We start from the raw sequence: 115343 nt of genomic DNA on the forward strand, positions 1-115343 counted from the left end.
GTGAGACCGGTTCGGTTGTGATGTGGTGTTCGGCGGCGAGCAAGGTTGCGAACCTTGACTGTGCTGCGTCCGAAGCAGTCTCCAAGGCCCGGTCAAGAAGTTGCTGCATCTCTGCTCTAGGGGTGAGAGCGGGTTTCTCGTGCCAGTTCGCGACTGCCCGCGGCGAGATCCCTAGACGGCTCGCGAACGATTCGTTGCTCTCGCGTAGTGCGGCTTGGAGCACGCAGGCTGTGCGGCCGGTCCATCCTCGCGCCATGTCCATGTTCACACCCCTGCGGGGGTGTGACGTGTAGCGGAAGTGCATCGGTGGTGCACTGGACCTGCATCGGAACTGCATGGTTGGTTCGGGCTGCTTGGCGTTGACTTCTTGGCATGAGAAGCAGCAGCCATCAGAACCCCTCAGCGGTTCGACCGGTTGAGATCCGATTCGACGTACGTGAGCATCTTGGTGACGTTTTCGTTGAGCTGGGCGACCCGATCGCTGATGGCGTCCAAGCCTTCGAGCTGCTGGCGGATCTCGCGGAGCTGGTGCTCAACCACGGCCAAGCGGCCGGGGAGGTCGTCGGCGCTCCGCGGGGCCGGTTCGCCTGGCCTGGGCGGCAGGTGGCCGGCGAGTACCGCGGACAGGTGGCCGGCGTGCCAGTCGAGTGCGGTCGACAGCGCCTCAAGCGTCCGCCGGCTTCTTCGGCGCTGTGCGCTGTTGTTCTGGAGTTCTCCGACGATGGCCTTGGATACACCGGATCGGTCGGTGAGTTCGCGCTGGCTGATGTCCAGTTCGGCCATGCGCTGGTTGATCGCCTGTGCGACCGCCGCCCAGTCTCCGGTCACGTGCTCCTCCGCGCTCCGCCTGAATGTCGAGCGTAGCGCGGCACATTTCCGCTGACCTGGGAACACGCAGCATCCAGCGGTTTTGGCCTTTCACGTGCCTTATCGGGATGAAATCAGACCATAAATCCGTCTGATATTAGGCTTCAGTCGCACGGTGAGGACCTGAACAGCCATGAACGACATGCCTGTGAACGCCAAACCGGCGTTCTACACAGTCAGGGAGGCCGCACGGACTCTCCGTGTCGCCCCTTCGACGCTCTACCGAGTGATCCGTGATGGAGAGTTCCCCGCGATCCGGTTGCGGACGCGCTACGTCGTGCCCGCCATCGCGCTCGAAAGGCTGCTTGAACGGGCGGCGGAGACCGGTGGGCTGGTCGACCCGGCCCGGATCGCTGCCGAGCGCCGTGCCACCCGCGAGTTCGACAAGGCGGCCGGCGGTGCTCCGTGGTGAACCAGCACGAACGCTTCGAGCTGATGGCCGCTGATCTGGATCGTTTGGCGCTGGTGCCGGACGACATCGTCCAGGAGATCGTCATCCGAGGTGCTGGGTGCTTGTGGCTCTACGGTCCGGTGCTCGATACGGACCACTCGCAAGGAGAGTCGGTGCCGCCGGGAAGTAGGTGCCAGGTGTGGCGGGCGTGCCTGGAGTTGGAACTGCGCACGCCTGGTCCGTACAGCGGCGGGGTGTGCAGCGGGTTGTCCGATGAGGAGTTCCGTGAACTGCACCGGGTGTGGTTCACCCGTCGCGGGCGGATGGGTGGCGAGAGGGGGCCGTTGACATGACGGTCGAGCTGACCGCCACCCAGGTGTTGGCGGGCGCGGGTGCGCTGGTGGTCTTGGTGATCGCCTGGCGTGGCGGTTCGCGTCGTGCCAGGGCCGCGGCGGACGCGGCACGCTCAGGCGCTCGCCTGTTCTCGATGACCGGGCGAGTGCTGGCAATGGCAGGGGCCATCGCGGGTGTGCAGTGGATCGTGATCACTCACGACCGCGAGTCCACCTTGCTGTGGGTGGTGCTGGGGCTGCCAGCGCTGTTCACGGCCTACGCCCTCACGCGGGCACTGACCGTGACGGCAGTGAACGGCACAGGTCACAGGGGTGGTCGACGGTGAACGCCCCGAAGGGTGTGGGAAGGGTGGTCGCCTTCGGGCGGCCACCCGCCACCCACGCAGGCGAAGTGGAACGGCTGACGCGGGAGGCTGCGGCGGTGACGCGGACCCACCAGGCACGTCCAGCGATCACCGAGGCGGGCCTTGAGGGGTGGTGGACGCGTGCCGCGAGCCGGTGGACCCAGTCACCACGCGTGCCGGCGGCACTGAAGTCGCGGCGGGCTGCCGGCCGGGCGACCAAGAATCTGATGGTGGGTGCGGTGCGATCGCCGTTCCGATTCCTGAGGGCCGTTGTTCGCGGGTTCGCGGTCGCCGTCCGGTGGTGGCGGTCGTGGGTGCGGGTGGCTGACTACCGGCAGGCCGCGGAAGCATCCGAGAAGTTGGCGGACAAGTTCCGCGACATCCGCGAGCTGACCCTGTTCCGGTGGAAGGTCACCGGAGCTACCGGCGCCGGTACCGGTGTGGCGCTGTCCGTGCTCGATCTCGTGTGTGGGCATCAAGTGCTGTGGCTCGCGGGCGGCGTTGCGGCTGCCGGGCTGGCGGTGTTGGGTCGGCGCAACGACGGTTCGCCCGGTCGAAAGGCGGTGTTGGCCGGTCCGCGTGCGTTGACGTGGACCATGGACCCCCAGGTGCTTGTGGACGCGTTCCGGGACGCGAAGCTGATCGGAAAGGACGAAGCGCTACGACTGGTGGAGCGGACGACCAGGCAGGGTGACGGCTGGGCGGTGGTGGTCGACCTGCCGGCCACGCGGAAGGCGACCGATGTCGTGAAGAACCGTGAGGCGTTGGCGTCCGCGTTGGCAGTCGATGAAGTCCAGCTCATCGTGGAACGGGTGCGGGGCCGCGGTGGCCACGCGGGTCGAGTGGCGCTCTGGGTGGCTGACGACGACCCGTATGGCGCTGCTCCGCAGCGGACGCCACTGCTGTCCGCGCAACGGTGGGATGCTTGGCGTCCGGTGCCGTTCGGGAGGGATGCACGTCAGCGCCAAGTGGAGCTGCCGTTGGTGTGGACATCGCTGCTCGTGGGTGCGATCCCCAGGCAGGGGAAGACCTTCGCTGCTCGCCTGGCAGTCGCAGGGCTGGTCCTGGACCCGCACACCCGGCTGTACGTGGCGGACTTCAAGGCCGGCAAGGACTGGTACGCCTCGGGGCAGGTTGCGCACCGGTTCATGTCCGGTGACGAACCCGAACACGTCCTGGCACTTGTCGACTGGTTGGTGGAGTTGGTCGGTGAGGTCCAAGGTCGGTACCGGCGGATGCAAGCACTGGACGATGAAGTCTGTCCGGAGTCGAAGATCACCCCAGACATGTCCCGTGATCCGAGACTGGACATGCCGGTGACAGCCATCGTCATCGACGAGGTACAGGTCCCCTTGGAAGATCGGACAGCGTTGGAGATCCAAGGCAAGCGGATCGCTGCGGGCGAGTACGTGGGCGAGCTGCTCACGTGGCTTGCCCGCAAGGGACCGGCTGCCGGCATCGTGCTCGTGCTCGCCACCCAGCGTCCGGACAGCAGGACCATCCCCAGTGGCCTGCGAGCCGTGCTGGGCTCGCGATTCGCCCTGCGTGTCATGGACTGGAGGGACAGCAACATCGTTCTGGGCGAACAGATGAACACACGTGGCTACGACAGCAGCCGACTCCTCGCCTCGCACAAGGGGGTCGGCATCCTTCGCCCTGATGGGGATGGCACGTCAGATCCCGATGTGCTCGCGACGACCGTGCGCACCTACTACATGCCGAACGAGGATTGGCGCGTGATCTGTCGCCGAGGCCGGGCGCTTCGCCAGGCAGAAGGAACCCTCACCGGGAACGCGGCAGGACACGCAACGCTGCCCGTGTTCGACCGTGCGACGGCAGCGCGGGTGGTCGGTACGATGGCCGAACGGACCGCGGAACCGGAACTGCCCGAACCACTTGCATCGGTGGTGGCCTACCTCGGGAAGGATCTTCAGCCCGGCGGACGTGACTTCGTCCCCACTGCGGAACTCGTCGCCGAGCTGGATGCGGAGGCGACTGCCTTCGGCTTGCAGATGGGCGAGTTGGGGTGCAAGCCGAGGCGCGACCGGGTCACCACCGAGATGGGCGTCCGACAGGTACGCGGCTACCTCGTGGCCGAGATCCGGGAGGCGGTCACGAGGTACCGGACGCACCCCGCCGTGGATGCAGAGGGTGATCGCTGACCCGTCACCGCACCCGTCCCATCGACCGCAACCCGTCACGTCGAGTGTGACAACCGTGGGGTCGTGTTCTACCAGCGCAAACGCCTTCTTGTGACGGGTGGGACGGGTGACAGGTGACCTGTCCCACGGTGTCTGTAATACGTGTGGGCCGCACCTCTGAGCGAGGTGCGGCCCACACGAAGCCGTCACTGCACACCGGCCGGTGTGTTCACATCATCAGGAGCGCCAACTGCTCACCGGCCATCAACGCTTCACACTCAGCCATCGGCGACAACCACGTCACCTCGCGGCCTTCGATCATCGCGGGCGGCAGCGGCACCGTGGAACCGACCGGAAGCACCTCCTCGCCGCTCAACCCGCGCGACGAGGACAGCAGGAACACGGCCGGGTGCTCGAAGGCCGGAACCACCACGACCGGAGTCGGGTCGGCTTGGAACGCTTCGCGCTCGACGATGTGTTGCGCGCGGTTCAACTCCAACGCCACACCGACCAGGTTCGCCGTGGTCACCACCAGGGTCGAACGCATCAACCGACTCGGCAGGACCGGCCACCACCGCCGCACCCACTCTTCGTCGCTGACCGCCATGTCCGCCGGACACAAGTCCAACGACTCGTGCTCGCGGCCGAACACCGGGTCCATGTAGTTGTCCCTGTGCCACAGGGCACCCGGGATCACGGGCCACCCGCGGTCGACACAGGCCAGCGCGCACTCCAGTCCGCTGGTCATCGAGTCACCCCGCTCCACGTGTCATCCAAGCCATCGGCCCACACCACGCGGGGCGTGATGTTCGGGGCCTTGAAGAAGCGCAAGGCGCTGTCCGCCGACTGCGTCCCCACGCGGAGGGTGCCTTCGGTGGTGATCACCTCCGCGTGGTCCGAGAACGCCAGACCCCACGCGCCCACGTGGGCATCCTCGCGTTCCCCGTACTCCTCCACGATCGCGAACAACCGAGGCGGGTCTTCCTTCAGTATTCCCTGGATCAGCGCTTCGAACTCAGCTTCGGCGAACGATGTGGAGCCTCCGGGCTCCGGCACCTCATCGGCGAGTGTTGCCGTCATGACTGCTTTCCTTCCTGTATGGACGGTCTGTGGATTGACCCGCGCACGGCTACGCATCTACCTCGACCTCGCCGATCACGATCACTTCGGAGCCGGTGTGGCGGATTGCCCGCTGTACAACGGCCCGAGCGGGCTCCCGACTCGGGAAGTGGCTGAGATCAGGCACCACTACGCCATATGAGTCGGCAAGAGCGAGAACGTCCAGGAGACCACCAAGTCCCGGACGCTTCGCCTGGTCCGCCCGTACGCCTCGATCGGTGAACATCCCACCGAGCCGGTAGCCGTTGTCGGCGCAGAACTGTTTCAACTGCTCACGCTGGTCGGACAACACGTCTTCATCCGGTGCCGAGGCGCTGAGGTAGCCGTACACCACCACCATCGGTGAATCGGGTGAGGTTGTCGGTTGATCTATAGAGCCTGCCGTCGTGGTCACTTCAGCTCCCTGCGTCTGGGAGGTCGTCGGCGGTGCGCGATCACGAAGGGGTGCGCACCACCGGCAGTGCGGATGGCCACCGGCTTGGCGGCCTGTGTCAGAATGAAATCAAGTCTGATATTGACCCGGTCCATGAGCCGGTTCACATTGGCCTTGGTCTTCGGGTTTCGTTGTTCGTCAACCTGGTTGATGAATCGGATGCGAGCCTTTTCGGCAGTCTTCCGAGCGCTCTTGCCGGGCGGCACGGTTTCGGTCAGGTAGAGCCTGCGGCCGGTCAGCGGGTCGATGCCCGCGTACACCTTGACCCGCAGGGAGCCGCTGGGAAGCTCCTCGATCTCGCCCCGCTCGCGGGGCTTCTTGCCTGCCTTCGCGGTGCTCAAGGGGCCTAGCTACGCCGGACTCGCACCACGTGTAGCCCCACGGACACGATAAGTGATCGACCTCAGCGCCTACTGAAAGCAAGAGCCTCTGACCTGTTTGACGAGGTCAGAGGCTCTGCATCACCCGGCGAAAGGTGAGTGCCCCCGGCAGGATTCGAACCTGCGACACACGGTTTAGGAAACCGATGCTCTATCCCCTGAGCTACGAGGGCGCACGGGGCAGCGTACCGGGTCGCCCCGGCTGCCTGCCCGGGTGGGGCCGGCTGTGCGGTGGGTCACCCTGGTGGTCGGTGGTGGTTGCTGCGGGTGGTGGGTTGGGGTGGGCGCTTGTCCGCTGTTCAGGCGAAGTGGGGTGGCCCGCCTTCAATCTCCCGGTCGGTTCCGGTAGAGACTGAGGCGGCTTGGCCCACTTCGGCGGAAGCGGAAGACCCTCCATGAGCGGCAGACCTTGGCCTGACTTTCGGCCCGGACCCCTCGGCGCCCTCGGCGCCTGGTGGCGACGGCGGCGCGTGCGGGGTGCTGAGGAGTTCACCTTCGAGCCGCCCTCCTCGTCGCACCAGCACGTCTTCGAGACGCCGCTGCCCAGCGCCGTCTACGGCCTGGACTTCCGCGCCCGGATGACCGTGCACTGGCGGCTCGACCTGACCACCGGCGCACGGCACAACGTGCCGCGCAGCGCGGCGATCAACGACATCGTCCGGCGCGCCCGCGACGTCACCGAGCGGGCCATGCTGGTCCACCACGCGCCGCTCCAGCACCAGCTCGGCGACGAGCTGTCCGCCGAGCGGCAGGTCGAGGGCACGCACGTCTGGGCGCGGGCCGAAGGGGTGGAGCTGTCCGTCGACGAGGCGGACCTCGACATGGCCCGCAAGCACATCGAGCTGCTCCAGACCACCACGGTCCGCCAGGCGGAACGGGACGCCGAGCGGGCCGAGATCAAGTACCTGCGGGACGAGGTGCTGACCGACCTGTCGACCGCCACGATCTGGTGGCTGTACCGCAACGGCTACCAGGTGGAGCAGGCCGTCGCCCTGTCCCAGCACCTCGGTGAGCTGGTGCGGATCGCGTCCCAGCGCGGTGACGGCCACTGGGCCGACACGTTGGTCTCCAGCTTTGAAAGCGCTCTCCCGCGGCTGTCCGACGGGCACCGGCAGGACCTCCGCCTGCACCTGGCCAAGGCGCTGGGCATCTACGGCGGCGCGTCGGTGGCGACCGAATTCGCCGAACAGGTCGGGCTTCCCCACCAGAACGGCACCAAGCCGCTGCCCTGATTTCTCTACTGTGGGTGCGTGAACCAGAACCTGACCGAGGTGCGCGGCGCGGCCGTGGCCGGCGCGCTGCGCGTGTTGGCCCGCGTCACGCCGTTCGTCGAACCCGAGTTGAACGGCCTGGGCGAAGTGGTCCGCCCCGGCGACGTGTGCCTCGACATCGGCGCCGCGCTCGGCCTCTACACCGTCTCGCTGTCCCGCCTCGTCGGTCCACAGGGGACGGTGCACAGCGTCGAGCCGCTGGTGTTCGCCCACCCCGCCCTGTCCTACCTGCTGCGACCGCGCGAGGGCCGGAACATCGTGCGGCACTCCGTCGCCCTGGGCACGCGCGAGGGCCGGGACGTCATGAGCGTCCCGGTGCGGCACGGGCTGCCGGTCACCGGGCGGTCGTTCCTCACGGCCGGCGCGGACGGGCTCGGGTCCAACGCCGAGTTCGCCGAGCACCTGGAGGTCGTGGTGCGCACCGACACCCTCGACCGGTTCTGCGCGGCCAACGGGATCGACCGGCTCGACTTCGTGAAGGCCGACGTCGAGGGCGCGGAGCTGCGGGTGCTGGAGGGCGGCGTGGAGACCATCGAGCGGTTCCGGCCCAAGCTCCTCCTGGAGATCGAGGAGCGCCACGTGCTGCGGTTCGGCTACCGCGCCCCGGACGTCGTGGAGTGGCTCGCCGAGCGCGGCTACCGGATGCACGCGTGGCGGCGCACCGGCTGGCAGCAGGTCGACCGGATCCGCCCCGACGTGCGCAACTACCTGTTCCTGGGTTAGCCGGGCAAGCGGAAGACCCCGGTCCCTGGGGGTGGACCGGGGTCTTCCTGCGGACCGGCCTACGTGGCGTAGACCTCAAGCTCGTAAAGCGAGTATCCGTATCCCGTGGCCCGTTGGATACCGGTCATTCGTACGAATCGTGCCGTGGTGGGCGGGAACGCCACGACGTCCCGCCCGCCGTCGCCCGCGGTCGTCGCGTGCGCCTCCCGCCAGCGCGTGCCGTCGGACGACACCTCGACCCGGTACGACCGGGCGTGCGCGGCCTCCCAGTGCAGCACGACCCGGCCGACCCGGCGGTCCGCGCCGAGGTCGACCGCGAGCCACTGGTGGTCGCTCCAGTCGCTCGCCCACCGCGTGTCCGCCCGGCCGTCCACGGCGTGGGCGGGCGGTGCGTGGTGCCAACCGCGCTCGTGGCTGCTCGCGGACGCCGTCGCGCCGGACGCCAGGTTCGCGAGGTCCGCCCCGCGCCGCGCCGGGAACTGCACCACCTGCTGGTAGGTGGGCCGGTTCTGCCAGTGGACGCGGTCGTGGGTGATGCCGCCCATCGCCCGGTGGACGATGGTGTCGGCGCACCACTGGTCGCCCGCCGCGCAGCCCTCGTCGCCGGGGTAGACCGCGGTGGCGGGCACGGCCGCGGCCCGTGCGAGGCTGTCCAGCACGACTCGGCGGCACGCGGCCAGGTCACCGCCGCCGCAGTACTCCGCGCCCAGCGGGCCCTCGACGCGGTCGCCGAGCACGGCGCGCAGGTCCTTGTCGACGTAGCTCCACCAGCCGTGCTGGAACGCGGAACCCTTGTGCGGCGCGGTCCCGCTGGTGTCCGACGGCGGCTCGTCGACCTGGAGGGCCTCGGTCAGCCGCGTGTACAGGGCGTCGCCGAGACCCGGCTGGAACTGGGCGCGCACCAGGAGGGGCCACCACGCGTCCAGCACCCGGATGGCGTCGGCGTGCGCGTACGCCTTGCTGCCGCGCGACGTCTCCTTGCGCAGCGACCCGAAGCGCTGCCACTCGCGCAGCTTCCCGACGGTCGCGGCGAGCGCCGGGTCGGTGACCGGGGCGGTGTCGATGACCCGCAACAGGTCGGGCAGCACCTGCTCGGCCCGCAGGTCCGCCACGCCGGCCTCCGTCATCGCCTGGGTCAACGACGCACGGGTCACCTTGTGGTCGCCGGAGACCAATGCCCGCACGCGGTCGTCGAGCAGGTCGCCGCGGTGCACCGAGCCGTTGCCGTAACCGGCGGCCGTGTAGCCCAGTGCCTGCTTGTTGTTCCAGGAGATGTAGTAGTCCTGGTTCACGGAGTTCGGGTGCTGCGCGAACGGCGTGTAGGACGCCGTGTTGGGGTCCGGGTCCCAGCCCTCCCACTCGTTGGCCGGCTCCGCCTTGATCGGCAGGTTCGGGTCGACGTGCGGTTTTCGCACCGGGTTGGCGCCGGAGTTGAAGTACGCCGTGTCGTCCGCGTCGACGTAGAACCAGTTGAACGCGTACCCGATGTGCTCGGCGGCGCGCTGGAAGTCCTGCGCGGACCTGATCGCGTCCGGGTCGTTGAACTCCTGGAACCCGATGATCGAGTCGACCTCGTGCAGGTAGGTGGAGCGCAGCGAGGTGTAGGCGACGTGCTTGCCGCCGACCTGCGCGCGGCTCTGCACGAGGCCGTACTTGGTGCGGTGCACGACCAGCGCGTACGACCCGGCGGGCGTCGGGTCGGCGATCGTCGGCCGCCACGCGTTCCTGCGCTCGATGCGCTCGAACGGCAGGCACTGCCCGTGGTACAGGTAGTGCCGGGACGCGGCGCTCGCAGGCTTCCCGTCCGGTTCGCACAGCTCCACGGCGTACGTGTCGGTGATGTCCTGCCCCGCCGACGTGGCGCTCCACGAGTAGTCGAGGCCCCGGCCCAGTTGGACGTACATGCTCACGCCGGCGAACGACACGCCGCGCGCCCGGATGCCGGGACCGTGGAGTTCCTGCAACATCAGCAGTTGCGGCGCGAAGTAGCCGGTCTGCGGTCCCCACACGGCGATCGGGTTGCCGGTGTCGGTGTGCGCCCCGGACACGGCCAGCGCGTTGGACATGCCGTGCTTCTTGGTCAACAGGTCCGCGGGGAGCACGCCGTCGGCGAAGATGCCGCGCAGTGCGGCCAGGTCCGACGGTGTGTCCACAGTGGACGGCGGACCGGCGGAGGTCTCGTCGTGGACCACCGGCTCCGGGGTGACCGCGCCGTCGGGCAGCGCCACGCCGCGCGCGTCGGCGGGCGTCGCGGCGTACGGGAAGCGCTGTCCGTCGTGCAGGGTCAGCACCGACTCCGGGTCGTCCTCCTGGCGGAACGACCGCCACACCCGGTCGCCCACCGTCGCGCCGTAGCGGTTCTGCGCGGCCAGCTTGACGAGCGCGTTCCGCACCTCGCCGCCGCCGCCCGCGCCGAACAGGCCGCCGACGACCGCAGCGATGGCGACCAGGTCGGTGGTCTTGAACGGCTGGATGTCGTTCCGGTTGGTGATCGCGTCGGCGTGTCCGGTCAGGACGTACTCGCCGGGGAAGTACCGTCCGTTCACCGCCGCCGCGAGGTAGGCGTTGACGCCGGCCACGTAGTCCGTGACGTCCTGGAGGGCCTGCCGCCCGCGCGGTCCTCGGGACGCCAGCCGGTCGATCTGCCGCTGGAGGTCGGCTTCGGTGTACGGGATCTGCCGGAAGAAGCTCTGCTCCAGGGCCCGGTTGGCCTCCGCGCCGCCCGCGAACCCGGTCAGCTGACCGCGTCCCAGGTGGCGGAACAGGTCCATCAGCCACAGCCGGTCCTGCGCGGCGGCGTAGCCCGCGCCGAACTCCGTGCCGGCGCGGGTGGTGCCGTGGATGTGCGGCATGCCAAGGGTTTTGTCGCGGATGATGGTGACGTCCGCGCGCGGCTTGACGGTGCTCTCCACCTGGTCGGCCGGCACGCCGAAGGAGGCGTCGTTGAAGAACGCGCCGAGCTGCTCGTTGGTCAGCCCCGAGTAGCCGGGCACCAGGGCGTCGTACCTGCCGAGCTGGTCGGCGGAGTGCGCGGGCCGGGTGCCGAACGCCTTGTGCGACAGGATGTCGGCGAGGGTGGCGTGGCCGTTCTGGCCCGGCGGCAGCAGGTCGTGGCACTGGCCGAGGCAGTGGTCGTCCGGGGCGAAGGCGGTCGTCCGCGGCGACGCCTCGCCGGTGGTGCGCGGCGACGCCTCGCCGGTGGGAACGGTGACGGCGGCCGTCGCGAGGAGTGCGACCACCGCCAGGGATCGGGCGGCTCTCCGCATGACGCGAAGCTCCTTCCAGGAGGGTTCCTGTGACGCACGTTACTCACAGGTATTGATTCGCGAAAGTCATTCGCATTCTGGGTGGTGAACCTGGATCGATCCGGGGCGGTGCAAGGGAATCCGGCCCGTGCGACCCGCGCCGCGGACGACGAGCCCTGCCCGGTGGACCCCTCCGCGGCGGGATGTCGCGTGATCACCCGAATGGCGTCCGCGACCTCCTGGCAACTGTGAAAAGGCTGTGCCGCAGCGGTTCCGTGGTGAGATAACGGTGAATTAACGTCAGCTTGCGTGTTCGTGCGCGATGCTGGACGGGTACGAACACGAAACGCCAACTCGGGGAGGCGTCGTGATCAAGGTGATGCTGGCCGACGACGAGGACCTCGTCCGGTCCGGCCTTCGCATGATCCTCAGCAGCGCCGACGACATCGAGGTCGTGGCCGAATGCGACGACGGGCACCTGGTGGCCGACCTGGCCCGCCAGCACCGCCCGCACGTCGTGCTGCTGGACATCCGGATGCGGTCCTCGGACGGGCTCATGGCGCTGCGCCGGCTGCGCGCGATCCCCGATCCGCCGCGGATCGCCATGCTGACCACGTTCGACGTGGACGAGTACGTGTCGGAGGCGCTGCGCCTCGGCGCGTCCGGCTTCCTGCTCAAGGACACCGAGCCCGACCAGCTCGTGCGGGCGGTGCGCGACCTGGCCGTCGGCGGCGCGGTGCTCGACCCCGGTGTGGCGGCGCGCGTGCTGGCCGCCGTGGCGGACGGCGAACGCGCCGCGGAACCCGCGCGGCGGCTGCTCGCGTCGCTGTCCGAACGGGAGCGCGAGGTGCTGGTCCTGATCGGACAGGGCATGTCGAACGCCGAGATCGGCGGGACGCTGCACCTGTCGGAGGCCACCGTGAAGGGCTACGTGTCGTCGGTGCTGGGCAAGATCGGCGCGGTCAACCGCGTGCAGGCGGCGCTGGTGGCGTTCCGGGGCGGCCTGATCGCCTGAACCGGGGCGCCGGGCGATACCCGCCCGCCGGGGTTCGTCCGCTTGCCGGGTACCACCCGCCCGCCGGGGACCGCCCGTTCGCCGGAGTCGCCCGCCCGCCGGGAGGACGACCCGCCCGCCGGGCAACCGGCCGACCGCCGGGGATCACCCGCCGCTGAAGATCTCCGGGACGTGCGCCGACCGCTCCACCTCGACGCGGTTGCGGCCGTGCCGCTTGGCCCGGTACAGGGCCATGTCGGCGGCGGCGAACAGCTGGTCGAGCTTGGCCGGCCCCGCCGCCACCCCGATGCTCACGGTCGGTCGGCGGGTGGTGCCCAGCACCATCGTCCAGTCGTGGCCGTCCACCGCCGCCCGGATGCGCTCGGCGACGGTCGGGCCCACGTCGTGCGAGTTGCCGTCGGCGTCGCCGAGCAGGACCACGAACTCGTCGCCCGCCCACCGGGCCACGAGGTCGCCCGCCCGGCACTCGCGGCGCAGCAGCTGGGCGATCTCGCGCAGCGCCGCGTCGCCCGCCGCGTGCCCGGCGTCGTCGTTGACGCCCTTGAACCAGTCGACGTCGACCAGCACCAGCCACGGCACCCGGCCGCGCGCGGCGGTGCTCTCCAGCAGGCCGGCCGCCGCGCGCTCCAGGCCGAGGCGGTTCGCCAGGCCGGTCAGCGGGTCGCGGGCGGCGGCCTCCTGCGCCGCCACGGCCAGGCGCTGGGCCTGCACGGCGACCCGGCGCTGCTCCAGCGCCTGCGCCAGGCCCTCCTGGAGCGTCTCGGTGGCGGTCCGGCCCGCCGCGACCGAGCAGCGCAGCGCGGTCGCCTCGCCGACCGGGTCGTTCATCCGGGCGCAGATGTCGGCCAGGTCCAGGGAGAGCCGCAGCAGCAGCGACGTGTCGTTGATCGCCTCGGCCGAGGCCACCGCGCGGCTCGCCAGGGTGCGCGCCTCGGTCAGCTCGTCCTGCTCGCGGCGCACCACCGCGAGCACCCAGTTCGCGACCGCCTGGGCCCACTTGTCGTCGGCCTTGGCCGCCTGGCGCAGCGTCTCGGTGGCGGCCTCCTCGGCGGCGGCCAGGTCGCCGACGCCCGCCAGCGAGCGGCTGTACGCGCCCAGCAGCGCGCGCCGCATCTGCTCGTCGTGCGCCAGCGCCAAGCCCTCCCGCAGGTGGTCCCTGGCCTCGGCGAAGATGCCGGGCGCGAGTTCCGGCGGTGACGCGATGGCGCGGAGGTTCAGCGTGCCGCCCAGGCCCTGGAGGCAGTGGCCGAGCACCTCGGGGACGTTCGAGCGGCGGGCCACCTGCACGGACAGCCGCAGCATGTCGATCGCGGCGCGGCGGTTGCCGATGCCCTCCAGCAGGTAGGCCAGGGCGTGGATGGCCTGCGCGGCGGCGGGGCTGTCGGCGTGCTCGGCGTCGAGGTCGGTCCAGCCCTCGGCGGCCAGCTCCAGCGCGAGCGGGATGCGGCCCAGCCGCCACGCCAGCTTGGCCCGGTTCACCAGCACCGCCGACCGCACCCACCGGTCCGCGCCGGGTGGCACGCGGCTCACGACCTCGTCGAACAGGGTGTTCGCCTCCGGCAGGCGGCCAGCGTTCAGCAACGCCTTGACCTCAAGGTCCGGTTGGGGCACCGCTGTCAGCGGGTCTGGCTGCTCCACTCGTGCTCGACACTCCATTCCGACTCGGCGGACGGGTACGCGGGCCCGTCCGCCTGCGGCACGGTTTCCACAGGCTACCGGGAGGGACGCCGGGTGTACCGCTCCTCGTGCAGGACTGCCTCCAGGGGAAGCCGGTTGCGCCAGCCGTGGCGCTCCAGGTCGGGCGCGTCGGGCAGGGCGTCGACCGGTCCCACGCACAGCCACGCCACCGGTCGCACGGTCGGCGGGATGTCCAGCAGGCGGCGCAGCGCGTCCTCGCGGTAGAAGCTGACCCAGCCGACGCCCAGGCCCTCGGCGGTGGCCGCGAGCCACAGGTTCTGGATGGCCAGGCACACCGAGTACAGGCCCGCGTCGGCGATGGCGTGCCTGCCCAGCACGGCGGGCGCGCCGCGGTCCGGGTCGTAGGTGACGACCACGCCCAGGGTGGACTCCAGGATGCCCTCGACCTTGATCCGGGCGAACGTCTCGGCGCGCTCGCCGTCGAGGCCGGAGGCGAACACGCTCCGCTCGGCCTGGACGTGGTCGCGGAACGCGCGCCGGGTGTGCTCGTCGCGGACGAGGATGAAGTCCCACGGCTGGGAGAGGCCGACGCTCGGCGCCGCGTGCGCCGCGCCGAGCACCCGGTGCAGCACGTCCTGCGGGATCGGGGCGCCGGTGAACTCACCCCTGGTGTCCCGGCGGCGGTGCAAGACGTCGTAGAAGCTCATTCGGACGATCGTGCCTCACGCGATCCGGTGAACTCCGCGCTTGTGCGGTGGCGTGCGTCTCAACCCGGCGTTGAATGATCCGCCATGTCGAGGGTGGGCGGTGTGCACGGGTCCGCGTTGGGCTTCGCCGGCGGCGTGGGGGTGACGGTGGTCGCGGGCCACTGGCCGCCGTTCGCGCTGGTGCTGTTCACCGCGGTGGTGCTGGCCGTGTCGCTGGTGACGACGCCGCTCGGCGCGGCGCTGACCGCCGTGCAGTGCTGGGGCCTCCACGGCAGCTTCGTGATCGGTTCCGGCGGCCTGCTCGTGCCGGACTGGACCGCGCTGGCGGTGCTGGCGGCGGCGGCCACCGCCTCGCTCACCGGCCTTGCGAGGGGTAGGGCAGCAGCGCCATCTCCCGCGCGTTCTTGATCGCGGTCGCGACCTGCCGCTGCTGCTGGGGCGTCAGGCCGGTCACCCGGCGCGAGCGGATCTTGCCCCGGTCGGAGATGAACTTGCGCAGCAGGTTGACGTCCTTCCAGTCCACAGTGGTCACGCCCTCCTTGCGCAGCAGGTTGACGCGCTTCTTGGGCGTGCGCTCGATCTTCGGCACGGTGTCCTCCTGCCGGCTCGACGTGTGGTCACCGGGTAGCTCACCCTCGCGCGCCCGACCCCGCAACCCGAGGGGTCCTCGCGGCGGCCCCGCCCACCGTTGTGCCACCCGGCCCCGCTGCGCCAGAGTGGTGCGTGGCGATCAAGCGGCGCGCGTCCCGGAAGATCGAGGTGTCCTCCCGCATCCGGCACGTGTGGGAGACCGTCACCACGGCCCTGGCCCTGCTCACCGGGGTCTACCTCATCCTCACCACCATCGAGCCGACTCGGGCGGTGCTGGAGCGCTACGTCGGCAAGCTCGACCAGCAGGGCCTGGTGGCACTGGTCGCGGTGATGCTGGAGGTCGCCACGATCGCGGTCTACCAGCTCGGCCGGGAGGTGCGCTCGCTGCGCGCCGCGGTCGCCACCAGGGCGGGCGAGGAGGTCACGCACACCATCACCGAGGTGCTGTCCGCCGCGCGGTGGGACGGCGTCGGCCGCCGCCGTCGCCGGGTCGAGGTGCTGGGCCTGACGCTGAACACCACGTGGCCGGTGCTGGTCACCTGGCTCACCACCCGCGACCGGCTCGCCGGCTGGCACCTCGTGCTGTACTGCCTGGACCCCGCGTTCGTCGAGCGGTCCGGCGAGCTGCCCGCCGAGTGGGCCGAGGAGGCGCGGCGCAGCCAGGGGCGCGTCCGGGCGTTCCTCGCCGAGGAGGGGGAGGAGCTGCGGCGGCGCGGCGTCACCGTCGAGCTGAAGTCCTACGCGTGCGTGCCGATCGCGCACGGGTTCCGGTTCGGCGACGGCACGGTGTTCCTGTCCTACCTCCAGTGGTCGGACAACGGCCGCATCCGGCCGTTCGAGTTCTACGACCGGATCGCGCCGGACGACACGTCACCGCGCGCCGGGCACTACCGGGACCTCTACGACAGCTGGCTCGCCCGCGCCGAGGCCAAGGTCGTGCAGCCCGCGCGCGGTTGACGCCGGTGGCGCACGCGCGGTGGCCGGGCGCCCGAGCGGCGTGAGGCGGACGGCGTGGTCGGGTACCCGGCGGTGGGCCGACTCGTCGACGTCGCCGAGGCCCCGGCCGTCGCGCAGCAGGATGATCCGCCCCCACCCATCGTGCCGATGTTACAGTCCGGCGGCTGTACCGGACGGAAGGTGTCACATGATCAAGTACATCGCGCTGTACCGGAAACCCGACAACGCCGACGAGTTCGACGACGCCTACTTCTCCTCCCACCTGCCGCTGGTCGCCCGGACGCCCGGCCTGGTCCGCGCGGAGGTGGCCAGGGTGAACCGCGTGTTCGTGCCCGGCTTCCTCGGCGAGCACGAGCCGCACCTGGTGGCCGAGCTGTACTTCGAGACCGCCGCCGCCATGAAGGCCGCCTTCGCCTCACCGCAGTGGCAGGCCGCCGGCGCGAACCTCACCGAGATCGGCGGCCTGGAACTCGTCGCCATCTTCGCGGCGGAGGTCGTGGAGGTCGTGGACGCATGATCGCGGTCGTGATCGGCGGCGGCACGATGGGCGCGGGCATCGCGCACGTGCTGCTCGCCGGCGGGCACGAGGTGGTGCTCGCGGAGTCCGGCGCGGAACGGGTCGCCGCCGCGCGCGCGGCCGTCGCGAGGTCGCTGGCCACCGCCGCCGAGCGGGGCAAGCTGGACCGCGCCGCCGACGAGCTGCTGGCGAACCTGACCGTGGTGGAGCGGCTGGCCGACGTGCCCGCCGAGCTGGTCGTCGAGGCCGTGCCGGAGGACGCGGCCCTCAAGCGCCGGGTGCTCGCCACCGCCGCCCGCGCGTGCCCGGACGCCGTGCTGGCGTCCAACACGTCGTCGCTGTCCATCGCGGACCTCGCCCGCGACCTGCCCGGCGAACGCGTCCTGGGCATGCACTTCTTCAACCCCGTGCCGGTGCAGCGGCTCGTCGAGCTGGTCCACCACGACGGCCTGTCGCCCGCCGTGCTCGCCAAGGCGCGGGAGTGGGCCGAGCAGCTCGGCAAGACCGTGATCGAGGTGCGGGACTCGCCCGGCTTCGCCACCTCGCGGCTGGGCGTCGCGGTCGGCCTGGAGGCGATCCGGGTGCTGGAGGAGGGCGTCGCCACCGCCGACGACGTCGACACCGGGATGCGGCTCGGCTACGGCTGGCCGATGGGCCCGCTGCGGCTGACCGACCTGGTCGGCCTCGACGTGCGGCTGGCCATCGCCGAGCACCTGGCCGCCGAGCTGGGCCCGCGGTTCGAGCCGCCGCGGCTGCTGCGGGACAAGGTGGCGCGCGGCGAGCTGGGCCGCAAGAGCGGGCAGGGCTTCTTCACCTGGTAAGCAGGAAGCGTGTTGATCAGGGAACTGACGAGCGCCGACGCCGACCACGTCCGCAGGCTGCGCAAGGTGGCCTTCGGCTCCACCTCCGAGGACGACCCGGTGCGACCGGGCAAGCGTGGCCTCGTCGCGGAGCTGGACGGGCGGCCCGCGGCGGTGCTGACGATCCACGAGTTCCACCAGTTCTTCGGCGGCGCGCCGGTGCCGATGGGCGGCATCGGCGGCGTCGTGGTCGACCCGTACGCGCGGGGGCGCGGCCTGGCCGGCGCGCTGCTCGACCGCGCGCTGGGCGACCTGCGCGACCACGGGCAGCCGCTGTCGGTGCTGTACGCGACGGTGCCCTCGCTGTACCGCTCGCGCGGCTGGGAGTTCGCCGGGGTGCTGGAGTGGCTGGACCTCCTGATCGACCGGCTGCCCGGCGGCGGTGAGCGGGCGCTCGCCCGACCGGCCGGCGAGGGCGACCTGGCCGCGCTGCACGCGTGCTACGTCGACCTGGCCTCCACCGTCGACGGGATGCTGGACCGCGCCGCGCCCGCGATCGACCCGGCCGACGTGCTGAAGTGGGACGTCGTCTCCGTGGTGCCCGGCCACGACGGCGAGGTGCGCGGCTACCTCTCCGCCGAGCGCCACGCCGAGGGGCTGCGGGTGCACGACCTGGTCGGGCGGGACGCGGCGACCCAGCTGGGGCTGCTGCGCGAGCTGACGAGCTGGTCGGGCCACCTGGAGCGGGTGTCGGTGCGGGTGACCGACCCGGCGGTGACCGGGCTGCTCACCAACCAGGGGATCCGGCACACCGTGCAGACGTCGGCGTGGCAGCTTCGGGTGGTCGACCTGCCGGCGGCGGTCGCGGCGCGCGGGTGGCCCGCGGCGGGGGCGCTCAAGCCGGCGGCGGTGGACCTGGACGTGGTGGACGAGCACGCGCCGTGGCACGCGGGCAGGCGGCGGCTGGTCGTGGAGGACGGCCGGGTGCGGGTCGAGCCCGGCGGCAGCGGCGCGGTGCGGTTGCACGCGCGGGCGCTCGGGCCGTGGTTCAGCGGGTGGCAGAACAGCCACGCGCTGCGCCGCGCCGGGCTGCTGGACGGCGACGCGGCGCTGCTGGACCGGCTGGTCGGCGCGCCCGGCGTGCCCCGGTTGGCGAACTTCTTCTAACCTCCCCCGGTGCTCATCGCGCTGGAGCTGATCGGGATCGCCGCGTTCGCCGCTTCGGGCGCGGTGGCGGCGGTGCGCGCCCGGCTGGACGTGTTCGGCGTGATCGTGCTGGCCCTGACCACGGCGCTGGGCGGCGGGCTCATCCGGGACATCCTGCTCGGCGTGCGCCCGCCGACGGCCCTGGTGACGTGGCCGTACCTCGCGGTGGCCGGCGGCACCGGCCTGGTCGTGTTCTGGTTCCACCCGACGGTGGAGAAGCTGCGCCGCTCCGTGCTGCTGCTCGACGCCGTCGGGCTGGGCCTGTTCGTCACGGCGGGCACGTCCACGGCGCTGGGCCTGGGCGCGCCGCCGTACGCCGCGTGCCTGGTCGGCATGACCACGGGCATCGGCGGTGGCGCGCTGCGGGACGTGCTGCTGCGGGAGATCCCGCTGGTGCTGCGCCGCGAGATCTACGCCGTGGCGGCGCTCGGCGGCGCGGTGCTCGTCGCGGTGGGCCACTGGCTGCGGCTGCCCGCCGCGCCGGTGACGATCACCGCGTCCGTGCTGATCGTGGCGGTGCGCGTGCTGGCGCTGTGGCGCAAGTGGAACGCGCCCGTCGCGCGGCGGCTCGACGGCGCGTGACGGGCGCGCGGCTTGACGGGAAGCTCACACCACCTTCTCAGGCGGCTCTCAGGACCAGGGGCGAGACTGACCACCATGCGCATCCTCGTTGTCGACGACGACCGGGCCGTGCGTGAGTCGCTACGCCGCTCACTGCAGTTCAACGGCTACCAGGTGGACCTGGCCGGTGACGGCCGCCAGGCCCTCGAATCGGTCGTGTCCCAGCGCCCGGATGCGATGGTCCTGGACGTCATGATGCCCCGCCTGGACGGGTTGGAGGTGTGCCGCCGGCTGCGCAGCACCGGCGACGACCTGCCGATCCTCGTGCTCACCGCGCGCGACGCGGTGTCCGACCGGGTCTCCGGGCTCGACGCGGGCGCCGACGACTACCTGCCCAAGCCGTTCGCGCTGGAGGAGCTGCTGGCCAGGCTGCGCGCGCTGCTGCGCCGGGCCGCCTCGGACGCCGGTGAGCCCGCCGGCGCGGTGCTGCGGTTCGCCGACCTGGAGCTCGACCCCGGCACGCGGGACGTGCGGCGCGGCGACCGGCCGATCAGCCTCACCCGGACCGAGTTCGCGCTGCTGGAGCTGTTCCTCGCGCACCCCAAGCAGGTGCTCACCCGCGGTCGCATCCTGGAGGACGTCTGGGGCTACGACTTCCCGACCTCCGGCAACGCGCTGGAGGTGTACGTGGGCTACCTGCGCCGCAAGACGGAGGCCGAGGGCGAGCCGCGCCTGCTGCACACGGTGCGCGGCGTCGGGTACGTGCTGCGGGAGACGCCTCCGTGATCCCCACCGCCAACGGGCGGTTCCAGCGGGTCTCGCTGCGGGCGCGGGTCACCCTCCTGGCGGCGTTCTGCGTGGCCGGCGTGGTGGGCGTCGTGTCGCTGGGCGCGTACATGACCGTCAGCGACAACCTGGACGAGCAGCTCGACGTCAGCCTGAAGCAGCGCGCCAGCGCCGCGGTCAACGGGCCGCGGGTCAACACCGACGTCACGGAGATCCCCGGCGCGTTCCTGGCCGCGGGCGACGTGCGGATCGGCCTGCTCAGCGTGGACCGCCAGATGCTCTACCCGAAGGGCACGGTCGCGCCGCCGTGGGGCGCGGGCGACCTGGAGGTGGCGCAGGGCGTCAAGCTGGAGAACCTGTGGGACGACCGCCGCAGCGGGTTCCGCGTGATCTCCGTGCCCTACGAGGACGGCCGGGCGATGGTGATCGCCCAGTCGATGGGCCCGCTCAACACGACCCTGGGCAAGCTGTCGGTGGTGCTGTTCGTGATCAGCGGCCTCGGCGTGCTGGTGGCCGCGGCGGCGGGCACGGCGGTGGCGCGGACCGGCCTGCGCCCCGTGCAGCGGCTGACCGAGGCGACCGAGCGCGTGACCATGACGGGCGACCTGCGGCCGATACCCGTGACCGGCGACGACGAGCTGGCCCGGTTGACCCAGCGGTTCAACGCGATGCTGGCCGCGGTCGCCGACTCGCAGGAGCGGCAGCGGCGGCTGGTGGCCGACGCGGGCCACGAGCTGCGCACGCCGCTGACGTCCATGCGCACGAACCTGGAGCTGCTGCTGGCCTCGGAGCGGCCGGACGCGCCGACGCTGTCCGACGAGGACAAGGCCGAGATCAACGCCGACGTGCGGGCGCAGCTGGACGAGCTGACCACCTTGATCGGTGACCTGGTCGAGCTGGCCCGCGAGGACGCGCCGCAGGTCGTGCACGAGCCGGTCGACCTGGTCGAGGTGGTCGAGCGGGCGCTGGACCGGGCGCGGCGGCGGGCGCCGGGCGACGTGCGGTTCGACGTGCGGTTGCAGCCGTGGTCGCTGCTGGGCGATTCCAGCGCGCTGGAGCGCGCCGTGCTGAACCTGCTGGACAACGCGGTGAAGTTCAGCCCGCCGGACGGGGTGGTGCGGCTGGAGCTGCGCCAGGTCGGCGACGGGAGCGTGGCGCTGGAGGTGGCGGACGCGGGGCCGGGCATCGCGGACGACGACCTGCCCCACGTGTTCGAGCGCTTCTACCGCTCGTCGGAGGCCCGCACGCTGCCCGGTTCCGGGCTCGGGCTGGCGATCGTGAAGCAGGCCGCGGAGCGGCACGGCGGCGCGGCCTACGCGGGACGCGCGCCGGAGGGCGGCGCGCTGTTCACCCTCCGGCTGCCCGGACGGCCCTGGCTCGCGGGTGACGGGGCGGGCCATCGCCCGGCCGAGTGACACCCGATCGAACAGGAAAGTCAACAAACTTCGCACATGTGGTGTGTGGCACATCGAGTCGTGTGGCCGAGCGGTCTGGCACCGTGGCCGGCGTAGTACCTTTCACCTGCTACTGCGCTGAGTGGTGAGGCGCTGTCGGGAAACGACCCGAACGATCGGTTTTGTTTGCTTGTGTTGACGTTGGCCGATCGGTCGGCCACGCTGGCGGACGTCCACGACGGGAGGGGTGCGGCGGGTGCTGGCGCGGCAGCGGCAAGCGGTGATCCTGGAAGAGGTCCGGCGCACGGGTGCGGTGCGGGTCAGCGACCTGGTGGTGCGGCTGGGCGTCTCGGACATGACCGTGCGCCGCGACCTGGACGTGCTGGCGGCGCGCGGGCTGGTGGAGAAGGTCTACGGCGGCGCGACGTCCGTGGTCGGCCGCAGCACCGACGAACCGGGGTTCGAGGCCAAGTCCGTCCGGCAGCTCCCGGAGAAGGAGGCCATCGCGGCGAGCGCCGCCGGGCTCGTCCGGCCGGGCACCGCGATCGGGCTGTCCGCGGGCACCACCACGTGGACGCTGGCCCGGTTCCTCGACGACGTGCCGGACCTGACCGTCGTCACCAACTCCACCCGGGTCGCCGACGTGCTCCAGCAGGGCGGTCGCACGGACCGGACCGTCGTGCTGACCGGCGGGGTCCGCACGCCGTCGGACGCGCTGGTCGGCCCGGTGGCGGTGCAGGCGCTCCGGACGCTGCACCTCGACGTGGTGTTCCTGGGCGTGCACGGCATGGCCGAGCGCTCCGGGTTCACCACGCCCAACCTGGACGAGAGCCAGACCGACCGGGCCCTGGTCGACGCGGCCGGCCGGGTCGTCGTGGTCGCCGACCACACCAAGTGGGGCACCGTCGGCATCTCGACCATCGCGGGCCTCGACGAGGCGGACGTGCTGGTGACCGACGAGGGCCTGCCCGAACCGGCGCGCGCCGCGCTCGCCGAGCAGGTCGGGGAACTGGTCCTGGCGCGGGTGCCGGGACGGGGAGAGGAAGAGACGGCGTGAGGCGCACGGCGGGCCGGCTGGCCGACGGCCGCGAGATCATCTACTTCGACGACACGCCGGGCGCGCCGCCGCGGACCGCGGTGGACACCAGGGACCTGCCGCGGTCGCGGCCCCTGTCCGAGGTGCGGCGCGACCCGCTGACCGGTGAGTGGGTGGCGATGGCCGCCCACCGGCAGACCCGGACCTACAAGCCGCCGGCGGACCTGTGCCCGCTGTGCCCGTCCGCGCCGGGCAGGCCGACCGAGGTGCCCGAGCCGGACTACGACGTGGTGGTGTTCGAGAACCGGTTCCCGTCGTTCGCGCCGGACGTGCCCGCGCTGCCGTCCACCGTGGACGGGATGCCGATGGTGGCGCGGGCGGCCGGGCTCGGTCGGTGCGAGGTCGTGTGCTTCACCGCCGACCACACCACGTCGTTCGGGTCGCTGCCGCCGTCCCGCGTGCGGACCGTCGTGGACGTGTGGGCGGACCGCACCGCGGCGCTGGGCGAGGTGCCGGGCGTGGTGCAGGTGTTCCCGTTCGAGAACCGGGGCGAGGAGATCGGCGTCACCCTGCACCACCCGCACGGGCAGGTCTACGGCTACCCGTTCGTGACGCCGAGGACCGAGCGGGTGCTGGCGGTGGCGGCCGAGTACCGGGCCGAGCACGGCCGCCCCCTGATGGGTGACGTGCTGGCCGCCGAACGGGCCGCCGGCACGCGCGTCGTCGGCACGTCGGAGCACTGGACGGCGTTCGTGCCCGCCGCCGCGCGCTGGCCGGTCGAGGTGCACGTCGTGCCGCACCGCCAGGTCCCGGACCTGCCCGCGCTGACCGACGCCGAACGGGACGACTTCGCGCACCTGTACCTGGAGGTGCTGCACCGGCTGGACGCGCTCTACCGGCGTCCCCTGCCCTACATCGCGGCGTGGCACCAGGCGCCCGTGCGCACCGGGCGGGACCTGGCGTGGCTGCACCTGGAGGTGTTCTCCGTGCTGCGCAGCGCCGACAAGCTCAAGTACCTCGCGGGTTCCGAGTCCGGCATGGGCGTGTGGATCAACGACTCCACGCCCGAGCAGGTCGCGGAGCGGTTGCGCGCCGCGTCGTGAACTCACAACTGATGCCCAGGTCCGTTTAAGGCTTCTCTCAGGCGCGCACCCCAGAGTGGTGGACATGACCGAGAACGAGCCGCAACCGCAGCCGCAGCAGCCGCCGTCGAGCCCGTGGGCACGAGGTGGCGCCGGTCATGGGAACGCCGGCTACCAGCAGCAGGGTGCTGGACAGCCGGAGTCCGGCGCGCACGGGGCTGTGCAGGGCAGCCCCGCACCGCCGGAGGGTGCGCAGGGCGTTTCGCGGGGAGACGCCGTGGCACCGAACACGGGCGCCGTGGACGCTCCGCAGGGGAGCGCCCCGGCGTCGGCCGCCGGTGTGGCGAGCGCTCGGCAGGGGAGCGCCGCGTCATCGGACCTCGACGCCCCGGGTGCTGCGCAGGGCAGCCCCGCGGCGTCGGAAACCGGCTCGGCGGGCGCCTGGCGACCAGGCGCCGCGACGTCGGAACCCGGCTGGCCCGGTGGCCGGCCGGACCTCCCCGGCGGGTCCGGCGCTCAGGGGCCGGACCAGCCGGGGCCCTACTACTTCGCACCGCCCGGACCGGCCGGCGGCGCACCGCGCAACCGGGGCCGCGGGAAGGTCGTCGCCGGGGTCACCGCGCTCGTGCTCGCCGTCGGCGGTGTCGCGGGCGGTGTCGGCGGCTACCTCGGTTACCAGGCGGCCGAGCAGGCCAAACCGGTCACCAACGCGTTGAACGCGCCGCCGCCCGCCCAGCAGACCGGCAACGCGCCGGCGGAGGGCTCCACCGAGCAGGTGGCCCAGAAGGTGCTGCCCACGGTGGTCCAGGTGCAGGTCAACGGCGGTGCCGGCTCCGGGTTCGTGCTCAGCTCGGACGGGCTCGTGCTGACGAACAACCACGTGGTGGAGTCCGCCGCGAACGGTGGTCCGATCAAGGTCCAGTTCCAGGACGGCAAGTCGGCGAGCGCGAGGATCGTCGGTCGCGACCCGTCGTCCGACCTGGCCGTGGTCAAGGCGGACGGCGTGTCCGGCCTGCCCACCGCCGAGCTGGGCAACTCCGGCGACCTGCGGATCGGCCAGCAGGTGGTGGCCGTGGGTTCGCCGTTCGACCTGAACGGCACCGTGACGTCGGGCATCGTCAGCTCGCTCAACCGCCCCGTGCGGGCTGGGGACGACGGCACCCAGGCGACCGTGCTCAACGCCATCCAGACCGACGCGGCGATCAACCCCGGCAACTCCGGCGGGCCGCTGGTGAACATGCGCGGCCAGGTCGTCGGCATCAACTCGGCCATCTACAGCCCCAACCGGACGCAGTCGTCGCAGGGCGGTTCGGTGGGCATCGGGTTCGCCATCCCCGTCGACCAGGCGCGGCGCACGGCCAAGGAGCTGAGCGAGACCGGCAAGGCGACGCAGACCGTGCTCGGCGTCCAGGTGACGGACGGGACGGACGGCGGCGCGCGGGTCCGCGAGGTGACGCCAGGTGGCGCGGCCGAGCAGGCCGGGCTCAGGGCGGGCGACCTGATCACGAAGTTCGGCGACCGGGTGATCGACAGCTCGGACGCGCTCGTGGCGGCGGTCCGGTCGCGTGCGCCGGGCGAGACGGTGCAGCTCACCGTGGGTGGGCGTGCGGTCGACGTGAAGCTGGGCAGCCAGCCCGTCGAGTTGAGGTGACCCCTCCGTGAGACTCCGGCTCGGCGCCCCGAGCCGGCGATGAGGCCGCATCCCGGCAGGCCGCCCCTCACCTGCCGGTGTGCGGCCCCACCACGTTCCGACATCGCCCGGTGCCGCTCACGACGGCTGCGCCCGTGCCGATCGGCTCGGTCGATCGGCGTGCGCGGCGGCGGGTATGCGCGTTGGTCGGCTCGGTCGGTCGACGTGCCTCGCGTCGGCCGGTTCGGCTGGCCTCGTGGGCGACGCGGTGATCGTCGTCGGCTCGATGGTCGCGGCCGTCCGCGGTCCGTCGCGGTTGCCGCGCCGTTCGTGCGGTTGTGGTGAGCCGACCAGGCGGTCGGTGACGGCGAGCACCCCGCCGCGGGCGGTGGCGTGGGATGGTGGGGTGCGCGGGCGAACCCGCGCGCCGCTGACGGGAAAAGCGGAGGTGGGACGTGGTCGGTGGGGGCAGCGTGACGTCACAGGACCGTCAGGTTCGCCGATTGGCTACGGTGATCCGCATGGAACGCAGCGCTCAGCGCCTCGGACGCGCCCTCGTCGTGATCGTGGACGACCGGGTGGCGCACGGTGAGCACGACGACAGCACGGGACCGCTGGTCACCGAACTGCTGGAGGAAGCCGGATTCATCGTCGACGGCACCGTCGCGGTGGAGGGTGAGGTCGTGGGCATCCGCGCCGCGCTCAACACCGCCGTCATCGGTGGCGTGGACCTCGTGGTCACCGTCGGTGGCACGGGCGTGTCGCCTCGCGACGTCACGCCGGACGCCACGCAGGGCGTGCTGGACCGCCCCATCGCGGGCATCGCCGAGGCACTGCGAGCCTCGGGCCTGGCCGCGGGCGCGGTCGACGCGGGCATCTCGCGCGGTCTCGTCGGCGTGTCGGGCAGCACCCTCGTGGTGAACCTGGCCGGCTCGCGGTCGGCGGTGCGGGACGGCATGGCCACGCTGTCGGCACTGGTGCCGTACGTCATCGAACAGCTGTCCGGGCTCGACGAAGCATGAACGAGCCCGTTGACGACGCCGCTGCCGCCGCCGCACAGGAGGCGGCGCGGCGTCGTCGGCTGGCCGAGGTGTTCGGCGAGGTCCTGCCGGAGGCCGACGACGAACCGACGGCCGCCCACCGCGACGACCAGTGGTACCTGGAGAACCGCCCACCGCACCACGAGTGAGTCGGCCGGCCGGGGCGGGTTCGACCGGGCGCTGTCGTGACCGGACCGGCCGAGGTGGATTCGACCAGGCGCTGCCGTGAGCAGGCCGCAGCGGGCGGTGCAGCCATCAGCAGGCGCGATCGGCAGCGCGGGCCGAGGTCTGTTCGGCCGGCGGTCACGGCCCGGCCTCGGCCCCGTCGTGAGGTCGTGGTGGCGGGTTGATCGGGCCCGCTCCCGAGCGGGGCGGCCGGAACCGCGTGCACCCGACTCGGTGAAACCGGCGTGGCGGACCGGGTGGGCGTGGACCGGTCAGGGGCGGCTGTCGGATCGGCGTTGCCGGTCGGCGAGCAGGTCGCGGATCTCCTTGAGCAGCTCGACATCCGTCGGCTCGGACGGGCCGGGCTCCTGGCCCTTCTCGCGCCGTTCCTTGATCTTGTTCATGGGCAGCACGAAGATGAAGTAGACGACGGCCGCCACGATCACGAAGTTGATGACCGCCGTGATGATCGCGCCGAAGTCCACGATGGTCTTGTCGGTGTCACCGAGCTTGACCGCGAGGCCGTTGACGTTGCTGCCACCGAACAACGCGACGATCGGGTTGATCAGGTGGTTCGTGAACGCGGTCACGATCGCGCTGAACGCCGCACCGATGACGACCGCCACCGCGAGGTCGATGACGTTGCCGCGCATCAGGAAGTCCTTGAAGCCCTTGATCACAGCCGGTTCCTCCGTTCGGGGGGACATTGAGGGATCAACGGAGGGTAACGGGTGAGGTGGCGTCTTGTGACGTCGTGACTGGTGGTCTCCCCTTTCCGGGTTAAGTGGCCAGCTCAGGATGAGTCGGCATGCCGACTTTGCCTGCGGCGCGGGATCTTCCATGATCACGGCGTGCGCGAGGAGGCCCTGACCGACGAGCTGTGGACTCGGCTGGAATCGGCCGCCCACCGCCCTGTTCGGCGCCTCGGCGCGACGTGTTGGCGGCGGTTGACCCCACCTGCGCGCACTCAAGGGGGGATCACACCGGGCCGTGCCTGGTCGACCGACGCAAACCCGGCCCCGGCACTCCTGATCACCGACGCCACCGGGATTCCGCTCGCCGTCACGTTGACCGGCGGCCACCGCAACGACGTCACCCCGCTGATCGACGCGGTCCCGCCGATCCGAGGCGTGGCCGGGCAAGCCGCGTCGGCTCTGCGGCCACAGCGGCTACGACCACGACAAGTACCGCCGCCTGGTCCGCGCGCGGTCGGGGCGGTGCAGACCGTTTGAGGGCCTTGGCGATGGCGTCCCAGTGCCGGCGGCCGGCGTAGCGGAAGCTGGTGCGCAGCAGGTGCACGATGCAGGTCTGCACGATCGCGCGCGGCCGGACCATGGTGACCCCGTCGGGCAGCCCGGCCGATCCGTCGCAGACGAGCATGAGCACGTCGGCGACGCCGCGGTTGCGCAGCTCGGTCAGGACGTGCAGCCGGTACCTGGCGCCCTCGCCGCCGTCACCGGCCCGAGGATGTCGCGATGGCCCTCGGTAGTCGCGGCCATCGCCATGTGGATCGGCCGGTTGGCCACCTGCCCGTCGCGGTTCCCGACATGGATGGCGTCGATGAAGACCACCGGGTCGAGAGGTCGGTTCCGCCATTCGATCATGCCCTCGACCACCTTGTCAGTGATCGTGGAGATCGTCTGACGGGACACCTCCGCGCCGTGGACCTCGGCCGGGTGCGCGGAGATCCCACCTTCCAGGGCGGACTCCAGCAGCCGCCTGGTCAGCTGCTGGAGCACCCCGCCCTCACCGGTCAACTTCAGCCCGCCGGCGCGGGCCCGGCCGACCAGCTGGTCGACCAGCTGCTCATCCAGGCCGTTCAGGGCGGTCCCGGACCGGGTGTCCTCGGCGTTCTCCACGCCGGACACCATCTCGGTCATCAGGTGCGCATCCTTGATCAGGAGTTGCACAACTCGTTTTACAGTCGTACGGGCTGGACAGCCGCTGTCGACTGGGCCGCTGTCGACTGGCCGCTGTCGAACGGGCCGCTGTCGACTGGTGGGGATGCGCGGGTTGGGCGACTCCTCATCTCGGGGGTCTCGGTGGTGCGGTGGGGACCGGGGGCGATGTGGGAGAGGTGCGGGGCGGCTCGCGCGCGTCCTCTCCGCGCTCAGCCCTCTACCGCCAAGCGACAGGTCGCCGCACCTAGCGCAGCGTCAGGGCCACGGGATGGGTAAGGGACTCCGCCGCGACCCTGGTCGCCGCCTCGTGGCTCGTCGACAGCAGCACCACCTCGGCGTCGCGGACCGCCACCACCGAGGCGTCGTCGGCCAGCACCTGCCGATCGGGGCCCACCACGTCGACCTGGCTGCCCGTGCGCAGCAGCGCGCCCACCGCAGGGTCGGCCAGGCGCACCGCCACCGAGGCCGTGTCCGCCTCCGCCGGGAGCAGGCGGGTGTCGGTCAGGGGTTCGCCCGACCTCGCCGCCGCTCTCAGCGCCCGACCCTCCGCCGCCTCACGGCTGATGGCCCCGGCTGGGGATAACCCTGGTGGGGCCTCGATGGTCTTGAGGTCTTCCGGTGCCAGCGGGACGCCGGCCGGCAGGTCGCGCGCCGCCACCGCCAGCTCCACGCCCGCCGGGGCCGGCCAGGCCGCCACCAGGGCGGCCAGCAGGGCCAACACCGCTGCCAGGATCTTTCGCGTCAGGTTCATGGCGCTGACGGTAGGGATCTTGGGTGGGGGTGGCCAGGGAGGGTTTCCGGGCTGTGGACAGGTTGGCGGGCTGTGGATAAGTCAGGACGCGGCCGCGGCCGGAGCCGACGAGGTGTCGCTCTTCTTCGCCGTCGACGACGTCTCGCTCTTGGTCGACGTGGACGAGGACTTCGACTCGGAGGACTTCGACTCCGAGGACGACGACGAGCGGTTGTCGGTGCGGTAGAAGCCGCTGCCCTTGAACACCACGCCGACGGCCCCGTAGAGCTTGCGCAGCTTGCCCTTGCACTCCGGGCACTCGGTCAACGCCGAATCGGAGAAGGACTGCACCGCTTCGAACCGGTGGTCGCACTCGGTGCAGGCGTACTGGTAGGTCGGCACGGTTCGCCCTTCCGCGGGTCCTGGTTGGCACTCCGGCATCGCGAGTGCCAACAACGATGATGCGCCGGCCGGCATACGTCACGCAAACAACACAGGTCAACGTCACAGAGGAAGGTGGACGACGCCCGCCCTCGGCGTCAGGACGGCGTTCACCCGCACGTCGTGCGCCTCGGCCGGCAACGACGGCACGAACTCGTCGTCGCGCACCACGGCCACCAGCGGGCACGTGGCCAGCGGCAGCGAGCGGTCGTAGTGGCCGCCGCCCTGGCCCAGCCGCACGCCCCGGTGGTCCACCGCCAACGCCGGCACCAGCACCAACGCCGCCGACGCGACGGCCGCCGACCCCAGCGGCGCACCCGCCGGCTCGCGGAGGCCGTGCGGTCCCGCCCGCAGCGAGCCGTCGTAGACCGCCCAATCGAGTGGCGCGTCGGCGACCGTGATCGGCAACAGCACCCGGTACCCCGCCGAGCGCAGCGCGTCCACCATCGCCCGCGACCCCGGCTCACCACCGATCGGCAGGTAAGCGCACACCGTCTCACCAGGCACGACGTCGAACGCGGCCACGGCCGCCAACACCTCGGACGACAACGGCGCGGGTGCCGCCCCGCGCCGCGCGGCACGCAACCGTGCGCGCAGCGTCGTCTTCCGGTTACGTTGATCGGACGTCATGGCAGGTAACCCTATGCGCGCCGTTACGCTCGCTTCCCATGAGCGCCTTCCAGACAGCAATCGTGCCCGCGGCCGGACTGGGCACGCGCTTCCTCCCCACCACCAAAGCGGTGCCCAAGGAGCTGCTGCCGGTGGTCGACACGCCGGGCATCGAACTGGTCGCGGCGGAAGCCGCCCAGGCAGGCGCGACCCGTCTGGTGATCGTCACCTCGCCCGGCAAGGACGCGGTCGCCGAGTACTTCCGACCGCAGCCCGAGCTGGAGCGGACGCTGGAGGAGCGCGGCAAGGCCGGGCTGGTCGAGAAGGTCCGACGGGCACCCGGCCTGCTGAAGGTGGAGACCGCGCTCCAGGACAAGGCCCTCGGCCTCGGCCACGCGGTCGGGTGCGCGGAGGGCAACCTCGACGGTGACGACGAGGCCGTGGCCGTGCTGCTGCCCGACGACCTCGTGCTGCCCACGGGCGTGCTGGAGCGGATGGCGGCCGTGCGCGAGCGGTTCGGCGGCAGCGTGCTGTGCGCGTTCGACATCCCCAAGGAGCAGATCTCGGCGTACGGCGTGTTCGACGTCCGCGAGACCGATGACGACGACGTCAAGAAGGTCGTCGGCATGGTCGAGAAGCCCAAGCCGGAGGACGCGCCGTCCACGTTCGCGGCGGCCGGCCGCTACCTGCTCGACCGGGCGATCTTCGACGCCCTCAAGCGCATCACGCCCGGCGCGGGGGGCGAGCTCCAGCTCACCGACGCCATCGCGCTGCTCATCAACGAGGGGCACCCGGTGCACGTCGTCGTCCACCGGGGTGGGCGACACGACTTGGGCAATCCGGGTGGATTCCTCAAAGCTGCGGTTGACTTCGCACTCGAGCACCCGGACTACGGGCCCGAGCTGGGGGAGTGGTTGCGGGAACGCCTCGGCAACTCCTGAACGAGGGTCGGCACATGAGGTCAGTGGATGAGCAGCTCGCCAGGGTGATCGCCGCCGCCGTGCGGCCCGCCCCGGTGCGCGTGGCGATCTCCGAGTCGCAGGGCCTGCTCTGCGCCGAGGAGGTCGTCGCGGAACGCGCGTTGCCCGGTTTCGACCAGGCGGCGGTGGACGGCTACGCGGTGCGCAGCGTGGACGTCCAGGCCGCCGGCGAGGAACCGGTGCAGCTCCCGGTGGTCGGCGAGATCCCGGCGGGGTCGCGCCAGCCCAGACGGTTGCAGCCCGGCCAGGCGGTCCGGGTCGCGACCGGCGCGCCGCTGCCCACCCTGGCCGACGCCGTGGTCCCGGTCGGGTACACCGACGGGCACGCGGCGAAGGTGACCGTGCAGCGCCCCGTGCCGTCCGCCGCCTTCGTGCGGCGGACGGGCGAGGACGTGCAGACCGGCGACGTGGCGGTGCGCCGCGGCGCGACCATCGGCCCGGCCCAGGTGGGCCTGCTCGCCGCCGTCGGGCGGAACAAGGTGCTCGTCCACCCCCGGCCCAGGGTGTCGGTGATCTCGATCGGCGAGGAGCTGGTCGACGTCGACCGCACACCGGGCCAGGGCCAGGTGTACGACGTGAACTCGTACGCCCTGGCCGCCGCCGCGCGGGACGCGGGCGCGGAGGTCAGCCGGGTCGGCATCCAGCCCGCCGACCCGCGCCGGATGCGCGAGGTCGTCGAGGGCCGGCTGCTGCTGTCCGAGATCGTGGTCATCGCGGGCGGTGTCGGCGGGGTGGTCGGCGAGGAGGTGCGCGCCGCGCTGGCCGACCTCGGTGACGTGGACCCCACGCGGGTCGCCATGCACCCCGGTTCCGTGCAGGGCTTCGGCCGCCTCGGCCCGGACGCCGTGCCGACGTTCCTGCTGCCCGCCAACCCGATGAGCGCGCTGGTCGTGTTCGAGGTGCTGGTGCGCCCGCTGATCCGGGCCGCGCTGGGCAAGCGCAACCCGTACCGGCGGGTGGTCGGCGCGCGGCTGCTGTCGCCGGTGACCTCGACCAAGGGGCGGCGCGGCTACTTGCGCGGCCAGCTGCTGCGCGACGCGGACAACGGGGAGTACCTGGTGCAACCGCTGGGTACCTCCGGTGCGCACCTGCTGGCCTCCCTGGCCGAGGCGAACTGCCTGATCGTGGTGGACGAGGACGTGACGGACGTCGCCGTCGGCGCGGAAGTGATGGTCAGCTTCCTCGCCCAGAAGAGCTGACCGGCGCGGGCGCGGCCCGCGCGGGTGACCGGACGACAACGGCAGAGGGGACGGATGACCTCGGGTCTGGCGTGGGAGGGCGGTAGACATCCCGGCTGGCCCGTGCGGCTCGGTCCGCTGCGGGTGGACGCGGGCGTGGTCGCGCTGCGCCCGCCGAAGCTGTTCGACGCGTCCACCTGGTCCCGCATCCGGCTCCGCGACCAGGCCCACCTGGAGGACTGGGAGCCCACCGCGACCGACGGCTGGCACGAGCGCAACTCCGCGATGTCGTGGCCCGCGCAGTGGTCGTCGCTGAAGTCGCTCGCGCGGCGCGGGCAGGCGCTGCCGTTCGTGATCACCGTGGACGGCGACCTGGCCGGGCAGATCACCGTGGGCAACATCGTCCGCGGGTCCCTGCGGTCCGCCTGGGTCGGCTACTGGGTCGCCGCGGACCGGGCCGGGGGCGGTGTCGCCACCGCGGCGCTCGCGCTGGTCGTGGACCACTGCTTCGGGGAGGCCGGGCTGCACCGGCTGGAGGCCACCGTGCGACCGGAGAACGCGGCCAGCCTGCGCGTCCTCGCCAAGGCCGGCTTCCGCGAGGAGGGGCTGTTCCTGCGCTACCTCGACGTGGCGGGCGACTGGCGCGACCACCTGTGCTTCGCGATGACCGCCGAGGAGGCGTCACCCGAGGGGCTGGTACGCCGATTGGTCGCCCGCGGTTACGCCCGAACTGCCTGATCGCAGGGCTGACCGGCTTATTCGGATCACCCGAAAGTGGGTGATAGACCACACTTCGGTACGTACGCCGGTCGGCGTGCCTCCGACACAGGTGTGACTGTTGTGACTAGCGTGGCGTACGCAGTTCGCGTACCACGGGGCAGGGGGAGGTGACGGGGATGCCGAGTTCGCTGATCGTCGTGGGGCTGGTGGTGGCCTGGTTGGTCGTCCTCGTCCCGATGGTCGCGCGCAAGCGGGCCGACGCGCGGAGCAGCATGGAGGAGGAGTACGACGCCATGCCTGATGCCGAGTTCGACGAGTACGAGGACTTCGCGGACCAGGTCGACGACTTCGAGGACGAGCTCGCCCACCGGCCGTACCGGCCGGGGCGCGGCGGCTACGACCCGGAGACGGCCGCGATCGTCGCGCAGGCGAAGTACGCGTTCCGCCGTCGCGTCGTCGGTTCCCTGCTGCTGCTGGCGCTGGTCACCGGTGTGGTGGCCGGTGTGCTGTACCCGCTGGTGTGGTGGGGCCACGCGGCGGTCGACCTGGCCCTGGTGGGCTACCTCGGCTACCTGCGCCGCCAGGTGCGCATCGAGGAGGAGATCCGCGCGCGCAGGCTGGCGCGGCTCGCGCAGTCCCGCCGCCGGCCGGCGCGGGCCGCGGCGGACCGGCGCGAGGTCGAGGACGAGGTGCGCGACGAGGAGGCCGGCCTGGCGCCGCAGCCGCGCTTCCGGCACCACGTCCGGCCCGGCACGGTGGTGGTCGACCCGGACGACGAGGACCCGGTGTTCGTCGAGCTCGACGGGCCGGAGGCGCTGCCGTACCGGCGGGCCGTGGGCGAGTAGAGGGGGGTGGCAAAACCACCCCTCGACTACTGATATGCTTCCCACGCACGACGAGAGAACGACAACTGAACACGGGGCTGTAGCGCAGTTGGTAGCGCGACTCGTTCGCATCGAGTAGGTCAGGGGTTCGATTCCCCTCAGCTCCACCGAATGACTACTAGCACGAACACCCTTGGGGGCGGAGTCCGGTGAGCCGGGTTCCGCCCCTTCGGCTTGTGCGGTACCGGCGCGTTGGGTACGCGGAACCGGGGTCATGCGGCCGGGGCCAGTGATCTTGATCTTGACGACGAAGGTTTCCACGAGTGCCTTGCGTTGGTTGGGGTTGCCTGCGTGGAGCACTTCGGGTGGTCACGGTCTCGTGGCTGGACTCGTAGACCTGCTGGGCGGCGGTCACGGCGTCGTGCATGAGGTCGTGGTGGCTGCCGTAGAAGGTGGCCATCGCGCCGAGCGGCGCGGTGTCCACTTCGTCGGCGTTGAGGCGGTCCATGTCGCACTTGTCGGTGCCGTACTTGAGCGGGTTGTTGCACGTGTAGTAGCGGTAGGTCTTGGTCTTGCCGGTGGCGCGGGTGCCGATCATCGCCGCGCCGCACTTCGGGCAGGGCAGGTGGCCATGTAGTCCGAGCCGTTGGCCGCGTGGGTGGTGGTGCTTTTCGGTGATGATCGCGGGGTGCGCGTCCTTGGCGATGATGTCCCGGAAGTGCATCTCGCCGATGGAGACTCGGTTCTCCAGGATGGTCAGGACGCGTTTGAACACCCAGAGCGCGCCTGGGGCTGCGCCTGCTGGGCGTGGGAAGCCTGGCCAGCCTGCTCTACGCCCTGCTGCGGTTCCCCCGATCGGTGCCCGATGGGAAGCACGCCGAGCACACGCACGCCTGGCACCACTGTGGGAAGCGGTCACCGCGGTGGCCCCCGAACCCGTCTACGGCAACGGCAACCGCGGAACCGATGACCGACTCCGCGTCCGGATCACCGAGATCCGCGACGTCCTCATCGGCCCACTGCACTCCTACCTCGATCCCGCCCTCGTGCAACGCGTCACCCGACGAGCAGCCGAACTCGGCGAACCCGAACACCAGGCACAGGCCATCGGCGAAGCCGTCGCCGCCGCCGTCGAAGCCAAGCGCCGCGGCCTCCCACCCCTGGACCCTCGCCCGTCGTCATCGGCGGAGCACCCGACGACGAAGAAGTCGCCCAACTCGTGCGCATCTCCGCCGCCCTGGCCGGCTCTCCCGTCGTGACCACCGCCGTGAAGGAGTTCCAGCACCAGCATGACCACACCCCGTGACACCACCGCAGTCCCTGTCCGTCACCGCCTCGCCTGGCTCGCCACCGAGGTCTTCGCCCCGTGGGTGTGGGTGCTCGGGCTTCCCCTCGCCATCGCATGGCACGCGACCCGGCAACCACTCCCAGCACTGCTGTGGGGCCTGGTCGTGGGCATCACCGGATCGATCATCCCCATGCTCGTCATCGTGCGAGGCGCCCGTCGTGGCCGGTGGGACGGCCACCACGTCACCAACCGCGAAGGCCGGGTCGTCCCGTTCATCGCGTGCACCAGCTCGCTCGCGATCGGCGTTGCCGTCCTCGTGGTCGGGAACGCCCCTCACCAGATGCTGGCACTCGCCCTGGCGATGTTCGCCGCCCTGGTCACGTGCGTGGTCATCACCTTCGCCCTCCCCGTAGGAGGCACGCGCGGGTGGAAGATCTCACTGCACGCCGCAGTGGCCGCTGGCGCGTCCGTGATCCTGGTCGTTGCCTATGGACCCTGGCTTGCACTCTCGGCGCTCGCCGTCCTCCTCGTGGACTGGTCGAGGGTGGAACTCGGCGACCACACACGTGCACAGGTCATCTGGGGTTCCGTCGTGGGCGCTGTCGCAGGCGGCGCGGTCTATCTCTTGCTGCTGGACGCTCTGAACTGATGAAGTAGCGTAATGCAGAGGGATGATGGGCAACCGGAGCCGCTGGTGCGCGAAATCGGCGTGACCGCCCCGTCCCCTCTCGTGCAACTGCACGACGAGAGGTTGGACGGCCTCGGGATCAGCCTGCACCTCAAGCGGGACGATCTCATCCACCGCGATCTGCGCGGGAACAAGTGGCGCAAGCTGCGGCCAAACCTGGAAGCCGCCCGTCGACAAGGACATACCCGCCTGCTGACATTCGGTGGTGCGTTCTCCAACCACCTCGCCGCGACCGCTGCCGCAGGGCGCCTGTACGGGTTCGACACAGTAGGTGTCGTGCGCGGTGAAGAACACCGGCCGTTGAACGATGTTCTCACGGGCGTCGTGCGGCACGGTATGACGTTGACGTACCTTGATCGCGCCAGTTACCGACGCAAGGCCGATCCAAACGTCATCTCCGGACTCCGGAAGCGTTTCGGCGACTTCTACCTCATCCCCGAAGGTGGGAGCAATGCTTTGGCGGTCCAAGGCTGTACGGAGATCTCCCGCGAAATCGGTAGTGGGTTCGACATCATCTGTTGCCCTTGCGGGACCGGTGGTACGCTCGCAGGTATCGCAGCGGGACTGACACCTCATCAGCGCGCAATCGGGTTCTCGGTCCTGAAAGGTGGAGATTTTCTGGCAGGCGAGGTTCGACGCCTGCAATCCGAGGCTTTCGGGTTCATGCGAGGGAACTGGTCGGTAGAATCGGAGTTTCATTTTGGCGGGTTCGCCAAAAGGGCGGCTGCTCTCGACGACTTCATCGCGGACTTCCGACAGCGCCACTCGCTCGACCTGGACTGGGTCTACGTCGCCAAGATGATGTACGGGATCTTTTCGCTCGCGTGTCGAGGAAGTTTTCCGGACGGGAGTCGCCTGGTGGCAGTGGTGACGGGCTGATCAAAACTTCCCGGAGTAGGTGTTCTGGGCGGATCGTGATATATCGGAGCCGCACCACGTCAACTCCCAATCACCGTTGTTGATGGCGAAGTCTCGGCCGAAGCCAACCCACTTGCCGCACATCCTCCTGCCGCTGGGGTCCACGATCATCTGAAGTGTGCCGTGGTAAACCGCGCCACCGTAGTATCCTGTCGGTGAGGTTCGCTCTCTCCACGACCCGGAAACCACGGAGGCGGCGACGCTCAGGTCAAGTCGCAGCTCTGAACCTGTCGAATGCGGCAGGCTGTGCCCGGTAAGGCTCCGATCCTCCTGTTGGAGGACTACGTAGTGCTGCCCGACGAAGTTCTGGCCCCGACCACTGCTGGGGTACACGTAGCGGCTGTGCCAAATGCCGGTGTAGACTGCTTGGTTCCCGTGCAGGTCCCTCTTGAAGGAGCCCGAGGCTTCGTCGGTGGGCGCACCCAGGCCCGCCGTGGCCAATGTCAGGGCGGAACTGACCTTGAGGAGCAGCGCCCTTCGGGTCACCGGGCTGTTGCTGCTCTGAGCCCAGCCCCTTGCCATCTTGGCCATTTCTTCTACGTCAGTTTCCTCAAGTCGATCGATCAAAGTATCGATCGACTCCGACGACTGCATCTCCCTGGAGATGCGCGCCAGTTCCTTGCTTCTGCGGTAGGCGGCATCGGAATATCGGAAGTCTCCGCAGTCCCTCGTCAAATCGGCCACGCTGCACTCGTACAGCCGAGCCAACCGCGCCAGTACGTCGAGTGAAGGTGCGTAGCCGGTCGCCGAGGGCCACAACTCCCAATACGAAATGTTCTTCGCGGTCTTCGGGTCGTCCGGCCACTGAGCGTTCCACCGCTCAGCGGTGTCGCGCTGACTCCAGTCGTGAGCAACGCGCAACGCGACCCGCATGTTGAAGCCGTACTGGTCGGCAAAGATTTGAGCAATCTCGGCCCAAGTCTTCCCGTTGTTCCGCAGTTCGACGGACTGAAGGCGCTGCTCCTGGCGCACACTGCGGACTGCTCGCGGCATGACCCCTCCCGCACTCTGGCTGCTTGCGACGGTAACGCCCGGTCGGGCAGGTGCAGAACCTCCCCGTGCGACTGGGACGAAGTGTCCCACAAGATCATAGTTGTAAAGGGTTCTTCTTCACGTCAACATGCCCTTTTCTTGTTCCTGGGCATCCGATACCGGGCCGGCCGACTGCGCACCGCTTCGACTCAACAGTCAGGGGTCTCGATGTCGGATGCCTCCAAGGTACTTGCGTTGTGGCGCAACGGGAAGGTGGCGAGCCGCATGGAATTCTCGTGGGTTGTCATCAAAGCGTCGTCATCCTCAGTCAGCGCAGGAACGATCTCCAGGATCGCGAAGGCGCTGCGGGCAATGCCGATGGTGAAGTTCCCTACCGCCTATCGCCGGATGTGCGGGCCGAGTTGGCGAATGTGCGACCGACCGTGCGGATGTGCGGGTGGTAGCACGATGCGAATCGTCCCGCACGGCAGAACACGGTGGTCGCGGTGAGTCACTTGCGATGGACCGCGACACCGTTCCGTTGGTATCCACACGATGGAGTACGACATGCCATCCCCGCTGGACTGAAGGCAGGGGATTCGGGCATGACGTTGTGCGGTGAGGACGTCACGCTGCCGGCAGTGTGGCCGATTCTGCGCTGCGAGCCGGAGTGCTCGTTATGCGACAACGCTTGGCGTAGGGCCATCGGCGTGCAGACGCGTAACGAATTGCTGGCCCGCCGACCAGGCGAGCCGTCATCCCATCTCGGAGGCTGCGAGAACGACCTTCCTGTCTCCGGGCCGGAACCGCGGTCGAGCCGCTGCGAGCGCTCGGCATGTTGATGTCGCGCGGGGGCAAACAGGACCGTGATCGGAGAAAGACCGTGAAGGGCGAGAGATGAGCGCCAACCAGTTGGTGTCGGAACGTGATGACGCGGTGTTCGGTGATTTCTTGAAGTTGGTGGTCAGTGAGGCTTCGCCGAAGTTGGCCGCTGTGATCCAAGTGGACGATGGCGATCGAGCTGCGCGTATTGCCGGGATGGCTGCTGGATTTCGGCCACCGTACCGACGTGTTTACCGTGGACGACGGCGCGCATGTGCGCGGGTTGCGCGTCGAAGAGGTCTTTTCGATGTTCGCGCCAGGTCACGGCGAGGTCCGTCTGGTCTGGGTGGAGCCGCGCACCTCCGACTCGGCGCAGTCCAAGCCTGATGGCCGGGAGGTTCCGCTATTCGCCGAGGGCGACCATCTCGATCCCACCCGGCCACTTGGGCCGCAGATCCTGCACCGACGGCGTGACGACCCTGTCCGTCTACAGGGCATGGCGTCCTTGAAGAAGGAGGCGGACGCTGGTGCCGGCATCGGCGAGCTGGCCAGGCGACACAGGCTGCATTCGAGCGTCGTCTCGCGCATGTTGAAGGCGGCGGAAGCGGAACTCGACCCGACCCGGCCCATCGGCCCTCAGATCATCCACCTGCCGTTGCAGCATCCGGTTCGTGTCGAAGGAGAAGCGATCGTCGCCAAGGAGTACCTCGCCGGTGTGAATCCGTCGGCGGTCGCGTCCCGCTTCGCCATGTCACCGTACATGGTCCGCAGAGCTGTCGAACGTTTCCTCGGGAACAACCTCCTGCCCGAGCTTCCGATAGGCCCCCAAATCCGTACCCGTCGCTTGGACGACCCGGTGAGATTGCGCGGCGAGGCCACTGTCGCGCACCAGTTCGTCAATGGCATCGACCGTCGGGAGCTGTGCCGTCGTCACAAGATTTCACAGCCGACACTACATCGCTACCTGGTGCGGGCAGGTGTGCTCAACCCTGGGAAACAGGGCAGTGGTTGAGCTTTGGGGTACGCAGGTGCCAAGTCGACGCTGCCGTCTGTCAGTGCCGAGGGGTGACGATGTCGTACACGGTCAGGCTGCGGGTGGAGGCGTTCGGGAAGGCCGTGTTGCTGGCGGGTTTCGCCTCCGACTACGCGCTTGCTGCCGCGATGGGTTTGAACCGTTCCACGGTGAAGAGGGTTCGGGACGGGGAGTTGCGTCCGGGGCCGGCGTTCATCGGTGGCGCGCTCAAGGCCCTCGCGCCGTTGGAGTTCGGCGACCTGTTCGAGATCGTCGCCGATCCGGCATCCCGGCGTCCAGGGCGCATCGCGTGAATCGGGCCGCACCATGTGACCCCGTTCCGCGTGGCGGTTTACGCGGAAGGAATCTCCGCCAGGGTCACCGGACCCTGTGCGGTTGTTCGTAGACGAGTTCGAGAGGTGAGGTAATGCCAGGCACGGAGACGGACTGTCTGCCGGTCGATGAGAACCTGCGCGCCGCGCTGGACTATGCGGCGATGGGCTGGCCGGTGATCCCCGGAGCCGCCTGGGACGGGGGACGGTTCGTGGACCCGGCCACCGGCCGGCCGGTCGATCAGGTCCGGCTGCACCCGGTGGCCGAGGCCACCACGGATGTGGACGTGGTGCGCCGGTGGTGGGGCGCGCCGGGTGGGCACGTCCCCGCGGTGCTGGTGGTGACCGGCCCGTCGGTCGGCGTGGTGTCCATCCGCGAGGACCAGGCCCGGACGATCGTCGGGCACGCCTGGTTCCGGAGCCGGCCGACACCGGTCGCGGTCGCGTCCGGCCTCCCGGTCGCCTTCTTCCTCGTCCGACCGCCCAACCCCCCGGACCTGACGCGTGACGACGTTCGGGTCTTCACCGAAGGTTCTGTGCTGCCGCTGCCACCGACCACCGTTGCCACGATCTCCACCAGCTGGCTGGTCTCGCCCGAAGAGTGCGGACGGGTGCTGCTGCCCGCCGCCGAGCTGGCGGAGCTGTTGACCAGCCTGGAGGGAACGACCTCATGACCCACTCCACCGAATCCGAGCCGTTGTGGGACGAGGCCGGCTTCACCGCGTTCCTGCACGGGCTGGCCACCGACGACGCTCCGCGCCTGTTCGCGGTGGCCGTGGAGTACGGCCACCGCCACGACGGCCACATCGCCGCTTACGGCATGGCTTTCCACGACCACGCCGAGGTCATCTCCACCACCGGCGACTTCCGGGCGAGTTTGCAAACACCCGAGATCGCCCTGACCTACTTCGAGGACGACGGCACCACCCCGAGGCTCGTGTGGTTGCCGGATGCTCCGGTGCAGGCTGCCACCGTGGTGGGCACGACCAGTAGTAGGTAGCGAGGTGAACGCGTGGGAGCGCCGGCCGGGGCGGGCGCTCCCACGCATGGCGGGGACATTCAACACCTGTGGGCAGCGAAGACGGAGGCCGTCAGGGCACCCTCTCTTGCTGCCTCAGCCTGCTCCACGGGGTCCAACGGTCCTGATCAGCAGTTCCGGCCCCTGAGCAGCCACAACAGAGTTCTCATGGGGTGTAGTCAGGTCCACTCGTCTCGGGGTGAGGTGTGTCGGCGGAAAGCGTCGACCATCTCGCCTCGTCGTGTTTTGTGGGGGTGCGACCCCCACGCCCCGCCCGGAGGGCTTCGCCCCCGGACCCCTGTGCCGTGGTCGCGTTGAGCGGTGGGTGCTTGAAGACGGGGCGGTGATCCTGCCCGGTCTCGTGGAGGTAGCGCTCGTTCTCCAGGATGGTCAGGATCGGATTGAACGTCCGCAGCGCGCCCCTGCGGGCGCGGGGCTCCCGGCCGGGCGGTGGTCGGCGATCCGCGAGGTGGAGCGACTGGCGTGGGCTAGTCGAGCCGCAGGATGGTTTCCTCGATTTCGGCGTTCCGGGCGGGTGCGTAGGAGATCTCGGTGCCGACGGTCGTGAAGCCCGCCTTCCGCAACACCCTGAGCGATCCGAGGTTGTCGCAGGCGGCACGGGCGTACAAGGGCCGCCGGACCTCGACCGTGTCGAGGAACAGGGCGAGTGCTCGGCCGGCGATTCCTTGCCCCCAGGCCGAACGGTCGATCCAGTAGGTGATCTCGGTGTCGCCCTCCACGACGAAGCTGCCGATGCTGCCGACGAGGCGTCCGTCACGGGTCACCGCACGCAGGTTGGTGTCATCGGAGGCCCTGACCTTCGCCATGCGGGTGTCGAACGCTGCTCGGTCGTCGGGGTCCTTGGTGGTGAAGGCGGCCATCTGGACCGATGCGGGGTCGCGCATCTGGTCGAACAGGGCGTCGAGGTCGGCATCCTCGACCGGCCGCAGTGCTACCTCCACCACTGATGTTCTCCTCACTCCGCCTGACCTCGCGGCGCAACGTATCAGTGGCATCCGACAATTCCGGCTTGGGTTGGTGACGAAGCTCACCTCGATAGCCGTGCGCCGTTTGTGGTCGGCGGGGAGTACCAGTACCAGCATGACCTCGCTTGATGACACGTCTGTTTCCCCGCGTCACCGCGTCGCCAGGCTGGCGACCGAGGTGTTGGCCCCGTGGGTGTGGGTCCTCGGCCTGCCGCTCGCGATCGGGTGGCACGCGACCGGGCAGCCGGTTCCCGCCTTGCTGTGGGGGTTGGTGGTCGGGGTCACCGGCTCGGTGATCCCCATGGTGGTGATCGTGCGAGGCGCGCGGCGGGGTCGGTGGGAGGGGCACCACGTCACCAATCGCGAAGGGCGGGTTGTGCCGTTCATCGCGTGCATCGGTTCGCTCGCGGTCGGTGTGGTGATCCTCGTGGTGGGGGACGCGCCTCGGCAGATGTTGGCGCTTGCCTTGGCGATGTTCGCCACGCTCGTCACGTGCGTCGCCATCACCTTCGCCCTGCCTGTCGGCGGTGCGCGGGGGTGGAAGATCTCGATGCACGCCGCCGTGGCGGCCGGTGCTTCGGTGATGCTGGTCATCGCCTATGGGCCGTGGTTGGCCTTGTCGGCGATCGCGGTGGTCCTGGTCGACTGGTCGAGGGTCGAGCTTGGCGACCACACGCGTGCGCAGGTCGTCTGGGGGTCCGTCGTGGGGGCGGCAGTGGGCGGCGGGTCGTACCTGTGGTTGGTCGACGTGCTGGGTTGAGGTCCTGAGGTCGCGTGCGCCGCGGGTCCCGGTCCTGCCACGACAGGACCGGGACCCGAGTCGGCTACCTGCGGGCGGTGGCGGCCTGGTAGTCGGCTGCCGTGCCGGGGTTGAGGTAGGACGTCAGGATGTCGCCCTGAGGGCCGCGCCAGGTGAAGATCGGGTTGCCGTCGGACAGCGTCAGACCGATCGGGTCGGTCGCGGTCTCCGCGTCGAACTTGACGTCCCACCCGCCGAACCCGCCGACCGGGACGAGCTGGCTCGCCTGGTACACCTTGTTGTCCGTGCCGCGTGCGGCCAACTCGACCATCCCGCCGCCGCGGAGCACGGCGGCCGGGGAGCCGGTCGTCGCCAGGGTGCCGACAGCGGTCCACGTGTTCGGGAACGCACCGGCCGATTCGCGCTGCGTGTGCACGACCCCGTTGGGCAGGCGCACGAACACCTGCAGGTCGTTGTTGTAGTGCGCCACGACCGCCGGCCTGCCGGTGGCTCCCGCGCCGACCGCCCGCCAAGCGCCGACCGAGTCGTCGGCCAACCGCGCTGCCCGCACCGAGTTGTCGGTGAACCGCGCGACGATGTCGATCGCGGCCCCGTTGCGCAGCACCGTGAAGTCGGACGTCAGGCCGCTCGTCGGCAGTTTGCGCCACGGGCCGAACTCGCCGTTCGCCGTGAGCTGCGCGCGCCGCCACAGCGCGCCCGCGCTGTCCACCGCATACAGGTTCAGCAGCTTGTTAGCGTCGGGCACCACGGCTACGTCGCCGGGCATCCACCCGTCGTGCGCGATCTCACCCGGCTGCCAGATGCCGTTGCGCACCGCCTGCGCCCGCCCGCGGAACGCCGCGTCGTCGTAGCTGTTCGCGACGGTGTGCAGCTTGCCGTCCTCGGACGCGCCCACACCGGGCGTGCCGGTGTACTTCTGGTGACCGACGAACGGTTGGTACGTGAGGGAGCTGTAGTCGTTGGGGTAGCGCTGCTTGGCGGCGGTGAGACCGCCGGCGGCGTTGACGTAGAAGAAGGTCACCAGCCCGTCGGAGCCCTGGATGGCCGAGTTCGGCGCGTCCAGGCGCGCCGCGACGGCCGGGCGCTGCGGCAGGGTGGCGCCGACGATGCGGCAGGCGTCGGACTTGCCCTCGATCTGCCAGTCGCCGTACCAGCCGTCGCCGATGTCCTTGCCCGCGTCGTGCGCCCACGTGCCGTTCCCGGTGTAGCGGTACCACTTCAGCAGGCGGGTACCGCCGTCGATGGCGTAGAAGACGCCGCCGCCCACCGAGGCGACGTCGGTGAACTTGTTCCAGCCGCCCCACCCGATCTGGCGGTCGTTCTCCAGCCACCGCTGGCTGGCCGCGTGGTAGACGTGCACGAACAGGTTGCCGTCGTGGCTGCGGGCGAAGATGGTGCCGTTGCCGGACGTCCAGATCATGTTGTAGCGGGCCGCCCAGCCGGTGGCCAGCGTCCGGTCCTGGTAGGACCAGGTGGAGCCGTTCTTGGTGTAGCGCCGCCAGTGCAGCGCGCCGTCCGGCGCGATGCCGTAGAAGTCGCCGAGCGAGTCCACCACGAGGGTGTCGCGGCTCCAGCCCGTCCAACCGGTGATGACGGTGTCGGAGACGCCGCCGTTCTCCCAGCCGCCGTTCCAGCGGAACCGGTTGAGCTGGCCCTCCGGGGTCAGCTCGTACACGACGCCGTCCGGGCCGCCGAGCGTGATGCCGTCCCAGGTGTGGCCGATGCCGACCTGCGTCTGCCAGTCGTGGGTGCCCACTTCCGGCTCGTTGTGCTGGTACAGCGTGAGGCTGGTGTCGGGCTTGCGGAGGTAGATCGCCGCGCTGGTGTCGCACTGGAGCGTTTCGGCCGCGGTCGCGGTCGAGGTGGTCGCGACCGAGAGCGTGGTCGCGGTGACGGCGGTGACCGCCGCCGTCCACAGGAGTCTTCTCATCTTTCCGCCGCCGTTCCGGTGAAGATCTGCCACATGGAGGTGTAGCCGGGGCAGGGGGTGTGGATCAGGCCCTGCGGCGAGGCGCCCCGATCGCCGTCCGCAGGTCTTCGGTCGCGCCGTCCGCGGGTCGCTGGTGACGCCGACCCCGCGCGGGAATGCGCCACTCGGCCGGTCTGCGTTCCACCGCCGTCGACACCGGGCCGTTCACGCCCCAGCCGTGATTGCGCGTCCCCGACTAGTGTGGGTGTCCGAATGCGCTGACGGGCGACTCGACGGTGAATAGCCGCTCGGCCGCGTCACCCGTGGCAGCCGTTTCCGACTACCCGATCCGACCATTCGGATGTCGGTTGTCGATGCGTTGCCGGAACTTATTCCGAGCAGGCTTGCGCCGACCTCTGACATGTGCTTCCCCCGTTGCTCGACCATTCGGGTCGGTCCAGGTGACCGTAGCCGAGGAAGTCGGCCTGGGCCAGTACTCGCAGGCGAAGGTTACGGTCGGTTGTGTGTGACCCTCATGTTCGGCTGTTCGGGTTACGTCGTTCCCGGTGCTCCGGATGGCTCTTGCCCGTGCTCGGCGGAATGTGGTTGCTTCAACGCGGTGCTTAGCGTCGGGGGGTGTGCCCAGCGTGCTCGGCACGCGGTGGCAGCCTGACACGGGGGGATAAGAATAATGGCCGGCGGCCGTATTTGGCGTGCCCGCGTTCGTTTGCCGCGCTCTCGGCGCGGTCGCATCGCGGTGGTTCTGGGAATGGTCCTCGCGGTCTTCTTCGGTGCGATCGCGCCGACCGCGATCCAGCTGTGGCCGCAGCTCGGCGGCGGCTCCGCCGGCGTCGATCCGGGCGAACTCGCGCCCGACCAGGCGTGGGGCTCGGCGGAGGGCCAGCCCCACGAGGTGCCCGGCGAGACGGCCAACCGCGCGCTGCCGAAGTCGGAACTCGCGAAGCACCCGCAGCCGACGTTCCACTCGGACAGCCCGCGACCCAACGAGGTCCGCGAGGTGTCCGCGCCGTCCGGCCTGAAGGGCTTCGACGCGGCGACCAGCCGGGAGGACGCCGGGCAGCGGCAGGCGAACTCCCGGACGTTCCGCAACGCCGACGGCACGCGGACCACGGAGATCAGCCAGTCACCGATGAACTTCCGGGCCGCCGACGGCTCCTGGCAGCCCGTCGACACCCGCCTGGTGGCCGACGGCGACGGGTGGCGCAACGCCGCCGACCAGGTGGAGAGCCGGTTCGGGGCGACGGCCTCCGAGTCGCCGTTCATCCGCGTCCGCCTGTCCGGCGAGCACGAACTGGCCTTCGGCCTGGCCGGCACCCGACCCGCCGCCGCCCGCGTCGACGGCAGCGCCATCACCTACCCCGGCGTCGCCGAGGGCGTCGACCTGCGCATCGACGCGCAGCCCGGCGGCGTGAAGGAAACCCTGGTCCTCGCCTCGCCGGACACCGCGCACCGCTGGGTGTTCCCGCTGCGGCTCAAGGGCCTCACCGCCAAGACCGACGACGGCGACGTCGTGCTCACCGACGACGCCGGGCAGGAGAAGGGCCGCATCCCGGCCGGGTTCATGACCGACTCGAACCCGGAGAACCCCGCGACGTCGCGCGGCGTGCGCTACGAGGTCACCGGTGACTCGCTGGTCATGGCGCTGGACGAGGCGTGGCTGCGCGACCCCGCCCGCACCTACCCGGTGCTGGTCGACCCCTCGGTGCACGGCGTGCAGGCGAACGTCGCCGTCACCACGTCCGGGGGCAAGCGGCAGAGCCTCCCGGAGCTGGCGGTCGGCAACGGCAGCGCCATGTACCTCAAGTTCGACGAGGTCTCCCGGACGCTGGCCAACCACCGCGTCTTCGGCGCGCAGCTCTACCTGACCAACTTCGACGCGCCGTCCTGCCGCCCCGAGCCGGTGACCGTGCACCCGATCACCGGGGCGTGGGACGCGAACGGGTCCGGCCACCCCCCGACCGGCCCCGAGCTGGCCTCGGCGTCCTTCGCGCACGGCTACGTCGCGCTGGGCCAGTCGTACTCCGCCTGCCCGACCGCGCCCGACGCCATCGACCTCGGCGACGCGGGCCGCGACCTCGTGCAGTCCTGGGTGACCGGGGGAGCGAACAACGGCCTGGCCGTGAAGGCGGTGCGCAGCTGGAAGCTGTTCACCGGCGCGGGCACGGCCAACCCGCCGCGCCTGTTCGTCACGCACACCCCGTACAACGCCTCCTACCGCATCGAGCGCGGGGTGCCGGAGCCCCCGGTGCACCGGCAGCAGGACGGCAAGGTGCGCATCGCGGTGACCAACCGCGGATCGCAGACGTGGACGCCGGGCGCGTACAAGCTCGCCTACCGGGCGTTCACCGCGGAAGGCCGCCCGGTCGACTCGCGCGAGGCCGCGGCGCTGGACCGCGAGGTGCCGCCGGGCGACACGATCACGCTGGACGCGACGGTCCACCGGTTCACCAACCCGGGCGACTACCTGCTCGACTTCAGCATGGTGCACAACGACACCTACTTCACCGACGAGCAGATCCCGCCCGCCCGGCTGTCGATGACGATGTTCGAGCTGCCGCCCGTGGTGAAGGCGCAGTACCCGCCCGCCGGGCACTCGGCCCCGACGCTCACGCCGCAGCTGTGGGCCGACGCGGTGGACGTGGACGCGCCGCCCAGCACGTCGGTCCTCTACGAGTTCGAGGTCTGCAACAGCAGGGCCGACGGCACGCCGGACCCCGGCTCGTGCACGCTCGGCCCACGCGCGCCGACCAAGACCTGGACCGTCCCGAGTGGACGGATGCAGTGGAGCGAGACCTACCACTGGCGGGCCTGGGCGGTCGACCCGAGCGGCACCCGCAGCGAGGCGCTGCCGTTCAGCGCGCTGCTGACGGCGGTGCCGCAGCCAGACATCACCTCGCACCTGGGCGGCGCGCCCTACAGCGCGGGTGACCTGGACTTCGACCCGCAGACCGGCAACTACACCACGGCCGCGGTGGACATCGCGCTGGGCGTGTCCGGGCCCGAGCTGTCCGTCGCCCGCACCTACAACAGCCTGGACCCGCGCAAGGACCTGCTGTTCGGCGCGGGCTGGTCCACCCGGTACGACATGCGGGTGGTGCCCGACCAGGACGGTTCGGGCAACGTCGTGGTGACCTACCCGGACGGGCAGCAGGTGCGGTTCGGGCGCAACGCCGCCAACGGCAGCTTCGACCCGCCCGCGGGCCGGTTCGCCACCTTCTACCAGGACGTGGCGCAGCCGGACCACAACTACGTGCTGGTGGACAAGTCCAACACCACCTACACGTTCCGCGAGTTCGACGGCCGCTTGGTCACCATCCACGACAACGCGGACCGCATGGTCGACTTCGACTACGGCCCCACCGGCCAACTCCGGCGCGTCATCGCCCGGACGAGCGGCAACCGCACGCTGTACTTCACGTGGACCGGCAACCACGTCACGGAGGTCCGCGCCGACTCGCCGGTCGCCGGCGGCGCACCGGTCAAGTGGACCTACAAGTACGTCGGCGACCGGCTGACCGAGGTCTGCGACCCGAAGTCCGCGTGCACGAAGTACGAGTACGAGAACGGCTCGCACTACCGCAGCGCCGTCGTGGACTCCAAGCCGGACTCGTACTGGCGGCTCGGAGAGGGCAGCGGTGAGACGGCCGGCAGCCAGGTCGCGACCAACCTGGGCAAGGACAAGGGCGCGTACCGCAACACCCGGCTCGGCGCGCCGGGTGCGCTGGACGGCACCGGCGACACCTCGGCGTCGTTCAACGGCACGGACTCGTACGTGACGCTGCCCGACGGGGCGATCAAGAAGTCGCGGGACCTGTCGGTGGAGCTGTGGTTCAAGACGACGTCCGGCGGTCCGCTGATCGGCTTCCAGCGCGCGCCGTTCGACCGGGACCCGGTCGGCTCGGTGCCCGTGCTCTACGTGGACCGCGACGGCAGGCTGCGCGGGCAGTTCTGGCACGGCCGGATCGCGCCGATCACCAGCTCCGGCGCGGTGAACGACGGCAACTGGCACCACGTGGTGCTGTCCGGGTCGCTGGCGGTGCAGACGCTGTTCCTCGACGGCGCGAAGGTCGGCACGACCGAGGGCGAGATCGACGACAGCCTGTTCAACCACGGCCAGATCGGCGCCGCGCACGCGGTCGGCCCGGCCGACTGGGCGCCGCACGGCTGGTGGCCAGGCGAGGGGAAGAAGCACTTCACCGGGCAGATCGACGAGGTCGCGATCTACCAGCACCCGCTGGGCGAGGAAGCGGCCCGGACCCACTTCAAGGCGCGCGGGCACGCCGACCAGCTGACCAAGGTGTCGCTGCCCAGCGGCCGGACCGCCGCGCAGCTGGCCTACGACACCACCAACGACCGCGTCCGCGACTACGTCGACGCCAACGGCGGCAAGTGGAAGCTCGGCCTGCCGAACGTCAGCGGCACCGAGGAGCAGGACGCGCAGGGCCGCACGGTCCGGAACCTGGTGCGCTCCATCGAGGTCACCGACCCAGGCAACCGGCCGCACTTCTTCGACTACGACCCGGTTCGCGGCCGGATCATCCGGTTCGTCGCGCCGTTGGGCCTGGGCGTGCGCCTGGAGGACCGGCCCGACCCGTCGGTGGTGCCGACGACGCCGTCCACCGCGCCACCGTGCACCCGCACGACCACCCCCGACGGCACACCGGACTACTGCGGCGGCCGGGGCACGGACAACCCGGACTGGCAGGGCGGCCCGGTGCAGGGCGTGGGCGTCCGCACGTACGACTACGACGCGTCGGGCTTCCAGCAGACCATCACCGACGAGAACGGCCACCAGGTCGAGCTGCGCAACGACGCGCGCGGCAACGTGCTGTCCCGCAAGACCTGCCGCGCGCCGGGGGTCTGCGACACCGAGTACTACACCTACCACGAACCCGCGCCGGGCAAGGTCAACGACACCGACCCGCGCATCGACAAGCAGAAGACCGCCCGTGACGGCAGGTCGGCCCACGCGGACGACCCCACCTACCTCACCTCGTCGGAGTACGACACCCGCGGGGAACTGCTCAAGCAGACGATGCCCGACGGCACCACCGTCGTGCACACCTACACGGACGGCACCACCGCGGCCGAGGGCGGCGGCAACGAACCCGCGGGGCTGCTGAAGACCACGACCGACGCACGCGGCAAGAAGACCACCTACCGGTACTACGCCAACGGCGACCTCGCCTCCACGACCGAGCCCGGCCGCACGGACGCCGAGGCCGAGGGCCGCGTCACGAAGTACCGCTACGACCGGTGGGGCCGCAAGACCAGCGAGACCGAGTACTCCGACAGCCACCCGGCGGGCCTGGAGACGAAGTTCGTCTACGACGAGCGCAACAAACCCGTCGAGGTGACCGACGCGCCGGTCACCGACGCGATCACCGGCGTCAAGCACACCAAGTTCACCAAGACGACCTACGACGTGGACGGCCGGCCCGAGAAGGTGGAGGTCTCCGACCTCACCGGCGGCGACGAGGCGCGCACCACCGCCTACACCTACGACGACCGGGGCCGCCAGGACTCGGTGACCGACGCCCAGGGCGCGAAGACCACGTACGGCTACGACGTATTCGGCAACCGCACCTGGGTGGTCGACGCCAACGGCACGAAGATCGAGTACGCGTACACCGCGCGCAACAAGGTCGCGGAAGTGCGCCTGCGCGGCTGGCACGGCAAGCCGGTCTCCGGCGGCGTCGGGCAGCCGGAGACGCCGTCCGACGGCACGCTCCTGGTGCTGGAGGCCAACACCTACGACCTGGGCGGGCGGCTGGTCCGCAAGGTCGACGCGATGGGCCGCCGGACGATCTACGAGTACACCCCCAACGGCCTCGTGTTCCGGGTGCTCGCGGAGGTGCCCGAGCCGGGTGGCACGTCGCGGCGGATCGTGCTGGAGCAGAACGAGTACGACGGCGCGGGCAACGTCGTCAAGCGCACCGGGCCGAACGGCAAGGTGACCGAGTTCACCGTCAACGCGGTGGGTCGGCTCACCGAGGCGATCGCGGACCCCGGCGGCCTCTCCCGCCGCACCGCCTACCGCTACGACGCCAACGGCAACGTGACCCAGGTCGCCCGCAGCGGCAACGGCTCGAACGCGCCGGGCAGGGTGCTGACGGCGAGCAGCGTCGTGGACTACACCTACGACAACGTCGGCAACCAGACCAGCGAGACCATCGGGTCCGGTTCGACGCCGTTGACCACGACCCGCGCGTACGACAAGCGGGGGCTGCTGGTCGCCGAGACCGACCCGCGCGGCAACGTCGCGGGTGCCGACCCTGCGGCGTACACCACCGAGTACCGCTACGACGAGAACGAGCGCCAGGTCGCGGTGAAGCTGCCCCCCGTGGCGGTGGAGACCGACGGCGGCACGCCGACCACTGCTCGGCCGGAGACGCTGGTCGGGTTCGACACCTTCGGCGACCAGGTCGCCGTGAAGGACGAGAACGGCCGGATCACGCGGCAGTTCCACGACAAGGTGGGCCGGGTCGTCCGCACCGAGACACCCGACTACACCGCGCCCGGCGCGTCCGCCGCGGTCAAGGGCGTCGTCACCACCAAGTACGACGAGGTGGGCAACGTCGTCGAGGTGGTGGGCGGGCGCGGCGCCGTCAGCCGGTTCCGGTACGACCAGCTCGGGCGGCTGGTCGAGCGCCAGGACCCGAAGTCGGACAACGCGACCGAGGTCGGCGGCGTGTGGAAGTACACCTACACGCACAGCGGCGAGCAGCTGTCGGTGACCGACCCGACCGGCGCGCGCAGCGAGGCCACCTACGACGCGTTGGGCCGCAGGGTCACCCAGACCACGCTGGAGCGCAAGCCGGTACCCGCCGCGTACACCTCGACGTTGGAGTACAACGACGCCGGCGAGCTGAAGAAGGTCACGTCGCCGTCGGGCGATGTGACGACGTCCGACTACGACGCGCTCGGCCAGCGCATCCGGACCACCGATCCGGCGGGTGTCGTCGTGCAGTACGGCTACGACGGCCTGGGCCGGTCGGCGTGGCAGCGGGACGCCCTGGGGCGCACCAGCTACCTGTACTACGACTCGGCGGGCCGGCTGCGCAACCAGTACAGCTTGGACGGGCAGGCTCGGACGCTGCGCAGCAGCGCCTACACGCACGACGAAGCGGGCAACGTGCTGTCCGCGACCGACGCGATGAACCGCACCGCCCGGTACTCCTACGACGCGGCCAACCGGCTCGTCCAGCAGGTCGAACCGGTGTCGGACACCGAGAGCATCACCACCTCGTTCGGCTACGACGCCAGGGGCAACCGGACCCGGTTCACCGACGGGCGCGGCAACGGGTTCGTCACCACCTACAACCCGTGGTCGCTGCCGGAATCGGTGATCGAGCCCGCCACGGCGGCCCACCCGAACCCCGCCGACCGCACGTGGACGTCGGTGTACGACGTCGCGGGCAACGCGGTGAAGCTGACCGCGCCCGGCGGCGTGACCCGCGAACGGCAGTACGACTTCCTCGACCGGCTGACCAAGGAGACCGGCGCGGGCGCGGAGGCCCCGACCGCCGAGCGCGTGCGCGTGTACGACGAGGCCGGGCGCGTCAAGGAGATCGACGCGCCGGGTGGCCGCAACACCTACGACTACAACGACCGCGGCGCGCTGCTGTCCGCCGCGGGCCCGTCCGGCACGGCCTCGTTCGGCTACGACGGCGATGGCCGGATCACCTCCCGCACCGACGCGGCGGGCACCACCGGCTTCGCCTACGACAAGGGCAGGCTGAAGACGGTCTCCGACGGCCTGTCCGGGGTGGGCCTGACGTTCGGCTACAACGAAGCCGGGCAGCTGAAGACCCTCCAGTACGGTGCGAGCCGCACCCGTACGTTCGACTACGACGCGCTGGGCAGGCAGAAGTCCGACGTCGTCAAGGACCCCGCCGGCGCGGTGGTGTCATCCCTGGCCTACGAGTACGACGACAACGACCGCCTGACCCGCAAGGTGGCGTCCGGGCTCGCGGGCTCCGGTGACCACACCTACACCTACGACTACGCGAACCGGCTGAAGTCGTGGACGGTCGGTGGGCAGACCACCGAGTACGGCTGGGACGCGTCCGGCAACCGCACGCGCCACGGCGCCAAGACGGCGACGTACGACGAGCGCAACCGGCTGTTGGCGGACGGCGACTACACCTACGCCTACACGGCGCGCGGCTCGATGGCTTCACGCACCAGTTCCGGCTTGGCGGAGAAGTTCTCCTTCGACGCGTTCGACCGGCTCATCGAGGTCGGTGCGACCAAGTACGCCTACGACGGCGCGGACCGGGTCGTGACGCGGGGCGCGAAGTCGTTCGCCTACGCGGGTTTCGACATCGACCCGGTGTCGGACGGTGACACGTCGTACGGGCGCGGCCCGTCGGGTGAGCTGCTGTCGCTCGACCAGGGCGGGCAGAAGCGCCTGGCGCTGGCGGACAAGCACGGCGACGTGGTCGGCGGCATGGCCCCGGCGGGTACCGGCATCGCCGACTCGACGGCGTACGACCCGTTCGGCGTGGTGACCGGCTCCACCGGCGAGCGGCGGCAGGTCGGCTTCCAGGGCGACTGGACCGACCCGTCGACCGGCCTGGTCAACATGGGCGCGCGGTGGTACGCGCCGGGCACCGGTGGATTCGCCTCGCGCGACTCGGTGTCGGCGGAGCATGGCCCGGCCGTGCTGTTCAACCGGTACACCTACGGCGCGGGCCGGCCGCTGGACCTGGTCGACCCGGACGGCCACTGGCCGGACTGGGGCGGGATCTGGAACGGCGTGAAGAAGGCCGCCTCGGTCGCGGTCGACGTGGTCAAGGAGGTGTCGGGCTACAACGACATCGCCAACTTCATCCGCGAGCCGAGCTGGGGCAACTTCTTCTGGGCGGCGTCGAACTTCGTGCCGTTCGGCAAGTTGGCCAAGGGCGCCAAGTACCTCTTCAAGTACGGCGACGACCTGTTGGGCGCGGGGCGGCGCGGCGGGCGGTACGCCGACGACGCGGCCGGTGCCGGGCGGTACGCCGACGACGTCGCGGGCGGGGCCCGGAAGTACGGCGACAACCTGGCGGGTGCGGCACGGCGGAACGCGGCGGACTTCGGCAAGGCGGCGGCCAGGGAAGCCGCCCAGTCCGCGGCGCGCAGGGCCGCCGCGGCGGCAGCGGCGGCAGCCGCCCGCCGGGCCGCGATGGAGGCGGTGACCAAGCGGGCGAAGGCGGCCATCGCGCACGCGGCGAAGAACAACCCGCTGCCGGTGCTGCAGGCGGTACTCAAGCCGCGCATCGCGCTCAAGGACCTCGTGTCCTCGGCCCCGAACCTGCCCGCGCGCCAAGTGTCGGCGCTGGCGGAGAACGTGCAGGACGTCAACAAGGTCTGGGAGACCGTCAAGGCGACGATCATCAAGCCCGGCACCAACGTCGTGCAGTCCGTCGGCGAGCAGGTGGTGTCCGACTTCGCCAACAGCCAGGTGCCGGGGGTGGGCGACCTGCTCGGCCTGCTGGGTCCGTCCCGCAAGCGCGGCAACGGCGCGGCACGCGACTCGGGCGACCGGGCGCGGGGCGAGGTGAACGGCACCTGCCCGGTCAGCCTCGACCGCAACAGCTTCAGCGGTGACACACCGGTCCTGATGGCGGACGGGTCGCTCAAGCCGATCAAGGACGTGCGGGTCGGTGACGAGGTCGTGGCCACCGACCCGACCACGGGTGAGCGTGGCGTGCGCACCGTCACCGATACCAGGTCGCACGAGTCGGAGCGCCTGAACTACCGCATCACGATCCGGACGGACGCGGGCACGGACACCGTCGTGGCGACGGACGAACACCCGTTCTGGGTCGAATCGCTCCAGAGGTGGGTCGACGCCGAGGACCTGAGGCCCGGGTACGCGTTCGAGACGGCCGACCACCGGCCGGCCACGGTCATCGGCAGCACGTCCTTCGGCGACGCCCTCCGGGTCCACAACCTGACGGTCGACGGCCTGCACACGTACCACGTGGGCGTCGCGAACGTCCTGGTGCACAACGAGGACCCGGCCGTCTGCGTTCCCTCGAAGCGAGGGGAGGGGCCCTCGCGGCAGCCGGTGATCGACGTCGAGGAAGCGCCGGCGGGGTGGTCACAGGCGGAACGCCTTCAGTTGGCCATCAACAGGCTGCCCGCGTACGCATTGTTCAACCGGTCGAGTAAGGCGAGTGGACGGAGTTACATTGGTGCCATCAACCTGGAGACCGGTGCCATCGCGCTTGCCTCGTCCGGGTGCCACTACTGCGCTGAGGGCAACGCTCTGCTCGCGCTCGGTGGTGACCCTTCGAAGGTCTTGTTCACGCAGGCGCTTCAAGTCCACGCGGAAGGCGAAATCTTTACGACCCAGGTGAAAGATGTGTGCAAGCCCTGCCAGATCGACTACCCGGACCCGGGTAACTTCGTACCGGGCACCCGAGGTGTTCCGGGTGGGGTATGGGACCGGCGGAGTGGGCGGTGATCAAGGTGGAGTTGTTCGAGTTGGAGTTGGGACGGTACGACTGGGCTGCCATGCGCTGTGGTTGCGATAGGAGCGAGCTAGCGGGCCACCTACCCGAGATATTGCGCAGGGCTGCGGCGGCCGCAACTCCGAAGGAAGCGAGAGAGCTGTGGAACGCGATAGATTACCACCTGCTTCCCGCCGGACACGTACTGGCAGAACCTTCACTCCCGACTTTGCACGTGCTGCTAGCCGCACTCGCGGATGGCGTCCCGGAGCGCTCCCGTGCCGAAATCCTGCATTTGATCCTTGCTCTGATCGGCGACAACGGCCAGGTGGCCAGTCCGGTTTTCGCCGGTCGGTCGCTCGTCGACGAATGCCGGGCGGCAGCCCGAGCGGGATTGTGGATCTTCTACGCCGAGGTGTTGTCCGGTGACTCTGTGGGCTCGGCAACGACCGCCTTCGAGATCGCGCAGATTTTGGACGACGACGAGGAGCGGCTCAACCGGGTGCAGGCCGCAGCGGGGGAACGCCTGCCCTGGCACCTTCAACCAGGTACGCAGATCGACTGGGACAGTGACGGCAGCTGAGGATGGACTCGCATGAGGGGAGCGGCTGTGAAACGCATCGCGAGACTGCTGGTGGCCGTTGGGCTGACGGCCGGGTTGATCGGCGCGCCCGGCGCGGGGGCGGAGGTGCGGGCTGCTGCCACCACGGTGAGTTTCGTGGCGCACCAGGATGACGACCTGTTGTTCATGAACCCGGACATCCTCACCGACATCCGCAACGGTGACAACGTGTGGGTCGTGTACCTGACCGCGGGGGAGTTGCCCTGTGGTGAGGGGTATCCGGTTTGTGGGATGGAGTACGCCCAGAAGCGGATCGAGGGTGTGCGTGCCGCGTACGCCAAGGCCGCCAACAAGCCGAACGTGCCGGGTAGTTGGGTTTACGAGGCCATGACGTTCAACGGTCGGGAGGTCGCGACCAACCGGCTCGACGGTACGAACGTGCGGCTCGTGTTCACCTACATGCACGCGGCCGGTGGGAGTGATCAGTGTGGTGACCTCGCCCGGATGGTGAGGGACGCCGCCTACGTCGCCCGCCCGATCGACGGCCGCGCCTCGTACACGAGGGCGTCGTTCGTGGGGATGCTCCGGTCCATCATCAACACCGCGCGGCCCAGCCTGGTCCGCACGCAGAACAGCCTCGGTCACCGCGACGGGGATCGCGACCACGTGGACCACATCGCCGGCGCGATCCTGACCGCCGACGCGGATGCCGACGCGACCAGTCGCACCGCGGTGCGGAGGCAGGAGTACCTGGGTTACGTGATCCGGGGCTACGGGGAGAACGTGTTCGGCGCCGACCGCACCGCCAAGACCGAGGTGTGGGACGAGTACTGGCCGCACGACTTCGCGCTGGGGCCGGACCACTGGCGCAACGAGATGGGCAAGCAGTACCGCCCCGATGGCCGGTACTTCCCGACGGGGCACCTCTGGATTCCGCCGGGCGACTTCGGCTGCTGACGCGGGACCGGACCGGCCACGACGCGTTCACATGCGTCGTGGCCGGTCCGCGTCCAGGGGCACCCCGGAATCTGCGGTCACTTCGAGTGGGTGGTGGCGTGGCCGCCGACCGGACGCGTGGACCCGGCGGGTTGGTGGCCGCTGGTTTCCCCGGACCGGGCTACGGGTGATTTCGCGTCGACCACTGGAACCCGCGCCGGGCACGCGGCATTCTGTCATCCCTGACGTCGAATGCCTCTCGTGGGGATGGGATGAACGCCGCCGAATTGATCGATCTGGTCCCGGACTCGTGCGCGGGAGTGTCGGGCCGCCCGGTGCGCCACCGGATTCCTGGCGCGGTCGCGTGGAATTCGGCCCGGTTGCCGGGTCGTGCGGAATGGGCTGGGGTATGAGCACTTTCGAAGCGCGGGTGTGTTCCGCGGATTTCGAGGACCTGCTCAGCCGGGGCCGGCCGTTCCGGTACGGCGCGGGTGACTACCTGATGCGGCAGGGCGAGGCCAGCGACTGCGTGATGGTGCTCCGGCACGGTCACGTGAAGATCCTCAGCCAGGACGCCGCCGGCCACGAGCGGCTGCTCGCCATCCGCCGCCGAGGTGAGCTGCTGGGCGAGTTCGCCTTCTTCCGCGAGGGCGCGCGGACGGCGTCGGTCATGGCGCACGACGACGTGACCGTCGTGAAGATCCCCGGCACGCGCTTCCTGGACTACCTCGCGGCGAACCCGGCCATCCAGCAGGACCTCCTGCGGCTGGCGATCGCCAAGCTGTGCGCGCTGGAGGCCCGGCGCGCCGAGGTGGGGCCGGGTACGGCGGTGCCGCGCCTGTTGCGGGTGCTGGTGGACGCGGTCGACGCGTTCGCCGACGACCCGGCTTCGGGTAGGCTCCTGGTGCCGTTGACGCAGCAGCAGTTGGGCGAAATGGCCGGGATGTCGGAGCTGTCGGCCCACCGCGCCGTCAAGGTGTTGCGCGAGCGCCGCCTCCTGGGCGCCGGTCCGGGCAAGCGCAAGGTGGCGATCCCCTGCCTGACCTGCCTCCGGCGGGCCGCGTTGTCAACGCAAATCTACGGAAAGCACGACGGAGATATCAACGGATGTGGTGGGGCGCGGCCGTGCCCTGAAGGGTGATCGCACCTCTTCCGAAACCGATCCCACACCCAGCGAGGCACCGTGAGCCTTCCCCTTGCCACCGACTGCACCGTCGTGCGCCTGGACGTGGTGAACTCCAGTTCCGGCGGGCGGCGTCGGCAGGCCCACCTCGACCAGGCGTTGACCGACGCGCTGGAGATGGCCCTGGACATCCTCGGCCACCACGCGCTCTACGCGCCCGTGCGGCGGTTCCAGCGGGACGACGGCGACAGCGTCACCCTGGCCTTCGGGGCCGGCATACCCAAGGCGTGGGTCACGTCGGACATCGTGCTGCGCGAGTTCGACCTGGCGCTGGCCGAGGTCAACCGGCCGTTCAACGACCGCTACCGGCTGCGGCTGCGGGTCGCGATGGACGACGGCGCGACCGTGATCGACCCTCCGCACATCAGCGGCGAGCCGGTGACCACCACGGCGCGGCTGATCGACGCCGAGCCGTTCCGCCTGGCCGTCGCCGACCCGGCCGCCGGCGACTTCGGCGTGATCGTCTCCGACCGCTTCCACACCGAGGTGGTGCTCAGCGGCGAGCGCGGCCTCGACCGCGTCCCCTTCCGCCCGGTCGAGGTGCACGTGAAGGACTTCCGGCAGCCGGCGTGGGTCCACGTGCCCCGGCGCGACGACCCCCGCGGCTGACCCGGTGGCGAGCGGGCACCACCGCCCGCCCGCCACCGGGCCGGTTCTCCCGTCCCCGCCGCGCCACCACGGTGTCCGGCGACCTCCCCGGTATTCCGGTTCCGGCCGGGCCTCCCCGCCGCTCCGCTACAGTCGGCGCGGTGCGCTTCGTGGCCGACCTCCACATCCACTCGAAGTACTCCCGAGCGTGCAGCCGGGACTGCGACCTGGAGCACCTGACCTGGTGGGCGCGGCGCAAGGGGATCTCGCTGGTCGGCACCGGCGACTTCACCCACCCCGCCTGGTACGACCACCTGCGCGAGAACCTGGTGCCCGCCGAGCCCGGCCTGTTCCGGCTGCGCGCCGACCTCGACCGGGAGATCGACCGCACGCTGCCGCCGTCGCTGGCCGCCGTGCCGGTGCGGTTCATGCTGTCGGTGGAGATCTCCACGATCTACAAGCGCGACGACCGCACCCGCAAGGTGCACCACCTGGTGTACCTGCCGGACCTGGACTCGGCCGCCGAGTTCAACCGCAGGCTCGCCCGCATCGGCAACATCGGCTCGGACGGTCGGCCGATCCTCGGCCTGGACTCCCGCGACCTGCTGGAGATCACGTTGGAGTGCGGCGGCTACCTGGTGCCCGCGCACGTCTGGACGCCGTGGTTCGCCGTGCTGGGCTCGAAGTCCGGGTTCGACGCGGTCGCGGACTGCTACGCCGACCTCGCCGACCACGTGTTCGCCGTGGAGACGGGCCTGTCCAGCGATCCCGCGATGAACTGGCGGGTGTCCGGGCTCGACCGGTACCGGCTGGTCAGCAACTCCGACGCGCACTCGCCGCCGATGCTGGGCCGCGAGGCGACGGTGTTCGACACCGGGTTGGACTACCACTCGGTGCGGCGGGCGCTGGAGACCGGGCAGGGGCTGGCGGGCACGATCGAGTTCTTCCCCGAGGAGGGCAAGTACCACGTCGACGGGCACCGCAAGTGCGGCGTCCGGATGGAGCCGCGCGAGACCGCCGCGCACCGGGGCGTCTGCCCGGAGTGCCGCAAGCCGTTGACGGTGGGTGTGCTGAGCCGGGTGGAGGAGCTGGCCGACCGGCCCGAGGGGTTCCGCCCCGACGGCGCGGCCGGTTTCCGCAACCTGGTCCCGCTGCCCGAGGTCGTGAGCGAGATCGTCGGCACCGGGCCGAAGAGCAAGAAGGTGTCGATCGAGGTCGACAAGCTGACCGCGGCGTTCGGGCCCGAGCTGGTGATCCTCCAGGACGTCCCGGTGGACGACCTCGCGGCGCACTCGGCACCGCTGGGCGAGGCCGTGGCGCGGCTGCGGCGCGGCGAGGTGCTGCGCGACGCCGGGTACGACGGCGAGTACGGCGTGATCCGCCTGTTCCAGCCGGGCGAGCTGAGCGGGCGCGGCGCGGCCCTGTCGCTGTTCGAGTGCGCACCGGTGGAGCCGGCCGCCGCGCCGGTCCGGGCTCCGGTCGAGCGCGCCGCGCCGCCGCCCGCTCCGTCCACTGCGGACGATAAGCGGGCGGTCGCGGCCGTGACCTCCCTGCTGGACGGGCTCGACCCGGACCAGCGCGCGGCGGCCTCCGCCGACGGCGGTCCGCTGCTCATCGTCGCCGGTCCGGGCACGGGCAAGACGCGGACGCTGACGCACCGCGTCGCGCACCTCGTCACCGAGCGCGGCGTCCCGCCGGAGGAGTGCCTGGCCATCACGTTCACCCGGCGCGCCGCCGGCGAGCTGGCGGAGCGGCTGGCCGCGCTGGTGCCGGAGCACGCCGGGCGGCTCACCGTGGCGACGTTCCACTCGCTGGGCGTGAACGTCCTGCGCGAGCACCACGCGCGGGTGGGGCTGTCGGCCTCGTTCGGGATCGCCGACCCCGAGCAGCAGCTGGCGGTCGCCGTGTCCGTCGCGGGGGAGGCCAAGGCCGCCAAGCGGCTGGTCGCCGAGGGCGACGAGCGGTACAAGAAGGCGTTGCGCGCGCAGGACCTGGTCGACTTCGACGACCTGGTCGCGCTGCCGCTCGCGCTGCTCGCGGAGGACCCGGAGCTGGTCGCGGCGTACCGCGCCCGCTACCGGTGGATCTCGGTGGACGAGTACCAGGACGTCGACGAGCGGCAGTACCGGCTGCTGCGGCTGCTCGCGCCCGCGGACGGCAACCTGACCGCGATCGGCGACCCGGACCAGGCGATCTACCGGTTCCGGGGCGCGGACGTCGGGTTCTTCCTGCGGTTCCGGGAGGACTTCCCCGGCGCGCGGCTCGTGCACCTGACCCGCAACTACCGGTCCAGCGCGCCGGTGGTGGCGGGCGCGCTGAGCGTCATCGCGCCGTCGACGCTCGTGCCGGGGCGCGAGCTGCGCGCGGTGGGCGACCACGGCGACGCGCTGATCGGCGTGCACCACGCGGCGTCCGAGCAGGCCGAGGCCGCGTTCGTGGCGCGGACCGTCGAGCAGGTGCTGGGCGGCGCGTCGTTCCACGCGCTCGACAGCGGCCGGGTGTCCGGGTCGGAGGGCGCGCAGGGACTGGGTTTCTCGGACTTCGCGGTGCTGTACCGCACGGACCGGCAGTCGCGGGCCCTGGTGGACGCGCTCACGCGGTCCGGCCTGCCGTTCCAGAAGCGCTCGCACGACCGGCTGGCCGACCGGCCGGGCGTGGCGCGGATCGCGCGGGAGCTGGGCTCCGCGCCGGGCGACTCCGTCCTCGCGCGGGTGCGCGCGGTGGCCGGCGACGACCACTCGGCCTACGAGCTGCTCAAGCCCCTCGCGCGCGAGTGCGGCTCGGACGTCGGGCGGTTCCGCGCCGAGCTGGCCCTCGGCGTCGAGGTGGACGCGTGGGACCCGCGCGCGGACCGGATCTCGCTGCTCACCCTGCACGCGTCCAAGGGGTTGGAGTTCCCGGTCGTGTTCGTCGTCGGCTGCGAGGACGGCCTGCTGCCGCTGCGGTGGCCGGGCGGGGACGACGACGTGGACGAGGAGCGCAGGCTGCTGTTCGTCGGCATGACCCGCGCCCAGCGGCACCTGTTCCTCAGCCACGCGACCGGCCGGCCGCGCTCGCCGTTCCTGGACGCGCTGCGGGAGTTCACCCGGATCGGGGACGCCCGGCCCCGGCGGCGGAACCGCGGCACGCAGCTCAGCCTGCTCTGACCCGCTCCCGCCCGCGCGCCACAAGATCACAAGTGGACTGGACCATAACCCGAAGTTATGACTCGACTGGCATATCCGCCACCTCGCTCAGCCGGCTAGCGTCGTCCGCACGGCCCCGCATCCCGTGTCACCACCCCTGCAAGGAGACAACGGATGACTCGACGCATCGCCGCCGCCGTCGCCGTGGCGGTCATGAGCGCTGCCGGTGTGGCAGCCGCTCTGACCACCGCCGCGAACGCCGGTCCACCGACAACGCACCAGGAGGAGAGCGGCCTCATCGCCGCGATGGCGCGCGACTTCAAGATCACGCCCGACCAGGCGCGCGCCCGGCTCGTCCGGGAGGCCAAGGCCGCGACCACCGAGCAGAGCCTGAAGTCGCGGCTCGGCGGCCACTACGCGGGCGCCTGGCTGAACGAGGGCGCCACCGAACTCGTCGTCGCCGTCACCGACGCGGCGCAGGCCAAGGTGGTCGAGGACGCCGGCGCGACGCCGAAGGTCGTGCAGCGCAGCCAGATCCAGCTCGACGAGCTGAAGGCCAAGCTGGACGCGAACAAGAACGCGCCGAAGGACGTGCCCGCGTGGTACGTCGACGTGAAGACCAACTCCGTGGTCGTGCTGGCCCGCAACACCGCGAGCGCCAAGGCGTTCGCCCGCGCCAGCGGTCTGAGCGAGGCGGACGTCCGGATCGAGCAGTCCACCGAGGACCCGCGCCCGCTGATCGACGTCATCGGCGGCAACGCGTACTACATGGGCAGCGGCGGTCGCTGCTCGGTCGGCTTCTCGGTCAACGGCGGCTTCGTGACGGCGGGCCACTGCGGCCGGGTCGGCACCACGACCACCCAGCCCAGCGGCACGTTCGCCGGTTCCACCTTCCCCGGCCGGGACTACGCCTGGGTCCGCGTGAGCTCGGGCAACACCATGCGCGGCCTGGTCAACCGCTACCCCGGCACCGTGCCGGTGAAGGGCTCCAACGAGTCGTCCGTCGGCGCGTCGGTCTGCCGTTCCGGCTCGACGACGGGTTGGCACTGCGGCACCATCCAGCAGAAGAACACCTCCGTGACGTACCCCGAGGGCACCATCTCCGGTGTGACCCGGACCAACGCCTGCGCCGAGCCCGGCGACTCGGGCGGTTCGTGGCTCACCGGCGACCAGGCCCAGGGCGTCACCTCCGGTGGTTCCGGGAACTGCTCATCCGGCGGCACGACGTACTTCCAGCCGGTGAACCCGATCCTCCAGGCGTACGGCCTCCAGCTGGTCATCGAGGGCGGCCCGACCGGCACCACCGGACCGACCACGACGTCCAGCAACCCGGGCGGCACGACCTGGCAGCCAGGCGTCGCGTACACGGCCGGTACCACCGTCACGTACGAGGGCGTCGGGTACGAGTGCTTGCAGGGGCACACGTCCCAAATCGGCTGGGAGCCGTCCGCGGTGCCCGCTCTGTGGGAGCGCGTGGGCTAGCGGCAAGCTTCGCGCGCGGGGGCGGGGCCCGACTCGCGTCGGGCCCCCCTTCCCCACGCGCCTACCGGGGATGACGGGGCGTTTGCGGAGGCGCCCCGCCCCCACTTGCTCCGGTGCCCGATCCCGGCCCTGTGTTCGCGAACCGGTCCCTGCCCGGGTTCGCCCGGCCGGGATCGGGCACCTTCCGCACGTCCGGGGCCACGTGCCGGCGCCGGCCCGGACCGTCGCTCCGGGACCGCCCGGCCGCCTGCCCTCGGCACGCCGACCGCGCCACGCGCCGATCACCGCCCGGCCGGTTCCCCCGACCGCGCCGCGACCGCGTCACGCCGATCACCGCCCGGCATTCTGTGTCGATCGTTACACAATGCTCGCGCGGCGGTGCGCGGGCTTCGTCCCGCCGGGGAGCGCTCGGCCGGGGTGACCCACGCGGGCCGCGTCGCGACCCCGACGGCACTCGCCGGCGTCGACCCGCCCGCCCCGCGGCGCGCCCACCCCCGCGCCGTCGAACCGGGTCCGCCACCACCTCGCGAGCCGCGCGCGGCGGGCGCAACCCGACCACGTTGCCCCGTGCGGCCGTGTCGGCGTGGCCCGCACCCGTACCCTGAGAGGCGACGAGAAGGGGTGGTGGAGGGCGTGGCGCTGGCCGAGTCCCTGTTGTCGTGGCTGCACGGCTGGACCGCCGTCCCCCTCTGCCCCGGTGACTGGGCGTGGACCACGACGGCGATGGGCGCGCTCATCGGCGCGCTGCCGACGGTCGCCGCGCTGCTCGCGATCACCGTCCGCCGGGTCGTCGGCAACTCCTACGGGCCCGTCACCGGGGCGATCTTCGCCGTGCTCGGCGTGACCGGGACGCTCGTACTGCCGTGGGTGCTGTTCTCCGGCGCGGACCACGCGCTGCGCTCCCGCTCCATCGCCGGCGCCTCGTCGCTGACCGACACGCCGTGCTTCGCGTTCACGCAGGACAGCTACCTGCTCCGCGCGCCGTCCATCCTCCGGGCGTTCAATGGCGGGCCCGGCTCGGTGTACTTCTACGCCGGCCTGGCCACCGCCGCGTTCGCGCTGCTCAGCCTGCTGTTCGTGATGCTCCAGGCGGGCTCGGCGTTCCGGCTCGGCCCGAACTGGCCGCGCCGCGTGTTCTGGCCGCCGTTCGTGGTCCTGCTGGTGGCCACCTCGGCGCTGCCGGTGACGCTGGTCGGCCACCTGCTGCTCGGGTTCTTCCCGGTCGCGCTGATCGGCTCCCTGGTCGTGCGGGTTTTCGGGTTGACTACCGCCATGCTGAACCGTCCCGGCCGGGACCGCGGCACACCGGCCTCACCGCAGCCACAGCCGGCCGCCTCGTCGCGCGCCAACCCGCCGCCGTACCAGGGGCCGCCGAAGCCGCCGCCGTACCAGCCCGCGCAGGTGCCGCCGTACCGGCCGGTGCCGCCCTACCGCCCGACCCCGCCGGCCCAGACGCCGCCGGCCCAGGTCCCGCCGCCGACGCCCGTCCCGCCCAAGCAGTACCCGCCGACGCGGATCGCGGAGGCGCCGCCGTCCGAGCAGCAGCCACCGTCGTCCCCGCCCCGACCGACGCGCGTCGAGCAGCAGCCCGCGCAGCTCGCCGACACGCCCGGACCGCTGCCGTTCGGGCCGGGCGCGGGCGCGGCCACGCCCGCGCCCGCCGCGCCCGCCGAGGACGGCAAGGTGTGGAACCCGGCGTCCGGGCGGTTCCGGCGCGTCCGGCAGCTCGGGCGCGGCGGGTTCGGCACCGTGTGGCTCGCCGTGGACACCCAGCTCGACCGCACGGTCGCGGTGAAGCTCGCGCACGCGCCGGACAACGAGACCGAGCAGCGGATGCTGCGCGAGGCGCGGGCGCTCGCGGCGGTGCGGCACCCGAACTGCGTCCGGGTGTTCGACATCGTGCAGGACCCGGACGGGCTGGCGATCGTCATGGAGTACATCGACGGCCGGCCGCTGTCCGACGTGGTGCTGGAGAACGGCCTGCTCCAGGACACCCTGGCCGCCCGGCTGTGGGTGAACATGGCGGACGCCCTGGCCGCCGCGCACGAGCAGGGCGTGCTGCACCGGGACGTCAAGCCGTCCAACGTGATCGTCGACGGCGGCGGCACGGCCCACCTGATCGACTTCGGCATCGCCCGGTCGAAGGGCGACAGCACGCTCACCGCCACCGGGATGATGGTCGGCACGCCCGACTTCCTCGCACCGGAGACCGCGCGCGGCGAGGCGGCCAGCCCCGCGTCGGACGCCTGGCAGCTGGCCGCGACGGTCAGCTACGCGCTGACCGGCCACCCGCCGCGCGGCACGCGGGAGAACCCGATCTCGTCGCTGATGGCCGCCGCGCAGGGCGAGCCGTGCGTGAAGCTGCCCCAGCACAGCGCCCACCACCGGCTGCTGACCAGCGCGCTGGACGCCGACCCGGCCCGTCGCCCGTCGTTGACCGCGATCCGGTCCGAACTCGCGTCCTGGCTGTCGCGGGCGGGCCTGAGCAAGGAGGGCCCCGTCACCCGGCTGATCGACCGGCCGGGGCCGCCGACCCGGCCGGCGCGCTGACCACCGCGACGGGTGTCGGCGGGACGTGGCCGGCGCGTCGTCGCGGTGGGTGTCAGGACATCAGCGGCAGCTTGTGGGTCAGCCGGTTGACCTCGGTGCGCGGCCCGTGCAGGGCGACGGCGACGAACTCCGGGCGCTCCGTGGCGGCCGGCGTCGCGAGGTGGGCGTCGTAGGCGCGGGCCTGCCGCGCCACCCGGGTGAACCCCATGGCGGTGACGCCCTCCGCGCGGTGGAGGGCGTCGACCTGGGCGCCCTGAACCGCACCGTCGAGGCGTCCGCGGCGTGCCGGGTCCGACCGATGAGCCGGACCGTGATCGGCAGCTTCAAGGCCGCGATCAGCGGCCTGCCGGAGGTGCCGGCGGTCTACGCGTGCGCGGGCGACGACGACTTCCTCGTCCACGTGGCGCTCCAGGACCTCGCCCACCTGCACGCGGTCCTGATCGACCGGCTCAGCGCCAGGACGGCAGCCAGCGCTGCGCCTCCCACATCTCCGGCGTGATCGGCACGGCGTTCAGGATCGGCCACAGCCAGACGAAGTTCGCCACCACCAGGCCCACGTACAGCGCCACGGCCAGCAGCCCGGTGCCACGGCGCTCCCGACCCGCCGACGCCGCGCCCAGGACCTCGCCCAGCACCAGCACGATCCCGAGCACCAGGAAGGGCGCCAGCGGCATCGCGTAGAAGTAGTACATCTGCCGGTCGACGTTGACGAACCACGGCAGGATGCCCGCGCCGTACCCGACCAGCACCGCGGTGTACCGCCAGTCCAGCTTGGCGATCGACTTCCACAGCGCCCACGCCAGCACCGGGAACGCGAGCCACCACAGCGCGGGCGTCCCGACCAGCATCACCGCGCCGATGCACGTCGCCGCGCCGCAGCCGGTCAGCGCGCCCTCGTAGTGGTAGAGCATCGGGCGCAGGCCCATCGGCCACGTCCACGGCTTCGACTCCCACGGGTGCCGGTTCGTGTCGGAGGTGACCAGGTTGGTGTGGAAGTCCAGCACGTTGCCGCTGTAGTACCACAGCGCCCGCAGCGGCGCGGGGATCCACGAGTCCTCCGGGATCTTCACGCCGGCCACGTGCCGGTCGATCGCCGTCTCGCTCGCGAACCACGACCACCACGTCGCCAGGTAGACCAGCAGCGGGATGACCAGCAGCGCGCCCAGCGAGGGCAGCAGGTCCCTGGCGAACGCGCCCAGCCACGGCCGCTCCACGCCCGCCGAGCGCCGCGCCGTCGCGCCCCACAGCACCGACAGCACGCCGAAGAACGCGATGTACCAGGCGCCCGACCACTTCACGCCGCACGCCAGGCCGAGGGCGACCCCCGCGCCGAACCGCCACCACCGGAAGCCGAGGGCCGGGCCGAACACCGAGTTGTTCACCCAGCCCTCGCGCACCGCCACGGCCAGCCGCGCCCGCATCTGGTCCCGGTCCGCCACCAGGCACGCGAACGCCGCGACCACGAAGAACGTCAGGAAGACGTCCAGCATCCCCATCCGGGACTGCACGTGGCTCATGCCGTCCGCGATGATCAGCACGCCGGCGATCGCGGCGAGCAGGTCCGAGCGGGTGAGCCGCCGCGCGATCCGCACCACCAGCAGGACGGTGACGACGCCCGCCAGCGCCGACGAGAACCGCCAGCCCACCCCGTCGTAGCCGAACAGCCACTGGCCGATGGCCATCAGCTGCTTGCCCAGCGGCGGGTGGACGATCAGCTCGTAGCCGGGGTTGTCCTCGTACCCGCCGTTGCGCAGCACCTGCGCGGCGTGCGGCACGTAGTGCTTCTCGTCGAAGTTGGGCGTGCCCTTGTCGGTCGGGTACCCCAGGTCCCAGAACCGCACCACGCCGCCGACCAGGGCCACGGCCAGCGTGACCAGCCACCCGCGCAGGGCGTCGGACAGCGGTCCGGGTTCGAGCTGCTTGGCCCGCTGCTCGCGGTCGTTGCCCGGAGGCGGGCTGGTCGGGGGCAGCTCCCCGACGTCGACCACGTCGTCTGCGGACTGCGGTGCGATCAGGCTCACGGGGCCGATCGTAGGGTGAACGGTGTGAGACCTGTATCGGGATCAGGCCGTCTGGTGCTGGCCGCTACTCCGCTCGGCGACGTCCGGGACGCGTCACCACGCCTGGTGGACGCGCTCGGGACCGCCGACGTGGTGGCGGCCGAGGACACGCGCCGCCTGCGCTCCCTGGCCGCCGCCCTGGACGTGACGCCCACCGGTCGGGTGATCAGCTTCTACGACCAGGTGGAGACCGGACGCCTGCCCGGCCTGCTGGAGGCCCTGCACGCGGGGCGGACGGTGCTGCTGGTGACCGACGCCGGGATGCCCAGCGTGTCCGACCCCGGCTACCGGCTGGTCGCGGCGTGCGTCGACGAGGGCATCACCGTCACCTGCCTGCCCGGCCCGTCGGCCGTGACGACGGCGCTGGCCGTGTCGGGCCTGCCGTCGGACCGGTTCTGCTTCGAGGGCTTCCCGCCCCGCAAGCAGGGCGAGCGGCGGCGCTGGTTCGCGGCGCTGGCTTCGGAACCGCGCACGTGCGTGTTCTTCGAGTCGCCGCACCGGCTGGCGGCGGCGCTGGCCGACGCCGCGGCCGTGCTGGGCGCGGACCGGCGCGCGGCGGTGTGCCGCGAGCTGACCAAGACCTACGAGGAGGTGCGGCGCGGCGGCCTCGGCGAACTCGCCGAGTGGGCGGCCGAGGGGGTGAAGGGCGAGATCACGGTGGTGGTCGCGCCCGCCGCGCCCGGCTCGGGTCCGTCGATGGAGAGCCTGGTCGCCGAGGTGCGGCAGCGGGTGGCCGACGGCGAGCGCCTCAAGTCGGCGGCGGCGGAGGTCGCGGAGGCGGCGGGCGTGAGCAAGAAGGCCCTGTACGACGCCGTGGTGAGCGGGTCGTAGGCCCTGGTCCGGGGCTCGTCCGGAGCAACGGCCCGGTGCCGCGCGCGGGTGGTGCTCGGTCCGGCGCGTGGCGGGTCGGCGGCGACGCGCGCGGTCCGGCGCGTGGCGGGTCGTGCGGGCGGCGTGCGGCGGGTCGTGCGTGCGGCGGGTGGTGCGGCTCGGCGTCCGGTGGTCCGGCGTGGCTCGTCCGCCCACCGCCGAGGGCAACCCGACCGGGGCACGTGGCCCCGCCAACCGCGAGCCGCCGGAAACCGGGTGGCGGCCCCTCCGTAGGCTTGGCACATGAGTGCCTCCGTGTTGACCGCGGTGGCGTGGCCGTATGCGAACGGGCCCCGCCACATCGGTCACGTATCAGGGTTCGGTGTCCCCTCCGACGTGTTCTCGCGGTTCATGCGGATGTCGGGGAACCGGGTGCTGATGGTGTCCGGCACGGACGAGCACGGCACCCCCATCTCGGTGCAGGCCGAGAAGGAGGGGCTCACCGAGCGCGAACTCGCGGACAAGTACAACCGGGTCATCGCCGAGGACCTGCACGGGCTCGGGCTGTCCTACGACCTGTTCACCCGGACCACCACCGGCAACCACTACAAGGTCGTCCAGGAGCTGTTCCTGGCGCTGTGGCGCAACGGCTACGTGGTGCCCCGGACCGAGATGGGCGCGATCAGCCCCTCGACCGGCCGCACGCTGCCCGACCGCTACATCGAGGGCACCTGCCCGATCTGCGGCTACGACGGCGCACGCGGCGACCAGTGCGACAACTGCGGCAACCAGCTCGACCCGATCGACCTGCGCAACCCCCGGTCCCGGATCAACGGCGAGGTGCCGGAGTTCGTCGAGACCGAGCACCTGTTCCTCGACCTGCCGCAGTTCATCGACGCGCTGGGCGGGTGGCTCCAGACCCGCACCGAGTGGCGGCCCAACGTGCTGAAGTTCAGCCAGAACCTGCTCAAGGACCTCCGGCCGCGCGCCATCACGCGGGACCTGGACTGGGGCGTGCCGATCCCGCTGGACGGGTGGCGCGACCAGCCGCTCAAGCGGTTCTACGTGTGGTTCGACGCCGTCATCGGTTACCTGAGCGCGTCGGTGGAGTGGGCGCGCCGCAGCGGCGACGACGACGCCTGGCAGGAGTTCTGGACCGGCGACGCGCTGGGCTACTACTTCATGGGCAAGGACAACATCGTCTTCCACTCGCTGATCTGGCCGTCGCTGCTGCTCGGGCAGAACGGGCAGGGCGCGAAGGGCGGCGAGCCGGGCGCGTTCGGCGCGCTGAACCTGCCCACGGAGGTCGTGTCCAGCGAGTTCCTGACCATGAGCGGGTCGAAGTTCTCCACCTCGCGCGGCACCGTCATCTACGTGACGGACTTCCTGCGCCAGTTCGGACCGGACGCGCTGCGCTACTTCATCTCGGTGGCCGGCCCGGAGAACCAGGACACCGACTTCACGTGGGACGAGTTCGTCCGCCGCACGAACTTCGAACTCGCCAACGAGTGGGGCAACCTGGTCAACCGGTCGATCTCGATGGCGCACAAGAACGTGGGCGCCGTCCCGACGCCGACCGCGCCGACGCGGGCCGACCACGAGCTGCTGGAGCTGTCCCGCAAGGCGTTCGACGTGGTGGGCGGGCACCTGCGCCGCTCGCGGTTCAAGCAGGCGTCGAGCGAGGCGATGAAGGTGGTCGGCGCGGCCAACCGCTACCTGTCCGACCAGGAGCCGTGGAAGCTCAAGGACGACCCGGCGCGCCGGGACACCGTCCTGCACACCGCGCTCCAGGTCGTCCAGGACGCGAACACGCTGCTCACGCCGTTCCTGCCGCACTCGGCGCAGCGGGTGCACGAAGCGCTGGGCGGCACCGGCGTGTGGTCTGCGCAGCCCGAGCTGACCGAGGTGGCCGACCTGGACGTGCCCGAGCGCTCGTACCCGGTGCTGACCGGTGACTACGCGGCCGAGCAGGCGCGGTGGGGCTCGACGCCGATCGAGGTCGGCCGCCCGCTGGCCAAGCCGAACCCGCTGTTCGCCAAGCTCGACCCGGAGCTGGCCGAGGTCGGCCCGGAGTGGGCCCCGATCGTGACGTGAGCAAGCGCCGCGGTGAACGGCCACCGGTCCCGGACGCGCTGCCGGTACCGGTGGTCGACGCGCACACCCACCTCGACGCGTGCGGGGCGGTGACACCCGACCAGGTCGGGGAACTGCTCGACCGGGCGAACGCGGCGGGCGTCGACCGCGTGATCACGGTCGCGGACGACCTCGCCTCCGCGCGCTGGGCGGCCGAGGCGGCCACGTGGGACGACCGGGTGTTCGCGGCGGTCGCGCTGCACCCGACCCGGACGTCCACGTTCACCGACGAGGACCGGGCCGAGCTGACGCGGCTCGCCGGGCAGCCGCGGGTGGTGGCGGTCGGCGAGACCGGTCTCGACTACTACTGGGACTACGCGCCGCCGGCCGCGCAGCACGAGGCTTTCCGTTGGCACATCGAGCTTTCCAAGCGCGTGGGCAAGCCGCTGATGATCCACGACCGGGACGCGCACGACGACGTGCTGAAGATCCTGGACGAGGAGGGCCCACCGTCCACAGTGGTCTTCCACTGCTTCTCCGGCGACCTGGCGTTCGCGCGGGCGTGCGTGGAGCGCGGGTTCGTGCTGTCGTTCGCGGGCACCGCGACCTTCCGCAACGCGCACGCCCTGCGGGAGGCGGCGGCGTGGGCGCCGGCGGACCACGTGCTCGTGGAGACCGACGCGCCCTTCCTCACCCCGCACCCCTTCAGGGGACGCCCCAACGAGCCGTACTGCGCCAACTACACGCTCCGCGATCTTGCGACGCTGCGTCACGTGGAATTGGCCGAACTCGCGGCGACCGTCACCCGGAACGCCGAACGCGTCTTCGGTCTTCGTGACGGGGTGGAGTCCTAGTGCTCCTTGCGACGAATGGCGGGCCGACTTGCTCCGCCGTCGGCGTGATCGAACTCACAAGGTGGACGGGGGTGTTTGCACAACCCCCGCGTACCCGTTACGGTCCCGTGACCGTGCCCCTTGTTGGCTCCGGGGGCGCAACCCGCGGTCGGGGCGGGTTTACACACCAGAAGCGAGAAGTCGAGCACGCACGGGAGTGGCCGGGGATCACGAGCTGACCGCCGACACCGAACGTGTGCGCGTCCTTCGCGCCTTCAGGAGGTATGGAACCCCGTGAACTCGTTCAACGAGGACACCGACTGGTTTACTCCCGTGAAGTCCACCTCGGTGGACGTCCTGGAGAGACCGGAGGCCGGTTGGTCCGACTGGGACACCTCGGTTTTCAGCATCACGCCGGACGACGTCCTGGAGGTCCTCGGACCCGACGCGGACGAGGTGCTGGCCAACGCCGACGTGGACGTCGACGAGCTGATCCGGCTGATCAACGCCGAGACCACGCTCCTGCCGCCGATCACCATCCCGGACGAGGTCTCCCAGGACCGGGTCGCGAGCGGCTTGGCCGCGGAGCAGCCGAGCGCCCCGCCCGCCGCCCTGGTCGAGGCCGCCGGGAAGTGGAAGCGCCGCTTCCTCAAGGCCGCGGTCGCCACCGTGCTGGTGACCATCTCCGGCGGCGGCGCCACCGCGATCGCGATGGACAAGTCCGTCACGGTCGACGTCGACGGCGAGGCCAAGACCGTCCGCACCTACGAGTCCACGGTGGGCGAGATCCTCGCCGACGAGGGCATCGCGGTCGGCGAGCACGACGCGCTCAGCCCGTCGCCCCAGGCGAAGGTCGGCGACGGCGGGAAGATCTCGCTCGACCGCGGTCGCCTGGTGAAGGCGACGGTCGACGGCGAGCAGCGCGAGGGCTGGGTCCGCTCGGTCAGCGTGGACGAGGCGCTGGACCAGCTCAAGATCGACGACGAGGGCGCGTGGGTCTCCCACGACCGGAACATGGCCGTCCCGCTCGACGGGTTGTCGCTGGAGGTCAAGAGCCTCAAGACGGTCACCCTGTTCGACGGCGGCAACCCGCCGCAGCAGATCCGCACGAACGCCGTGACGGTCGACGAGCTGCTGAAGGCGCAGAACCTGACGCTGGGCGCCGAGGACAAGCTCGAAACCGCCGCCGACCTGCGCATCACCAACGGCGCCGAGGTCCACATCAGCCGGACCGGCGTGTCCGTGATCAACGCGACGGAGACCGTCGAGCAGTCCGTCGAGGAGATCCCGGACGGCTCGCTGATGAAGGGCTCCAAGGAGGTCATCGACCCCGGCGAGCCCGGCGAGCAGATCGTCACCTACCGCGTGACGCTCAAGAACGGCCAGGAGACCAACCGCGAGAAGCTCGGCGCGAAGGTCACCAAGGAGCCGAAGGCCAAGAAGGTCAAGGTCGGCACCAAGCTCCCGCCGGACGGCGAGGTGTGGGACCGGCTCGCGCAGTGCGAGGCGACCGGGAACTGGGCCATCAACACCGGCAACGGCTACTACGGCGGCCTCCAGTTCAACAAGAGCACCTGGGACGCGTACGGCGGCGGCCAGTACGCCGCGTACCCGCACCAGGCGACCCGCGAGCAGCAGATCGCCGTGGCGACCAAGCTGCGCGACGCGCGCGGTGGGTACTCGGCGTGGCCGCACTGCCAGAGCAGGCTCGGGCTGTCGTGACATCGGCCGCGACTCCGTCGCGGCGGGCGGGGCTGTGTTGGATTGCCGCTCCTCCGTCGCGGCGGGCGGGGCCGCCTGGAGTCGGCGCCTTCCCTCGTGAATCCGCCAACGCTCCGCCAAGGGGCTCCGCGTTGGCGGATTGACTCGGTCCAGGCGCCGACGCGGCCCCGCCGGGGTTGAAGGAGGGCGTGCGACAGGCTGCGCGGCCCCTGTCCCGGCGGGTGGGGCTGTGTTGGATTGCCGCTCTCCCGTCGCGGCGGGCGGGGCCGCCTGGAGTCGGCGCCTTCCCTCGTGAATCCGCCAACGCTCCGCCAAGGGGCTCCGCGTTGGCGGATTGACTCGGTCCAGGCGCCGACGCGGCCCCGCCGGGGTTGAAGGAGGGCGTGCGACAGGCTGCGCGGCCCCTGTCCCGGCGGGTGGGGCTGTGTTGGATTGCCGCTCTCCCGTCGCGGCGGGCGGGGCCGCCTGGAGTCGGCGCCTTCCCTCGTGAATCCGCCAACGCTCCGCCAAGGGGCTCCGCGTTGGCGGATTGACTCGGTCCAGGCGTCGACGCGGCCCCGCCGGGGTTGAAGGAGGGCGTGCGACAGGCTGCGCGGCCCCTGTCCCGGCGGGTGGGGGAGAATGTGTTGGTGACTGATGGGACTTCGTCCGCGGTGCCGGGGAGTTCGTTGCTCGGCCCCGCGGACGTCCGGCGGCTGGCTGCCGAGGTCGGGGTTCGGCCCACCAAGAAGTTGGGGCAGAACTTCGTCCACGACCCGAACACGGTGCGGAAGATCGTCGCCGCCGCCGACCTGTCGGCCGACGACGTGGTGCTGGAGGTCGGGCCGGGGCTCGGGTCGCTGACGCTCGCCCTGCTGCCCGCCTGTCGCGCCTTGGCGGCCGTCGAGATCGACCCGGTCCTGGCGGCCAGGTTGCCGCGGACCGTCGCCGAGCGCGCGCCGGGGCTCGCGGACCGGCTGACCGTGGTCGAGGCCGACGCGATGCGCGTCACGGCCGACCGGTTCCCGGAGCCGCCCACCGCGCTGGTCGCCAACCTCCCGTACAACGTGGCCGTGCCGGTCGTGCTGCACCTGCTGGCCGAGCTGCCCTCCCTGCGCACCGGCCTGGTGATGGTGCAGTCCGAGGTGGCCGACCGGATGGCCGCGGGTCCCGGCAGCAAGGTCTACGGGGTCCCGAGCGTCAAGCTCGCCTGGTACGCCGACGCCCGCCGCGCCGGACCGGTGTCGCGGTCGGTGTTCTGGCCGGTGCCGAACGTGGACTCCGCGCTGGTCGCGTTCACCCGCCACGACCCTCTGTCCACTGTGGACCAGAAGGTGCTGTTCTCCTTGGTGGACGCGGCTTTCGCGCAGCGCCGGAAGACCTTGCGGGGCGCGCTGTCCGGGTGGGCGGGCTCGGCCGCCGAGGCCGGGCGCCTGTTGTCGCTGGCAGGCGTCGATCCGGGCGCTCGGGGCGAACAACTGGGCGTCCGGGAATTCGTCCGGATAGCCGAGGTTTCCTCGTCGCGATAGCCGATGATCTTTCGGCCATAAGTGTGATTTGGCGAACGATCCGCATACAGGCTTGCGTTCATGCCTCTGCGTCAGGTGTACTCGTGCTGCCATCCCGAGCGGCCGAGAGACCTGGCTCCACGACGCCGCAGCAACCACCTCCCCGTGGAGGCAGGTGCTTCAGCCAGGATCGATGGAGGATCACGTGCCCAGGATGCTGCTCACCCGCCGGCGAGTCGTCGACCACGGACGTCGCACGGTGTCGGGCTGTCGCAGCTGACCCGTCCCGGCGCTTCTCCGAGTTCCTCGCCGTCCTCCGGACACCCTTCTTGAGCTGGCCTCCGGCCGCGCACGCCACGAGCGTGCGCTGCCGCGTGCAGTCGTGGAGCGAAACGTGATCACTGTTGAGAACCTCACCAAGACCTTCCCCGGCAGTACCGGTCAGGTTCGCGCGCTGGACGGCGTGAACCTGGACGTCGCCGCGGGCTCCGTCCTCGGCGTCGTCGGCCCCAGCGGGGCGGGCAAGTCCACGCTGGCCCGGTGCGTGGCCCTCCTGGAGCGGCCCGACAGCGGCGCCATCCGCGTCGACGGCACCGACCTGGTGTCGCTCGGCGGAACCGCGCTCCGCGCCGCCCGCAGGCAGATCGGCGTCGTGCCGCAGGGCGACTCGCTGCTGCGCCAGCGGACCGCCGCGGGCAACGTGGCGCTGCCGCTCGAGTCGGCGGGCGTGCCCGGCCCGCAGCGGCGCACGCGCGTCGCCGAGCTGCTCGACCTCGTCGGCCTGACCGACAAGGCGGGCTCCTACCCCGACCAGCTCTCCGGCGGCCAGCGCCAGCGCATCGCCGTCGCGCGCGCCCTCGCGGCCAGCCCGTCCGTGCTGCTGGCCGACGAGCCGACCTCCGCCCTCGACCCCGACACGACCGGCTCGGTGCTCACCGTGCTCGACCGGGCGCGGGCCGAGCTGGGCGTGACGGTGCTCGTGGTGACCCACGACATGGGCGTGGTCCGGAAGATCTGCGACGACGTGGCCGTCCTGGACGGCGGGCGCGTGGTGGAGCACGGCAAGGTGCTGGACCTGGTCGCCGACGCGTCCTCGCGCACGGCCGCCGCGCTGCTGCCCGCCGTGGACCAGAACCCGGCGGTGGAGGGCGCGTACGACCGGGTGGCGGACGTGGTGCTGGTCGGCTTCGCGGCCGTCGGCGCGCTGCTGCCCGAGGCGACCAACCGGTTCGGCGTGGACCTCAACCTGCTGGGCGGCGGCCTGACGCGGCTCGGCGAGACGCCGGTGGCGCGGTTCCGCGTCGGCCTGACCGGCGAGCGTTCCGATTCGGCCCTGGAATGGATTGCGGAGGCGGGTGGGGCGGTGCGCCGGACCCTGGCCGGTCCGCAGGGAGTAGCTGCGTGAAATCTGCGACACCCTGGCCCACCGTGTTCGACTACCTCGTCACGGCTACCGGCGAGACGTTGTACATGGTGGGCGTCTCCACCCTGATCGCCACCGTGCTCGGTGTGCCCGTCGGCGTCTGGCTCCAGCTCACCGCTCCCGGTGGGCTGAGGCCGAGGCCGCTGCTGCACAAGCTGCTCGGGTTCGTGGTCGACCTCGGCCGCGCGATGCCGTTCCTCGTGCTGCTGGTGCTGCTGACCTCGCTGACGCGGCTGGTGATCGGGCAGTCCATCGGACCGACGGCGGCGATCGTGCCGCTGTCGGTGGGCGCCATCCCGTTCGTCGGCAGGCTCGTCCAGAACGTCCTGTCGGAAGTGCACGTGGCGGTGGTCGAGGCCGCCGTCACCACCGGGGCCACCACGACCCGCATCGTCCGCAGCGTCCTCCTGCGCGAGTCGCTGCCCGCGCTGGTCAACGCGATCGGCGTGACCGCGATCGCCCTGCTCGGCTACTCGGCGATGGCCGGCGTGCTCGGCGGCGGCGGCCTCGGCGACCTCGCCGTGCGGCTGGGCTACCAGCGCTTCGACGACCGGGTCCTCTGGTCGACCGTGGCGGTGCTCGCCGTCATCGCGACCCTGATTCAGTTCCTGTTCAACCGCGTCGCGCGCGGCGTCGACCGCCGCCGGCACGCCTCCGTCTGACCTCCGCCCTCCCGTTCGACCTTGATTGAGGAAATCCCCATGCGTATTCGTGCTGCCCTCGTCGCCGTGCTGCTGACCGCGGTCGGCTGCGGAAGCGGCCAGACCGGTGGCGCCGCGTCCGACCCCGACGCGGCGCTCAAGGTGGGCGTCAGCCCCGTCCCGCACGCCCAGGTGCTCAAGTACGTGGCCGACAACCTGGCCAAGGACAAGGGCCTGAAGATCGAGGTCGTGGAGTTCACCGACTACGTCCAGCCGAACACCGCGCTGGTGGACGGCTCGCTGGACGCCAACTACTTCCAGACCGTGCCGTACCTGGAGACGTTCAAGTCGGAGAGCGGCGCGACGCTGGAGTGGGTCGGCCCGGTGCACCTGGAGCCGCTCGGCGTGTACTCCAGGAAGCACAAGAACCTGGCCGACCTGCCCGAGGGCGCCAAGGTCGCGGTCGCCAACGACGCCACCAACGAGGCCCGCGGCCTGCGCCTGCTCCAGGAGAACGGCCTGATCAAGGTCAAGGAGGGCGCGGAGAAGACCGCGACCGTCCGGGACATCGCGGAGAACCCGAAGAAGCTCCAGTTCGTGGAGCTGGAAGCGGCGCAGCTGCCCCGCTCGCTGGACGACACCGACGTGTCCGTGGTGAACGGCAACTACGCCATCGACGCGGGCCTGAAGCCGGCCGACGACGCCCTGGTGCTGGAGAAGACCGAGGGCAACCCGAACGCCAACGGCCTCGTGACGCGGGCCGAGCTGAAGGACGACAAGCGGATCAAGGACCTGCTCGCGCTGCTGCAGTCGCAGCAGGTGAAGGACTACATCAAGAACACCTTCGCGGGCTCCGTGCTGGCGGTGTGACCCGCGTGGCGTGCCCTCCGCGCCGGCGGAGGGCACGCCACAGCCCGTACAGCGCCAGTGCCGCCAGCGCGCCGCTCACCACCGTGATCGACGCGCTGACCAGCACGTCCGCCGGTCCCCGGCCGGTCGTCGTGACGGCCGCGAACACCGCCGTGAACACCGCCACCAGCGCCACCACCGGCGCGGGCCGGTCCGGCGGCGCGAACCGGGCGGGCACGGGGCGGCGCGGCATCGCGGCCAGCCTGCGCAGGCCCCACACCACGACGACCAGCCCGCCCAGCGCGGTGCTCGCCCACTGGCCCAGCGCGTACAGGGGCACGCCCCCGACCCGCGCGGCCAGTTCGGGCACCAGCAGCACCGCCCAGCCCCGCTCGTGCGTGAACCCGTCCCACCCGAGGTGCGTCGCGCTGCCGACCAGCGCCGAGACCACCGCCGCGACGCCGAACCGCGGCGCGGGCAGCCACGCCACGCGCGACCGCAGGCCCGCCGGCGCGAGCGCCAGCGCCGGTTCGAGCAGCAGCAGCCGGTACACCAGCAGCGCGACCAGCGCGATCGGCACGTCCACCAGGACCATGCCCCACCAGGTGTGCGTGTACTCGCCGCCGCCGGGGTAGAGGAGCACGAAGTACGGCAGGTCGGGCGCGACGGCACCCGCCACCAGCGCGGACGGCACCAGCGGGCGGACGGCCAGCGGGATCGCGGCCGCGATGTGCGAGACGGTGAACGGCACACCGGATTGGATCACCCGGCACGCGCCGGTCCGGGGCCGGCCCGCTCGGCACACCCGTCGCGGGACGGCCCGGTGGACACGTCGCGCGACACCCGTGCACGTGGAGTGACGACCCGCCGCCGCGCGTACGCCGCGGACCGCCACCGCTCGGGCGTTTTCCCGCAGGTCGGACGCCGGCGGGAGCGAACACCCGCCGAACGCCCGTAGGCTTCATGGCGTGCTCGCCGTAGTCCCACCCCCGGTCACCGTCCGCGTCCCGGCCAAGGTCAACCTGCACCTGGCGGTCGGTGAGCCGCGCGCGGACGGCTACCACGACCTGGTGACGATCTTCCAGGCGCTGTCCCTCACCGACGAGGTGACGGTCGCCGTCGCCGACGACCCCGGCGTGGAGGTGCACGGCGAGGGTGCGGACTCCGTGCCCACCGGGCCGTCCAACCTGGCGTGGCGGGCGGTGCAGGCGCTGGCCGCGCACGTCGGCCGCGACCCCGGCGACCCCAAGGTCCGCGTGGTGATCCGCAAGAGCATCCCGGTCGCGGGCGGCATGGCGGGCGGCAGCGCCGACGCCGCCGCCACGCTGGTCGGGCTGGCCGCGCTGTGGCGGCTGGAGGTCGGGCGCGACGAGCTGGCCGTGCTGGCCGCGAAGATCGGGGCCGACGTGCCGTTCGCCCTGTACGGTGGCACCGCCCTGGGCACCGACCGGGGCGACCAGATCGTCCCGGTGCTCGCGCGGCACACGTTCCACTGGGTCCTGGCGTTCGACCGGCGCGGCCTGTCCACGCCCGAGGTGTTCGGCGAGCTGGACCGGCTGCGCGCCGACGGCGACCCGCCCAGGGTCGGCGCGGCGGAGGCCGTGCTGGAGGGGCTGTCGTCGGGCGACCCCCGGCAGCTCGCCCTGCTGCTCGGCAACGACCTCCAGGCCGCCGCCGTGTCGCTGCGCCCCAACCTGCGGCGCACGCTGCGGGCGGGCGTCAACGCGGGCGCGCTCGCGGGCATGGTGTCCGGTTCGGGGCCCACCTGCGCGTTCCTGTGCACGGACGGCGACTCGGCGGTCCGGGTGGCGGCCGAGCTGGCGGGCGCGGGCGTGTGCCGGACGGTCCGGGTCGCGCAGGGGCCGGTGCACGGTGCGCGGGTGATCGGCACCGAGGAAGCCCCTCGGCCGACGCCGCCCGAGGTCCACGCTTAATTCTCGACGAAGGTGTGTTGATGGCCAACTTGGTCAACTTGGAGTCCGTCTCCAAGTCGTTCGGTGTGCGTCCGCTGCTCGACGGGGTGTCCCTCGGGGTCGGCGAGGGCGACCGGATCGGTGTCGTCGGGCTCAACGGCGGCGGCAAGACGACGCTGCTGGAGGTGCTGGCCGGCCTCGCCGAGCCGGACGAGGGCCGCGTCAGCCAGAACCGCGGGCTGCGGATGGCGGTGGTCACGCAGCGGACGGAACTGCCCGAGGGCTCGACGGTGCGCAACGCCGTGATCGACCCGCTCGGCTTCGACGCCGAGCACGAGTGGGCGTCCGACGCGCGCGTCCGCTCGATCCTCGACGGCCTGGGCATCACCGGTTTCGGGCTCGACTCGCCGGTCGGCACGATGTCGGGCGGCGAGCGCCGCCGCGTGGCGCTGGCCGCCGCCCTGGTGCGCGACCTGGACCTGGTGGTGCTGGACGAGCCCACCAACCACCTGGACGTGGAAGGCGTGCGCTGGCTCGCCGAGCACCTGCTGGCCCGCAAGACGGCACTCGTCGTGGTGACACACGACCGGTGGTTCCTGGACACGGTCTGCTCCCGCACGTGGGAGGTCGTGAACGGCCGCGTCGAGCAGTACGAGGGCGGCTACGCGGACTGGATCTTCGCGCGCGCCGAGCGCGCCCGCCTGGCCGACGCGATCGAGGAGAAGCGCCGCAACCTGGCCCGCAAGGAACTGGCCTGGCTGCGGCGCGGCGCGCCGGCCCGCACGTCCAAGCCGCGCTACCGCATCGAGGCGGCGGAGGCCCTGATCTCCGACGTGCCCGCGCCGCGCGACAGCGTCGAGCTGCTGGCGTTCGCCAAACGACGCCTGGGTCGCACGGTCGTGGAACTGGAAGACGTGACCCTCACCGTCGGTGACCGGACGTTGGTGCGCGACCTGACGTGGCGCATCGGTCCCGGCGACCGGGTCGGCATCGTCGGCGTCAACGGCTCCGGCAAGACCACGCTGCTCAGGACGCTCGCCGGGGAGCGCGAGCCGGACAGCGGCAAGCGCATCCAGGGCCAGACGGTGAAGCTCGCGCACCTCAGCCAGGAGCTGCACGACCTGGACGGCTCGATGCGCGTGCTGGAGGCCGTGGAGGAGGTGGCGCGGCGGGTCGTGCTCGGCAAGCACGAGATGTCGGCGTCGCAGCTGGCCGAGCGGTTCGGGTTCTCGTCGCAGAAGCAGTGGACGCCGGTGGGCGACCTGTCCGGCGGCGAGCGGCGGCGGCTCCAGCTGTGCCGGCTGCTGATGGCCGAGCCGAACGTGCTGCTGCTCGACGAGCCGACCAACGACCTGGACATCGACACGCTCCAGCAGCTGGAGGACCTGCTCGACTCGTGGCCGGGGACGCTGGTCGTCATCTCGCACGACCGGTACCTCGTGGAGCGCGTGTGCGACCAGGTGGTGGCGCTGTTCGGCGACGGCGGGCTGACCGACCTGCCGGGCGGCATCGAGGAGTACCTGCGCCGGCGCGACCGGCAGCGGGAGGCGGCGTCGCCCGTCGCGGCGAAGGCGGTGGCGCAGTCCTCGGCGGCCGACCAGCGGGCGGCGCGCAAGGAGCTGGCGCGGCTGGAGCGGCGGTTGGAGGCGCTGCAGAAGAAGGAGGCGCAGCTGCACGGCGCGCTGGCGGAGGCGGCCACCGACCCGGAGCGGCTGATGGCCCTGGACGCCGAGCTGCGGGCCGTGCTGGCGGAGGCGGAGGACGTGGAGGCGCAGTGGCTGGCGGCGGCGGAGACGGCCGAGGGCTGACCAGCGCGGCTTGAGCGGGGCGGAGCCCGGTTGCCGAGACCTCCTCGGGAACCGGGCTCGACCGAGTCGGGCGTGGCCTCCGGCCCCCGATTCGATCATCCCACGGGGCACCGACAGACTCGGACCCCGACGACCACCTCGGGCATGAGGCCGGCCCCGGTCCCGAGTGACGCTCCCACTCTTTTCCACGCAGCAGGACCACAGCAGGGTGAACACGCACTCAACGCGCCTGGGAGCCCGGCACGTCTTGGACGGTCGTCGGGAGCGCTACGCAGAACGACCACCCCTTCGGTGAAGACCGCGCGCGGGACGGACCTCCCCATCAGCCCTTCCCGCAGCGGCCTCCCACCGCAGCAGTCCTTCACCGACCCCGACGGCGGAGTTCCGCCACCAGCAGGGGCATCAGCTCGTCGACGTAGGCGCGGTCGTAGCCCTGGCCCTCCAGCAGCGCCAGGGCGAAGCGGGTCTTCGCCACCTCCTCCGACGACGCGCCGATCATGCCGTCCAGCGCGATGCCGATCTCCTCCAGCGTGCGATCCACCTGCGAGGTCCGGTACCCGCGCCGGTCCGCGCCCGCCATCGGGATCTTGAGCAGCCGAAGCTGCTCCCACGACGTGATCGGCGGTATCGCCCTGGGCCGGGGTGGGCCGTCGCCCAGCTGCTTCTCGACCCTCGCCAGGAAGGCGTCGACCTCGCCCTCGTCGTAGCCGCGCCGGCCGAGGAGGGGGCGGCTGAAGCGCACCTCGCGGATGTCCTCGGCGCTCAGGTCGTCCTGCCCCAGCAGGGTCCTCTCGATGCGGTCGAGGAACTTGTCCACCTGGGACTCCTGGTAGCCGCGCCGGCCGCGGGGCGGTTTGCCGAACTCCACCGTGCGCACGTCGCGCGCGGTCAGGGGGCGGCTGCCCACGCCGGGGCGCGGGCGGACCGGTGGGGTGGGCGTGCGCTCCAGGGTCACGACGACGAGGTCCAGGAACGTGTCGACGTCGTCCTCGTCGTAGCCGACCCGCCCCGGCGGCGCGAAGGAGAACTCGGCGTCCTGCACCTCGGCGGCGGTCAGGGTGTCGTGGCCCGCCAGGGTGCGCTCGATCCGTTCGAGGAAGGCGTCGATCTCGCCCTCGTGGTAACCGCGGTTGCCCGGCCTCGGCTTGTGGAACCGCACGCCGCGCACGTCCTGCGGCGTGAGCCGGGGCGCGGGGCGCATCCCGGTGGACGTGGCGTGCGCGCCGCTCGCCGGTGCGACCGCCTGCCTGCGCTGCGGCGTCGAGCGCAGGGTCTCCGCCACCAGGTCCATGAACACGTCGACCTCGGCCGCGTGGTAGCCGGGCCGGGCGGCGCGGAAGCGCATCAGGCGCACGTCCTGCTCGCTCACGTCGTCACGGCCGAGGAGGGTGTTCTCGACGCGGTCGAGGAAGTCGTCCACCTGCTGCTCGTCGTAGCCGGGCTGACCGGGCGGCGGGCGGTGGAACGCCACCTGCCGCAGGTCTTGCGCGCTCAACAGCGGCGCGGGGTGTGCGGGCGCAGGCCGACGCGCTTCGAACCCGGCCACCGGCGATACCTCCTTCGGTCGCATACCGGGGAGTATCGCCGCACGGTGGTGAAGATGTTTCGCCCTATCAGCTCAACGCGGCGGAGATCGTTCTACCCTGGCGGCCATGAGTCGCTTCGTGGACACGATGGTGGCAACCGCCGCGAATGCCGGGGACCGGGGTATGACCACGGGCGAGCCGGCCGCCCCGGTCCGCCGGACCTGGGGCGAGGTGCACGAGCGGGCGACCCGGATGGCCGGCGGGCTGGTCTCCGGAGGCGTCGTGCCCGGCGCGTCCATCGCCGTGCTGGCGGCCGACCCGGCCGTGATCGCGCCCGCCGTGCAGGCCGTGTGGCTGGCCGGCGGCAGCGTCACCATGCTGCACCAGCCGACGGCCCGCACCGACCTCGCCGAGTGGGCGGGCGACACCCTGCGGGTGCTGTCCATGATCGGCGCGGAACTGGTCCTGCTCGGCAGCCCCTTCGACGGCCTGTCGGCCGTGCTGGACGAGCACGGCGTCGCCTACCGCAGGCTGGACGACCTCGACGGCGAACCGCTCGGCGCGCCCGTCGAGGTGGCCGAGTCGGCGACCGCGCTGCTCCAGCTCACCAGCGGCTCGACGGCCGAGCCGAAGGCCGTCCGCATCACGCACGGCAACCTGTGGTCCAACGCGAAGGGGATGGAGCAGGCCGCCCGGCTCGACCCGGAGACCGACCGGATGGTGTCCTGGCTGCCGCTGTTCCACGACATGGGGATGGTCGGCTTCCTCACCGTGCCGATGCTGTTCGGCATCGACCTGGTCAAGGTCACGCCGGTGGACTTCCTCGCCCGCCCGACCCTGTGGCCGGATCTGATCAGCCGGTACGGGGGCACCATCACCGCCGCGCCGAACTTCGCCTACGCCATCGCCGCCCGCCGGATGCAGGGCGTGGAGGACGGCACGTGGGACCTGTCCCGGCTGCGGATCGCGCTCAACGGCGCGGAACCAATCGACCCCACCGCGGTCAAGGCGTTCACCGACGCGGGCGCGCGGTTCGGGATGCCCGCGGAGTGCGTGCTCTGCGCGTACGGCATGGCGGAGACGACGCTGGGCGTCGCGTTCGCGCCGGTGTTCACCGGGCTGTCGGTGGACGTCGTGGACCCGGACGAGCTGGAGGCGGGCCGCCGAGCCGTGCCGGTGGCGGGCGACCGCGCCGACGCGCGGGTGTTCCCGCTGCTCGGCCCGCCCCTGCCGGGCCTGGAGGTGCGGGTGGTGGACGAGCGGGGCGCGGTGCGCGGCGAGCGCGAGGTCGGCCGGCTCCAGGTGCGCGGCGAGGCCGTGACGCCCGGCTACCTGACCGTGGACGGGCCGCTGGCCACGCAGGACGCCGACGGCTGGCTCGACACCGGCGACGAGGGGTACGTCGTGAACGGGCAGGTCGTCGTCTGCGGTCGGCGCAAGGACGTGATCATCATGGGCGGCCGCAACATCTACCCGACCGACATCGAGCGCGCCGCGACGTCCGTGGAAGGCGTGCGCGCGGGCAACGCGGTCGCCGTGCGGCTCGACGCCGGGACCCGGCGGGAGCGGTTCGCCGTCGTCGTGGAGTCCAAGCTGGCGGGCGAGGAGGAGGCCGTGCGGGAGCTGGGCAAGCAGATCAGCGCGCGGGTCGTGGACGCGGTCGGCCTGCGCCCCTACTCCGTGGTGGTGCTCAAGCCGGGCAGCCTGCCCAAGACGCCGTCGGGGAAGCTGCGGCGCGCCGCGGCGTCGTCCCTGGTGCCGGGCTGAGCCGGGCGGACGCGCCCCCACCCGCCCGTCCGGCGGCCCGCGCCGGCCCGATCCGACGGCGGGTAGCTCCACCGGCGAGCCGTCGTCCATGACCACCACGACCACGACGATCACCACGGCCGCCGAGCCGCCCCGCCACCGCGGTGCGTCGGCGCGGCGGCCGGACGGGAGCCTGCCTTGACCACCGCACTGATCATCGGCGACCTCCAACGGGGCATCACGGGCAACCACCCGTTCGCCGCGCGAGTCGTGCCGACGATCACCGAGCTGCTCCCGCGCGCCCGCGCGGCCGGTGCGCTCGTCGTGTTCGTGCGCTTCGCCTTCCGGCCCAACGGCGCGGACCTGCTGCCGGGCGACGAGCTGTACCGGTCGTTCTTCGACGCCGGTGACGCCTTCCACGAGGGATCGGACGGGACCGAGGTCGACCTCCCCGTCGCCGGCGAGGACGTCGTCGTGCTGAAGCGCCGCGCCGGTGCGTTCGCCGGCACCGACCTCGACCTCGTGCTCCGCGCCCGCGGCGTCGACAGCCTCGCGGTCGCCGGGGTCGCGACCAGCGCGATGGTGGCGGCGACGTGCTACGACGCGGCCGACCGCGGCTACCGGGTGACCGTGCTGCGCGACGGGTGCGCCGACGCCGACCCGGCGGTGCACGACTTCTTCATGGACACCGTCTTCCCCGGCCGGGGTTTCGAGGTCGTGTCCTGCGCCGACTGGTCCTAGCCCGTGCGGCGGGCGGCGCGCGGTGCGGTGCGAAAGGGGGGCCGACCCGGTGAGCCGTGCGCTCAGCGGACCTCGACCCCAGTGGGACTCGTGCCCAGTGGGACTCGTGCCCAGTGGAACCCGTGCCCAGTGGAACTTGTGCTCAGTGGAACTTGTTTTGGGCGGCTTCCAGTCCCAGCTCCAGCAGCGCTTCCACCGCGTCCGCCGCCCGGTCCAGCTCGAAGGCCAGTTCCTTCCGCTCCACCGGCGAGAAGTCGCGCAGCACGTAGTCGGCCGGGTCCATCCGGCCCGGCGGCCGGTCCACCCCGAACCGCACGCGGTGGTAGTCCTTGGTGCCCAACGACTTCGTGATCGACCGCAGCCCGTTGTGGCCGTTCTCGCCGCCGCCCAGCTTGAGGCGCACGGTCGCGAACGGCAGGTCCAGCTCGTCGTGCACGACGACGATGCCGGCGGGCGCGACCTTGTAGAACCGGGCGGTGCCCGCCACCGGGCCGCCCGAGGTGTTCATGTAGCCGCGCGGCTTGGCCAGCACGACCCGCCGGGAGCCGAGCCTGCCCTCCAGCACCTCGGCGCCGCCCTTGTGCGCCTTGAACTTCCCGCCGACCCGGTCGGCCAGGACGTCCAGCACCAGGAACCCGACGTTGTGGCGGTTGCCCTCGTACTTGGGTCCGGGGTTGCCCAGCCCCACGACCAGGCTCACGTCATCGGCCACGGGACCGGAACTCCTGCTCAAGCTCGTCCAACAGGGCGTCCACCGCACGGGTCTGGTAGCCACGCCGCAGACCCGACGTGGTGCTGAACCTGGTGTGGCGGACCTCGCTCGACGTCATCCGCCCCTGCCCGTCCAGCGACAGCGCCGCCCTGGCCAGGAAAGCGTCGACCTCGCGGGGATCGTAGCCGTTCGAGGAGCGCGGCAGCTTCACCGCCAGCAGGTCGGCGCCGGTCCGCAACGCGGTCGGCGGCACCGACCCCGCGCGCAGCTGCCACTCCATGCGGGTGAGGAAGTCGTCGACGGTGCGCTGGTCGTACCCGCCGGGCATCTCGTGGAACACCACCCGGCGCACCACCTCGGGGTCCATCCGGGTGCGCCCGGCGAGCGCGTCCGCGATCTTCAGCAGGAACGCGTCGACCTGCGCGGGGTCGTACCCCTTGGCGCTGCCGCGCTTGCGGGGGAAGGCCGCGCGCCGCACCTCCGCCGGGCTCAACGACGGCAACGGCACGCCACCCCAGCCCGGAGGCGGGGGAGGCGTGCCGTTCGACCAGCCCGACGTGATAGGGCTCAGCTCTCTTCGGTGGCCTCGGTGCCCGCGGCCTCGCCCTCGCCACCGTCCATCTCGGCGGCGGTCGGGGCGGCGTTGACGGCGACGACCAGCGCGTCGGCGTCGGTCACCAGCGAGGCGCCGGTGGGCAGCGTCAGGTCCGAGGCGTGGATCTGGGTGCCCGCCGCGACACCGGCGACCGACACCTCGACCTGCTCCGGGATGTGCAGCGCCTCGGCCTCCAGCTGGATGGTGGTCAGGTCCTGGGTGACCAGGACACCGGGGCCGGGCTCACCGACGACGATGACGGGCACGTCGACGGTGACCTTCTCGCCCCGCTGCACGAGCAGCAGGTCGACGTGCTCGATGTAGTTCTTGATGGGGTGGGTGGTGACGGTCTTGGTCAGCGCGAGTTCGCTGGTGGAGTCGATGTCCAGCGTGAGAACTGCGTTGTGACCGTGCTCGCGGACGACACGGGCGAACTCGAGCGCCGGCAGGGCCAGGTGCTTCGGGTCGGAACCGTGGCCGTAGAGCACCGCGGGAATCTTGCCGGCACGACGGGTGCGGCGGGCTGCGCCCTTGCCGAACTCGGTGCGCTCCTCTGCGGCGAGACGGACCTCGGACACGGTGGGGCTCTCCTAACGGTCTGGCCTTGATACGTCGGGCGGGGCTGAGCGGGGTGCTGGCCTGCGACGGCGGGCGGCGCGGAGGGTGAACACGCGCGGCATCACAACCGCCGCGTCGATCACGCCGAGCGTGATGCTCGCCCTCGCCGAGGCAACCTGAACAGTGTAGGCCGGACCGGAGTCGCCGCCTAATCGGGGTTGGCCCCGATGGTGTGCAGCTCGCCGAGCAGCGCGTCGAGCACCTCGGGCGCGTCCCGGCACACCGCGCCGACCAGGTCGTCCCACCCCGGTGCGACCAGGGCGCGGGCCCGCAGCCGGCGCGCGGGGCCGGGCGGGAGGCCGGGCAGCAGCCGGCGCAGGTCGGCGGCGCGGCGCGGGGTGAACCGGTCCACGACCCGGCCGGCGAGGTCGGCGTCGCCGGCGCCTGCGGCGGCGACGCACAGCTCGTGGGCCGCCGCCGACCACCTGCCCCCGATCAGCCGTTCGGCCTCCGCCAGGTCGCCCAGCGCGATGGCCGCCGCGATCCAGGGTGGCCGGTCGGGGAAGTCGTCGTGCCGGAGTGCGCGCAGCACCCGGAGCGCCGCTCCGCGCGGCACCGACGCGAGGCTCCCGATCAGCGGGAGCAGGTGCTCGCGGCGCGGGTCGTCGGCGACCTCGGCGGCCAGCGCCTCGGCACGCGGGAGGTCGCCGGCGCGGACGGCGCTCGTGGCCAGCCGGATCGTCAACCGCCGGCGCTGGTCGGCGTCCACCACGGACCGGACCAGCGCCTCGGCCTCGTCGGCCAGGCCGGCGGCCAGCAGCGCGTCCACGACGGGCCACGGGTCGGTGGCGCGCCAGCCGTCCCGCGCGCACTCGGCGATCAGGGCGTCGGCACGCACCCGATCGCCCGCCAGTGCCGCCCGCACGACCTCGCCGACCCCGTGCCCCCGCAGCCACCACTCCTCGGCGGCGAGCGACAACCGCCGCGCCCGGTCCAGGTCACCGGCCGCCACCGCCGCCGCGACCAGGAGCCGGTACGCCTCGACGCGCGTCTCGGGTTCGCGGAGCGAGGCCGCCACCTCCTCCGCCCGGTCCGCCTCACCTCGGTCGCTCAGGACGCGCACCGCCCACAGGAGTGCCCATTCACCACCCCCGTGCAGGAGGTCGGGCCGCGACCCCCGACCGGTCTGCGCTACCAGTCGTGAGAAGGCGCGGTACCGCGGCAGCGGCCGGCTGATCAGCTCCACCGCCGACCAGAGCAGATCGACGTGGTCGGTCCCCGCCGCGGCGTCGACGAGCGCGAGGAGGGCGTCGTCGCGCCGGGAGTGGCCGGTGAGGAGCGATGCCCGGTCGATCGCGTCGGCGAGCAGCGGCCGTGCCCGGTCGTGGTCGCCGTCGCGCACGAGGGCGTCGATCAACCGCCGCGTGGCCCGTACCCGGTGCGGCGGTGTGCTGATCTTCGACGTGAGCGCCGTCGCCGCGGGCAGGTCCGTCGTGGCCAGCACGTCGACCACCGCCGCCCGCAGCCCGTCCAGCACCGGAGCGCCCGTGTTCGTCCGGGCGACCTCCTCGGCGCGGCGGACCAGTGCCCCCGCCTGCTCGCGCTCGCCGCGCGCCAGGGAGTCCCGCGCCAGCGCCGCCCGGGTCCGGTACCGGGTCTTGGCCTCGATCACGGAGTCGGCGAGGTCGTGCGCTCGGTCCACCGCACCCTCCCGCAGCGCCACGCGAGCCGCGTGCGCGGTCACCACATCACGCGAACGGGTGGATTCGGAGCCATCGCCGATCGGCAGCACGCCCAGCGTGCCGGTGGCGATCGCGACGGCCGTGATCGCCGCCGACGCCGCGCCCGGGTCGTCGGACCACCGCACCGACCACTGGGCCGCGAACAGCAACCGGTCCACGTGGTCCGCCAGTCCCGCGAGCCGCGCGGCCCGGAGCAGCCACGCCAGCGCCTGACCTTGGCGGACGAAGTCGTCGTCGCTGAAGTCCACCAGCGCTTCCGCCTCGTCCAGCAACCGCGCGGCGCGCTCCCGGTCCCGCACCGCGTGCGCCGCGCGGACCAACGAGTGGATGGCCCGCGCCCGGTGGCGGACCTCCTCGATGCCCTCGGCCAGGCGCTCGGCCCCTGGCAGGTCGCCGAGCGCGAGCGCGGCGTCCACCACCCACAGCCGGGCCAGCGCCGCGTCCATCCGCTCGTGCCGCCACCCGGCGTGGCGGGGCGGGTCGAGCGTGGCCACGGCACGGGAGAGCAGTTCGCGACCCTCCGGGCGATCAGGGGCCGCGTGGACCAGCCGGGCGAGCGCGCCGGCGCGCAGCGTCGGGTCGGCGATCCGCTCGGCCAGGTCGCGGCCGGTCGCGAGGTCGCCCCGGCGGATCGACGCGGCCAAGACGGCCTGCACCGCCGTGTCGCGCGCCAGCGGGTAGGCGATGGCCTGCCCGGTGGACAGCGCCCGCTCCAGGTCGCCGGCGGCGACCAACGCGCGGACGACGACCAGGGTGCACCTGCCCCGCAGCCGGGTGTCGGTGATCCGGCCGATCACGCGTTCCGCCCGGTCGAGTTCGCCGAGGGCGACCCAGGACGCGGCGACGTGCATCCGGGCGAGGCCCGTGCCGGCGGTTCGCGCCGCCTCCTCGGTCGACGCGCGTGCCCGCGCGAGGTCGCCGACCTCGAACAGCGACTCCCGGACACGTGCCTCGGCGCGCACCCGGTGGTCGGGCTCGTCGATGCCCGCCGCGACCGCCGAGGCCAGGTCGTGGTCGCCCAGCCCGAGCGCCGCCACCACGACCAGTTCCAGCGCGGCGGCCCGCGCCGGGGCAGGCAGCGCGCCGGCGAGGGCACGGGCGCGGTCGGCGTGCCCCAGCGCCGCCCACAGCGCGGGCAGGTCGTGCGGCAGGTCGGTGTTGCGGCCGGTCAGGCGGTCCCGGTGGACGGCGAGGCGGGCCAGGGCGACCAGGTCGGGCAGCGGTTCGGCGAGCAGCGCGCGCTGCGCCGCGCCGATCTCGGCCAGCGCCGCCGTGTCGCCGCCGGACCGCTCCAGCAGCCGGTCGTGGCGCGCCGGGTCCGTGCCGCACGCGACCAGCCGCGGCACGTCGCCGGTCGCGGCGAGCACCGCGTGGTACCCGGCCAGCAGGTACTCGGGGGTGTCCTCGGGCCAGCCCCGGTCGCGGTGGGCGTCCGCCCACGCGTGCAGGCGGTCCCGGTAGCCCTCCAGTCGACGCCCCAGCATCTCGACCGCCGTGACGTGCAGCTCCTCGTGCCCGAGCACGTACACGTCGGGGTCCTCGCCCGGCCGGTGGCGGCTGCCCCGCCGGGAGAAGCTGCGGGCGGTGACGGTCTTCAGGTGGTCGGCCACCGACCAGGGCGACTCACCGGTCAGCTCGGCCAGGTCCCGCGCCGCCAGGCCGCCGCCCGCCGCCGTGAGCAGCCCCAGCAGGTCCTGCTCGACGGGCGTGCCGTGCAGCAGGCCCCTCAGGTCGCGCTCCATGTCCACGCGCCTGGCCTGCGCCCTCGGCGACGGGCTGAGCGGGCGGACCACGGCGGGGTCGCGCAGCGGGTGGTCGTCGGGCACGTCGTCGGGCAGGGGCGGGTCGGGACGCCCGGTCACCACGACCTTCAGCCCGGCGGGCAGCGAGTGCGGCAGGAGCGCGGCGATGCTGTGCGCGTCACGCCCGGTGGTGACGCCCCGGTCCTCGTCCAGGCCGTCGACCAGCAGCACCAGGTGCTCGCCCCGGTGCAGGCAGGCACGGGCCGCCTCGGCCAGCAGGCCCAGCAGGTGGGCCTCCCGGTTCGTCGCGGTGAGCAGCGGCGGCGGCTCCCGGCCCAGCAGGTCGATCAGCTGCTCCAGCACGTTGTCCACGAACGCGGCGCGGTCGTCCTGACCCGCCAGGCGGGCGGTGACGAAGAACGACACCACCCGCACGCCGGGCGGCGGGTGCAGGGCGAACCACGACGCGAGCGCCGACTTGCCCGACCACGCGGGGGCGCGCCACCACCGGTACGCCGGGCCGCCGACGCAGGAATCGGCCAGCTCGCGCAGCTCCGCGTCCCGGCCGACCAGCTCGGCGGGCGCGATCCGGCGCACCTGGCGCGCGTAGTGGGACCGGACCGGGCCGCCGGTCACCACGAGGTCCCGGAACTGCACGACGTTCCCGTGCACCGGGCCGGTCACGGAGTTGACGACACCGGGGCCGGCGACACCGGGGCTGACTACACCCGGGACGACGACGGCCGGCGCGTCCCGCTCGGACGCGCCGGCCGTGCGCTCGTCTCCCGCCACCGGCCGATCATCCCGCACGGGCGGCCGGTGGACGGCGGTTTCAGGCGTTGCCGTCGAACAGGCTGGTCACCGAGCCGTCCTCGAACACTTCCTGGATCACCCGCGCCAGCAGCGGCGCGATCGGCAGCACGGTCATCGCGTCGAACCGCTTGTCCGCCGGGATCGGCAGGGTGTCGGTGAACACGACCTCCCGCGCGCCGCACTCCCGCAACCGCTCCACCGCCGGTCCGGACAGCACCGGGTGGGTGGCGGCGATGACCACGTCCGACGCGCCCTCGGCCAGCAGCTGCTCCACGGCCTTGGTGATCGTGCCGCCGGTGTCGATCATGTCGTCGATGACGACGCACAGCCGGTCCTTGACCTGGCCGACCACCCGGTTCGCCACGACCTCGTTCGGCCGGAGCGGGTCGCGGGTCTTGTGGATGAACGCGATCGGCGTGCCGCCCAGCGTGTCGGCCCACTTCTCCGCCAGCTTGGTGCGGCCGGCGTCCGGCGACACGACGGTCAGCTCCTGGCCCGCGTACTTGTGCCGGATGTGGTCCGCCAGCAGCGGCATCGCCCACAGGTGGTCCACCGGGCCGTCGAAGAAGCCCTGGATCTGCGCCGTGTGCAGGTCGACGGCGACCAGGCGGTCCGCGCCCGCGGTCTTGAACAGGTCGGCCACCAGCCGGGCCGAGATCGGCTCGCGGCCCCGGTGCTTCTTGTCCTGCCGCGCGTACGGGTAGAACGGCATGATCACGGTGATGCGCTTCGCGGAGGCCCGCTTCAGCGCGTCGACCATGATCAGCTGCTCCATCAGCCACTGGTTGATGGGCGCGCAGTGCGACTGGATGACGAACGCGTCGCAGCCGCGCACCGACTCCTCGAACCGGACGAAGATCTCGCCGTTGGCGAAGTCGTAGGCCGACTGGGGCGTGACCGACACGTTGAGGTGCTTGGCCACCTGCTCGGTCAGCTCGGGGTAGGCGCGTCCGCCGAAGAGCATCAGGTTCTTCTTCGGCGTTCCGGGCATGGTGGGGTTCACGGTCGGCGCCCTTCCTCTGTGGTGTCGGCATTCTGCGCCGCCAGCGCCCGCTGAGCCGCCTCGGCGGCCGGGGTGCCCGGCCTGCGCTGCACGACCCACCCCTCCAGGTTGCGCTGGGGACCGCCGGACACGGCGAGCGCGCCCGGCGGGACGTCCCGGCGCACGACGGTCCCGGCGCCGGTGTACGCGCCGTCCCCGACGGTGACGGGTGCGACGAACATGTTGTCGGAGCCGGTCCGCGCGTGGGACCCGATGACGGTGCGGTGCTTGCGCACGCCGTCGTAGTTCACGGTCACGCTGGCGGCGCCGATGTTGGAGTGCTCACCGATGGTGGTGTCGCCGATGTAGCTCAGGTGGGGGACCTTGCTGCCGGTCCCGATGTCGGAGTTCTTCACCTCGACGAACGCGCCGACCTTGCCGTCCGCGCCCAGCCGGGTGCCCGGCCGCAGGTAGGCGAACGGGCCCACGGACGCGCCCGCCCCGATCTCCGCGCCGGTGCCGTGGGTGCGCACGACGGTCGCGTTCGCCCCGACCGAGCACGCGTGCAGCGTCGTGTCCGGCCCGACGACCGCGCCCTCGCCGACGACCGTGCCGTCGCGCAGCTGCACGCCCGGCTCGACCCGCGCGTCCCGGCCGAGCCGGACGTCCGCGTCCAGCCACGTGGTGGCCGGGTCGACCACGGTCACGCCCTCGCGCATCCACCGCTCGACGATCCGGCGGTTCAGCTCGGCGCCGAGCCGCGCGAGCTGCACCCGGTCGTTGACGCCCTCGACCAGCCACGGGTCGGTGGCCACGAGCGCGCCGACCCGCCTGCCGTCGGCGTGCGCGATGGCCGGCACGTCGGTCAGGTACAGCTCGCCCTGCGAGTTGTCGGTCGAGATCCGCGCCAGCGCGTCCCGCAGGACCGCCGCGTCGAACGCGTACACGCCCGAGTTGATCTCCGTGATGGCCCGCTGCTCCGGGGAGGCGTCCTTCTGCTCGACGATGCCCTCGACCGCGCCGGACGCGGAGCGGATGATCCGCCCGTACCCGGTCGGGTCGGCGACCACCGCGGTCAGGACGGTCACCGCGTTGCCCGCCGCGCCGTGCTCGGTGAGCAGCGCGGTCAGCGTCGCGGCGTCCAGCAGGGGTGTGTCACCGTAGGTGACGACGACCGTGCCACCGAGGTCGGCGGGCAGTTCGGCGAGGCCGCAGCCCACCGCGTGCCCCGTGCCGTGCTGCTGCTCCTGCACCGCCACGGTGACCTTGCGGTCCAGCGCGGCGGACAGGGTGTCGAGGTGTTGGGTCACCGCGGCACGACCGTGCCCGACGACGACGGCCAGGTGGTCCGGATCGGTCCCGGCGGCGGCGCGGACCGCGTGCTCCACGAGGGAGCGACCGGCGATCCGGTGCAACACCTTGGGGGTGGCTGACCGCATGCGGGTCCCTTCCCCCGCCGCGAGGACGATCGTGCTGATCGGGGTGGGAACACCCTCAAGCATCAGCGCTCTCCCTAGGTGGCTCTCGGTGCGTGTCTGCCAGCGGGAAAGCCCTGGCTCCCGCCAGGTGTTGATACTAAGCCTCCGAGGACCGCTCGCCTTGCACGGCGGCAACCTGGCAGCCACCTCTGCGCTTCGCCAGGTACATCGCGGAGTCGGCTCGGGCGAGGGCTTGGTGGGCCGCCTCGCGGGGGCGCACCGAGATCACGCCCACCGAGAGGGTGACGCCGCGGGAGAGGTCGGAAGGCAGGTCCGCCACGGCTTCCACGGCTCGGGCGAGGGCCGCCTCGGCGGCGTAGAGGGGCGCGCCGGGCAGCAGCACGACGAACTCGTCGCCGCCGTACCGGGCGACCAGGTCGTCGCCGCGCAGGGCCTGCCGGAGTGTGCTCGCAATCACCCGAAGGACGTCGTCACCCTCCGCGTGCGAGTGCTTGTCGTTGACCACCTTGAACCCGTCCAGGTCGACCAGCGCGATCGCCATCGGGTGGGTCTGCGCGCTGATCAGCGCGCCGAGCCGGTCGTCGAGCGCCCGCCGGTTGGGCAGCCCGGTCAGCGGGTCCTGGAGCGCCTGCTGCGCGATCGCGCCGTGCGCGCGGGTCAGCCGTTCGTGGTCGCGCCGGGTGACGAGGGTGGCGGTGCGCGCCTCCTGCATCTGCCACAGCTCGACCTCCAGCGCGTCGGCGTAGCTCTGGAGCGCCGAGATGGTGTGCTCGCCGTGCGGGCCGGACAGCTTCGCGTACTCGCGCACCAGGCACAGCATCAGCGTCGGCTCGGACGTGTCGTTCGCCAGCCTGGTGCGGGCGTCGGCGAGCACCTGGAGCGCCTGCTGGGGCAGCTCCTCCAGCTCGAGGCACCGGGACAGCGCGATGGACACGATGATCAGCTCGCGGGCGTACATGGCCAGCTCGCGCAGCCGCCACAGCGGCGCGATGTGCTCCGGGCCGGGCTTGGCCAGCGCGTGCGACGCGCCGATGATCGGCACCTGCTCGGCGGCCGACCGGTCGCGGCGGCCGGGGTGCAGCGACTCGCGGAACGGGCCCTCGACGGCCTCGGAGATGGCGGCGGCGGTCGAGAACTTGGCCGCGGCCTCCTCCACGTTGCCCACCCGCTCCAGCCGCAGGCCCCAGCCGATCAGCATCCGGGCCCGGTTGGACAGGTGGAGGTAGATCAGGTGCGGCCCGGCGCTGTCGCGGATCGCGTTGTGCGCCCTGGCCAGCACCGCGTCGGCCATCTCGTAGACGCCCAGCTGGGTGAGCACCAGCCCGGTGGTCTGGAGCGCGCTGGCCAGCATCCGGTCCCAGGTGCGCTTGTCCAGCATCGGGTCCGGGGTGAGGTCCTCCTCCAGCATGGCCAGGCCGCTGGCGACCTCGGTCAGCGCCCGGTCCTCGTACCCGCCGAGCAGGTAGCGCCGCCCGCGCAGGGCGTGCGCCTCGGCCTCCAGCACGACCAGGCCGTGCCGCCGGGTGTGCGCGAGCAGCTCGTCGAGCATGGTGTCGGACAGGTCCACCAGGCCGGGCGTGACCAGCCGGACCACGGCCGCCGCGCGCAGGAGCTGGCCGACGATGCGCGGCTCGCCGCGGGCCTGCGCCTCGGCGAGCAGCTCGTCCACCGCGTGGCACGCGTCGAGCTGGTCGGAGAGGTGGCTGCTCTGGGCCACGGCCACGAGCTCGCTCGCGCGGCCGACCAGCCACGCGTCGGACATCTCGTGGAGCGCCGGCGCCACGTTGCCCTGCTCGTCGACCGCTTCCCCGTGCAGCGACTCTCACCCCCCAGGCAGACGCGAGGCGGCCGGGACCGGTAGGACTCGGCCGTTCTCGCTCCGCCACCAGGATTCGAACCTGGACCATCGGAACCAAAATCCGAGGTGCTGCCTTTACACCATGGCGGAACGGGCGGAGGTCTCCCTCTGCCGCGCGAACACATGTTGTCACGACTGCTCCCCGAAGGTCAGCACGACCGCACAACTGGCGGAAATCCGACGGTCACCCGATCATGACGCTGCGTGTTTCCGCAGGTCGCGGCGAGTCCGTCCGGGTGCCCGGCGGGCACGCGCGAGCGTGCGCGCGCCCGCGCGGGGATCGGCCCGACGGGAGACCGGCCCCGGTCGTGGCGCCGGGTGTGCCCGGCGGGGGTGAAGACCGCGTCCGGCGCCCCCGCCGTTCCGCCACGCGCTGTGACGGCGCGCTCGGGGCGCTCGCCCGATGCGGCGAGGTCGCGCCCCGCCCGGTAGTCCGCCGGGCGCGCGGGTACCCGGATGGGGTGCTCGGCGGGAACCGCACACGACGCCACGACCCCGGCCGCCCGGCGGCGGGTGGCTTCCGACGCGCGCGGGCGACGGGGGTCGGCGTCGACTCGGTGCGCGAGGCGCCGGGTGGCGTCCGAGCGCGGACGACGAGGGCGACGGGGGCGCGAACCCGTGTCCGCGGCCACAGGGTGATCCGGGACTCCTCTCGACACCGCCCGCCGTTCGCCCGTTCCGGTGAAACTCACGGGGGAGTCCGGGCGGTCGGGCCCGGCCGCCGCCCGAGGGGCGACGCGCCCGCGTCGCCGGCCACCGGTGCCCGCCCGACCAGCGGCGACGTCGTGCCGACCGGGCTCGGCGCCACCCCGAACCGGTGCCGACGGCGGCCGTACCGAGCCCGGTGCGGGGCCTGCCGCGGCGCACGCTGGCGTCACGTCCGCGTTCCTGAGAACACGCCATGAGTTTCCGCGCGGCTATGGCGGGACGAGGTTGACCTAACTTACGCTGCCGTAAGTTACGGTTCCGTAGGTAGCCCCCGAACAACCAAGAGGTACACGTATGACCAGCACCCTGGAGAGCAGGCCCACACCGCCCGGTCCGGACAAAGGACCGAAGCCGCTGACCGACGGCCGGCGCGGCCACGTGGAGCAATTGGGCGTCTACGTGTTCGTCATCGTGCCGTTCCTGGCGCTGATCGCGGCGGTGCCGTTCGCCTGGGGCTGGGGGCTGGGCTGGCTGGACGTGGCGCTGTTCGTCGCCTTCTACTACCTGTCCGGCCTGGGCGTGACCATCGGCTACCACCGGTACTTCACGCACGGCTCGTTCAAGGCCAACCGGGCGCTCAAGATCGCGCTCGCCATCGCGGGCAGCATGGCGCTCCAGGGCCCGGTGATCGTCTGGGTCGCCGACCACCGCCGCCACCACGCGTTCTCCGACCGCGAGGGCGACCCGCACTCGCCGTGGCTGTTCGGCTCCGGCCCCGTCGCCCTGGCCAAGGGCTTCTGGCACGCCCACATGGGCTGGCTGTTCGAGCGGGACAAGACCAACGCGCAGCGGTTCGCGCCCGACCTGCTGGCCGACGAGGACCTCGTCAAGGTCGACAAGCTGTTCTGGCTGTGGACCACGATCAGCCTGCTCGCGCCCGCCGCGCTGGGCGGCCTGATCACCATGTCGTGGGCGGGCGCGCTGTCCGCGTTCTTCTGGGCGGGCCTGGTGCGCGTCGCCTTCCTGCACCACGTCACCTGGTCGGTCAACTCGATCTGCCACATGGTCGGCGACCGCCCGTTCGCGGCGCGCGACCGCTCCGCCAACGTGTGGGCGCTGGCGATCCTGTCGTTCGGCGAGTCGTGGCACAACCTGCACCACGCCGACCCGACCTGCGCGCGGCACGGCGTGAAGCGCGGCCAGATCGACACCTCCGCGCGGTTGATCTGGCTGTTCGAGAAGCTCGGCTGGGCGCGCGACGTGCGCTGGCCCAACGCGCAGCGCCTCGCCCGGATCAGCGCGAAGAAGTAGCCCTTGACCCGCCCCTCGCCCACTCGGCGAGGGGCGGGTGTTTAGGGTGACCGGGATGGCGGGACGACGGCGCGCGGGCGACACCCCGGTCCCGCGCGTGCGGATGACCGGGAAGGAACGGCGCGAGCAGCTGCTGGACGTCGCTCGGGCGCTGTTCGCGGAGAAGGGTTTCGAGGTCACCTCGATCGAGGAGATCGCGCACCGGGCCGGTGTGTCCAAGCCCGTGGTCTACGAGCACTTCGGCGGCAAGGAAGGCATCTACGCGGTCGTGGTGGACCGCGAGATGCAGCACCTGATGGACCACATCGTCAACGCCCTGTCCGGCGGGCACCCGCGCGAACTGCTGGAGCAGGCCGCGTGCGCGCTGCTGGACTACATCGAGGGTTCGACGGACGGGTTCCGGATCCTCGTGCGCGACTCGCCGGTGGCCTCGTCGACCGGCACGTTCTCGTCGCTGCTCAACGACATCGCGTCGCAGGTCGAGTCGATCCTGGGCCTGCACTTCTCGCGGCAGGGCTACGACCGCAAGCTCGCGGCGCTCTACAGCCAGGCGCTGGTGGGCATGGTCGCGCTGACCGGCCAGTGGTGGCTGGAGGTGCGCAAGCCGAAGAAGGACGAGGTCGCCGCGCACCTGGTGAACCTGGCCTGGAAGGGCTTGTCCCACATGGACCACAAGCCCCGCCTGCGCACCCGCGGCTGAGCGTGCTCAGCCGCGGGTCACCTTGAGCACCTTGTCGTCGGCGCCGTTGGACGTGGTCAGGTAGAGGGCGTTGTCCGGTCCGAGCGCCGCGCCCCGCAGCCGCCCGTGCGTGCCGTCGAGCTGCTCCGGCACCGACACGGAGTGCACACCGCCCTCCGCCGTGACGGTGAACAGCAGCACCTTCGCGCCCTTGAGCGCGGTGACGGCCAGGACGCCGTTCAGGTCGCCCCACTCCTCGCCTTCGAGGAAGACCGCGTCGCAGACGGCCTCGGTCGGGCTGCCGGACGACCACACCGCGGGCACGGCGTCCGGGAAGCGCCCCAGGTCGGTCATGGGCACGTCCTCGTCGTAGTGGTCGACCGTGCCGCCCCGCGACGGGTCCCACCCGTAGTTGGCGCCGGGCTTGAGGACGTTCACCTCGTCGTCCACGTCGGGGCCGTGCTCGGCGGTGAGCACCAGCCCGTCCGAGCGGACCGCGATGCCCTGGACGTTGCGGTGGCCGCGGGTCAGCACGCCGCCCTCGCCGGTCGCGAGGTCGAGTTCGAGCACCTTGCCGCCGAGGCTGCCGCGGTCCTGGGCGACCTCCGGCCGGGCCGTGTCGCCGGTGCCGACGAGCAGCTTGCCGTTCGCGGCCAGGGCGAGCCGGCAGCCCGAGTGCCGCCCGCTCGGGTTGGCCGGGAGCCCGCCCCGGAGCGGGTCCCGCACGCGCGCGGCCTCCGCGCCGGTCAGCTCCCAGGTCACCAGCCGCACGTCCCGCGCGGTGTTGTGGCACGTGGTGAAGCGCCGGGTGCTCGCGAAGTCCGGGTGCACCACCAGGCCCATCAGCCCGCCCTCGCCGCGCGCCACGACGTCGCCGAGGTCGGCCCGCACCTCGGTCCGGCGGCCCCGGTCGACCAGCGCGAGCCGGCCCGGCCGCTCGGTGACCAGCAGCCGCCCGTCGGGCAGGAAGCCGACCTCCCAGGGGTGCGTCAGCCCGGTCGCGACCACCTCGACCCGGATCGCGCCCGGCGGACCGGCGTCGGGCGCGGTGCCGCCGGACGGGGCGTTCGAGCAGGCGGTGAGCAGCAACACGGCGGCGAACCCGACAACCCGGCGCATCCACCCAGGATGCCAAGCCCGGCGGGGGCGCGTGCCCCCGCCGGCCCGGCCGTTCGAGTGGCCTCCGGGGTCGCCGCCCGCGCTCCGCCCCCGACGCGGGGCGTCCCGGTCGAGCGGCTAATCCGCGCGCGGACCACCGGGGGGTGCCCGTAGGCTGGTGGCCGAGCACCCCTTCCGGTGGGCACAGGTCCCAGGCAGGGGTCTGTCGTCGTTGCCTCCGGGAGCCACTCAAATGCCCCAGCCCGGCCCGCTTTCCGGCCTGCTGACCGCCGTCCTGTCCGATAAAGCGCTCAGCGCCCTCGTCGACTCCCTCGGCGTGCCGTCGCTGGAGCTGGAGGGCGCGCCCGCCGCGCGGCCACTGGTCGCCGCCGCCCTGGCGCGCGAGACACCCGTGCTGGCCGTCACCGCCACCGGGCGGGAGGCGGACGAGCTGACCAACGTGCTGTGCGACCTCATCGGCCACGACGCGGTGGCGATCTTCCCCAGCTGGGAGACGCTGCCGCACGAGCGCCTGTCGCCGCGCGCCGACACGGTGGGCGCCCGGCTCCAGGTGCTGCGCCGGCTGCGGCACCCCGGCGACAACCCGCTGCGGGTCGTCGTGGCGACCGTGCGCAGCCTCATCCAGCCGATGGCGCCCGGCCTCGGCGACCTCGTGCCGGTCGACCTGGAGGTCGGCGGCGAGCACGACTTCGAGCAGCTGCTCACCCACCTCGCCCAGCTCGCCTACGTCCGCGTGGACATGGTGGAGAAGCGCGGCGAGTTCGCCGTCCGGGGCGGCATCCTCGACGTCTTCCCGCCCACGGCCGAGCACCCGCTGCGGGTCGAGTTCTGGGGCGACGAGGTCAGCGAGATCCGGCCGTTCTCGGTGGCCGACCAGCGGTCGCTGCCCCGCGAGGTGAGCGGGTTCACCGCGCCGCCGTGCCGGGAGCTGCTGCTCACCGACCGGGTGAAGGAGCGGGCCGCCGAGCTGGCCGTCGCGCACGAGTCGGACGCCCAGCTCGCCGAGATGCTGGAGAAGATCGCGAGCGGCATCCCGTCCGAGGGCATGGAGGCGCTGATCCCGGCGCTGTGCGAGGGCGAGCTGCAACTGCTCACCGACGTCGTCCCGGACGGCACGCACGTCGTCCTCAACGACCCCGAGAAGATCCGCGCCCGCGCCCACGACCTCGTGCGCACCGGCCAGGAGTTCCTGGAGGCGTCCTGGATGGCGGCGGCCGGCGGCGGCAAGGCGCCCATCGACCTCGGCGCGTCCGCCTACCGCAGCCTGGCCGACGTGGCGGACGCCGCCAGGGCCAAGGGCCGCCCGTGGTGGACGCTGAGCCAGTTGACCACCGAGGACTCCGACGTCGTGCGGCTGGAGTTCCAGCGCGTCGAGGCTTACCAGGGCGACATCGACCGGGCGTTCGCCGACCTGCGCGCGCACACCGCCGCCGGCGGCACGGCGGTCCTGGTGGTGCCCGGCGCGGGCACGGCGCAACGGGCCGTCGAGCAGCTGGCGGAGTCCGAGGTGCCCGCCGTGCCGGCCGAGACCCTGGTCGAACCGCCCCGCGCGGGCGCGGTCACGGTGGTGCGGGGCGCGCTGGAGGACGGGTTCGCGCTGCCGGACCTCGCGCTCGTGGTGCTCACCGAGACCGACCTGACCGGCGGGCGCGGCGGGACGTCCACGAAGGACATGCGCCGGATGCCGTCGCGCCGCCGCAACGCGGTGGACCCGCTGGCGCTGCGGCCCGGCGACTTCGTCGTGCACGAGCAGCACGGCATCGGCAAGTACGTCGAGATGGCGCAGCGCACCACCAAGGACACCACCGGCTCCACCACGACCCGCGAGTACCTGGTGCTGGAGTACGCCTCGTCCAAGCGCGGCCAGCCCGGCGACCGGCTGTTCGTGCCGACCGACCAGCTCGACGAGGTGTCGCGGTACGTCGGCGGCGAGCTGCCCACGCTGAACCGGCTCGGCGGCAGCGACTGGAAGAACACCAAGGCCAAGGCGCGCAAGGCGGTCAAGCAGATCGCGGCCGAGCTGGTGCAGCTCTACGCCGCCCGCCAGGCCGCGCCCGGCCACGCGTTCGCGCCGGACACCCCGTGGCAGCGCGAGCTGGAGGACGCCTTCCCGTTCACCGAGACCGTCGACCAGATGGCGGCGATCGACGAGGTGAAGGCCGACATGGAGCGCACGGTCCCGATGGACCGGGTGATCTGCGGCGACGTCGGCTACGGCAAGACGGAGATCGCCGTGCGCGCCGCGTTCAAGGCGGTGCAGGACGGCAAGCAGGTCGTGGTGCTGGTGCCGACGACCCTGCTCGCCCAGCAGCACCTGAACACCTTCCAGGAGCGGATGCGGGCGTTCCCGGTCAACGTCAAGGGCCTGTCCCGGTTCACCGACCCGGCGGAGGCCGAGCAGGTCGTCGCCGGTCTCGCCGACGGCGAGGTCGACGTCGTCATCGGCACGCACCGGCTGCTACAGAAGGGCCTGCGCTACAAGGACCTCGGCCTGGTGATCGTGGACGAGGAGCAGCGGTTCGGCGTCGAGCACAAGGAGCACATCAAGGCGCTGCGCACGCACGTCGACGTGCTCACCATGTCCGCGACGCCCATCCCGCGCACGCTGGAGATGTCGCTCGCGGGCATCCGGGAGATGTCCACGATCCTCACCCCGCCCGAGGAGCGGCACCCGATCCTGACCTACGTCGGCGCGTACGACGACAAGCAGGTCGCCGCGGCCATCCGCCGCGAGCTGCTGCGCGACGGCCAGGTGTTCTACGTGCACAACCGGGTGTCGACCATCGAGAAGGCCGCCCGCCGCATCCGCGAGCTGGTGCCGGAGGCCCGCGTGGTCACCGCGCACGGCCAGATGAACGAGGACAAGCTGGAGAAGATCATCCAGGGCTTCTGGGAACGCGAGTACGACGTGCTGGTGTGCACGACGATCGTCGAGACCGGCCTGGACATCTCCAACGCCAACACGCTCATCGTGGAGCGCGGCGACCTGCTCGGGCTGTCCCAGCTGCACCAGCTGCGCGGTCGGGTCGGCCGGGGCCGCGAACGCGGCTACGCCTACTTCCTGTACCCGCCGGAGTCCCCGCTGACCGAGACCGCGCACGACCGGCTCGCCACCATCGCGCAGAACACCGAGCTGGGCGCGGGCATGGCGGTCGCGATGAAGGACCTGGAGATCCGGGGCGCGGGCAACATCCTCGGCGCGGAGCAGTCCGGGCACATCGCGGGCGTCGGGTTCGACCTGTACGTCCGGCTGGTCGGCGAGGCCGTGGAGGCGTTCCGGCGGCACGCGGGCGCGGAGGCCGAGGGCGAGGAGGAGCTGGCCGAGGTCCGCGTCGACCTGCCGGTGGACGCGCACATCCCGCACGACTACGTGCCCGGCGAGCGGCTGCGGCTGGAGGCGTACCGGAAGATCGCGGCGGCGGGCGACGAGGCGGCGCTGCGCGCGGTGTGGGACGAGCTGAAGGACCGCTACGGCACCCCGCCGCTGCCGGTGGAGCGGCTGCTCGCGGTCGCCCGGTTCCGCCAGACCTGCCGGGCGCACGGCGTGACGGAGGTGGCGGTCCAGGGCCAGGTCATCCGGTTCGCGCCGCTGGAGCTGAAGGACTCCCAGCTGGTGCGGCTGCGCCGGCTGCACCCGAAGGCCGTCCACAAGCCCGCCACCCGGACGGTCTCCGTGCCGAGGCCGACGGAGGGAGCGGCCGGCGGCCGAATGGGCGCACCCCAGCTCCGCGACCAGGAACTGCTGGACTGGTGCGCGCGGTTCCTCGAATCCTTGGCGGGTACTCCCGTGAGCAGCGTCACGGGTTCGTGAGAGGCTAGCTCCCGTGAGGACTGTGCAGAGGCGCTTCACCCTGGTCGGCGCGGCCGTCGCACTGCTGGTGGCGGGCTGCGGCGCCGGCCCGAGCCAGGTCGGCTCGGCCGCGATCGTCGGTGACACCGTGATCCCGCTGGAGCGGGTCCAGCAGCGGCTGGACACCGTGCTGAAGAAGGAGCCCGAGGCCCGGAAGCTGCACGAGCAGCGCAAGCTCGACCAGGTGTCCCGCCAGCTCGTGACCCTGGGCGTGCAGCACGAGCTGATCGAGCGGGCGGCGCTCCGCGAGGGCGTCACCGTGTCCGAGGAGGCGGTGTCGGAGTCCGTGGAGAACGCGGGCGGCGCCGAGGTGGCCTCGCAGAACACGGTCTACGACGCGGCGACGTTCCGCGAGCGGGCCAAGGACCAGCTCCTGCTGGTCGAGCTGGCGCGCAAGTACGTGGACCGGATGGAAGTCACGTTCGACTACTTCTTCACCAAGGACAACGCCGACGCCGTCGAGAAGGCCAAGCAGGTCGCGGCCGACCCGGCGAAGATGGCCGAGTACGTCCGCTCCGGCCCGCAGGGCCCGGAGGGGCAGCAACTGGCCAAGGTCGGGCAGAAGGTCAGCTCCGCGGACTCGCCGCAGGCGGCCGGCTCGCCGCTGTTCGGCGTGGAGCCGGGCACCGTGGTGGCGTTCCCGCCGGACCCCGGCAGCGCGCAGTGGATCGTGGCGCACGTGACGGCCCGCGACGACGACAAGAAGAGCAGCGGCGAGTCGTCCACCGAGCAGCTGACGCCCCAGCTGCTGGAGCAGATCGGCCTGCGCCTGGTGCAGCGGCTCGCCGGCGAGCCGGAGATCCGCGTGAACCCGCGCTACGGCGTGTGGGACTCGACGGCGATCGCGCTGGCCGCGAGCGACAAGGAGCTGTCGGGCTTCCAGGCGCTCGTCCGCGAGCCCAGGCAGTGACCGGTACCCCGTGACGAACACCGTCGTACTGCTCGGCTCCCGCCACGACCCGGTGCTGCCCGCCGCCGCGCTGCCCGCCCTGCGGGCCGCGGCGGCGGTGTTCGCCTCGGACGACCTGGACCAGGAGTACTGGGTCGCCCTGGGCACGACACCCGTGACCGAGGTGGACGGCCCGGTCGTCTACCTGACCACCGATTTGGACGAGCCCTACGCCCGTGAGCTGGTGGCGGGCGGCGCGGCCGTGGTGCGCACCCCGCCGGGCACCGCGCTGGTCGGCGCGGTGTCGGTGATGGACCGCCTGCGGTCGCCCGGCGGGTGCCCGTGGGACGCCGAGCAGGACCACAAGTCGCTGCGCCAGTACCTGGTGGAGGAGACCTACGAGCTGCTGGAGGCGATCGAGGACGGCGACCGGGCCGCGCTGCGCGAGGAGCTGGGCGACGTGCTGCTCCAGGTGCTGTTCCACGCGCGGATCGCGGCCGAGCACGCCGAGCCGTTCGGCATCGACGAGGTGGCGGGCGACCTGGTCCGCAAGCTCGTCGGCAGGCACCCCCACGTGTTCGGGGGCGACGACCCGGCGGTCCGCGACGCGACCACCCAGCAGCACCGCTGGGAGGAGCTGAAGCAGGTCGAGAAGCAGCGCGAGTCCAGCGTGGACGGTGTGGCGACCGGGCAGCCGGCGGTGGCGCTGGCCGGGAAGCTGGCGCAGCGGACGGCCCGCGCCGGGCTCCCGGTGGACCTGCTGCCCGAGGGCGACGACACCGGTGCGACGCTGTTCGCGGTGGCGGCGCTGGCGAAGCTGGCCGGTGAGGACCCGGAGGGCGAGCTGCGGGCGGTGGCGCGGGCGTTCGAGTCGCGGGTGAGGGCGGCGGAGCGGGCGGCACGGGCGGCCGGTGTGACGTCGTTGACGGCCGAGGACTGGCGCGCCTATTGGCCCGCGTGAGCGGCCTCGAAGGCTTGCAGGGCCTCGGACACCTTGTCCACGAGGCGGCGCAGCGCCTCGGGCGTGCCGACGATCTCGAACTCCGGCAGGTTGCCGATCGCGAGCACGACGTCCTGCGGGTCGAGGCTCCACTCGATCTTGGTGTCCCGCAGGACGCGTGCCCAGAACTGCATCTCCGTGGTCGGCTTGCGCATGTCCACTCCTCTCGAAATTCCTGAGATAACCTTGGCAAGGACTAAGAATTCTCGATAGTCCACGTTTGGGTGAAGCCCTAGGCTGGCGGCATGGAGAGCAACGCGCGGGCGCGGACCCTCGGCGCGGAGTTGCGGGACCTGCGCAAGGCCAAGCGCGTGCGCATGATCCAGCTGGAGCAGCAGGTCGGGATCAGCAAGAGCATGCTCAGCCGCATCGAGCGCGGTGAGCGCCTGGCGGGTGAGACCGAGGTGGCCACGATCCTCGGCGCGCTGGGCGTGGTGGGTTCGAAGCGGCGTGAGCTGCTGGCGCTGGCGCGGGAGGCGGCCCGGTCGAACTGGCTGGCCACCGGTTCCGGTCTGCCGCAACAGCTCAAGGCGTTGATCGAGTACGAGCGGGTGTCGGTTTCCATCACCGATGTCGCGTCGTTGCTCGTTCCGGGCCTGCTCCAAACGCCCGACTACATCCGCGCGATCATGACCGAGGGCGGCCTTCCGCACGCCGAAGCCGAGGAGCGCCTTCGCCTCCGACTGGAGCGCCAGAAGGTGCTCACCCGCGAGAACCCGGTGCGGTACCTCGCGGTCATCGACGAGTTCGTCCTGCGCCGGCCGGTCGGCGGTCGGTCGGTGATGGCGGCCCAAGCACGTCACCTGCTCGCGCTGGCCGAGCTGGAGAACGTGACCATCCGAGTGGTCCCTGGGGATCGCGGTTGGCACTCGGGCCTCTACGGGTCCTTCGAGATGTTGGAGACGGTGCGGACCAGTCCGGTGGTGCACCTCGAACACCTGCGCTCAAGTCTGTTGCTCGACAAGCTCCAGGACGTGCAGGCTTATGTCGACATGAAGCCCACGTTGTTGGCCGCGACGGCCAACGCCGAGGACTCCACGGCCTTGATCCGGAAGTGTGCTGAGCGCCTGGAAGGGCAGGAGACGTGACGACCTGGCGGAAGTCCAGCCGCAGCACGACCGAGACGAACTGCGTCGAGGTCGCCCACTTGAGGGAGCGGGTCGCGGTGCGTGACTCGAAGAATCGGACCGGGGCGGTGCTGGTTTTCCCGGCTTCGTCCGCCCGGAGTTTCCTCCGCCTGCTTGGGCGGGCTTGATCCCCGGCGGCACCCCGGCGCGCTAACGTCGATCACGTGACGGAACCCGCCTACCTTCGTTTCCCCCACCTGCACGGCGACCTGGTCACCTTCGTGGCCGAGGACGACGTGTGGCTGGCTCCCCTCGCCGGCGGCCGGGCCTGGCGGGTGACCGCCGACCAGGCGCCCGTGTCGTCGCCCCGGTTCGACCCGTCCGGCACGCGGCTGGCCTGGGCCAGTCGCCGCGACGGCGCCCCCGAGGTGCACCTCGCGCCCGTCGCCGGTGGCGAGGCCACCCGCCTCACCCACTGGGGCAGCGTGACGACCGGCGTGCGCGGGTGGACCCGGCAGGGCGAGGTCGTGGCCACCACGTCCGCGGGCGAGGCGACCCGGACGCGGCGGTGGGCCTACGCGCTGCCCGTGGACGGCGGGCCGCCGCGCCGGCTGCCCTACGGCTGGGTCGGCGACGTCGACCACGGGCCGTCCGGCGAGGTCGTCGTGACCTCGATGTACGGCAAGGACCCGGCCTACTGGAAGCGGTACCGGGGCGGCTCGGCGGGTCGCCTGTGGGTCGACCTGACCGGTGACGGCGAGTTCACCCGCATCCTGCCCGAGCTGACCTCGTCGCTGCACGCGCCGATGTGGGTGGGCGGGCGGCTGGCGTTCCTGTCCGACCACGACGGTGTCGGCAGCGTCTACTCCGTGCTGCCCGACGGGTCCGACCTGCGCCGCCACACCGAGCAGGAGTTCTACGCCCGGTGCGCGACCACGGACGGTGAGCGGGTCGTCTACCAGCTCGCGGGCGACCTGTGGCTGCTCGACGGCCTGGACGCCGCGCCGCGCAAGCTCGACATCTCCCTCGGCGGACCGCGCACCGCCACCCGCCCGCAGCCGGTCCCGTCGCGTCCCGACGACTTCCACCCGGACAAGACCGGCCGCGCCAGCGTGGTCGAGGTGCGCGGCACGGTGCACTGGGTGACCCACCGTGACGGTCCCGTGCGAGCTTTGGCCGAGCAGCCCGGCGTCCGGGCCCGCCTGCCGCGCGTGGTCGGCGACGGCGTGGTCTGGGTGACCGACGCCGACGGCGAGGAGGGGCTGGAGTTCGCGCCGGTCGGCGGGGTCGAGCCGGGCAACGCCCCGCGCCGCGTCGCGGTCGGCAAGCTCGGGCGGGTGCTGGAGCTGGAGGTCGCGCCGGACGGCAGGCGGCTGGCCGTCGCCACGCACGACGGGCGGCTCCTGCTGGTCGAGGTCGAGTCCGGCGAGGTGCGCGAGGTGCTGCGGGGCGCGAACCCCCACGTGTCCGACCTGGTCTTCTCACCCGACTCGAACTGGCTGGCGTGGTCCCACCCCGGACCGGGCCCGTTGCGGCACATCAGGATGACGAACACGACCGACCTGTCCGTGGTGGACGTGACGCCGCTGCGGTTCGCGGACTTCGCGCCGACGTTCACCGAGGACGGCCGGTACCTGGCGTTCCTGTCGGTCCGCACGTTCGACCCGGTGTACGACGCGCACGTGTTCGACCTGTCGTTCCCGACCGGCTGCCGCCCGTTCCTGCTGCCGCTGGCGGCGACGACGCCCTCGCCGTTCGACCCGCTGCGACTGGGCCGCCCGGTCGGCGACGACGACAAGGACAAGGACAAGGAGAAGGAGCACGACGAGAACCCGATCACCGTCGTCGACCTGGACGGCCTGGCCGACCGGCTGGTGCCGGTGCCGGTCGCGGCGTCGGGCTACTCGGCGCTGGTCGCCGCCAAGGGCGGGTTGCTGTGGCTGCGGAGCCCGTTGCGCGGTGTCCTCGGCGACACCCTGCCGACGCCGTCGGCGCGGGCGCCGCGGTCGGTGCTGGAGCGGTTCGACCTCGCGAAGTCGCGGACGGACGTGCTGGTGGACGGGCTGGACGCGTTCGCGGTGACCGGCGACGGGCAGCGGATCGTCGTGCTGGACGGCGCGGACCTGCGGGTCGTGCCGTCGGACCGGAAGGTCGACGCGGACGACCAGGACTCGATCGACGTCGACCTGTCCCGCGTGCGGGTCGTGGTGGACCGGGCCGCCGAGTGGCGGCAGTCCTACGCCGAGGCGGGCCGGCTGATGCGGGACCTGTTCTGGCGCACCGACATGGGCGGGGTGGACTGGGCCGGCGTGCTGGACCGCTACCGGCCGCTGGTGGACCGGCTGGGCAGCTACTCCGACCTGGTGGACCTGCTGTGGGAGGTGCAGGGCGAGCTGGGCACGTCCCACGCGTACGTGATGCCGCGCGGCGGCCCGTACGGGCGCAAGGTCGGCCTGCTCGGTGCGGACCTGGAGCGGGACGAGTCGGGCGCGTGGCGGGTCACGCGGGTGATCCCCGGCGAGACGTCCGACCCGGCGGCCCGGTCGCCGCTGGCCGCGCCCGGCGTCGCGGTGCGCGCGGGCGACGCGGTCCTCGCCGTCGACGGCCGGGTGGTCGACCCGCTGACCGGGCCCGCGCCGCTGCTGGTCGGCACGGCGGGCAAGCCGGTGGAGCTGACCGTGCGGCCGGGTGGCGGCGGCGAGCCGCGCCGGGTCGTGGTCGTGCCGCTGGCGGACGACGAGCCGCTGCGCTACCACGCGTGGGTGGCGGACCGGCGGGCGCGGACGCACGAGCTGTCCGAGGGGCGCGTCGGCTACCTGCACGTGCCGGACATGATGGGTGCGGGCTGGGCGCAGCTGCACCGCGACCTGCGGGTGGAGCTGGCGCGCGAGGCCGTCGTGCTGGACGTGCGGGAGAACGGCGGCGGGCACACGTCGCAGCTGGTGGTGGAGAAGCTGGCGCGCAAGATCATCGGCTGGTCGGTGGCGCGCGGCTACACGACGTCCGAGAGCTACCCGGCGGACGCGCCGCGCGGGCCGGTGGTGGCGATCGCGGACGAGTTCGCGGGGTCCGACGGCGACATCGTGAACGTGGCCATCAAGGAGCTGGGCATCGGTCCGGTGGTCGGCGTGCGGACGTGGGGCGGCGTGATCGGGATCGACATGCAGTTCGACCTGGTCGACGGGACGGTGGTCACGCAGCCCCGGTACGCGTCCTGGTTCGCCGGGCACGGGTGGGGCGTGGAGAACCACGGCGTCGACCCGGACGTCGAGGTGGTGATGACGCCGCAGGACCGCGTGGCGGGCCGCGACCCGCAGTTGGACACGGCGGTGCGGCTGGCGCTGGAGGCGTTGGAGACGCGGCCGGCGGCCGTGCCGCCGGAGCTGCCGCCGCTGGCCTGACGGGGCGCCGTGACCGCGCACCGGGTGGGCGCTCGACCCTCTCGGGTGCGCGGTCACGGTTGACGGCGACCGTTGCCACTGCGACCGGAGCCACTGCGACCGTTGCCACCGTGGACCGGAGCCGCTGTGGCCCGCTGACCAGCGGCTTCGTCTGGTGCGTCCGGGTGCGTCGCCCTGTTCCGCCCGGGTACGTCCGAATTGCACGTAGCCTGGGGCCGTGGTCGTCCCACCGCCCCCCAAAACGACACCCCGCCCGCCGGCGCGCGGTCGCGTCGGCAACCTCGTCGGCCGGCTGGCGCTGGTCGCGCTCCTGCTCGCCGTCGTGGCAGGCGGCGCGTGGGCGTTGGGCGTGCTCAACCGCCGTGCCGCGCTGACCGCGGACGACCCGCCGTTCCCCGTGCCGTTCCAGGAGGTCGAGCCGGGCTCGGCGGCGCCGGGCACGGCGGGCGAGGTGCCGCCCCGGGCGTCGCCGGGAGGCGAGATCGCCGCCGCCGAGCCGCTGACCGCGTGGGCGGCGGACGTGTCGAGCAAGACCGACATCCCGGCCCGCGCCCTGCGGGCGTACGCGATCGCCGAGCTGGTGACGCGGTCGACGCAGCCGGGGTGCCGCGTGTCGTGGGCGACGCTGGCCGGCATCGGGCGCGTCGAGTCGCACCACGGCACCATCGGCGGCCGGAAGCTGGGCGAGGACGGGCGGCCGTCCAAGCCGATCATCGGCATCCCGCTGGACGGCGGCCCCGGCGTGAAGGCGATCCCGGACACCGACGGCGGCGCCCTCGACGGCGACCGGACGTGGGACCGGGCCGTGGGCCCGATGCAGTTCATCCCGACGACGTGGGCGCGCTACGCGACCAGGGCGAACGGCGACGGCAACCCGCCGGACCCGCAGAACGTCGACGACGCGGCCCTGGCCGCCGCCCGCTACCTGTGCTCGTCCGGCGGCGACCTGGGCACCGGTCAGGGCTGGTGGGCGGCGGTGATGGCGTACAACAACTCGGTGGAGTACGGCCGGAACGTGTTCAGCGGGGCGGACGCCTTCGCGCGCGCTGTGGTGAATTGACCTGTGTCGGCGGGGAGCGGGGGAAGAGCTGGAGCGGGGCGGGAGCGGGGCGGGAGCGGGGCGGGAGCGGGGCGGGAGCGGGGCGGGATCGGGCGGGAGCGGTTGGGCAGGGCGTAGAGCTGTGTTTGATTTGCCGCTCCTCCGTCGCGGCGGCTCGGCCGCCCTGTGGTCGGGTCGTCGCGCCTGATTTCCCGCCGATCTAAAAGCGTGATCGGCGGGAAATGAGGCGCGACAACCCGACGGCGGCCTCGCGGTGCCGGGGCGGGGCGGGGCGGGCAGGGCGGGGCGGGGCGGGGCGGGGCGGGGGAGCGGGTGGGGGCGCGGGGGCGGTCAGTTTCCGCGTTCTACGGCTATGCGGGCGCTTACCTCGCCCAGCGCTTCCTGGTACTCGGGGGTCGGGTTCATCGCCGCCGCCATCCGCAGTTGGGCCAGTGCCTCGGGCAGGCGGCTCTGCCGTTGCAGGGTCCGGCCCAGGGCGAACCGGGCGTAGTAGTCGCTCGGGTCCAGCTCCAGCACCTTGCGGAACGCCTCCTCGGCTCTCTTCAGCTGCGCCGAACCGAGGTAGGCGCGGCCCGCCAGCAGTTGGACGCTCGGCTCGTCCGGCGCCGCGTCGAGCACGACTCGCAGCTCGCGCAGCGCCTCCAGCGGGCGGCGGTCCGCGAGCAGCGCCTCGGCTCGGCGGAACGCCTCGAAGGTGCTGTCCGTCATGGTCCGATCAACGCTACCGGCGCGCCCGGTAGTCCATCAGCAGCCGACCGGATGACGGGACGCGTCCCACTCCGTGACCAACCGCTCCAGCACCGGCCTGATCGACTCGGGTTGCTCCACGTGGGCGTTGTGCCCGACCCCGGCCAGCACCATTCCACCCGGTGTCGCGGCGAGCAGGTCGCCGGGCGGGCACAGCGGGTCGGTCTCGCCGGTGGCCAGGAGCACCGGCGCGCGGGACGCCGCCAGCAGGCCCGCCACGTCCGGCGCGCCCACCCCGAACGCCGCCGGGTCCAGCGCCGCGCGCCACCCGCCCGGCGTCTCCGCCACGCCGTGCGCGAGCGGCACGCCGGCCAGCCGGGCGGCCCAGCCGGCGGCCTCGTCCGGCGTGGGGAAGACCTTCGCGGGCCGACCGGCGACCGCCCGCGCCCGCGCCAGCTCGTCCGCCGACCACCGCAGCTTGACGCCCACGCCCGCCACCGCCGCGACCTCCACCGCGAACCAGCCGCTGGCCAGCGCCAACGCCACCGCACCGCCCAGCGAGTGGCCCAGCACCGCCACCGGTCCGGGCGGCACGACCGCCGCGACCGCCGCCGCGAACGAGCCGAACGAGTAGCGCTCCAGCGGCGTCGACCGGCCGTGGCCGGGCAGGTCGACCGCCAGCCACGAGCCCGGCCAGTGCGGCGTCACGCCCCGCCACACCTCGGCCGTCGCGCCCAGGCCGTGCAGGAGGACCAGGAGCGGTCCGGAACCACCGCGCTCCACGTGGATCACGCCAGAATCCTCCCATGCCCAGTGACGTCGAGGTCATCGTCGACCCGGACACCTACACCCGCGGCGTGCCGCACGACGCGCTCACCCGGTTGCGGGACGCCGGCGTGGTCCGCGCGGGCGGTTTCGTGGGCGTGTTCCGGCACGCCGACGTGCGGACCGTCCTCCGCCGCCCGCAGGTGTTCTCCTCCTGGCTGGGCGGCACCCAGCTCCGCGACCCGGCCACGCCGGGTGACCTGGCCTACGTGCGGCGGATGATGCTCAACACCGACCCGCCCGAGCACACCCGCCTGCGCGGCCTGCTGACCAAGGCGTTCACCCCGCGCGCCGTCGCGGCGCTGGAGGCGAGGATCGCGCGCTGGGCCCGCGAGCTGGTCGCGCCGCTGGCCGACGGCGAGCCGAGGGACTTCACCGCGCTCGCGGCCGACCTGCCGCTGCGCACGCTGGCCGAGGTGTTCGGCGTGCCGCACCGCGACCGGGCGCTGATGTACGACTGGAGCAACCGCGTGATCGGCTACCAGGACGCCGACTACGCGCACAGCTCCAGCGACACCACCGGCATGTCGGAGATGGCGCTGCGGGCGCTGGCGCTGCGGCCCGACCCGCAGCCCGACCCGAGGGCGCGCGGCGGGATGCCCGACCTCTACGCCTACGCGCACGCGCTGGGCGAGCTGAAGCGCCGCGAGCCGGGCGACGACGTGATGAGCAACCTCATGCGCCACGACGTGGCCGTGGAGGAGTTCGAAACGCTGTTCTGGCTGTTCTCCGTCGCCGGCAACGAGACCGTCCGCAACGGCATCCCCGGCGGCCTGATCGCCCTCCTGCGGCACCCCGACCAGTACGCCCTGCTCAAGCGGGACCGCGCCCTGCTGCCGGGCGCGGTGGAGGAGATGCTGCGCTGGTGGACGCCGGTCATGCACTTCCGGCGCACGGCGGCGGCGGACACCGAGCTGGCCGGCGCGGGGATCCGGCGGGGCGAGAAGGTGGTCGTCTGGTTCAGCTCGGCAAACCGCGACGAGCGCGTGTTCACCGAACCGCACCGGTTCGACGTCACCCGCGCCGCCGGCGAGCACCTGTCGTTCGGGCACGGGCCGCACTTCTGCCTCGGCGCGCACCTCGCCCGCGTCCAGCTGCGGGCGCTGTTCGACGCCGTGCTCGACCTGCCCGGCCCGCTGGTGCCCGCGGGCGGGCCGACCAGGCTCCGGTCGAACTTCCAGAACGGGGTCAAGAGCCTGCCGGTGCGCCACCAACTACGCTCGTGACCGTAGAAGAGATGGTCTGATGAGGGAGCGCACGTGGCGGTCATCGAGCAGGTCGGCGCCCGCGAGATCCTGGACTCGCGAGGCAACCCCACCGTCGAGGTAGAGGTGGCGCTGGACGACGGCACGCTGGAGCGCGCCGCGGTGCCCTCGGGCGCGTCGACCGGTGAGCACGAGGCGGTCGAGCTCCGCGACGGCGACGCCAAGCGGTACCTGGGCAAGGGCGTGGAGCGCGCGGTCACCGCCGTGCTCGACGAGATCGGCCCCGAGCTGGTCGGCATCGAGGCCGTCGAGCAGCGGGTGGTCGACCAGAAGCTGGTCGACCTGGACGGCACGCCGGACAAGTCCCGCCTCGGCGCGAACGCCATCCTGGGCGTGTCGCTGGCCGTGGCGAAGGCGGCGGCGGAGTCCAGCGGCCTGGAGCTGTTCCGGTACGTCGGCGGCCCGAACGCGCACGTGCTGCCGGTGCCGATGCTGAACATCCTCAACGGCGGCGCGCACGCCGACACCGAGGTCGACATCCAGGAGTTCATGATCGCGCCGATCGGCGCGGAGTCCTTCCGCGAGGCGCTGCGCTGGGGCGCGGAGGTCTACCACTCGCTCAAGTCCGTGCTGAAGAGCAAGGGCCTGGGCACCGGGCTGGGCGACGAGGGCGGCTTCGCGCCCGCGCTGTCCAGCAACCGCGACGCGCTGGACCTGATCCTCCAGGCCATCGAGAAGGCGGGCTACACGCCGGGCCGCGACATCGCGCTCGCCCTGGACGTGGCCGCCACCGAGTTCTACGCCGACGGCGCGTACACCTTCGAGCAGCAGAAGCGCAGCGCCGAGCAGATGACCGGCTACTACAGCGAGCTGGTCGACGCGTACCCGCTGGTGTCGATCGAGGACCCGCTGTCCGAGGACGACTGGGACGGCTGGGTGCGGCTGACCGCCGAACTCGGCGAGAAGGTCCAGATCGTCGGCGACGACCTGTTCGTCACCAACCCGGAGCGCCTGGAGGAGGGCATCTCCCGGCGGGCCGCCAACGCGCTGCTGGTGAAGGTCAACCAGATCGGCACGCTGTCGGAGACGCTGGACGCGGTCGCGCTGGCCACCTCGTACGGCTACAAGTCGATGATGTCCCACCGCTCCGGCGAGACCGAGGACACCACCATCGCCGACCTGGCGGTGGCGACCGGCGCGGGCCAGATCAAGACCGGCGCGCCCGCGCGCGGTGAGCGCACGGCGAAGTACAACCAGCTCCTGCGCATCGAGGAGGCCCTGGGCGACGCGGCGCGCTACGCGGGCGACCTGGCCTTCCCGCGGTACACGCCGGAAAGCTGATGGCGGATCGGGAACGGGGCTCCCGGCGCGGCAAGCCCGCGTCGGGGGCCCGCCCGGACCGCTCCGGGCGCACGGGCCGTTCCGGGCGTGCGTCCGACACCGGCCGCGGCGGCTCGGCGGGCGGTCGCGCCGGCGGGTCCGGCTCGGCCGGTGGTCGGTCGGGTGGCGCGGGCTCGTCGGGGGGTCGCGCCGGCTCGTCCGGCGCCGGCTCGTCCGGTGGCCGGGGCCGGGGCGGCGACGCCAAGGCGGGCGGCACGGGGCGGCTGGGCCGGTTCGGCCGGGCGGGCGGCGAGCGCGCGGCCGGCACGCGGCGGGGCGCGAGGTCGGCGCGGCTCGCCGAGCAGGCGCGGGCGACGCAGGCCGCGCGGGCGGCGAGGGCCGCCCGGCCCCAGTCGAAGGCCCGGTCGCGGGAAGGCACCGGCGGCGCGTTCGGCATGACCGGCACGCGGCGCGCGGCGCTGCTGGCGATGGTGGTGTGCGCGTTGGCGCTGACCATCGCCGTGCCGCTCCAGACCTACCTGGCCCAGCGCGAGGAGCTGCGCGAGGTCAACGCCTCGCAGGAGACGCTGCGCGCCGAGGTCGGGCAGCTGGAGCGGCGCAAGGGCGAACTGGCCGACCCCGCGCACCTGGAGGCGGAGGCGCGTCGGCGGCTGCACTACGTGCGGCCCGGCGAGACGCCCTACGTGGTGCAACTGCCGGGTGACGCGGAACGGGGACCGGACGAGGAGCGGCCGGCGGCGACGCCGGCGGCGGACAAGGCGTGGTACGAGCAGTTGTGGGATTCGGTGGCGGCACGATGACGGTGAGCGAGGACGACCGGGC

At 72.1% G+C, this 115343-nt stretch carries 100 protein-coding genes, 3 tRNA genes, 2 pseudogenes and 1 riboswitch (2 of these 106 running past the window's edge); of the genes and pseudogenes, 69 read left to right on the plus strand and 36 right to left on the minus strand.

Translation table 11 applies throughout. The annotated features are described in order from the left end of the window. Positions 1-109 carry the beginning of an NUDIX hydrolase gene (locus C8E97_RS04665; RefSeq protein WP_211346910.1) on the minus strand. The gene continues 413 nt to the left of window position 1, outside the view, so only the first 109 of its 522 coding nucleotides appear in the window; its start codon is at positions 107-109; the stop codon falls past the left edge of the window. 290 nt (positions 110-399) lie between these two features. After that, entirely contained in the window at positions 400-828 is a 429-nt protein-coding gene (locus C8E97_RS04670; RefSeq protein WP_121001972.1) for a helix-turn-helix domain-containing protein, read from the minus strand. A 172-nt stretch (positions 829-1000) separates the two neighbouring features. Between C8E97_RS04670 and C8E97_RS04675 the strand changes: the two genes are divergently transcribed. The 4 genes from C8E97_RS04675 (at position 1001) to C8E97_RS04690 (ending at position 4117) form a co-directional block, all read left to right on the plus strand. Continuing rightward, a complete protein-coding gene (locus tag C8E97_RS04675; RefSeq protein ID WP_246018671.1) occupies positions 1001-1279 on the plus strand; it encodes a helix-turn-helix domain-containing protein in 279 nt (92 codons plus the stop codon). Then, positions 1276-1611, plus strand: coding sequence for a hypothetical protein (locus C8E97_RS04680; protein ID WP_147454995.1), 336 nt, complete (start codon positions 1276-1278; stop codon positions 1609-1611). Before C8E97_RS04675 ends, C8E97_RS04680 begins: the two co-directional genes overlap by 4 nt. Continuing rightward, positions 1608-1937, plus strand: a complete 330-nt coding sequence (locus C8E97_RS04685; protein ID WP_121001976.1) for a hypothetical protein — start codon at positions 1608-1610, stop codon at positions 1935-1937. Before C8E97_RS04680 ends, C8E97_RS04685 begins: the two co-directional genes overlap by 4 nt. Positions 1938-2182: 245 nt before the next feature. Next, positions 2183-4117 (plus strand): FtsK/SpoIIIE domain-containing protein, encoded by a 1935-nt coding sequence (locus tag C8E97_RS04690; protein WP_121010778.1) that lies wholly within the window; start codon positions 2183-2185, stop codon positions 4115-4117. A gap of 208 nt (positions 4118-4325) precedes the next feature. Here the strand turns inward: C8E97_RS04690 and C8E97_RS04695 are convergent, their stop codons facing one another. From C8E97_RS04695 to C8E97_RS04715, 5 genes are all read right to left on the minus strand, one after another. After that, a complete protein-coding gene (locus tag C8E97_RS04695; protein WP_147454996.1) occupies positions 4326-4757 on the minus strand; it encodes a hypothetical protein in 432 nt (143 codons plus the stop codon). Between the two features lie 83 nt (positions 4758-4840). Beyond that, complete coding sequence (locus C8E97_RS04700) at positions 4841-5176, minus strand: hypothetical protein (RefSeq protein WP_121001980.1); 336 nt, start codon at positions 5174-5176, stop codon at positions 4841-4843. 49 nt (positions 5177-5225) lie between these two features. Then, positions 5226-5609 (minus strand): recombinase family protein, encoded by a 384-nt coding sequence (locus tag C8E97_RS04705; protein ID WP_147454997.1) that lies wholly within the window; start codon positions 5607-5609, stop codon positions 5226-5228. Beyond that, positions 5606-5989, minus strand: coding sequence for a hypothetical protein (locus C8E97_RS35155; RefSeq protein WP_211346911.1), 384 nt, complete (start codon positions 5987-5989; stop codon positions 5606-5608). The genes C8E97_RS04705 and C8E97_RS35155 overlap by 4 nt, the downstream gene beginning before the upstream one ends. A gap of 139 nt (positions 5990-6128) precedes the next feature. Continuing rightward, a tRNA-Arg gene (locus tag C8E97_RS04715) sits at positions 6129-6201 on the minus strand. Positions 6202-6498: 297 nt separating this feature from the next. Between C8E97_RS04715 and C8E97_RS04720 the strand changes: the two genes are divergently transcribed. Both C8E97_RS04720 and C8E97_RS04725 read left to right on the plus strand, forming a co-directional pair. Next, entirely contained in the window at positions 6499-7260 is a 762-nt protein-coding gene (locus tag C8E97_RS04720; protein WP_246018673.1) for a hypothetical protein, read from the plus strand. A gap of 18 nt (positions 7261-7278) precedes the next feature. Beyond that, complete coding sequence (locus tag C8E97_RS04725) at positions 7279-8022, plus strand: FkbM family methyltransferase (RefSeq protein ID WP_121001985.1); 744 nt, start codon at positions 7279-7281, stop codon at positions 8020-8022. Between the two features lie 59 nt (positions 8023-8081). Here C8E97_RS04725 and C8E97_RS04730 read toward each other — a convergent pair whose 3' ends face one another. Continuing rightward, entirely contained in the window at positions 8082-11288 is a 3207-nt protein-coding gene (locus C8E97_RS04730; RefSeq protein ID WP_121001988.1) for a penicillin acylase family protein, read from the minus strand. A gap of 346 nt (positions 11289-11634) precedes the next feature. Here C8E97_RS04730 and C8E97_RS04735 point away from each other — a divergent pair, with 346 nt between their 5' ends. Beyond that, complete coding sequence (locus C8E97_RS04735) at positions 11635-12282, plus strand: response regulator (RefSeq protein ID WP_121001990.1); 648 nt, start codon at positions 11635-11637, stop codon at positions 12280-12282. A 144-nt stretch (positions 12283-12426) separates the two neighbouring features. On the opposite strand, the gene C8E97_RS04740 is transcribed toward C8E97_RS04735, so the two are convergent. Both C8E97_RS04740 and bluB read right to left on the minus strand, forming a co-directional pair. After that, the gene (locus tag C8E97_RS04740) at positions 12427-13920 is read right to left on the minus strand and encodes a GGDEF domain-containing protein (RefSeq protein WP_121001992.1); all 1494 of its coding nucleotides are present in this window, start codon (positions 13918-13920) and stop codon (positions 12427-12429) included. Positions 13921-13994: 74 nt separating this feature from the next. Next, the gene (gene bluB / locus C8E97_RS04745; protein WP_121001994.1) at positions 13995-14627 is read right to left on the minus strand and encodes a 5,6-dimethylbenzimidazole synthase; all 633 of its coding nucleotides are present in this window, start codon (positions 14625-14627) and stop codon (positions 13995-13997) included. Positions 14628-14711: 84 nt separating this feature from the next. Here bluB and C8E97_RS04750 point away from each other — a divergent pair, with 84 nt between their 5' ends. Continuing rightward, positions 14712-15035 carry a hypothetical protein gene (locus C8E97_RS04750; RefSeq protein WP_121001996.1) on the plus strand — a complete coding sequence of 108 codons (324 nt, stop codon included), beginning with the start codon at positions 14712-14714 and terminating at the stop codon, positions 15033-15035. Here C8E97_RS04750 and rpsR read toward each other — a convergent pair. After that, on the minus strand, positions 14983-15216 hold the full coding sequence (gene rpsR / locus C8E97_RS04755) for a 30S ribosomal protein S18 (protein ID WP_121010781.1): 234 nt from the start codon (positions 15214-15216) through the stop codon (positions 14983-14985). The two genes, C8E97_RS04750 and rpsR, sit on opposite strands and share 53 nt — an antisense overlap. A 134-nt stretch (positions 15217-15350) precedes the next feature. Between rpsR and C8E97_RS04760 the strand changes: the two genes are divergently transcribed. The 12 genes from C8E97_RS04760 to C8E97_RS34280 all read left to right on the plus strand — a co-directional run bounded on the left by C8E97_RS04760 (position 15351) and on the right by C8E97_RS34280 (position 26376). After that, a complete protein-coding gene (locus tag C8E97_RS04760) occupies positions 15351-16175 on the plus strand; it encodes a hypothetical protein (RefSeq protein WP_121001998.1) in 825 nt (274 codons plus the stop codon). 187 nt (positions 16176-16362) lie between these two features. Continuing rightward, positions 16363-16692 carry an EthD family reductase gene (locus C8E97_RS04765; RefSeq protein WP_121002000.1) on the plus strand — a complete coding sequence of 110 codons (330 nt, stop codon included), beginning with the start codon at positions 16363-16365 and terminating at the stop codon, positions 16690-16692. Next, on the plus strand, positions 16689-17513 hold the full coding sequence (locus C8E97_RS04770; RefSeq protein ID WP_121002002.1) for a 3-hydroxyacyl-CoA dehydrogenase family protein: 825 nt from the start codon (positions 16689-16691) through the stop codon (positions 17511-17513). The genes C8E97_RS04765 and C8E97_RS04770 overlap by 4 nt, the downstream gene beginning before the upstream one ends. Before the next feature lie 9 nt (positions 17514-17522). Beyond that, complete coding sequence (locus C8E97_RS04775; RefSeq protein ID WP_121002004.1) at positions 17523-18659, plus strand: GNAT family N-acetyltransferase; 1137 nt, start codon at positions 17523-17525, stop codon at positions 18657-18659. Between the two features lie 9 nt (positions 18660-18668). Beyond that, the gene (locus C8E97_RS04780; protein WP_121002006.1) at positions 18669-19280 is read left to right on the plus strand and encodes a trimeric intracellular cation channel family protein; all 612 of its coding nucleotides are present in this window, start codon (positions 18669-18671) and stop codon (positions 19278-19280) included. A 75-nt stretch (positions 19281-19355) separates the two neighbouring features. Next, positions 19356-20045 (plus strand): response regulator transcription factor, encoded by a 690-nt coding sequence (locus tag C8E97_RS04785; RefSeq protein ID WP_121002008.1) that lies wholly within the window; start codon positions 19356-19358, stop codon positions 20043-20045. Beyond that, the gene (locus C8E97_RS04790; protein ID WP_121002010.1) at positions 20042-21460 is read left to right on the plus strand and encodes a HAMP domain-containing sensor histidine kinase; all 1419 of its coding nucleotides are present in this window, start codon (positions 20042-20044) and stop codon (positions 21458-21460) included. Before C8E97_RS04785 ends, C8E97_RS04790 begins: the two co-directional genes overlap by 4 nt. 235 nt (positions 21461-21695) lie before the next feature. Continuing rightward, positions 21696-22496: a DeoR/GlpR family DNA-binding transcription regulator gene (locus C8E97_RS04795; RefSeq protein ID WP_121010784.1), complete on the plus strand. Its 801-nt coding sequence runs from the start codon at positions 21696-21698 to the stop codon at positions 22494-22496. Next, a complete protein-coding gene (galT, locus tag C8E97_RS04800; protein ID WP_121002012.1) occupies positions 22493-23578 on the plus strand; it encodes a galactose-1-phosphate uridylyltransferase in 1086 nt (361 codons plus the stop codon). Before C8E97_RS04795 ends, galT begins: the two co-directional genes overlap by 4 nt. 256 nt (positions 23579-23834) lie before the next feature. Further along, positions 23835-25208, plus strand: a complete 1374-nt coding sequence (locus C8E97_RS35160; protein WP_246018675.1) for a S1C family serine protease — start codon at positions 23835-23837, stop codon at positions 25206-25208. A gap of 500 nt (positions 25209-25708) precedes the next feature. Continuing rightward, positions 25709-26209 (plus strand): MogA/MoaB family molybdenum cofactor biosynthesis protein, encoded by a 501-nt coding sequence (locus tag C8E97_RS04810; protein ID WP_015098113.1) that lies wholly within the window; start codon positions 25709-25711, stop codon positions 26207-26209. Beyond that, complete coding sequence (locus tag C8E97_RS34280) at positions 26206-26376, plus strand: hypothetical protein (protein WP_170211618.1); 171 nt, start codon at positions 26206-26208, stop codon at positions 26374-26376. Before C8E97_RS04810 ends, C8E97_RS34280 begins: the two co-directional genes overlap by 4 nt. 288 nt (positions 26377-26664) lie before the next feature. On the opposite strand, the gene mscL is transcribed toward C8E97_RS34280, so the two are convergent. Next, the gene (gene mscL / locus C8E97_RS04815; protein ID WP_121010790.1) at positions 26665-27072 is read right to left on the minus strand and encodes a large-conductance mechanosensitive channel protein MscL; all 408 of its coding nucleotides are present in this window, start codon (positions 27070-27072) and stop codon (positions 26665-26667) included. A 202-nt stretch (positions 27073-27274) separates the two neighbouring features. Here mscL and C8E97_RS35790 point away from each other — a divergent pair. After that, a pseudogene (locus tag C8E97_RS35790) lies at positions 27275-27601 on the plus strand (IS5/IS1182 family transposase); the annotation flags it as partial. A gap of 18 nt (positions 27602-27619) precedes the next feature. Here C8E97_RS35790 and C8E97_RS35165 read toward each other — a convergent pair. From C8E97_RS35165 to C8E97_RS04840, 4 genes and pseudogenes are all read right to left on the minus strand, one after another. Next, positions 27620-28272, minus strand: a pseudogene (locus C8E97_RS35165) (transposase); the annotation flags it as partial. A gap of 265 nt (positions 28273-28537) precedes the next feature. After that, a complete protein-coding gene (locus C8E97_RS04830; protein WP_121002014.1) occupies positions 28538-29044 on the minus strand; it encodes an SAF domain-containing protein in 507 nt (168 codons plus the stop codon). An 81-nt stretch (positions 29045-29125) separates the two neighbouring features. After that, entirely contained in the window at positions 29126-29425 is a 300-nt protein-coding gene (locus tag C8E97_RS04835; RefSeq protein ID WP_121002016.1) for an FmdB family zinc ribbon protein, read from the minus strand. A gap of 102 nt (positions 29426-29527) precedes the next feature. Further along, positions 29528-30094, minus strand: a complete 567-nt coding sequence (locus C8E97_RS04840; RefSeq protein ID WP_121002018.1) for a 5-formyltetrahydrofolate cyclo-ligase — start codon at positions 30092-30094, stop codon at positions 29528-29530. A 38-nt stretch (positions 30095-30132) separates the two neighbouring features. Between C8E97_RS04840 and C8E97_RS04845 the strand changes: the two genes are divergently transcribed. The 5 genes from C8E97_RS04845 (at position 30133) to C8E97_RS04865 (ending at position 33942) form a co-directional block, all read left to right on the plus strand. Beyond that, positions 30133-31014, plus strand: a complete 882-nt coding sequence (locus tag C8E97_RS04845) for a UTP--glucose-1-phosphate uridylyltransferase (protein ID WP_121002020.1) — start codon at positions 30133-30135, stop codon at positions 31012-31014. A gap of 14 nt (positions 31015-31028) precedes the next feature. Next, positions 31029-32252 (plus strand): molybdotransferase-like divisome protein Glp, encoded by a 1224-nt coding sequence (glp, locus tag C8E97_RS04850; protein ID WP_121002022.1) that lies wholly within the window; start codon positions 31029-31031, stop codon positions 32250-32252. Positions 32253-32306: 54 nt separating this feature from the next. Continuing rightward, positions 32307-32969 carry a GNAT family N-acetyltransferase gene (locus C8E97_RS04855; RefSeq protein ID WP_121002024.1) on the plus strand — a complete coding sequence of 221 codons (663 nt, stop codon included), beginning with the start codon at positions 32307-32309 and terminating at the stop codon, positions 32967-32969. Positions 32970-33127: 158 nt separating this feature from the next. Continuing rightward, positions 33128-33796: a divisome protein SepX/GlpR gene (gene sepX / locus C8E97_RS04860; RefSeq protein ID WP_121002026.1), complete on the plus strand. Its 669-nt coding sequence runs from the start codon at positions 33128-33130 to the stop codon at positions 33794-33796. A gap of 73 nt (positions 33797-33869) precedes the next feature. Further along, positions 33870-33942: transfer RNA gene (locus tag C8E97_RS04865), tRNA-Ala, on the plus strand. Positions 33943-33953: 11 nt separating this feature from the next. Here the strand turns inward: C8E97_RS04865 and C8E97_RS04870 are convergent. After that, the gene (locus C8E97_RS04870) at positions 33954-34499 is read right to left on the minus strand and encodes a recombinase zinc ribbon domain-containing protein (RefSeq protein WP_147454998.1); all 546 of its coding nucleotides are present in this window, start codon (positions 34497-34499) and stop codon (positions 33954-33956) included. A 28-nt stretch (positions 34500-34527) separates the two neighbouring features. Here C8E97_RS04870 and C8E97_RS36760 point away from each other — a divergent pair, with 28 nt between their 5' ends. Genes C8E97_RS36760 through C8E97_RS04885 form a run of 3 tightly spaced genes read left to right on the plus strand, consistent with a single transcriptional unit; the run spans position 34528 to position 36630 of the window. Further along, positions 34528-35034: a DUF6545 domain-containing protein gene (locus C8E97_RS36760; protein ID WP_425470658.1), complete on the plus strand. Its 507-nt coding sequence runs from the start codon at positions 34528-34530 to the stop codon at positions 35032-35034. A 30-nt stretch (positions 35035-35064) separates the two neighbouring features. Beyond that, the gene (locus tag C8E97_RS04880; protein ID WP_121002033.1) at positions 35065-35712 is read left to right on the plus strand and encodes a hypothetical protein; all 648 of its coding nucleotides are present in this window, start codon (positions 35065-35067) and stop codon (positions 35710-35712) included. A gap of 12 nt (positions 35713-35724) precedes the next feature. Beyond that, a complete protein-coding gene (locus C8E97_RS04885) occupies positions 35725-36630 on the plus strand; it encodes a 1-aminocyclopropane-1-carboxylate deaminase/D-cysteine desulfhydrase (RefSeq protein WP_121002035.1) in 906 nt (301 codons plus the stop codon). Here C8E97_RS04885 and C8E97_RS04890 read toward each other — a convergent pair whose 3' ends face one another. Next, on the minus strand, positions 36631-37641 hold the full coding sequence (locus C8E97_RS04890; RefSeq protein WP_121002037.1) for a hypothetical protein: 1011 nt from the start codon (positions 37639-37641) through the stop codon (positions 36631-36633). 506 nt (positions 37642-38147) lie between these two features. Between C8E97_RS04890 and C8E97_RS04895 the strand changes: the two genes are divergently transcribed. The 5 genes from C8E97_RS04895 to C8E97_RS04915 all read left to right on the plus strand — a co-directional run bounded on the left by C8E97_RS04895 (position 38148) and on the right by C8E97_RS04915 (position 40807). Next, positions 38148-38483, plus strand: coding sequence for an HC3 family zinc finger protein (locus C8E97_RS04895; protein ID WP_246018676.1), 336 nt, complete (start codon positions 38148-38150; stop codon positions 38481-38483). Positions 38484-38650: 167 nt separating this feature from the next. Further along, complete coding sequence (locus C8E97_RS04900) at positions 38651-39475, plus strand: hypothetical protein (RefSeq protein WP_121002039.1); 825 nt, start codon at positions 38651-38653, stop codon at positions 39473-39475. Positions 39476-39534: 59 nt separating this feature from the next. Continuing rightward, positions 39535-39789, plus strand: coding sequence for a transcriptional regulator (locus C8E97_RS04905; RefSeq protein ID WP_121010796.1), 255 nt, complete (start codon positions 39535-39537; stop codon positions 39787-39789). 113 nt (positions 39790-39902) lie between these two features. Further along, complete coding sequence (locus tag C8E97_RS04910; protein ID WP_121002041.1) at positions 39903-40481, plus strand: bifunctional DNA primase/polymerase; 579 nt, start codon at positions 39903-39905, stop codon at positions 40479-40481. Further along, the gene (locus C8E97_RS04915) at positions 40478-40807 is read left to right on the plus strand and encodes a hypothetical protein (protein ID WP_121002043.1); all 330 of its coding nucleotides are present in this window, start codon (positions 40478-40480) and stop codon (positions 40805-40807) included. The genes C8E97_RS04910 and C8E97_RS04915 overlap by 4 nt, the downstream gene beginning before the upstream one ends. Before the next feature lie 506 nt (positions 40808-41313). Here C8E97_RS04915 and C8E97_RS04920 read toward each other — a convergent pair. Then, entirely contained in the window at positions 41314-41787 is a 474-nt protein-coding gene (locus tag C8E97_RS04920) for a GNAT family N-acetyltransferase (protein WP_246018678.1), read from the minus strand. Between the two features lie 139 nt (positions 41788-41926). Between C8E97_RS04920 and C8E97_RS04925 the strand changes: the two genes are divergently transcribed. After that, positions 41927-42571, plus strand: coding sequence for a phosphatase PAP2 family protein (locus C8E97_RS04925; protein ID WP_121010799.1), 645 nt, complete (start codon positions 41927-41929; stop codon positions 42569-42571). 64 nt (positions 42572-42635) lie between these two features. Here the strand turns inward: C8E97_RS04925 and C8E97_RS04930 are convergent, their stop codons facing one another. Then, complete coding sequence (locus tag C8E97_RS04930) at positions 42636-44501, minus strand: tachylectin-related carbohydrate-binding protein (protein WP_121002047.1); 1866 nt, start codon at positions 44499-44501, stop codon at positions 42636-42638. Positions 44502-45249: 748 nt separating this feature from the next. Between C8E97_RS04930 and C8E97_RS04935 the strand changes: the two genes are divergently transcribed. The 8 genes from C8E97_RS04935 to C8E97_RS04970 all read left to right on the plus strand — a co-directional run bounded on the left by C8E97_RS04935 (position 45250) and on the right by C8E97_RS04970 (position 65366). After that, on the plus strand, positions 45250-54954 hold the full coding sequence (locus C8E97_RS04935; protein WP_121002049.1) for an RHS repeat-associated core domain-containing protein: 9705 nt from the start codon (positions 45250-45252) through the stop codon (positions 54952-54954). Further along, the gene (locus tag C8E97_RS04940) at positions 54951-55523 is read left to right on the plus strand and encodes a hypothetical protein (RefSeq protein ID WP_147454999.1); all 573 of its coding nucleotides are present in this window, start codon (positions 54951-54953) and stop codon (positions 55521-55523) included. Before C8E97_RS04935 ends, C8E97_RS04940 begins: the two co-directional genes overlap by 4 nt. Positions 55524-55550: 27 nt before the next feature. Further along, positions 55551-56459 (plus strand): PIG-L family deacetylase, encoded by a 909-nt coding sequence (locus C8E97_RS04945; RefSeq protein ID WP_170211620.1) that lies wholly within the window; start codon positions 55551-55553, stop codon positions 56457-56459. A 388-nt stretch (positions 56460-56847) separates the two neighbouring features. Next, positions 56848-57579, plus strand: coding sequence for a Crp/Fnr family transcriptional regulator (locus C8E97_RS34285; RefSeq protein WP_170211622.1), 732 nt, complete (start codon positions 56848-56850; stop codon positions 57577-57579). A gap of 42 nt (positions 57580-57621) precedes the next feature. After that, complete coding sequence (locus tag C8E97_RS04955; RefSeq protein WP_147455000.1) at positions 57622-58230, plus strand: hypothetical protein; 609 nt, start codon at positions 57622-57624, stop codon at positions 58228-58230. Positions 58231-58370: 140 nt separating this feature from the next. Then, positions 58371-61355 carry a UvrD-helicase domain-containing protein gene (locus C8E97_RS04960; RefSeq protein WP_121002059.1) on the plus strand — a complete coding sequence of 995 codons (2985 nt, stop codon included), beginning with the start codon at positions 58371-58373 and terminating at the stop codon, positions 61353-61355. Between the two features lie 153 nt (positions 61356-61508). Next, entirely contained in the window at positions 61509-62816 is a 1308-nt protein-coding gene (locus tag C8E97_RS04965) for an alpha-lytic protease prodomain-containing protein (RefSeq protein ID WP_121002061.1), read from the plus strand. A gap of 621 nt (positions 62817-63437) precedes the next feature. After that, positions 63438-65366, plus strand: a complete 1929-nt coding sequence (locus tag C8E97_RS04970; RefSeq protein ID WP_121002063.1) for a serine/threonine-protein kinase — start codon at positions 63438-63440, stop codon at positions 65364-65366. Between the two features lie 52 nt (positions 65367-65418). Here C8E97_RS04970 and C8E97_RS04975 read toward each other — a convergent pair whose 3' ends face one another. Then, on the minus strand, positions 65419-65574 hold the full coding sequence (locus tag C8E97_RS04975; RefSeq protein ID WP_121002065.1) for a DUF2000 family protein: 156 nt from the start codon (positions 65572-65574) through the stop codon (positions 65419-65421). Positions 65575-65595: 21 nt separating this feature from the next. Between C8E97_RS04975 and C8E97_RS04980 the strand changes: the two genes are divergently transcribed. Beyond that, positions 65596-65865 carry an Lrp/AsnC family transcriptional regulator gene (locus C8E97_RS04980; protein ID WP_211346914.1) on the plus strand — a complete coding sequence of 90 codons (270 nt, stop codon included), beginning with the start codon at positions 65596-65598 and terminating at the stop codon, positions 65863-65865. On the opposite strand, the gene C8E97_RS04985 is transcribed toward C8E97_RS04980, so the two are convergent. Beyond that, the gene (locus C8E97_RS04985; protein WP_121002067.1) at positions 65816-67387 is read right to left on the minus strand and encodes a dolichyl-phosphate-mannose--protein mannosyltransferase; all 1572 of its coding nucleotides are present in this window, start codon (positions 67385-67387) and stop codon (positions 65816-65818) included. The genes C8E97_RS04980 and C8E97_RS04985 overlap by 50 nt on opposite strands. A gap of 54 nt (positions 67388-67441) precedes the next feature. Here C8E97_RS04985 and rsmI point away from each other — a divergent pair, with 54 nt between their 5' ends. From rsmI to C8E97_RS05025, 8 genes are all read left to right on the plus strand, one after another. Then, positions 67442-68257: a 16S rRNA (cytidine(1402)-2'-O)-methyltransferase gene (rsmI, locus tag C8E97_RS04990; protein WP_425470475.1), complete on the plus strand. Its 816-nt coding sequence runs from the start codon at positions 67442-67444 to the stop codon at positions 68255-68257. A gap of 282 nt (positions 68258-68539) precedes the next feature. Continuing rightward, positions 68540-70330 (plus strand): methionine--tRNA ligase, encoded by a 1791-nt coding sequence (gene metG, locus C8E97_RS04995; RefSeq protein WP_121002069.1) that lies wholly within the window; start codon positions 68540-68542, stop codon positions 70328-70330. Continuing rightward, positions 70327-71163: a TatD family hydrolase gene (locus tag C8E97_RS05000; RefSeq protein WP_121002071.1), complete on the plus strand. Its 837-nt coding sequence runs from the start codon at positions 70327-70329 to the stop codon at positions 71161-71163. Before metG ends, C8E97_RS05000 begins: the two co-directional genes overlap by 4 nt. A 273-nt stretch (positions 71164-71436) precedes the next feature. Continuing rightward, positions 71437-72864, plus strand: coding sequence for a resuscitation-promoting factor (locus C8E97_RS05005; RefSeq protein ID WP_121002073.1), 1428 nt, complete (start codon positions 71437-71439; stop codon positions 72862-72864). 629 nt (positions 72865-73493) lie between these two features. Next, positions 73494-74372: a 16S rRNA (adenine(1518)-N(6)/adenine(1519)-N(6))-dimethyltransferase RsmA gene (gene rsmA, locus C8E97_RS05010; protein ID WP_246018680.1), complete on the plus strand. Its 879-nt coding sequence runs from the start codon at positions 73494-73496 to the stop codon at positions 74370-74372. A gap of 86 nt (positions 74373-74458) precedes the next feature. After that, positions 74459-74551: riboswitch (SAM riboswitch) on the plus strand. Between the two features lie 194 nt (positions 74552-74745). Continuing rightward, entirely contained in the window at positions 74746-75756 is a 1011-nt protein-coding gene (locus C8E97_RS05015) for a methionine ABC transporter ATP-binding protein (RefSeq protein WP_121002078.1), read from the plus strand. Continuing rightward, positions 75753-76436, plus strand: coding sequence for a methionine ABC transporter permease (locus C8E97_RS05020; protein ID WP_121002080.1), 684 nt, complete (start codon positions 75753-75755; stop codon positions 76434-76436). Before C8E97_RS05015 ends, C8E97_RS05020 begins: the two co-directional genes overlap by 4 nt. A 39-nt stretch (positions 76437-76475) precedes the next feature. Continuing rightward, complete coding sequence (locus C8E97_RS05025) at positions 76476-77285, plus strand: MetQ/NlpA family ABC transporter substrate-binding protein (RefSeq protein WP_121002082.1); 810 nt, start codon at positions 76476-76478, stop codon at positions 77283-77285. Here C8E97_RS05025 and C8E97_RS05030 read toward each other — a convergent pair. Next, complete coding sequence (locus tag C8E97_RS05030) at positions 77248-78015, minus strand: DUF4184 family protein (RefSeq protein ID WP_170211624.1); 768 nt, start codon at positions 78013-78015, stop codon at positions 77248-77250. The two genes, C8E97_RS05025 and C8E97_RS05030, sit on opposite strands and share 38 nt — an antisense overlap. Before the next feature lie 217 nt (positions 78016-78232). On the opposite strand from C8E97_RS05030, the gene C8E97_RS05035 reads away from it, so the two are divergent. Continuing rightward, positions 78233-79198 (plus strand): 4-(cytidine 5'-diphospho)-2-C-methyl-D-erythritol kinase, encoded by a 966-nt coding sequence (locus C8E97_RS05035; protein ID WP_121002086.1) that lies wholly within the window; start codon positions 78233-78235, stop codon positions 79196-79198. A 20-nt stretch (positions 79199-79218) separates the two neighbouring features. After that, complete coding sequence (locus C8E97_RS05040; protein WP_121010809.1) at positions 79219-80985, plus strand: ABC-F family ATP-binding cassette domain-containing protein; 1767 nt, start codon at positions 79219-79221, stop codon at positions 80983-80985. Between the two features lie 361 nt (positions 80986-81346). Here the strand turns inward: C8E97_RS05040 and C8E97_RS36420 are convergent, their stop codons facing one another. Then, positions 81347-82480: a DivIVA domain-containing protein gene (locus tag C8E97_RS36420; protein ID WP_211346915.1), complete on the minus strand. Its 1134-nt coding sequence runs from the start codon at positions 82478-82480 to the stop codon at positions 81347-81349. 157 nt (positions 82481-82637) lie between these two features. Here C8E97_RS36420 and C8E97_RS05060 point away from each other — a divergent pair, with 157 nt between their 5' ends. Beyond that, on the plus strand, positions 82638-84278 hold the full coding sequence (locus C8E97_RS05060; RefSeq protein WP_121002088.1) for a fatty acyl-AMP ligase: 1641 nt from the start codon (positions 82638-82640) through the stop codon (positions 84276-84278). 177 nt (positions 84279-84455) lie between these two features. Then, a complete protein-coding gene (locus C8E97_RS05065; RefSeq protein ID WP_121002090.1) occupies positions 84456-84998 on the plus strand; it encodes a cysteine hydrolase family protein in 543 nt (180 codons plus the stop codon). Positions 84999-85140: 142 nt separating this feature from the next. Here the strand turns inward: C8E97_RS05065 and pth are convergent, their stop codons facing one another. The 8 genes from pth to C8E97_RS05105 form a co-directional block, all read right to left on the minus strand. Then, the gene (pth, locus tag C8E97_RS05070; protein WP_121002092.1) at positions 85141-85710 is read right to left on the minus strand and encodes an aminoacyl-tRNA hydrolase; all 570 of its coding nucleotides are present in this window, start codon (positions 85708-85710) and stop codon (positions 85141-85143) included. After that, entirely contained in the window at positions 85700-86218 is a 519-nt protein-coding gene (locus tag C8E97_RS05075) for a DivIVA domain-containing protein (protein WP_121002094.1), read from the minus strand. Before C8E97_RS05075 ends, pth begins: the two co-directional genes overlap by 11 nt. 59 nt (positions 86219-86277) lie before the next feature. Then, positions 86278-86883, minus strand: a complete 606-nt coding sequence (locus C8E97_RS05080; RefSeq protein WP_121002096.1) for a 50S ribosomal protein L25/general stress protein Ctc — start codon at positions 86881-86883, stop codon at positions 86278-86280. Between the two features lie 188 nt (positions 86884-87071). Beyond that, complete coding sequence (locus C8E97_RS05085) at positions 87072-91139, minus strand: hypothetical protein (protein ID WP_121002098.1); 4068 nt, start codon at positions 91137-91139, stop codon at positions 87072-87074. 40 nt (positions 91140-91179) lie between these two features. Further along, the gene (locus C8E97_RS05090) at positions 91180-92151 is read right to left on the minus strand and encodes a ribose-phosphate diphosphokinase (protein ID WP_121010815.1); all 972 of its coding nucleotides are present in this window, start codon (positions 92149-92151) and stop codon (positions 91180-91182) included. 8 nt (positions 92152-92159) lie between these two features. Next, a complete protein-coding gene (gene glmU, locus C8E97_RS05095) occupies positions 92160-93644 on the minus strand; it encodes a bifunctional UDP-N-acetylglucosamine diphosphorylase/glucosamine-1-phosphate N-acetyltransferase GlmU (protein WP_121002100.1) in 1485 nt (494 codons plus the stop codon). 73 nt (positions 93645-93717) lie between these two features. Further along, on the minus strand, positions 93718-95364 hold the full coding sequence (locus tag C8E97_RS05100) for a GGDEF domain-containing protein (RefSeq protein ID WP_121002102.1): 1647 nt from the start codon (positions 95362-95364) through the stop codon (positions 93718-93720). A 94-nt stretch (positions 95365-95458) separates the two neighbouring features. After that, a tRNA-Gln gene (locus tag C8E97_RS05105) sits at positions 95459-95529 on the minus strand. Positions 95530-96441: 912 nt separating this feature from the next. Between C8E97_RS05105 and C8E97_RS05115 the strand changes: the two genes are divergently transcribed. After that, complete coding sequence (locus C8E97_RS05115) at positions 96442-97398, plus strand: acyl-CoA desaturase (protein ID WP_121002106.1); 957 nt, start codon at positions 96442-96444, stop codon at positions 97396-97398. A 103-nt stretch (positions 97399-97501) separates the two neighbouring features. Beyond that, a complete protein-coding gene (locus C8E97_RS05120) occupies positions 97502-98098 on the plus strand; it encodes a TetR/AcrR family transcriptional regulator (protein WP_170212091.1) in 597 nt (198 codons plus the stop codon). Positions 98099-98104: 6 nt separating this feature from the next. On the opposite strand, the gene C8E97_RS05125 is transcribed toward C8E97_RS05120, so the two are convergent. Beyond that, on the minus strand, positions 98105-99196 hold the full coding sequence (locus C8E97_RS05125) for a PQQ-dependent sugar dehydrogenase (RefSeq protein WP_121002110.1): 1092 nt from the start codon (positions 99194-99196) through the stop codon (positions 98105-98107). Positions 99197-99428: 232 nt separating this feature from the next. Between C8E97_RS05125 and mfd the strand changes: the two genes are divergently transcribed. From mfd to C8E97_RS05140, 3 genes are read left to right on the plus strand one after another with little or no spacing between them, the layout of a single operon-like run. Further along, complete coding sequence (gene mfd, locus C8E97_RS05130) at positions 99429-103007, plus strand: transcription-repair coupling factor (RefSeq protein WP_121002112.1); 3579 nt, start codon at positions 99429-99431, stop codon at positions 103005-103007. 13 nt (positions 103008-103020) lie between these two features. Then, on the plus strand, positions 103021-103956 hold the full coding sequence (locus C8E97_RS05135; protein ID WP_121002114.1) for a SurA N-terminal domain-containing protein: 936 nt from the start codon (positions 103021-103023) through the stop codon (positions 103954-103956). Positions 103957-103966: 10 nt separating this feature from the next. Then, positions 103967-104896: a nucleoside triphosphate pyrophosphohydrolase gene (locus tag C8E97_RS05140; RefSeq protein ID WP_121002116.1), complete on the plus strand. Its 930-nt coding sequence runs from the start codon at positions 103967-103969 to the stop codon at positions 104894-104896. On the opposite strand, the gene C8E97_RS05145 is transcribed toward C8E97_RS05140, so the two are convergent. Continuing rightward, positions 104881-105090, minus strand: a complete 210-nt coding sequence (locus tag C8E97_RS05145; protein WP_121002118.1) for a hypothetical protein — start codon at positions 105088-105090, stop codon at positions 104881-104883. The genes C8E97_RS05140 and C8E97_RS05145 overlap by 16 nt on opposite strands. 90 nt (positions 105091-105180) lie before the next feature. On the opposite strand from C8E97_RS05145, the gene C8E97_RS05150 reads away from it, so the two are divergent. The 4 genes from C8E97_RS05150 to C8E97_RS05165 all read left to right on the plus strand — a co-directional run bounded on the left by C8E97_RS05150 (position 105181) and on the right by C8E97_RS05165 (position 110463). Beyond that, positions 105181-106023 carry a helix-turn-helix domain-containing protein gene (locus C8E97_RS05150; protein WP_121002120.1) on the plus strand — a complete coding sequence of 281 codons (843 nt, stop codon included), beginning with the start codon at positions 105181-105183 and terminating at the stop codon, positions 106021-106023. Beyond that, a complete protein-coding gene (locus C8E97_RS05155) occupies positions 106020-106190 on the plus strand; it encodes a DUF397 domain-containing protein (protein WP_121002122.1) in 171 nt (56 codons plus the stop codon). The genes C8E97_RS05150 and C8E97_RS05155 overlap by 4 nt, the downstream gene beginning before the upstream one ends. Before the next feature lie 36 nt (positions 106191-106226). Further along, the gene (locus C8E97_RS05160) at positions 106227-109403 is read left to right on the plus strand and encodes a S41 family peptidase (RefSeq protein WP_121002124.1); all 3177 of its coding nucleotides are present in this window, start codon (positions 106227-106229) and stop codon (positions 109401-109403) included. Positions 109404-109620: 217 nt separating this feature from the next. Continuing rightward, positions 109621-110463 carry a lytic transglycosylase domain-containing protein gene (locus C8E97_RS05165; protein WP_121002126.1) on the plus strand — a complete coding sequence of 281 codons (843 nt, stop codon included), beginning with the start codon at positions 109621-109623 and terminating at the stop codon, positions 110461-110463. Positions 110464-110793: 330 nt separating this feature from the next. Here the strand turns inward: C8E97_RS05165 and C8E97_RS05170 are convergent, their stop codons facing one another. Together C8E97_RS05170 and C8E97_RS05175 are read right to left on the minus strand one after the other, a co-directional pair. After that, positions 110794-111171 (minus strand): tetratricopeptide repeat protein, encoded by a 378-nt coding sequence (locus C8E97_RS05170; RefSeq protein ID WP_121002128.1) that lies wholly within the window; start codon positions 111169-111171, stop codon positions 110794-110796. 36 nt (positions 111172-111207) lie between these two features. After that, entirely contained in the window at positions 111208-111942 is a 735-nt protein-coding gene (locus C8E97_RS05175) for an alpha/beta fold hydrolase (protein WP_121002130.1), read from the minus strand. Positions 111943-111956: 14 nt separating this feature from the next. Here C8E97_RS05175 and C8E97_RS05180 point away from each other — a divergent pair, with 14 nt between their 5' ends. The 4 genes in view from C8E97_RS05180 to C8E97_RS05195 are tightly spaced (at most 33 nt apart) and all read left to right on the plus strand, a layout consistent with a single transcriptional unit that may run on beyond the window. After that, positions 111957-113201: a cytochrome P450 gene (locus tag C8E97_RS05180; protein ID WP_121002132.1), complete on the plus strand. Its 1245-nt coding sequence runs from the start codon at positions 111957-111959 to the stop codon at positions 113199-113201. Between the two features lie 33 nt (positions 113202-113234). Then, entirely contained in the window at positions 113235-114521 is a 1287-nt protein-coding gene (eno, locus tag C8E97_RS05185; protein ID WP_121002135.1) for a phosphopyruvate hydratase, read from the plus strand. Then, positions 114521-115321: an FtsB family cell division protein gene (locus tag C8E97_RS35810; RefSeq protein ID WP_246018682.1), complete on the plus strand. Its 801-nt coding sequence runs from the start codon at positions 114521-114523 to the stop codon at positions 115319-115321. The genes eno and C8E97_RS35810 overlap by 1 nt, the downstream gene beginning before the upstream one ends. After that, positions 115318-115343, plus strand: the start of a protein-coding gene (locus C8E97_RS05195) for a DUF501 domain-containing protein (protein ID WP_121010817.1). It continues 466 nt past the right edge of the window; only the first 26 of its 492 coding nucleotides appear in the window; its start codon is at positions 115318-115320; the stop codon falls past the right edge of the window. Before C8E97_RS35810 ends, C8E97_RS05195 begins: the two co-directional genes overlap by 4 nt.

The sequence above is a fragment of the Saccharothrix australiensis genome, assembly GCF_003634935.1.
Lineage (GTDB): Bacteria > Actinomycetota > Actinomycetes > Mycobacteriales > Pseudonocardiaceae > Actinosynnema > Actinosynnema australiense.

Bases quoted from the DNA above. Each gene is read 5' to 3' on its own strand.
- C8E97_RS04830 (WP_121002014.1), bottom strand. From the start codon at position 29,044: ATGAACCTGACGCGAAAGATCCTGGCAGCGGTGTTGGCCCTGCTGGCC.
- C8E97_RS04880 (WP_121002033.1), top strand. From the start codon at position 35,065: ATGACCACACCCCGTGACACCACCGCAGTCCCTGTCCGTCACCGCCTC.
- C8E97_RS04750 (WP_121001996.1), top strand. From the start codon at position 14,712: ATGTCGAGGGTGGGCGGTGTGCACGGGTCCGCGTTGGGCTTCGCCGGC.
- C8E97_RS05170 (WP_121002128.1), bottom strand. From the start codon at position 111,171: ATGACGGACAGCACCTTCGAGGCGTTCCGCCGAGCCGAGGCGCTGCTC.
- C8E97_RS04840 (WP_121002018.1), bottom strand. From the start codon at position 30,094: ATGACGTCCGATCAACGTAACCGGAAGACGACGCTGCGCGCACGGTTG.
- C8E97_RS05060 (WP_121002088.1), top strand. From the start codon at position 82,638: ATGAGTCGCTTCGTGGACACGATGGTGGCAACCGCCGCGAATGCCGGG.
- C8E97_RS04975 (WP_121002065.1), bottom strand. From the start codon at position 65,574: ATGGGGTTCACCCGGGTGGCGCGGCAGGCCCGCGCCTACGACGCCCAC.
- C8E97_RS05090 (WP_121010815.1), bottom strand. From the start codon at position 92,151: ATGCCCGGAACGCCGAAGAAGAACCTGATGCTCTTCGGCGGACGCGCC.
- C8E97_RS04810 (WP_015098113.1), top strand. From the start codon at position 25,709: ATGGAACGCAGCGCTCAGCGCCTCGGACGCGCCCTCGTCGTGATCGTG.
- C8E97_RS04885 (WP_121002035.1), top strand. From the start codon at position 35,725: ATGCAGAGGGATGATGGGCAACCGGAGCCGCTGGTGCGCGAAATCGGC.
- C8E97_RS04730 (WP_121001988.1), bottom strand. From the start codon at position 11,288: ATGCGGAGAGCCGCCCGATCCCTGGCGGTGGTCGCACTCCTCGCGACG.
- C8E97_RS34285 (WP_170211622.1), top strand. From the start codon at position 56,848: ATGAGCACTTTCGAAGCGCGGGTGTGTTCCGCGGATTTCGAGGACCTG.
- C8E97_RS04700 (WP_121001980.1), bottom strand. From the start codon at position 5,176: ATGACGGCAACACTCGCCGATGAGGTGCCGGAGCCCGGAGGCTCCACA.
- C8E97_RS04965 (WP_121002061.1), top strand. From the start codon at position 61,509: ATGACTCGACGCATCGCCGCCGCCGTCGCCGTGGCGGTCATGAGCGCT.
- glp (WP_121002022.1), top strand. From the start codon at position 31,029: ATGAGGTCAGTGGATGAGCAGCTCGCCAGGGTGATCGCCGCCGCCGTG.
- C8E97_RS04910 (WP_121002041.1), top strand. From the start codon at position 39,903: ATGCCAGGCACGGAGACGGACTGTCTGCCGGTCGATGAGAACCTGCGC.
- C8E97_RS04685 (WP_121001976.1), top strand. From the start codon at position 1,608: ATGACGGTCGAGCTGACCGCCACCCAGGTGTTGGCGGGCGCGGGTGCG.
- C8E97_RS05120 (WP_170212091.1), top strand. From the start codon at position 97,502: ATGACCGGGAAGGAACGGCGCGAGCAGCTGCTGGACGTCGCTCGGGCG.
- C8E97_RS04870 (WP_147454998.1), bottom strand. From the start codon at position 34,499: ATGCACTTCCGGGACATCATCGCCAAGGACGCGCACCCCGCGATCATC.
- C8E97_RS04675 (WP_246018671.1), top strand. From the start codon at position 1,001: ATGAACGACATGCCTGTGAACGCCAAACCGGCGTTCTACACAGTCAGG.
- C8E97_RS04855 (WP_121002024.1), top strand. From the start codon at position 32,307: ATGACCTCGGGTCTGGCGTGGGAGGGCGGTAGACATCCCGGCTGGCCC.
- C8E97_RS04785 (WP_121002008.1), top strand. From the start codon at position 19,356: ATGCGCATCCTCGTTGTCGACGACGACCGGGCCGTGCGTGAGTCGCTA.
- C8E97_RS04695 (WP_147454996.1), bottom strand. From the start codon at position 4,757: ATGGACCCGGTGTTCGGCCGCGAGCACGAGTCGTTGGACTTGTGTCCG.
- C8E97_RS05025 (WP_121002082.1), top strand. From the start codon at position 76,476: ATGCGTATTCGTGCTGCCCTCGTCGCCGTGCTGCTGACCGCGGTCGGC.
- C8E97_RS04845 (WP_121002020.1), top strand. From the start codon at position 30,133: ATGAGCGCCTTCCAGACAGCAATCGTGCCCGCGGCCGGACTGGGCACG.
- C8E97_RS05145 (WP_121002118.1), bottom strand. From the start codon at position 105,090: ATGCGCAAGCCGACCACGGAGATGCAGTTCTGGGCACGCGTCCTGCGG.
- C8E97_RS05180 (WP_121002132.1), top strand. From the start codon at position 111,957: ATGCCCAGTGACGTCGAGGTCATCGTCGACCCGGACACCTACACCCGC.
- C8E97_RS04900 (WP_121002039.1), top strand. From the start codon at position 38,651: ATGGCGATCGAGCTGCGCGTATTGCCGGGATGGCTGCTGGATTTCGGC.
- C8E97_RS34280 (WP_170211618.1), top strand. From the start codon at position 26,206: ATGAACGAGCCCGTTGACGACGCCGCTGCCGCCGCCGCACAGGAGGCG.
- C8E97_RS05150 (WP_121002120.1), top strand. From the start codon at position 105,181: ATGGAGAGCAACGCGCGGGCGCGGACCCTCGGCGCGGAGTTGCGGGAC.
- C8E97_RS04770 (WP_121002002.1), top strand. From the start codon at position 16,689: ATGATCGCGGTCGTGATCGGCGGCGGCACGATGGGCGCGGGCATCGCG.
- C8E97_RS04935 (WP_121002049.1), top strand. From the start codon at position 45,250: ATGGTCCTCGCGGTCTTCTTCGGTGCGATCGCGCCGACCGCGATCCAG.
- C8E97_RS35810 (WP_246018682.1), top strand. From the start codon at position 114,521: ATGGCGGATCGGGAACGGGGCTCCCGGCGCGGCAAGCCCGCGTCGGGG.
- sepX (WP_121002026.1), top strand. From the start codon at position 33,128: ATGCCGAGTTCGCTGATCGTCGTGGGGCTGGTGGTGGCCTGGTTGGTC.
- bluB (WP_121001994.1), bottom strand. From the start codon at position 14,627: ATGAGCTTCTACGACGTCTTGCACCGCCGCCGGGACACCAGGGGTGAG.
- C8E97_RS04925 (WP_121010799.1), top strand. From the start codon at position 41,927: ATGACCTCGCTTGATGACACGTCTGTTTCCCCGCGTCACCGCGTCGCC.
- C8E97_RS05125 (WP_121002110.1), bottom strand. From the start codon at position 99,196: ATGCGCCGGGTTGTCGGGTTCGCCGCCGTGTTGCTGCTCACCGCCTGC.
- metG (WP_121002069.1), top strand. From the start codon at position 68,540: ATGAGTGCCTCCGTGTTGACCGCGGTGGCGTGGCCGTATGCGAACGGG.
- C8E97_RS04930 (WP_121002047.1), bottom strand. From the start codon at position 44,501: ATGAGAAGACTCCTGTGGACGGCGGCGGTCACCGCCGTCACCGCGACC.
- C8E97_RS04905 (WP_121010796.1), top strand. From the start codon at position 39,535: ATGTCGTACACGGTCAGGCTGCGGGTGGAGGCGTTCGGGAAGGCCGTG.
- C8E97_RS05115 (WP_121002106.1), top strand. From the start codon at position 96,442: ATGACCAGCACCCTGGAGAGCAGGCCCACACCGCCCGGTCCGGACAAA.
- C8E97_RS05040 (WP_121010809.1), top strand. From the start codon at position 79,219: ATGGCCAACTTGGTCAACTTGGAGTCCGTCTCCAAGTCGTTCGGTGTG.
- C8E97_RS04765 (WP_121002000.1), top strand. From the start codon at position 16,363: ATGATCAAGTACATCGCGCTGTACCGGAAACCCGACAACGCCGACGAG.
- mfd (WP_121002112.1), top strand. From the start codon at position 99,429: ATGCCCCAGCCCGGCCCGCTTTCCGGCCTGCTGACCGCCGTCCTGTCC.
- C8E97_RS04915 (WP_121002043.1), top strand. From the start codon at position 40,478: ATGACCCACTCCACCGAATCCGAGCCGTTGTGGGACGAGGCCGGCTTC.
- glmU (WP_121002100.1), bottom strand. From the start codon at position 93,644: ATGCTTGAGGGTGTTCCCACCCCGATCAGCACGATCGTCCTCGCGGCG.
- C8E97_RS36760 (WP_425470658.1), top strand. From the start codon at position 34,528: ATGGTCAGGACGCGTTTGAACACCCAGAGCGCGCCTGGGGCTGCGCCT.
- C8E97_RS04690 (WP_121010778.1), top strand. From the start codon at position 2,183: ATGGTGGGTGCGGTGCGATCGCCGTTCCGATTCCTGAGGGCCGTTGTT.